At 65.3% G+C, this 108,939-nt stretch carries 124 protein-coding genes, 2 tRNA genes and 1 pseudogene (2 of these 127 cut by a window edge); 65 read left to right on the forward strand and 62 right to left on the reverse strand.

Going from position 1 to position 108,939, the window contains the following annotated elements; all coding sequences use genetic code 11:
• The 5 genes from tkt to J0J06_RS03915 all read left to right on the forward strand — a co-directional run.
• Positions 1-726 carry the end of a transketolase gene (tkt, locus tag J0J06_RS03895; protein ID WP_294040034.1) on the forward strand. Its footprint begins 1,356 nt before the window's first position, so only the last 726 of its 2,082 coding nucleotides appear in the window; its start codon lies beyond the left edge, outside the window; the stop codon is at positions 724-726.
• The gene (gene tal / locus J0J06_RS03900; RefSeq protein WP_294040824.1) at positions 726-1,838 is read left to right on the forward strand and encodes a transaldolase; all 1,113 of its coding nucleotides are present in this window, start codon (positions 726-728) and stop codon (positions 1,836-1,838) included. The genes tkt and tal overlap by 1 nt, the downstream gene beginning before the upstream one ends.
• Positions 1,839-1,935: 97 nt before the next feature.
• On the forward strand, positions 1,936-2,922 hold the full coding sequence (gene gnd / locus J0J06_RS03905; RefSeq protein ID WP_294040035.1) for a phosphogluconate dehydrogenase (NAD(+)-dependent, decarboxylating): 987 nt from the start codon (positions 1,936-1,938) through the stop codon (positions 2,920-2,922).
• Positions 2,919-3,746, forward strand: a complete 828-nt coding sequence (locus J0J06_RS03910; RefSeq protein ID WP_294040036.1) for a Cof-type HAD-IIB family hydrolase — start codon at positions 2,919-2,921, stop codon at positions 3,744-3,746. Before gnd ends, J0J06_RS03910 begins: the two co-directional genes overlap by 4 nt.
• Positions 3,743-4,492: an HAD-IIB family hydrolase gene (locus J0J06_RS03915; protein ID WP_294040037.1), complete on the forward strand. Its 750-nt coding sequence runs from the start codon at positions 3,743-3,745 to the stop codon at positions 4,490-4,492. The genes J0J06_RS03910 and J0J06_RS03915 overlap by 4 nt, the downstream gene beginning before the upstream one ends.
• A 114-nt stretch (positions 4,493-4,606) precedes the next feature.
• On the opposite strand, the gene J0J06_RS03920 is transcribed toward J0J06_RS03915, so the two are convergent.
• Complete coding sequence (locus tag J0J06_RS03920; RefSeq protein WP_294040038.1) at positions 4,607-5,749, reverse strand: aromatic ring-hydroxylating dioxygenase subunit alpha; 1,143 nt, start codon at positions 5,747-5,749, stop codon at positions 4,607-4,609.
• Positions 5,750-5,811: 62 nt separating this feature from the next.
• On the opposite strand from J0J06_RS03920, the gene J0J06_RS03925 reads away from it, so the two are divergent.
• Entirely contained in the window at positions 5,812-7,131 is a 1,320-nt protein-coding gene (locus tag J0J06_RS03925) for an MFS transporter (RefSeq protein WP_294040039.1), read from the forward strand.
• A gap of 28 nt (positions 7,132-7,159) precedes the next feature.
• Here J0J06_RS03925 and J0J06_RS03930 read toward each other — a convergent pair whose 3' ends face one another.
• The 12 genes from J0J06_RS03930 to J0J06_RS03985 all read right to left on the reverse strand — a co-directional run bounded on the left by J0J06_RS03930 (position 7,160) and on the right by J0J06_RS03985 (position 17,159).
• Positions 7,160-7,603 carry a DUF6628 family protein gene (locus J0J06_RS03930; protein WP_294040040.1) on the reverse strand — a complete coding sequence of 148 codons (444 nt, stop codon included), beginning with the start codon at positions 7,601-7,603 and terminating at the stop codon, positions 7,160-7,162.
• Positions 7,604-7,670: 67 nt separating this feature from the next.
• Positions 7,671-9,035, reverse strand: coding sequence for a folylpolyglutamate synthase/dihydrofolate synthase family protein (locus J0J06_RS03935; RefSeq protein ID WP_294040041.1), 1,365 nt, complete (start codon positions 9,033-9,035; stop codon positions 7,671-7,673).
• Positions 9,036-9,044: 9 nt separating this feature from the next.
• On the reverse strand, positions 9,045-9,902 hold the full coding sequence (gene accD, locus J0J06_RS03940) for an acetyl-CoA carboxylase, carboxyltransferase subunit beta (RefSeq protein ID WP_294040042.1): 858 nt from the start codon (positions 9,900-9,902) through the stop codon (positions 9,045-9,047).
• Positions 9,899-10,690, reverse strand: coding sequence for a tryptophan synthase subunit alpha (gene trpA, locus J0J06_RS03945; protein ID WP_294040043.1), 792 nt, complete (start codon positions 10,688-10,690; stop codon positions 9,899-9,901). Before trpA ends, accD begins: the two co-directional genes overlap by 4 nt.
• Complete coding sequence (locus J0J06_RS03950; RefSeq protein ID WP_294040044.1) at positions 10,687-10,884, reverse strand: hypothetical protein; 198 nt, start codon at positions 10,882-10,884, stop codon at positions 10,687-10,689. The genes trpA and J0J06_RS03950 overlap by 4 nt, the downstream gene beginning before the upstream one ends.
• The gene (gene trpB / locus J0J06_RS03955; RefSeq protein WP_294040045.1) at positions 10,881-12,119 is read right to left on the reverse strand and encodes a tryptophan synthase subunit beta; all 1,239 of its coding nucleotides are present in this window, start codon (positions 12,117-12,119) and stop codon (positions 10,881-10,883) included. Before trpB ends, J0J06_RS03950 begins: the two co-directional genes overlap by 4 nt.
• 78 nt (positions 12,120-12,197) lie before the next feature.
• Positions 12,198-12,836, reverse strand: coding sequence for a phosphoribosylanthranilate isomerase (locus J0J06_RS03960; protein WP_294040046.1), 639 nt, complete (start codon positions 12,834-12,836; stop codon positions 12,198-12,200).
• 60 nt (positions 12,837-12,896) lie between these two features.
• Positions 12,897-13,121 carry a hypothetical protein gene (locus tag J0J06_RS03965; RefSeq protein ID WP_294040047.1) on the reverse strand — a complete coding sequence of 75 codons (225 nt, stop codon included), beginning with the start codon at positions 13,119-13,121 and terminating at the stop codon, positions 12,897-12,899.
• A complete protein-coding gene (pyrF, locus tag J0J06_RS03970) occupies positions 13,118-13,792 on the reverse strand; it encodes an orotidine-5'-phosphate decarboxylase (protein WP_294040048.1) in 675 nt (224 codons plus the stop codon). The genes J0J06_RS03965 and pyrF overlap by 4 nt, the downstream gene beginning before the upstream one ends.
• A complete protein-coding gene (locus J0J06_RS03975) occupies positions 13,789-14,142 on the reverse strand; it encodes a hypothetical protein (RefSeq protein WP_294040049.1) in 354 nt (117 codons plus the stop codon). Before J0J06_RS03975 ends, pyrF begins: the two co-directional genes overlap by 4 nt.
• A 39-nt stretch (positions 14,143-14,181) precedes the next feature.
• On the reverse strand, positions 14,182-16,467 hold the full coding sequence (locus J0J06_RS03980; protein ID WP_294040050.1) for a patatin-like protein: 2,286 nt from the start codon (positions 16,465-16,467) through the stop codon (positions 14,182-14,184).
• Positions 16,464-17,159: an endonuclease/exonuclease/phosphatase family protein gene (locus tag J0J06_RS03985; RefSeq protein WP_294040051.1), complete on the reverse strand. Its 696-nt coding sequence runs from the start codon at positions 17,157-17,159 to the stop codon at positions 16,464-16,466. The genes J0J06_RS03980 and J0J06_RS03985 overlap by 4 nt, the downstream gene beginning before the upstream one ends.
• A 64-nt stretch (positions 17,160-17,223) precedes the next feature.
• Between J0J06_RS03985 and J0J06_RS03990 the strand changes: the two genes are divergently transcribed.
• Entirely contained in the window at positions 17,224-17,586 is a 363-nt protein-coding gene (locus J0J06_RS03990) for a ribose-phosphate pyrophosphokinase (RefSeq protein ID WP_294040052.1), read from the forward strand.
• A 46-nt stretch (positions 17,587-17,632) separates the two neighbouring features.
• Positions 17,633-17,708, forward strand: a tRNA-Thr gene (locus tag J0J06_RS03995).
• Positions 17,709-17,716: 8 nt separating this feature from the next.
• On the opposite strand, the gene J0J06_RS04000 is transcribed toward J0J06_RS03995, so the two are convergent.
• From J0J06_RS04000 to J0J06_RS04010, 3 genes are read right to left on the reverse strand one after another with little or no spacing between them, the layout of a single operon-like run.
• Complete coding sequence (locus J0J06_RS04000; protein WP_294040053.1) at positions 17,717-18,583, reverse strand: hypothetical protein; 867 nt, start codon at positions 18,581-18,583, stop codon at positions 17,717-17,719.
• A complete protein-coding gene (locus J0J06_RS04005; RefSeq protein WP_294040054.1) occupies positions 18,567-18,920 on the reverse strand; it encodes a hypothetical protein in 354 nt (117 codons plus the stop codon). The genes J0J06_RS04000 and J0J06_RS04005 overlap by 17 nt, the downstream gene beginning before the upstream one ends.
• On the reverse strand, positions 18,913-20,229 hold the full coding sequence (locus J0J06_RS04010; RefSeq protein ID WP_294040055.1) for a replication-associated recombination protein A: 1,317 nt from the start codon (positions 20,227-20,229) through the stop codon (positions 18,913-18,915). The genes J0J06_RS04005 and J0J06_RS04010 overlap by 8 nt, the downstream gene beginning before the upstream one ends.
• Positions 20,230-20,425: 196 nt before the next feature.
• Between J0J06_RS04010 and J0J06_RS04015 the strand changes: the two genes are divergently transcribed.
• Together J0J06_RS04015 and J0J06_RS04020 are read left to right on the forward strand one after the other, a co-directional pair.
• Positions 20,426-20,965: a PadR family transcriptional regulator gene (locus J0J06_RS04015; protein WP_294040825.1), complete on the forward strand. Its 540-nt coding sequence runs from the start codon at positions 20,426-20,428 to the stop codon at positions 20,963-20,965.
• A gap of 84 nt (positions 20,966-21,049) precedes the next feature.
• Positions 21,050-21,373 (forward strand): DUF2218 domain-containing protein, encoded by a 324-nt coding sequence (locus J0J06_RS04020; protein WP_294040056.1) that lies wholly within the window; start codon positions 21,050-21,052, stop codon positions 21,371-21,373.
• A gap of 19 nt (positions 21,374-21,392) precedes the next feature.
• On the opposite strand, the gene J0J06_RS04025 is transcribed toward J0J06_RS04020, so the two are convergent.
• The 12 genes from J0J06_RS04025 to J0J06_RS04080 form a co-directional block, all read right to left on the reverse strand.
• A complete protein-coding gene (locus J0J06_RS04025) occupies positions 21,393-21,779 on the reverse strand; it encodes a hypothetical protein (protein ID WP_294040057.1) in 387 nt (128 codons plus the stop codon).
• A gap of 66 nt (positions 21,780-21,845) precedes the next feature.
• Positions 21,846-22,268 (reverse strand): SufE family protein, encoded by a 423-nt coding sequence (locus tag J0J06_RS04030; protein ID WP_294040058.1) that lies wholly within the window; start codon positions 22,266-22,268, stop codon positions 21,846-21,848.
• 125 nt (positions 22,269-22,393) lie between these two features.
• Positions 22,394-22,642, reverse strand: a complete 249-nt coding sequence (locus tag J0J06_RS04035) for a hypothetical protein (protein ID WP_294040059.1) — start codon at positions 22,640-22,642, stop codon at positions 22,394-22,396.
• Positions 22,643-22,675: 33 nt separating this feature from the next.
• On the reverse strand, positions 22,676-22,942 hold the full coding sequence (locus J0J06_RS04040; RefSeq protein WP_294040060.1) for a hypothetical protein: 267 nt from the start codon (positions 22,940-22,942) through the stop codon (positions 22,676-22,678).
• A 29-nt stretch (positions 22,943-22,971) separates the two neighbouring features.
• Positions 22,972-23,097, reverse strand: a complete 126-nt coding sequence (locus tag J0J06_RS04045) for a hypothetical protein (protein WP_294040061.1) — start codon at positions 23,095-23,097, stop codon at positions 22,972-22,974.
• Between the two features lie 10 nt (positions 23,098-23,107).
• Positions 23,108-23,377 (reverse strand): hypothetical protein, encoded by a 270-nt coding sequence (locus J0J06_RS04050; RefSeq protein WP_294040062.1) that lies wholly within the window; start codon positions 23,375-23,377, stop codon positions 23,108-23,110.
• A 15-nt stretch (positions 23,378-23,392) separates the two neighbouring features.
• Positions 23,393-23,668, reverse strand: a complete 276-nt coding sequence (locus J0J06_RS04055) for a hypothetical protein (RefSeq protein WP_294040826.1) — start codon at positions 23,666-23,668, stop codon at positions 23,393-23,395.
• 67 nt (positions 23,669-23,735) lie between these two features.
• On the reverse strand, positions 23,736-23,984 hold the full coding sequence (locus J0J06_RS04060; protein WP_294040063.1) for a hypothetical protein: 249 nt from the start codon (positions 23,982-23,984) through the stop codon (positions 23,736-23,738).
• Between the two features lie 28 nt (positions 23,985-24,012).
• Positions 24,013-24,390 (reverse strand): envelope stress response membrane protein PspC, encoded by a 378-nt coding sequence (pspC, locus tag J0J06_RS04065; RefSeq protein WP_294040064.1) that lies wholly within the window; start codon positions 24,388-24,390, stop codon positions 24,013-24,015.
• Position 24,391: 1 nt separating this feature from the next.
• The gene (gene pspB, locus J0J06_RS04070) at positions 24,392-24,664 is read right to left on the reverse strand and encodes an envelope stress response membrane protein PspB (protein ID WP_294040065.1); all 273 of its coding nucleotides are present in this window, start codon (positions 24,662-24,664) and stop codon (positions 24,392-24,394) included.
• 1 nt (position 24,665) lies between these two features.
• A complete protein-coding gene (gene pspA, locus J0J06_RS04075) occupies positions 24,666-25,334 on the reverse strand; it encodes a phage shock protein PspA (RefSeq protein ID WP_294040066.1) in 669 nt (222 codons plus the stop codon).
• 87 nt (positions 25,335-25,421) lie between these two features.
• Complete coding sequence (locus tag J0J06_RS04080; protein WP_294040067.1) at positions 25,422-25,568, reverse strand: hypothetical protein; 147 nt, start codon at positions 25,566-25,568, stop codon at positions 25,422-25,424.
• A gap of 169 nt (positions 25,569-25,737) precedes the next feature.
• On the opposite strand from J0J06_RS04080, the gene pspF reads away from it, so the two are divergent.
• The 5 genes from pspF (at position 25,738) to J0J06_RS04105 (ending at position 29,143) form a co-directional block, all read left to right on the forward strand.
• A complete protein-coding gene (gene pspF, locus J0J06_RS04085; protein WP_294040068.1) occupies positions 25,738-26,754 on the forward strand; it encodes a phage shock protein operon transcriptional activator in 1,017 nt (338 codons plus the stop codon).
• Between the two features lie 76 nt (positions 26,755-26,830).
• Complete coding sequence (locus J0J06_RS04090; protein ID WP_294040069.1) at positions 26,831-27,325, forward strand: hypothetical protein; 495 nt, start codon at positions 26,831-26,833, stop codon at positions 27,323-27,325.
• Positions 27,326-27,605: 280 nt separating this feature from the next.
• Positions 27,606-28,214: a superoxide dismutase gene (locus tag J0J06_RS04095; protein WP_294040070.1), complete on the forward strand. Its 609-nt coding sequence runs from the start codon at positions 27,606-27,608 to the stop codon at positions 28,212-28,214.
• 137 nt (positions 28,215-28,351) lie between these two features.
• A complete protein-coding gene (locus J0J06_RS04100; RefSeq protein ID WP_294040071.1) occupies positions 28,352-28,588 on the forward strand; it encodes a hypothetical protein in 237 nt (78 codons plus the stop codon).
• A 159-nt stretch (positions 28,589-28,747) separates the two neighbouring features.
• Positions 28,748-29,143, forward strand: a complete 396-nt coding sequence (locus J0J06_RS04105; RefSeq protein ID WP_294040072.1) for a hypothetical protein — start codon at positions 28,748-28,750, stop codon at positions 29,141-29,143.
• 627 nt (positions 29,144-29,770) lie between these two features.
• Here J0J06_RS04105 and J0J06_RS04110 read toward each other — a convergent pair.
• From J0J06_RS04110 to J0J06_RS04125, 4 genes are read right to left on the reverse strand one after another with little or no spacing between them, the layout of a single operon-like run.
• Positions 29,771-30,481, reverse strand: a complete 711-nt coding sequence (locus tag J0J06_RS04110; RefSeq protein ID WP_294040073.1) for an inner membrane-spanning protein YciB — start codon at positions 30,479-30,481, stop codon at positions 29,771-29,773.
• Positions 30,478-31,413 (reverse strand): signal recognition particle-docking protein FtsY, encoded by a 936-nt coding sequence (gene ftsY, locus J0J06_RS04115; protein WP_294040074.1) that lies wholly within the window; start codon positions 31,411-31,413, stop codon positions 30,478-30,480. The genes J0J06_RS04110 and ftsY overlap by 4 nt, the downstream gene beginning before the upstream one ends.
• On the reverse strand, positions 31,410-32,633 hold the full coding sequence (gene mtaB, locus J0J06_RS04120; protein WP_294040075.1) for a tRNA (N(6)-L-threonylcarbamoyladenosine(37)-C(2))-methylthiotransferase MtaB: 1,224 nt from the start codon (positions 32,631-32,633) through the stop codon (positions 31,410-31,412). Before mtaB ends, ftsY begins: the two co-directional genes overlap by 4 nt.
• A 60-nt stretch (positions 32,634-32,693) precedes the next feature.
• Entirely contained in the window at positions 32,694-34,295 is a 1,602-nt protein-coding gene (locus tag J0J06_RS04125; protein WP_294040076.1) for an EAL domain-containing protein, read from the reverse strand.
• A gap of 143 nt (positions 34,296-34,438) precedes the next feature.
• On the opposite strand from J0J06_RS04125, the gene J0J06_RS04130 reads away from it, so the two are divergent.
• The 4 genes and pseudogenes from J0J06_RS04130 (at position 34,439) to rimM (ending at position 37,420) form a co-directional block, all read left to right on the forward strand.
• Positions 34,439-34,594 (forward strand): hypothetical protein, encoded by a 156-nt coding sequence (locus J0J06_RS04130; protein WP_294040077.1) that lies wholly within the window; start codon positions 34,439-34,441, stop codon positions 34,592-34,594.
• A 157-nt stretch (positions 34,595-34,751) separates the two neighbouring features.
• Positions 34,752-36,242 (forward strand): signal recognition particle protein, encoded by a 1,491-nt coding sequence (gene ffh / locus J0J06_RS04135; protein WP_294040078.1) that lies wholly within the window; start codon positions 34,752-34,754, stop codon positions 36,240-36,242.
• A gap of 33 nt (positions 36,243-36,275) precedes the next feature.
• A pseudogene (gene rpsP, locus J0J06_RS04140) lies at positions 36,276-36,689 on the forward strand (30S ribosomal protein S16); the annotation flags it as partial.
• A 254-nt stretch (positions 36,690-36,943) separates the two neighbouring features.
• Entirely contained in the window at positions 36,944-37,420 is a 477-nt protein-coding gene (gene rimM, locus J0J06_RS04145) for a ribosome maturation factor RimM (protein ID WP_294040079.1), read from the forward strand.
• Here the strand turns inward: rimM and J0J06_RS04150 are convergent.
• On the reverse strand, positions 37,410-38,321 hold the full coding sequence (locus tag J0J06_RS04150; protein WP_294040080.1) for an NAD(P)/FAD-dependent oxidoreductase: 912 nt from the start codon (positions 38,319-38,321) through the stop codon (positions 37,410-37,412). The genes rimM and J0J06_RS04150 overlap by 11 nt on opposite strands.
• 44 nt (positions 38,322-38,365) lie before the next feature.
• On the opposite strand from J0J06_RS04150, the gene trmD reads away from it, so the two are divergent.
• Positions 38,366-39,091 (forward strand): tRNA (guanosine(37)-N1)-methyltransferase TrmD, encoded by a 726-nt coding sequence (gene trmD / locus J0J06_RS04155; protein ID WP_294040081.1) that lies wholly within the window; start codon positions 38,366-38,368, stop codon positions 39,089-39,091.
• Between the two features lies 1 nt (position 39,092).
• On the forward strand, positions 39,093-39,485 hold the full coding sequence (gene rplS / locus J0J06_RS04160; protein WP_294040082.1) for a 50S ribosomal protein L19: 393 nt from the start codon (positions 39,093-39,095) through the stop codon (positions 39,483-39,485).
• 68 nt (positions 39,486-39,553) lie between these two features.
• Here the strand turns inward: rplS and J0J06_RS04165 are convergent, their stop codons facing one another.
• Positions 39,554-40,963: a hypothetical protein gene (locus J0J06_RS04165; protein ID WP_294040083.1), complete on the reverse strand. Its 1,410-nt coding sequence runs from the start codon at positions 40,961-40,963 to the stop codon at positions 39,554-39,556.
• A 123-nt stretch (positions 40,964-41,086) separates the two neighbouring features.
• Between J0J06_RS04165 and J0J06_RS04170 the strand changes: the two genes are divergently transcribed.
• From J0J06_RS04170 to J0J06_RS04190, 5 genes are all read left to right on the forward strand, one after another.
• Positions 41,087-43,318: a DPP IV N-terminal domain-containing protein gene (locus J0J06_RS04170; protein WP_294040084.1), complete on the forward strand. Its 2,232-nt coding sequence runs from the start codon at positions 41,087-41,089 to the stop codon at positions 43,316-43,318.
• 93 nt (positions 43,319-43,411) lie between these two features.
• Positions 43,412-44,440 (forward strand): aspartate-semialdehyde dehydrogenase, encoded by a 1,029-nt coding sequence (locus J0J06_RS04175; RefSeq protein ID WP_294040085.1) that lies wholly within the window; start codon positions 43,412-43,414, stop codon positions 44,438-44,440.
• Between the two features lie 54 nt (positions 44,441-44,494).
• Positions 44,495-45,139 carry a DsbA family protein gene (locus tag J0J06_RS04180; protein WP_294040086.1) on the forward strand — a complete coding sequence of 215 codons (645 nt, stop codon included), beginning with the start codon at positions 44,495-44,497 and terminating at the stop codon, positions 45,137-45,139.
• Complete coding sequence (locus J0J06_RS04185) at positions 45,139-45,576, forward strand: GFA family protein (protein ID WP_294040087.1); 438 nt, start codon at positions 45,139-45,141, stop codon at positions 45,574-45,576. The genes J0J06_RS04180 and J0J06_RS04185 overlap by 1 nt, the downstream gene beginning before the upstream one ends.
• 39 nt (positions 45,577-45,615) lie before the next feature.
• Positions 45,616-46,155, forward strand: coding sequence for a J domain-containing protein (locus J0J06_RS04190; RefSeq protein WP_294040088.1), 540 nt, complete (start codon positions 45,616-45,618; stop codon positions 46,153-46,155).
• A 317-nt stretch (positions 46,156-46,472) separates the two neighbouring features.
• Here J0J06_RS04190 and J0J06_RS04200 read toward each other — a convergent pair whose 3' ends face one another.
• Complete coding sequence (locus J0J06_RS04200) at positions 46,473-47,624, reverse strand: glycosyltransferase family 1 protein (RefSeq protein WP_294040089.1); 1,152 nt, start codon at positions 47,622-47,624, stop codon at positions 46,473-46,475.
• Between the two features lie 67 nt (positions 47,625-47,691).
• Between J0J06_RS04200 and J0J06_RS04205 the strand changes: the two genes are divergently transcribed.
• Genes J0J06_RS04205 through J0J06_RS04230 form a run of 6 tightly spaced genes read left to right on the forward strand, consistent with a single transcriptional unit; the run spans position 47,692 to position 53,085 of the window.
• Positions 47,692-48,399 (forward strand): glutathione S-transferase N-terminal domain-containing protein, encoded by a 708-nt coding sequence (locus tag J0J06_RS04205; protein WP_294040090.1) that lies wholly within the window; start codon positions 47,692-47,694, stop codon positions 48,397-48,399.
• Between the two features lie 42 nt (positions 48,400-48,441).
• Positions 48,442-49,809: a DNA repair protein RadA gene (gene radA, locus J0J06_RS04210; protein WP_294040091.1), complete on the forward strand. Its 1,368-nt coding sequence runs from the start codon at positions 48,442-48,444 to the stop codon at positions 49,807-49,809.
• Between the two features lie 10 nt (positions 49,810-49,819).
• A complete protein-coding gene (locus J0J06_RS04215; protein WP_294040092.1) occupies positions 49,820-50,464 on the forward strand; it encodes a CvpA family protein in 645 nt (214 codons plus the stop codon).
• A 46-nt stretch (positions 50,465-50,510) separates the two neighbouring features.
• Entirely contained in the window at positions 50,511-50,933 is a 423-nt protein-coding gene (locus tag J0J06_RS04220; protein WP_294040093.1) for an iron-sulfur cluster assembly scaffold protein, read from the forward strand.
• Positions 50,933-52,759 (forward strand): cation:proton antiporter, encoded by a 1,827-nt coding sequence (locus J0J06_RS04225; RefSeq protein ID WP_294040094.1) that lies wholly within the window; start codon positions 50,933-50,935, stop codon positions 52,757-52,759. Before J0J06_RS04220 ends, J0J06_RS04225 begins: the two co-directional genes overlap by 1 nt.
• Entirely contained in the window at positions 52,756-53,085 is a 330-nt protein-coding gene (locus J0J06_RS04230) for a DUF423 domain-containing protein (protein WP_294040095.1), read from the forward strand. Before J0J06_RS04225 ends, J0J06_RS04230 begins: the two co-directional genes overlap by 4 nt.
• On the opposite strand, the gene aroB is transcribed toward J0J06_RS04230, so the two are convergent.
• Both aroB and J0J06_RS04240 read right to left on the reverse strand, forming a co-directional pair.
• Positions 53,082-54,176, reverse strand: a complete 1,095-nt coding sequence (gene aroB / locus J0J06_RS04235; protein ID WP_294040096.1) for a 3-dehydroquinate synthase — start codon at positions 54,174-54,176, stop codon at positions 53,082-53,084. The genes J0J06_RS04230 and aroB overlap by 4 nt on opposite strands.
• Positions 54,173-54,712, reverse strand: coding sequence for a shikimate kinase (locus tag J0J06_RS04240; protein WP_294040097.1), 540 nt, complete (start codon positions 54,710-54,712; stop codon positions 54,173-54,175). The genes aroB and J0J06_RS04240 overlap by 4 nt, the downstream gene beginning before the upstream one ends.
• 78 nt (positions 54,713-54,790) lie before the next feature.
• On the opposite strand from J0J06_RS04240, the gene J0J06_RS04245 reads away from it, so the two are divergent.
• From J0J06_RS04245 to J0J06_RS04260, 4 genes are read left to right on the forward strand one after another with little or no spacing between them, the layout of a single operon-like run.
• Positions 54,791-54,937 (forward strand): hypothetical protein, encoded by a 147-nt coding sequence (locus J0J06_RS04245; protein WP_294040098.1) that lies wholly within the window; start codon positions 54,791-54,793, stop codon positions 54,935-54,937.
• On the forward strand, positions 54,918-56,726 hold the full coding sequence (locus tag J0J06_RS04250) for a hypothetical protein (protein ID WP_294040099.1): 1,809 nt from the start codon (positions 54,918-54,920) through the stop codon (positions 56,724-56,726). The genes J0J06_RS04245 and J0J06_RS04250 overlap by 20 nt, the downstream gene beginning before the upstream one ends.
• Positions 56,723-57,637 carry a tyrosine-type recombinase/integrase gene (locus J0J06_RS04255; RefSeq protein ID WP_294040100.1) on the forward strand — a complete coding sequence of 305 codons (915 nt, stop codon included), beginning with the start codon at positions 56,723-56,725 and terminating at the stop codon, positions 57,635-57,637. The genes J0J06_RS04250 and J0J06_RS04255 overlap by 4 nt, the downstream gene beginning before the upstream one ends.
• 9 nt (positions 57,638-57,646) lie before the next feature.
• Positions 57,647-58,594: an acetyl-CoA carboxylase carboxyltransferase subunit alpha gene (locus tag J0J06_RS04260; protein WP_294040101.1), complete on the forward strand. Its 948-nt coding sequence runs from the start codon at positions 57,647-57,649 to the stop codon at positions 58,592-58,594.
• A 74-nt stretch (positions 58,595-58,668) separates the two neighbouring features.
• On the opposite strand, the gene J0J06_RS04265 is transcribed toward J0J06_RS04260, so the two are convergent.
• Both J0J06_RS04265 and J0J06_RS04270 read right to left on the reverse strand, forming a co-directional pair.
• Positions 58,669-58,836, reverse strand: coding sequence for a Flp family type IVb pilin (locus J0J06_RS04265; protein WP_294040102.1), 168 nt, complete (start codon positions 58,834-58,836; stop codon positions 58,669-58,671).
• A gap of 135 nt (positions 58,837-58,971) precedes the next feature.
• On the reverse strand, positions 58,972-59,145 hold the full coding sequence (locus J0J06_RS04270) for a Flp family type IVb pilin (protein WP_294040103.1): 174 nt from the start codon (positions 59,143-59,145) through the stop codon (positions 58,972-58,974).
• Between the two features lie 90 nt (positions 59,146-59,235).
• Here J0J06_RS04270 and J0J06_RS04275 point away from each other — a divergent pair, with 90 nt between their 5' ends.
• Positions 59,236-59,625, forward strand: a complete 390-nt coding sequence (locus tag J0J06_RS04275) for a (deoxy)nucleoside triphosphate pyrophosphohydrolase (protein WP_294040827.1) — start codon at positions 59,236-59,238, stop codon at positions 59,623-59,625.
• Here J0J06_RS04275 and J0J06_RS04280 read toward each other — a convergent pair.
• Positions 59,608-60,438: a methyltransferase domain-containing protein gene (locus J0J06_RS04280; RefSeq protein ID WP_294040104.1), complete on the reverse strand. Its 831-nt coding sequence runs from the start codon at positions 60,436-60,438 to the stop codon at positions 59,608-59,610. The genes J0J06_RS04275 and J0J06_RS04280 overlap by 18 nt on opposite strands.
• A gap of 44 nt (positions 60,439-60,482) precedes the next feature.
• Between J0J06_RS04280 and J0J06_RS04285 the strand changes: the two genes are divergently transcribed.
• The 6 genes from J0J06_RS04285 (at position 60,483) to J0J06_RS04310 (ending at position 63,727) form a co-directional block, all read left to right on the forward strand.
• A complete protein-coding gene (locus J0J06_RS04285; protein ID WP_294040105.1) occupies positions 60,483-61,205 on the forward strand; it encodes a ComF family protein in 723 nt (240 codons plus the stop codon).
• A gap of 32 nt (positions 61,206-61,237) precedes the next feature.
• On the forward strand, positions 61,238-61,495 hold the full coding sequence (gene grxC, locus J0J06_RS04290) for a glutaredoxin 3 (RefSeq protein ID WP_294040106.1): 258 nt from the start codon (positions 61,238-61,240) through the stop codon (positions 61,493-61,495).
• Positions 61,492-62,313, forward strand: coding sequence for a carbon-nitrogen hydrolase family protein (locus J0J06_RS04295; protein ID WP_294040107.1), 822 nt, complete (start codon positions 61,492-61,494; stop codon positions 62,311-62,313). The genes grxC and J0J06_RS04295 overlap by 4 nt, the downstream gene beginning before the upstream one ends.
• On the forward strand, positions 62,310-62,738 hold the full coding sequence (locus J0J06_RS04300; RefSeq protein ID WP_294040108.1) for a DUF1178 family protein: 429 nt from the start codon (positions 62,310-62,312) through the stop codon (positions 62,736-62,738). Before J0J06_RS04295 ends, J0J06_RS04300 begins: the two co-directional genes overlap by 4 nt.
• A 36-nt stretch (positions 62,739-62,774) precedes the next feature.
• Positions 62,775-62,851, forward strand: a tRNA-Arg gene (locus tag J0J06_RS04305).
• A gap of 33 nt (positions 62,852-62,884) precedes the next feature.
• Positions 62,885-63,727 carry a type 1 glutamine amidotransferase domain-containing protein gene (locus J0J06_RS04310; RefSeq protein ID WP_294040828.1) on the forward strand — a complete coding sequence of 281 codons (843 nt, stop codon included), beginning with the start codon at positions 62,885-62,887 and terminating at the stop codon, positions 63,725-63,727.
• A 61-nt stretch (positions 63,728-63,788) separates the two neighbouring features.
• Here J0J06_RS04310 and J0J06_RS04315 read toward each other — a convergent pair whose 3' ends face one another.
• The gene (locus J0J06_RS04315; RefSeq protein WP_146570735.1) at positions 63,789-64,049 is read right to left on the reverse strand and encodes an SWIB/MDM2 domain-containing protein; all 261 of its coding nucleotides are present in this window, start codon (positions 64,047-64,049) and stop codon (positions 63,789-63,791) included.
• A gap of 196 nt (positions 64,050-64,245) precedes the next feature.
• Between J0J06_RS04315 and J0J06_RS04320 the strand changes: the two genes are divergently transcribed.
• From J0J06_RS04320 to fghA, 3 genes are read left to right on the forward strand one after another with little or no spacing between them, the layout of a single operon-like run.
• Complete coding sequence (locus tag J0J06_RS04320; RefSeq protein WP_294040109.1) at positions 64,246-65,358, forward strand: S-(hydroxymethyl)glutathione dehydrogenase/class III alcohol dehydrogenase; 1,113 nt, start codon at positions 64,246-64,248, stop codon at positions 65,356-65,358.
• A gap of 19 nt (positions 65,359-65,377) precedes the next feature.
• The gene (locus J0J06_RS04325; protein WP_294040110.1) at positions 65,378-65,776 is read left to right on the forward strand and encodes a VOC family protein; all 399 of its coding nucleotides are present in this window, start codon (positions 65,378-65,380) and stop codon (positions 65,774-65,776) included.
• A complete protein-coding gene (gene fghA / locus J0J06_RS04330) occupies positions 65,773-66,615 on the forward strand; it encodes an S-formylglutathione hydrolase (RefSeq protein ID WP_294040111.1) in 843 nt (280 codons plus the stop codon). The genes J0J06_RS04325 and fghA overlap by 4 nt, the downstream gene beginning before the upstream one ends.
• Positions 66,616-66,706: 91 nt before the next feature.
• Here fghA and J0J06_RS04335 read toward each other — a convergent pair whose 3' ends face one another.
• Positions 66,707-69,283, reverse strand: a complete 2,577-nt coding sequence (locus tag J0J06_RS04335) for a TonB-dependent receptor (protein WP_294040112.1) — start codon at positions 69,281-69,283, stop codon at positions 66,707-66,709.
• A gap of 375 nt (positions 69,284-69,658) precedes the next feature.
• Entirely contained in the window at positions 69,659-72,676 is a 3,018-nt protein-coding gene (locus tag J0J06_RS04340) for a TonB-dependent receptor (RefSeq protein ID WP_294040113.1), read from the reverse strand.
• A gap of 233 nt (positions 72,677-72,909) precedes the next feature.
• Here J0J06_RS04340 and folE point away from each other — a divergent pair, with 233 nt between their 5' ends.
• From folE to J0J06_RS04360, 4 genes are read left to right on the forward strand one after another with little or no spacing between them, the layout of a single operon-like run.
• On the forward strand, positions 72,910-73,542 hold the full coding sequence (folE, locus tag J0J06_RS04345; RefSeq protein WP_294040829.1) for a GTP cyclohydrolase I FolE: 633 nt from the start codon (positions 72,910-72,912) through the stop codon (positions 73,540-73,542).
• Positions 73,539-74,303 carry an SDR family oxidoreductase gene (locus tag J0J06_RS04350; RefSeq protein WP_294040114.1) on the forward strand — a complete coding sequence of 255 codons (765 nt, stop codon included), beginning with the start codon at positions 73,539-73,541 and terminating at the stop codon, positions 74,301-74,303. The genes folE and J0J06_RS04350 overlap by 4 nt, the downstream gene beginning before the upstream one ends.
• Complete coding sequence (locus tag J0J06_RS04355; RefSeq protein ID WP_294040115.1) at positions 74,296-74,658, forward strand: dihydroneopterin aldolase; 363 nt, start codon at positions 74,296-74,298, stop codon at positions 74,656-74,658. Before J0J06_RS04350 ends, J0J06_RS04355 begins: the two co-directional genes overlap by 8 nt.
• The gene (locus tag J0J06_RS04360) at positions 74,655-75,185 is read left to right on the forward strand and encodes a DUF1993 family protein (protein ID WP_294040116.1); all 531 of its coding nucleotides are present in this window, start codon (positions 74,655-74,657) and stop codon (positions 75,183-75,185) included. Before J0J06_RS04355 ends, J0J06_RS04360 begins: the two co-directional genes overlap by 4 nt.
• Here the strand turns inward: J0J06_RS04360 and leuA are convergent.
• Entirely contained in the window at positions 75,148-76,824 is a 1,677-nt protein-coding gene (gene leuA / locus J0J06_RS04365; protein WP_294040117.1) for a 2-isopropylmalate synthase, read from the reverse strand. The genes J0J06_RS04360 and leuA overlap by 38 nt on opposite strands.
• A 251-nt stretch (positions 76,825-77,075) precedes the next feature.
• On the opposite strand from leuA, the gene J0J06_RS04370 reads away from it, so the two are divergent.
• Positions 77,076-77,468, forward strand: coding sequence for a BLUF domain-containing protein (locus tag J0J06_RS04370; protein WP_294040118.1), 393 nt, complete (start codon positions 77,076-77,078; stop codon positions 77,466-77,468).
• On the opposite strand, the gene J0J06_RS04375 is transcribed toward J0J06_RS04370, so the two are convergent.
• From J0J06_RS04375 to miaA, 5 genes are all read right to left on the reverse strand, one after another.
• Entirely contained in the window at positions 77,465-78,067 is a 603-nt protein-coding gene (locus J0J06_RS04375; protein ID WP_294040119.1) for a TMEM175 family protein, read from the reverse strand. The genes J0J06_RS04370 and J0J06_RS04375 overlap by 4 nt on opposite strands.
• Before the next feature lie 204 nt (positions 78,068-78,271).
• Positions 78,272-79,291: a ketol-acid reductoisomerase gene (gene ilvC, locus J0J06_RS04380; protein ID WP_294040120.1), complete on the reverse strand. Its 1,020-nt coding sequence runs from the start codon at positions 79,289-79,291 to the stop codon at positions 78,272-78,274.
• A 121-nt stretch (positions 79,292-79,412) separates the two neighbouring features.
• Positions 79,413-79,928, reverse strand: coding sequence for an acetolactate synthase small subunit (ilvN, locus tag J0J06_RS04385; RefSeq protein ID WP_294040121.1), 516 nt, complete (start codon positions 79,926-79,928; stop codon positions 79,413-79,415).
• Positions 79,928-81,676: an acetolactate synthase 3 large subunit gene (locus J0J06_RS04390; protein WP_294040122.1), complete on the reverse strand. Its 1,749-nt coding sequence runs from the start codon at positions 81,674-81,676 to the stop codon at positions 79,928-79,930. Before J0J06_RS04390 ends, ilvN begins: the two co-directional genes overlap by 1 nt.
• Positions 81,677-81,764: 88 nt before the next feature.
• The gene (gene miaA, locus J0J06_RS04395; RefSeq protein ID WP_294040123.1) at positions 81,765-82,688 is read right to left on the reverse strand and encodes a tRNA (adenosine(37)-N6)-dimethylallyltransferase MiaA; all 924 of its coding nucleotides are present in this window, start codon (positions 82,686-82,688) and stop codon (positions 81,765-81,767) included.
• Between miaA and serB the strand changes: the two genes are divergently transcribed.
• Positions 82,681-83,556 carry a phosphoserine phosphatase SerB gene (gene serB, locus J0J06_RS04400; RefSeq protein ID WP_294040830.1) on the forward strand — a complete coding sequence of 292 codons (876 nt, stop codon included), beginning with the start codon at positions 82,681-82,683 and terminating at the stop codon, positions 83,554-83,556. The genes miaA and serB overlap by 8 nt on opposite strands.
• Before the next feature lie 53 nt (positions 83,557-83,609).
• Here serB and J0J06_RS04405 read toward each other — a convergent pair whose 3' ends face one another.
• Positions 83,610-84,671, reverse strand: coding sequence for an SPOR domain-containing protein (locus J0J06_RS04405; protein WP_294040124.1), 1,062 nt, complete (start codon positions 84,669-84,671; stop codon positions 83,610-83,612).
• A gap of 138 nt (positions 84,672-84,809) precedes the next feature.
• On the opposite strand from J0J06_RS04405, the gene J0J06_RS04410 reads away from it, so the two are divergent.
• Genes J0J06_RS04410 through J0J06_RS04420 form a run of 3 tightly spaced genes read left to right on the forward strand, consistent with a single transcriptional unit; the run spans position 84,810 to position 87,495 of the window.
• The gene (locus J0J06_RS04410; RefSeq protein WP_294040125.1) at positions 84,810-85,532 is read left to right on the forward strand and encodes a ParA family protein; all 723 of its coding nucleotides are present in this window, start codon (positions 84,810-84,812) and stop codon (positions 85,530-85,532) included.
• A gap of 17 nt (positions 85,533-85,549) precedes the next feature.
• Complete coding sequence (locus tag J0J06_RS04415; protein WP_294040831.1) at positions 85,550-86,167, forward strand: hypothetical protein; 618 nt, start codon at positions 85,550-85,552, stop codon at positions 86,165-86,167.
• Positions 86,168-86,181: 14 nt separating this feature from the next.
• Positions 86,182-87,495, forward strand: coding sequence for a tetratricopeptide repeat protein (locus J0J06_RS04420; RefSeq protein ID WP_294040126.1), 1,314 nt, complete (start codon positions 86,182-86,184; stop codon positions 87,493-87,495).
• 1 nt (position 87,496) lies between these two features.
• Here the strand turns inward: J0J06_RS04420 and J0J06_RS04425 are convergent, their stop codons facing one another.
• Entirely contained in the window at positions 87,497-88,696 is a 1,200-nt protein-coding gene (locus J0J06_RS04425; RefSeq protein WP_294040127.1) for a dihydroorotase family protein, read from the reverse strand.
• Entirely contained in the window at positions 88,693-89,679 is a 987-nt protein-coding gene (locus J0J06_RS04430) for an aspartate carbamoyltransferase catalytic subunit (RefSeq protein WP_294040128.1), read from the reverse strand. Before J0J06_RS04430 ends, J0J06_RS04425 begins: the two co-directional genes overlap by 4 nt.
• A 402-nt stretch (positions 89,680-90,081) precedes the next feature.
• Between J0J06_RS04430 and J0J06_RS04435 the strand changes: the two genes are divergently transcribed.
• Positions 90,082-90,678 carry a helix-turn-helix domain-containing protein gene (locus tag J0J06_RS04435; protein ID WP_294040129.1) on the forward strand — a complete coding sequence of 199 codons (597 nt, stop codon included), beginning with the start codon at positions 90,082-90,084 and terminating at the stop codon, positions 90,676-90,678.
• A gap of 199 nt (positions 90,679-90,877) precedes the next feature.
• On the opposite strand, the gene ruvX is transcribed toward J0J06_RS04435, so the two are convergent.
• Both ruvX and J0J06_RS04445 read right to left on the reverse strand, forming a co-directional pair.
• On the reverse strand, positions 90,878-91,339 hold the full coding sequence (ruvX, locus tag J0J06_RS04440) for a Holliday junction resolvase RuvX (protein ID WP_294040130.1): 462 nt from the start codon (positions 91,337-91,339) through the stop codon (positions 90,878-90,880).
• Positions 91,336-92,463 (reverse strand): DUF3089 domain-containing protein, encoded by a 1,128-nt coding sequence (locus J0J06_RS04445; RefSeq protein WP_294040131.1) that lies wholly within the window; start codon positions 92,461-92,463, stop codon positions 91,336-91,338. The genes ruvX and J0J06_RS04445 overlap by 4 nt, the downstream gene beginning before the upstream one ends.
• Before the next feature lie 65 nt (positions 92,464-92,528).
• On the opposite strand from J0J06_RS04445, the gene gatC reads away from it, so the two are divergent.
• Both gatC and gatA read left to right on the forward strand, forming a co-directional pair.
• Positions 92,529-92,831 (forward strand): Asp-tRNA(Asn)/Glu-tRNA(Gln) amidotransferase subunit GatC, encoded by a 303-nt coding sequence (gene gatC, locus J0J06_RS04450; protein WP_294040132.1) that lies wholly within the window; start codon positions 92,529-92,531, stop codon positions 92,829-92,831.
• Complete coding sequence (gatA, locus tag J0J06_RS04455; RefSeq protein WP_294040133.1) at positions 92,831-94,315, forward strand: Asp-tRNA(Asn)/Glu-tRNA(Gln) amidotransferase subunit GatA; 1,485 nt, start codon at positions 92,831-92,833, stop codon at positions 94,313-94,315. The genes gatC and gatA overlap by 1 nt, the downstream gene beginning before the upstream one ends.
• A 112-nt stretch (positions 94,316-94,427) precedes the next feature.
• Here the strand turns inward: gatA and J0J06_RS04460 are convergent, their stop codons facing one another.
• The 7 genes from J0J06_RS04460 to J0J06_RS04490 form a co-directional block, all read right to left on the reverse strand.
• Entirely contained in the window at positions 94,428-94,646 is a 219-nt protein-coding gene (locus tag J0J06_RS04460; RefSeq protein WP_294040134.1) for a hypothetical protein, read from the reverse strand.
• Positions 94,647-94,711: 65 nt separating this feature from the next.
• Positions 94,712-95,965, reverse strand: a complete 1,254-nt coding sequence (locus J0J06_RS04465; RefSeq protein WP_294040832.1) for an N-succinylarginine dihydrolase — start codon at positions 95,963-95,965, stop codon at positions 94,712-94,714.
• Positions 95,965-96,981 (reverse strand): arginine N-succinyltransferase, encoded by a 1,017-nt coding sequence (locus tag J0J06_RS04470; RefSeq protein ID WP_294040135.1) that lies wholly within the window; start codon positions 96,979-96,981, stop codon positions 95,965-95,967. The genes J0J06_RS04465 and J0J06_RS04470 overlap by 1 nt, the downstream gene beginning before the upstream one ends.
• A complete protein-coding gene (locus J0J06_RS04475; RefSeq protein WP_294040136.1) occupies positions 96,978-98,180 on the reverse strand; it encodes a hydrolase in 1,203 nt (400 codons plus the stop codon). Before J0J06_RS04475 ends, J0J06_RS04470 begins: the two co-directional genes overlap by 4 nt.
• A 51-nt stretch (positions 98,181-98,231) precedes the next feature.
• Positions 98,232-98,735, reverse strand: coding sequence for a surface-adhesin E family protein (locus tag J0J06_RS04480; RefSeq protein WP_294040137.1), 504 nt, complete (start codon positions 98,733-98,735; stop codon positions 98,232-98,234).
• Positions 98,736-98,793: 58 nt separating this feature from the next.
• Complete coding sequence (locus J0J06_RS04485) at positions 98,794-99,279, reverse strand: RNA pyrophosphohydrolase (protein ID WP_294040138.1); 486 nt, start codon at positions 99,277-99,279, stop codon at positions 98,794-98,796.
• 8 nt (positions 99,280-99,287) lie between these two features.
• A complete protein-coding gene (locus tag J0J06_RS04490; protein WP_294040139.1) occupies positions 99,288-100,262 on the reverse strand; it encodes an alpha/beta hydrolase in 975 nt (324 codons plus the stop codon).
• 40 nt (positions 100,263-100,302) lie between these two features.
• Here J0J06_RS04490 and J0J06_RS04495 point away from each other — a divergent pair, with 40 nt between their 5' ends.
• The 7 genes from J0J06_RS04495 to J0J06_RS04525 all read left to right on the forward strand — a co-directional run bounded on the left by J0J06_RS04495 (position 100,303) and on the right by J0J06_RS04525 (position 108,437).
• On the forward strand, positions 100,303-101,226 hold the full coding sequence (locus tag J0J06_RS04495; RefSeq protein ID WP_294040140.1) for a histone deacetylase: 924 nt from the start codon (positions 100,303-100,305) through the stop codon (positions 101,224-101,226).
• Between the two features lie 72 nt (positions 101,227-101,298).
• Positions 101,299-103,167, forward strand: coding sequence for a 2-oxoacid:acceptor oxidoreductase subunit alpha (locus tag J0J06_RS04500; RefSeq protein WP_294040141.1), 1,869 nt, complete (start codon positions 101,299-101,301; stop codon positions 103,165-103,167).
• Positions 103,164-104,198: a 2-oxoacid:ferredoxin oxidoreductase subunit beta gene (locus J0J06_RS04505; protein ID WP_294040142.1), complete on the forward strand. Its 1,035-nt coding sequence runs from the start codon at positions 103,164-103,166 to the stop codon at positions 104,196-104,198. Before J0J06_RS04500 ends, J0J06_RS04505 begins: the two co-directional genes overlap by 4 nt.
• 86 nt (positions 104,199-104,284) lie before the next feature.
• Complete coding sequence (locus J0J06_RS04510; RefSeq protein WP_294040143.1) at positions 104,285-104,638, forward strand: hypothetical protein; 354 nt, start codon at positions 104,285-104,287, stop codon at positions 104,636-104,638.
• Positions 104,638-106,002: a deoxyribodipyrimidine photo-lyase gene (locus J0J06_RS04515; protein ID WP_294040144.1), complete on the forward strand. Its 1,365-nt coding sequence runs from the start codon at positions 104,638-104,640 to the stop codon at positions 106,000-106,002. Before J0J06_RS04510 ends, J0J06_RS04515 begins: the two co-directional genes overlap by 1 nt.
• 51 nt (positions 106,003-106,053) lie before the next feature.
• The gene (locus J0J06_RS04520; RefSeq protein WP_294040833.1) at positions 106,054-107,274 is read left to right on the forward strand and encodes a cyclopropane-fatty-acyl-phospholipid synthase family protein; all 1,221 of its coding nucleotides are present in this window, start codon (positions 106,054-106,056) and stop codon (positions 107,272-107,274) included.
• Positions 107,274-108,437 (forward strand): serine hydrolase, encoded by a 1,164-nt coding sequence (locus J0J06_RS04525; protein ID WP_294040145.1) that lies wholly within the window; start codon positions 107,274-107,276, stop codon positions 108,435-108,437. Before J0J06_RS04520 ends, J0J06_RS04525 begins: the two co-directional genes overlap by 1 nt.
• A gap of 41 nt (positions 108,438-108,478) precedes the next feature.
• On the opposite strand, the gene J0J06_RS04530 is transcribed toward J0J06_RS04525, so the two are convergent.
• Positions 108,479-108,939 carry the 3' portion of an SDR family NAD(P)-dependent oxidoreductase gene (locus J0J06_RS04530; RefSeq protein WP_294040146.1) on the reverse strand. The gene runs 241 nt beyond the window's last position, so only the last 461 of its 702 coding nucleotides appear in the window; its start codon lies off the right edge, out of view; the stop codon is at positions 108,479-108,481.

The following is a 108,939-nucleotide window of genomic DNA, read 5'->3' on the forward strand; positions in this document are numbered from 1 at the left end:
CACCTGCGCTCGTATGGCAGTACGTTCCTGGTGTTCCTCGACTACATGCGCGCGCCGGTGCGGCTGTCGGCGATCATGGAGCTGGGGTCGACCTGGGTTTACACACATGATTCGATCGGGGTGGGCGAGGACGGCCCGACGCACCAGCCGATCGAACATCTCGCGACGCTACGCGCGATCCCGGGGCTCGACACGATCCGTCCGGGCGACGCGAACGAAGTCGCGGCGGCGTGGAAGGCGATCGTGAACGATGGCCAGCATCCAACGGCCTTGATCCTGTCGCGTCAGGCGCTGCCGACGCTCGATCGTACCAAATATGCCAGCGCCGATGGCGTCGCGCAGGGCGGCTATGTGCTGGCCGACAGCGACGACCCGCAAGTGATCCTGATCGCGACGGGGTCCGAAGTGTCGCTCGCGGTCGAGGCATATGAAAAGCTCAAGGCCGATGGCGTGGCGGCGCGTGTCGTGTCGATGCCGAGCTGGTTCCGGTATGAGAAGCAGTCCGACGCCTATAAGGAATCGGTGCTGCCCAAAAGCGTGACCGCGCGGGTCGCGATCGAGATGGCGGGCGAGCTCGGCTGGGACCGCTATGTCGGGTCGGCGGGCAAGGTGGTCGGCATGGCGACCTTCGGCGCCTCAGCCCCGATCGCCAAGTTGCAGGACAAGTTCGGCTTCACGGTCGATAACGTCGTGAAGGTCGCCAAATCGTTGCTGGAGACGAAGTGATGGGACGCCTCAACGATCTCGAAAAACTCGGCCAGGCGGTGTGGCTCGACTTCATCGACCGCAGATCGCTCGCCGAGGGCGGGTTGCAGAAGCTGGTCGATGAGGACGGGATAACCGGCGTCACCAGCAACCCGTCGATCTTCGAGAAAGCGATGGGGCATGGCGACGCCTATGACGCCGCGCTCGCAGAGTTCGACAAGGCGAACCCGGATGCGTCGGCGATGGCGCGTTACGAGCATCTCGCGATCCAGGACATTCAGGCCGCTGCCGACACGCTCCGCCCGATCTACGATCGGCTCGATGCGAAGGACGGCTATGTCAGCATGGAAGTGTCGCCCTATCTCGCCGCCGATACCGACGGCACCGCGGCGGAGGCCGAACGGCTGTGGCGCGCGGTCGACCGGCCCAATCTGATGATCAAGATTCCCGGCACGCCGGCGGGCGTCCCCGCGATCGCCGCGACGATCGACAAGGGGATCAACGTCAACGTGACCCTGCTGTTCGGGATCGAGGCGTACAAGGCGGTCGCGCTGGCGTCCGTCGAGGGGCTCGAAAAGCGCGCCGCGCGGGGTGAGGCGATCGACCGGATCGCCAGCGTCGCGAGCTTCTTCGTCAGCCGGATCGACACAAAGATCGACGATGCGATCGACGCCGGTACGGGGGACGACGCCGCCAAGCCGTTGAAGGGCAAGGTCGCGATCGCCAATGCGAAGCTGGCGTATCAATGGTATCTAGACTTCATCAAGTCCGACCGCTGGCAGGCGCTGGCCGCGAAGGGCGCTATGCCGCAGCGGCTGCTCTGGGCGTCGACGGGGACCAAGAACCCCGATTATCCCGACACGCTCTACCTCGACACGCTGATCGGCCCGGACACGGTCAACACCGTGCCGCCCAAGACGCTCGACGCGTTCCGCGACCATGGTACCCCGGCGGAAACGCTGACGGCCGACGTGGACGGGGCCCGCCACGTCCTCGCCGAGACGGAGCGGCTCGGGTTGGACCTTGACGGCGTCACCGACACCCTGGTCGAGGAAGGGGTGCAGTCGTTCGCCAAGGCGTTCGACGACCTGCTCGGCGCGATCGCCGCCAAGCATCCGGCGGAGGCAACCTAACCGAATCTTCTCCGTTCGTGCTGAGCTTGTCGAAGCACGTGGTGTGGACACGCCCTTGGACAGGCTCAGGGCGAACGGTTGGAAGGGTGAGCATTACATGAAGCTAGGGATCATCGGCCTGGGCCGGATGGGCGCCAACATCGCGCGGCGCCTGATGCGCGCGGGGCATCAGACGGTGGTCTATGACCGCTCGGCAGATACAGTGAAGGGACTGGCCGGCGAAGGCGCGATCGGCGTCAATTCGCTCGACGAGATGAGGGCCGCGCTCGATGGCCCGCGCATCTTCTGGGTCATGCTCCCCGCGGGCGATCCGACCGAAAGCACCATCGCCGCGCTGACCGCCACGTGCGCGAAGGGCGACATCATCATCGACGGCGGCAACACCTTCTACAAGGACGACATTCGCCGGTCCAAGGCGCTTGCGGAAAAGGGCGTCCACTATGTCGACGTCGGTACGTCGGGCGGCGTGTGGGGGCTGGAGCGCGGCTATTGCATGATGGTCGGCGGCGAAGCGGACGTGATCAAGACGATCGACCCGATCCTGGAGGCGCTGGCGCCCGGGCTCGGCACGATTGCGCGCACCCCCAACCGGATGGAGCAGGAGGGCGAGGATCCGCGCGCCGAACTAGGCTATATCCATGCCGGGCCGGCGGGGGCGGGGCATTTCGTCAAGATGGTCCATAACGGCATCGAATACGGCCTGATGCAGGCCTATGCCGAGGGCTTCGACATTCTGGCGTCGAAGAAGTCGGACAAGTTGCCGGAGGACGAACGGTATGACCTCAACCTGACCGACATCGCCGAAGTGTGGCGGCGCGGGAGCGTGATCTCGTCCTGGCTGCTCGATCTGTGTGCGCAGCAACTCGCGCAGGACATGCAGCTCTCCAAATTCACCGGCAACGTCGCCGATTCGGGCGAGGGGCACTGGACGATCGAGGCGGCGATGGAGGAAGCGGTGCCCGCGCACGTCCTGACCGCCGCCCTGTTCGCGCGCTATCGCAGCCGGGTGGAGCATACGTATGGCGACAAATTGCTGTCGGCGATGCGCTTCGGGTTCGGCGGGCATGTGGAAATGCCACAGTGACATCAAGCAGGGGCGCGACGATTCGTCTGGTCGTGTCGGATGTCGACGGCACGATCGTCCGCAAGGACAAGTCGCTCAGCCCCGAAGTGATCGCCGCGGTGCATCGGCTGCGCGGGGCGGGAATCGCGTTCACGCTGATCAGCGCGCGGCCGATGTCGGGCGTGATGCCGCTGGTCGCGCCGCTTGGCATCGACATTCCGGTCGCCGGCATAAACGGGGGCGTGATCTTCCGGCCGGACGGATCGGTGATCGCCGAACGCAGGGTCGATCCCGGCGTAGTGGCCGGACTGTTCGCGATGGCGGAAGGGGCGGCGGTCGATCGCTGGATCTTCGCCGAAAACCGCTGGTACGTCTCGTCGCTCGACGGTGAACGGATCGCGCGCGAGCGTATCGCCTCCAATGCCGAACCGATCCTGCGGGCGGATTTCTCCGACCTCTATGACCGCGCCGACAAGGTGACGTTCGTGAGCTTCGACGCGCCGATGCTGCGCGCGTTGACCGAGCGGGCCGCCGCCGCGTTCGGCGACCGCGCGACCGTCGGGCAGAGCCAGACCTATTATCTCGACGTCACCGACACCGCGGCGAACAAGGGCGACGGCGTCGCGGCGCTGGCGAAGATGCTCGGCGTCGACTTGGCCGATGTCGCGGTGTTCGGCGACATGAACAATGACGTGGCCATGTTCGAGCGCGCCGGTTTCTCGGTCGCGATGGGCCAGGCGCCCGACGCGGTGAAGGCACGCGCCGACGAAATTTCCACCAGCAACGAGGAGAACGGCGTCGCGCATGCGATCGACTCGTTCATCCTGCCAAGGGCTAGACCATGAAGAAACTGATCGCGTTCGACCTCGACGGCACGCTGGCACTGTCGAAACAACCCCTCGATGATCGCATGGCGAACGCGCTCGCCGACCTGCTCGACGTGGCGAAGGTCGACATCATCTCGGGCGGGGACTGGCCGCAATTCGAGAAGCAGGTGGTCGGGCGGATGATCGACCGCGCGAACCTGGCGAACCTGTTCATCCAGCCGACGACTGGGACCAAGCTCTATCGGTTCGTGGATGGCGAATGGAAGGCGATCTACGCCGAACTGTTCACGCCAGAGGAGCGCAAGGCGATCATCGACGCATTCGACAAGGCGATGGCCGAAGAAGGGCTCGGCCAGGGCAAGACCTGGGGCGAACGGGTCGAGGATCGCGGCAGCCAGGTGACGTTCTCCGCGCTTGGTCAGCAAGCGCCGCTAGAGGCGAAGGACGCGTGGGATCCCGACCATGCCAAGCGCAAGAAGCTGCAGGCGCGGCTTCAGACGATGCTCCCCGATCTGTCGATCAATATCGGCGGATCGACCTCGATCGACATAACGCGCAAGGGCGTCGACAAGGCGTACGGATTACGGAAACTGTTGTCCGAGGCGGGGGTGACGGCAGACGAGGTGCTGTTCCTGGGCGATGCGATCTTCCCTGGCGGGAACGACTATCCGGCGAAGGAAATGGGACTCGACACTATCAAGGTCGAGTCGATCGAGGATACGCGGCGCGTGATCGAAACGATCGTGTTGGTGTTGAAGCACTAGCGCAGCCAAATACCGTCCGTCACCCCGGCCTTGTGCCGGGGCCCGCGTCGCCACATGGAAGCCGACAGTTGCTGCACTGCGGATGCCGGGACAAGCCCGGCATGACGGATGGGGCTAGTTGGCCAGCGCCGCCTCCACCGCATCGTGAAACACTTTGATTCCGCCTTCCAGGCCGCCGAGCGTCAGCCGGTCGATCGCGCCCGACATCAGCCCCTCCTGTCCTAGGGCCGCCGCACGGAAATCCTCCGCGCCGAACACGCCGCCGTCGAGCAAGTTCCAGCTTTTCTCCCAATGTGCCAGTGCTTTGTCAGTCGCGGGCGGTTCGGGGATCAGCATGAAATCCTCGACCAGCACGCGATCGACGCCGCGCGGCATCAGTGTCATCAGGTTCATGTAATCGGGACTGACGATCAGGATCGTCGCGGGAAACATCTGGTAGGTATAGGTGATCGCGCGGCGGAGCGTCGGCCAGTCCTCCGCCGCGCATTCGATCGCCTCCACATCACGGCCGACCGCCGAACGCTGATGCGCCCCGATCGTGTCGGCCGATGCGACGCCGTCCTTGAAGAAGGGACCGATGGTGGCCGCGTGGAGCCGCTGGACGTGATAGCTTTCCAGGAGCGCGTCCATGATCAGCTTCCAGTTCGCCGCGACATCATGCGTGCGGCGGCGGAACAGGTGCTGTCCGGCAAGGTCGAAAGCGTCGAAATCGAGGCCCAGCGTGTCGGGCTCGGCGAAGTCGGCGGCCTCATCGAACGCGAACCAGATCAGCCCGCCCGCCTCGCGCGTCGGCAGGCGCTTCAGGCCGAACGCCGCCTTGTCGAGGCCCGGGAAGGCATCGTTCCGCGGCAGCGCGAGCAGCTTGCCATCGAGGCCGTAGGTCCAGGCATGATACGGACAGACCAGCCGTCCGGCGCACACCGGCTCCACCCCTTCGACCAGCCGTGTGCCGCGATGCCGGCAGACGTTGAGGAAGACATGGGCCGCCCCATCGCGGTCGCGCGTGACGAGCAGAGGCTTGCCGTAGCCATCATGCGGCACCGCCATCCCCGGTTCGGGCAGCAACGCGGATGGCGCTATCACCAGAGGTCGTCGTCCGAACAGTCGCTCGCGCTCAGCGGCATAACGCGCCGGATCGGTATAGGCCGCCGCGTCGATATGCGTGACCGTCGTCTCGCGTTGCCCGCCGCCTGCCGCGAGCTGTTTCGCCAGCGCGAGCTGTCCCGGCGTCGGAGCGATTTTCGCCGCCACGTTCATGGGCTTCCTCTCCCGATTTTTGCGGCTAGTGTCTGCCGTAATAAGACGGGGAGCAAGCCTGAATGACCGACGTGGAACGGCCGCATAGCTGGGTCGACAGCGTTCGTCCCTATTTCGAAAAGGCGCCGCTGGCCGCGTTGGCGCTGGGCGTGTCGTCGGGTTTTCCGTTCGCGATGATCGCCGCGACGCTGACCACGCGATTGAAACAGGATGGCATCACCAAGGCGACTGTCACCGCGTTCAGCCTGGCGATCCTCGTCTATAACCTGAAATGGCTGTGGTCCTGGATGGTCGACGGCGTGCGGCTGCCTGTCATCGGGCGGCTGGGCCAGCGCGTGTCGTGGATGCTGCTCGCCGGGGTGCTGGTGATCGCCGCGGTCGCCAATCTGGCGCTGGCCGATCCGAAGGTCAGTATCGGCGGCATGGCGATCGCCGCGATCCTGGTGGGGCTGGCAGGCGCGACGTTCGATACGGTGATCGACGCGTATCGCATCGAGTTGCTCGAACCGCGCCAGCTCGGCGTCGGGTCGGGCATGGCGCAATATGGCTATCGGATCGGCAATGTCGGCGCGGCGTCGCTGGCGCTGCTCGTGGCGGCCTCGTCCAACTGGACGGTCGCGTATCTGACCTGTTGCATCCTGGCGCTGCCGGCGATGCTGACCGCGCTGGCACTGGGCGAACCCTCGCGGCGCCAGGTAGTGACGGAGCGGCGCAGCGTCGCGCAGGTGCTGACGTCGATCTGGGGACCCTTCGCCGAATTCTTCAAGCGGCGCGGCGCGATCATCGTGCTGATCTTTATCCTTGTCCACAAGGTCGGCGACACGCTGGCCAATCTGACGTTCCGCTTGCTGTTCGACGACCTGAAATTCACCAACGCCGAGATTGCAGGGTATGACGTTTTCCTGGGCTTCTGGGCGTATATGGTCGGCATCTTCATCGGCGGCGTGCTCTATGCAAAGCTGGGGCTGAAGCGGTCGGTGTTCATCGCGCTGATCCTGATGGCGGTTTCGAACCTCAGCTTTGCGGCGCTTGCGGCGGCGGGGCATTCGAACCTGGGAATGGCCGGGGCGATCGGGTTCGAGAATATCGCGAGCGGCTATGGCGGCGTCGTCGTCACGGCCTATTTCTCGGCGCTGACCGACCTGCGCTTCACCGCTGCGCAATATGCGCTGATCTCGGCTGCGGCGAGCATTCTGGGCCGCTTGCTGACGGGCGCCACGGCGGGCGCGCTGATCGACGGCATCGGTTATGTGAACTTCTACGTGCTGACCACGGTCATCGCCTTGCCCGGCGTGCTGATCTTCTGGTGGATGATGCGCAGCGGCCTGGTCGATGAGGCGATGGGCACGGCGGGGACCGAGACGGCGAGCGAGACCGGGTGATCGGCGTCATGCCGGTGTCGCGCGCGGGCTAGCCCCCGATCGGCATCCCGGCGTCGGAAAAAGCGGCGGAGACCGCGGCGGCGGTTGCGACGATGGCGTCGGCGCGGCGTTCGGCCATCACGTCGGCGAGCAACAGACGTGTGAGATCGGGGCGGCGCTCGGCATTGCCAATCGCGGCGATCAGCGCGGCCTCCGCCCAGGTCATCCGCGCGCAGCAGCACGGCGCGATCGCGATCGTCGTCGTCGCGGTGGCAGCGAGTTCGGCCATGAACGCGCGGGCGAGGACCAGCGGACGACGAAACCCGCTGCCGAACGCGGCGAGGTAGCTTTGTGCGACATGCGCGTCGGCGAGGCCGTTAGCCCCCATCCGCCGGATCGCGAGCAGGATCAGCCGGTCGCCCAGCGCCGAGGGCAGGGGATGCGGCAACGCGCTCGGGCTCTGGGCGGGCGAGGGGGCGGGAAGAATGGTCAAGGCGCGACTCCGTTGTGGGATCGCCATCCTCCAAAACTCGCTATTGATAGTCAATCGCAATAATGCGTCATTCTGGTAGTTCGTCGTTGGCGGCGAGCACCTCACCGGCGAGATAGAGTGAGCCGAGGATCAGCACGCGGGCCGGGGCGTCGTTCGCCAGGTCGCGTAGTGCGGTCGGCACGTCGGTTGCGGTGCCGCTCTGGATACCGAGCGTGGCGGCGATCGCGGCGAGATCGGCGGCCGAATGATGTTCATGATCGGGCACCGGCACCGCGATCAGCCGGTCGGCAAAAGGGGCGACACGCTCAAGGAAGCCGCGCGGATCCTTGTTCGACAGCATCCCCACCACCAATCGCCACCCCGGCGAGGGCCGGGGTCCAGTCTCGGGCTGCGTCGTAACTGGACCCCGGCCTTCGCCGGGGTGGAGTGCGCGGAGAGCGGCGGCGATGGCTTCGCCCGCCGCCGGATTATGCCCGCCATCCAGCCAGACCTCGCTCCCTTCGGGCAGCAAGCGGGTCAGCGGGCCGTCGCCCAGCCGCTGCATCCGCGCCGGCCAGGTCGCGCGCTGGGCCGCCGCGGCGTAAGCTTCAGGCGGGATCGTCAGTGCTTGCTGGTGACGCAACATCGCGATGGCGAGCGCGAGATTGCCGGGCTGGTGCGGTCCGGCCAGCCGGGGCAGCGGTGTCGTTACCTTGTCCGCGGCGTCGCGATAGGTGACGTGGTCGGCCTCCGCCGCCCAGAACCAGTGCCCGCCCTCGGCCGCGATCGGCGCGCCGGCTGCCCGGGCGACCGCCGCGATCCGCGCCTCGACCTTCGCCGGATAGCGCATCGTCACCAGCGGCACGTGTGGCTTGGCGATTCCGGCTTTTTCCGCGGCGATCCCTTCGATGTCGCTGCCCAGGAAGCGCTCATGGTCGATCCCGAGCTGCGCGATGCCGGTGACGATCGGGTCGGCGATCACGTTGGTCGCGTCGAGCCGACCGCCCAGCCCGACCTCGACGATGCAGGCGTCGGCGGGGGTACGCGAAAACGCCAGGAACGCCGCGGCCGTCGTCACCTCAAAGAAGCTCGCCCCGATGTCGCCCCCGGCGTCGAGCACCTCCGCCAGCAGCGGCGCGAGTTCGGCATCCTCGACCAGCCGCCCGGCCAGCCGGATGCGCTCGTTGAACCGTACCAGATGCGGGCTCGAATAGACATGCGTCGCATAACCCGCCGCTTCGATCGCGGCGCGCAGGAACGCGCAGGTCGATCCCTTGCCGTTGGTCCCCGCGACATGGAGGACGGGCGGCAGGCGCAGATGCGGGTCGCCGATCCGCGCGAGCAGGGCGGTGATCCGCTCCAGCCCCAGAATGTCCGCGCCGGGCGATAGCGCCCACAGCCGGTCGAGCTGCGCCTGGACGGCGGGGTCGGTGGAACGGGCGTGGTCAGCCATGGGCGGCAGCTATGCCGCTTTCCGCCGTTCGCAAAGATAACCGATGATGTTCGCCAGCGTCGTCTTCAGCTCGGCCCGTTCGACGACCATGTCGAGCATGCCGTGATCGAGAAGATACTCAGCGCGCTGGAATCCTTCGGGCAGTTTCTCGCGGATCGTCTGTTCGATCACGCGTTGCCCCGCGAACCCGATCAGCGCGCCCGGCTCGGCGATCTGGACGTCGCCGAGCATCGCATAGCTCGCGGTGACCCCGCCGGTGGTGGGGTCGGTCAGCACGACGATATAGGGCAGGCCCGCGTCGTGAAGCATCTCGATGGCCACGGTCGCGCGCGGCATCTGCATCAGGCTAAGAATGCCCTCCTGCATGCGTGCCCCGCCCGCCGCGGTGAAGATGATGTAGGGAGCGCCGCGTTCGATCGCCGCCTCGACGCCGCGTACGAACGCTTCGCCGACCGCGAGACCCATCGACCCGCCCATGAACGCGAAGTCCTGCACGCCGACCACTGCCTTGCGGCCGTCGATCGTGCCGACCGCGTTGATCAGCGCGTCGTTCTCGCCCGTCGCGGCGCGTGCCGCCTTGATTCGCTCGACATATTTCTTCTGGTCGCGGAACTTGAGCGGATCCTCGGGCACGCGCGGTGCCGCGAGTTGCTCATAGCTGCCCTCGTCGAAAATCTGCGCGAACCGCTGCGCCGAGCCGATCCGTTCGTGGTGCCCGCAATTCGGGCAGACGCTAAGATTGTCCTCCAACTCGCGCGTGAACACCATCTGCCCGCACCCCTTGCACTTATGCCAGAGGTTATCGGGGGTCTCCTTCTTCGGCATGACGTAGGAGAGCGCGTTGCGGACGCTGGACAGCCAGCTCATACAGGTTCCTTCCTTGCGGCGCGGACGGCGCTCGACAGGGTTGCTATATAGTCGCGGACGTGGCGCGGCGCATCCTCGCCATGCTGGCCGACCAGCTCGACGATCGCGGAGCCGACCACGACGCCGTCCGCCACACGCGCGATGGCGGCGGCCTGATCCGGCGTGCGGATGCCGAAGCCGACCGCGACGGGCAGGTCGGTCGCAGCCTTCAGGCGTGCGACGGCGTCCTCGATCGAGGCCTGCGCCGCTTGTTGCTTGCCGGTGATCCCCGCGACCGAGACGTAGTAGAGGAACCCGCTCGCGCCATTCAGCACTTGCGGCAGGCGCGCGGCGTCGGTGGTGGGGGTGGCAAGGCGGATCAGGTCGATCCCGGAACCCCGCAATGCGCGGCCGAGCGAATCGTCCTCCTCGGGCGGGATGTCGACGCAGATCACCCCGTCGACGCCCGCCTCCTTGCAGCGATCGGCGAACCAGTCGCTCCCACGCCGCGTCATCGGGTTGGCATAGCCCATCAGCACAATCGGCACGTCGGGGTGACGCTGGCGAAAGGCCGTCGCGATCGCGAGGATGTCGGCGGTCGTCGTGCCGGCGGCGAGGCTGCGCAAGTTCGCGGCCTGGATCGCAGGGCCATCGGCCATCGGATCGGTGAACGGCATGCCGAGCTCGATCACGTCCGCGCCGCCTTCGACGAGCGAATCGAGGATCGCGGTGGTCGGGCCATCGCCACCGGTCACGAACGTGACGAGGGCAGGATTCCCTTTACCGAAGGCGGTCGAGAGCCTCGTCATCGGCGACCTCGCGATTGACCGACCAGTTGTGACATTGCGCCGATCAACGCGCCGCTCACCAGTGCTTCCACAACGCGCGGCGCACGCAAGCTCCACTGGGCAAAGTCGAGCCCGAACTGGTTGATTTCGCGCACTAGCAAAGCAACGACCGCGCCGACGGCGATACCTGTCAGCAGGTTGCGGATATTGATCATATCGCAACCCCCAACGCTTCGGCGACGGTGAAGATGTCCTTGTCGCCGCGGCCACACAGATTGGCGAGGATAATCTGGTTCTCGTCCATTTCCCGTGCTTTGCGAGTCACGGCTGCGATAGCGTGGGAAGGCTCTAGCGCGGGGATGATGCCCTCGGTCTTGCATAGCAACTGGAACGCGCTGAGGGCGTCCTCGTCGGTCGCGGATGTATATTCGACCCGCCCGATCTCCTTCAGCCACGAATGCTCGGGCCCGATCCCCGGATAATCGAGCCCCGCCGAGATCGAATGCGCCTCGGCGATCTGGCCGTCCTCGTCCTGCAACAGATAGGTCTTGTTGCCGTGCAGGATACCGGGGAATCCGCCCGCCAGGCTTGCGGCGTGCTTGGCGTCGAGCCCTTCGCCCGCCGCCTCGACGCCCAGCATCTTCACGTCAGGGTCGTCAAGAAACGGGTGGAACAGGCCGATCGCGTTGGACCCGCCGCCGATCGCCGCGACCAGCAGGTCAGGCAGGCGCCCGGTCCGGTTGAGCATTTGTTCGCGCGCCTCGCGGCCGATCACGCTCTGAAAGTCGCGCACGAGTTCGGGGTAGGGATGAGGACCCGCCGCGGTGCCGATGATGTAGAAGGTGTCGTGGACGTTCGCGACCCAGTCGCGCAGCGCCTCGTTCATCGCGTCCTTCAGCGTGTTCGCACCGCTGGTGACCGGAACGACCTCGGCGCCGAGCAGTTTCATCCGGAACACGTTCGGCGCCTGCCGCTCGACGTCCTTTGCACCCATATAGATCACGCACGGCAACCCGAACCGCGCGCACACGGTCGCGGTGGCGACGCCGTGCTGGCCCGCCCCGGTCTCGGCGATGATCCGGGTCTTGCCCATCCGCCGCGCGAGCAGGATCTGGCCGATGCAATTGTTGATCTTGTGCGCGCCGGTATGATTGAGTTCGTCGCGCTTGAACCAGATTTGCGCGCCCTTGCCCGGTTCGCAGCCCGCGCGGACCGCGGCCGTCAGGCGCTCGGCGAAATAGAGAGGGCTGGGGCGGCCTACGTAATGTTCGAGCAAATCCTCGAACTCGGCCGCAAACGCCGGGTCCGCCTTTGCCGCGCGATATTCGCGCTCGAGGTCAAGGATCAGCGGCATCAGCGTCTCGGCGACATAGCGCCCGCCGAACTGACCGAAATGCCCGCGCTCGTCGGGCTGGTTACGCAGGGAATTGGGCAACGTGCTGGTGGTCATGGATTGCTCGCAGATATGAGGGAACGGATCGCTTGGAAAAAAGCGATCAGCGCCATCGAGCCGCGGGGGTGCACAGGGTCAGCATTGCGCCACCGCTTGAAGGAACGCGGCGATCTTGTCCACATCCTTGACGCCGGGCGCGGTCTCCACCCCGGACGAAACGTCGACCAGCGTCGCGCCGGTGCGCCGCGCCGCTTCGCCGACATTGTCCGCGCTCAGCCCCCCTGACAGTGCCCAGGGCAGGGGATGCCGGAACCCGTCGACCAGTCCCCAGTCGAACCGCACGCCCATCCCGCCGGGGAGCGCCCCCACCGGCGTCTTGGCGTCATACAGGATTTTATCGGCCGCTTGCCGGTAGTTGGCGGCGGTATCGAGATCGGCGCGCGTCTTGACCGCGACCGCAACCCAGACCTCCAGGCGGGTGCGTTGCCTGAGCGCGGCGGCACGGTCGGGCGTCACCTTGTGCAGCTGAATCGCATCGAGCGTACCGCTCGCGATAGCCTGATCGACCAGCGCGTCATCAGGGTCCACGAAAACGCCAACCTTGCCGACACGCCCCGGCACGCGGGCAGCCAGACCGCGCACCGCGTCGAACGACACCGCGCGGGGGGAGCGCGGGTAGAACATGAAGCCGACATGGCTCGCCCCGCCCGCAATCGCGGCGTCGAGCGTTTCGGGCGTGCTGAGGCCGCAAATCTTGGCGGTGACGCGGGACATGGCGTCTCTTTGGCGAGGCTTGGCGACATTGTCACTCGCGGCGCTGTGCCCGCAATGATTTTAGCGCTTGCGATCGACCGATGTGTATAACGTCGAGATGATCTTATTGACGCCCAGGGAAATCAGCAGCGCAGCGATCAAACTTAGCCAAACTCCGACAATGATTATGAACAACATACCAAGCATCGAGTGCTTTAGCTCCGGCATGACAAACACCCAGAGGCGGAGGGCGACATAGATTGGGACAGGCAGCGCAAGCCATGCGATACCCAAGCGTCGCTTCATAGCGTCGCGCCGATTTCCCGAGCGGCGAGGTCGGGGTCTTCCGCGCCGGTGATCGGCCGCCCCACCACCAGGATCGACGCGCCCGCATCGAGCGCGGCGCGCGGGGTAACGACTCGTTTCTGGTCGCCGATCGCGCCATTCGCCGGCCGCACGCCGGGGACGACGAAGAACCCCTTTGGCCAATGCTTGTGCGCCGCCCTGACCTCGTCGCCCGAACAGACGATGCCGTCGAGCCCGGCGTCCATCGCGAGGTCGGTCAGCCGCAGCACCTGGTCGTGCGCGCTGCCCTCTATGCCGGTTGTGCGCAGATCGTTCTCGTCGAGGCTGGTCAGCATCGTCACCGCAACCACCTTGGTGCCGAGCGGGGCGGCGGCCTTTGCGTCCTCCAGCATAGCGCGGCCGCCCGCGCCGTGGACGGTCAGCACCGCCGGGTCGAGTCCGCGCAGCGCCTGCACCGCCTTGCCGACGGTGTTGGGAATGTCGTGCAGCTTGAGGTCGAGGAAGATCGGCAGGCCGAGGTCGTGCATTTCCTGCACGCCGTGCCGGCCGTTCGCCATGAAGAATTCGAGGCCGAGCTTGATTCCGCCGACATGGTGGCGGACGCGGTTGGCGATCGCCTTCGCCCGGTCGAGGTCGGGCGTGTCGAGCGCGACGTAGATGCGGCTGCTCATGGCGCGAGCGGCAGCGTCGACTGGGCGGGCGTCGACCCGGCGGGAGAGGCGGGCATGGGGACCGGCGGCGGCGCGGGGTCTCCGGCGATGACGACCGGCGCGGGCTTTAGCTCGGCGATAACGCGCTCTGCGGTGTTAAGCCGCTGCGCCAGCCGCCAGCGCTGCGTGCGGTAATAGAGCCAGGTCGGCAGCCACCCGGCGAGAAAGGTCAGCAGCATCAGGAACGGCAGGTTCGCCTCCGCGACCAGCCCACCCCACAGATTGATCGTGACCCACGTCCAGTTGCCGAAGGTGAAGATCGCTGCGACGAACGCCAGCAGAACCCACAGCAGGATCTTGAGGAATTGCATGAAGGGGAGGCTAGCGGGGATTGGCGAGGTTGGCCAGCCTCAGCCCACTTCCTTCCTGAGCGCGTCGATCAGACCGGGCACTGCGCCGAGCCGTGCCTCTTCCTCGTCGAGAATCGCGTGGAATGCCTGGCGCTTGATCGCGGCGACGCGTCCCGGCTTCATTCGGCTGCGCGGCGGGAGCGCGGAAACGACGATGTCGATCATCCGCTCCGCGCCGTGGAGGCGGCCCCACAGATAGTCGTTCTCGCGATAGGCGCGGCTGAAGAAGGCGCCGAAATCGTTGAACTGAATGCCTTTCAGCGTCGCAGCCGCGCCGCCCTGGCGGATCGATCCGGCATCCTCCGGCGAGATGCGGTCGACCTTGATCGGGTCGAATTCGTCCAGCCCTTCGCCTTGAAGCAACGGCAGGGTCGCGACATCGAAGAACGGGAAGCCGAGATAGGCGAGCAACAGCGGGCGCTTCACGTTCTTGCTCATCCCGTCGAACGCCGCCGCCATCTTGATGTCGGTCGCGTCGTCCAGCCCGCGCAAGTTGAGCGACTCGGCGAGAGCGTCGAGCACCGGCTGCGCGTCGGACTGCATCGACCGGACCATGCGTCGCAGCCCGGCATGCGCGTCGGTGCGCTTGGCCTCCAGATAGCCGGCCAGCGCGTCGTAGATCGCCTCGCGCGCGGCGGCGAGCTCGGCTTCGCTCAATTCGTCCTCGAGTTCGGCCAGCCGCCGCACGACGAGCCGCAACCGGCGAATGCGGAAGCCGAGATCGAACGATCGCAGGAACAGGATCGCCGACGGGCTCGCCTTGCCGGAAAAGGTCAGGCCGCCGTCCATCGCCTGCACCGCGTCCTCGACGGCGTGGCGGATGCGGCCAAGTCGTTCGGGCGCCAGCTCGCCGCCGACCGAATGGAGCAGGTTGGCGATCAAGTCGACGACACCCGCGACCTTCAGATGGCCATAGGCGGCGTACCCGAAGCCCGACCGCGCCGCCGCGGCGTTCTGCGCCTTGGTCCGCCAGGCGGCGAGCCGGGCGGGCGTCGGCGAATCGAGGAACAGCGTGAGGCCGAATAGCGATTCGATTTGCCCCTCGACCTCGGGCCGGATCGACCGCGTGATGGCGCGCATCCGGTCAATGCGTTCGCTGCGCTCGCGAATCGCCTCCAGATTGTCGCGGATCGGCTGCTGGCGTGGGATTTCGGAAATCGCACCGATGATGGTCTGGAAAAAGCCGGGCGTCGTCGCCCTGGTCGCGCCGAACTGGAAACTCGCGCCGGGCGAGGGGTCGATATAGACGAAGCGGCGATCGACCTCGCGCTTGGCGGGGCGTTCGCGCAGCGCGTCCATCGCCGGGCGGAACGGCGCGTTGACCAGCACCGACCCGTCGATCAGCACCGCGCCCTCCGCCGCATTGACCGCCGACTGGCGCGGCAGCGCGCGTTCGAGGAAGTCCGAGCGGCCCGGCCAGGCAAGGCTCCGCCTGTCGAGCACGCGATCAAGCTCGCCGACCGAAAAGGGCGGGAACGCGCCGGGAAAGCTTGAGGTCGCGCGCGCCGCGAACGCCAGTTCGGCGGGGTCGGCGAACGCGCCGGTGCCATGGTCGCTGAACGGAATGATCAGGCGGTGTTCGGTCTCCACCACTTCGGCGGGCGAATGGAGTGCGAGCCGTTCGGGATGCCCGCGAAAATCGGTAACGGTGACGAACAGGTCGAGCGGCTGTCCGCCCGGCAACAGCCGCCCGTCGCCACCCGCCGCGTGCATCGCCTCCAGCGCGTCGAGGATCAGGTTGACGAACCGCTCGCCCCCGAACGGCGGCTCGAACCAGCGCGACCGGACGAAATGCGACAGCTTGGTCTGCACCTCGGCTCGCGCCTCCGCCTCGACCAGTTCGTTGAGCTGCGCCGCGCCGCGCTTCTGCGCCATCCACGCGATCGGCAGCGCCCAGCGCTTGGTCCAGACGTGGCGCGGCGCCTGATCGGGATCGATCAGCGCCTCTATGTCCGCGGAATCGAGCCACAGTTGGGTCAGCGGCTCCAGGCTCTGGCCGGTCGCGATCGCCTGGCTCAGGAACACGCCGTTGATCCCGCCCGCGCTCGCCCCCGCGATGATGTCCGGCAATACCCGCAGCCTGAGGTCGGTCTCCTGGGCGATCTCCGCGAGCAAGTCGTAATAGACGCGCTCCGCCGGATGGATCGCGGGCGGCGTCTCGGCATGGAAGGCGCGGGACGCCCGCGCCAGCCGCCAGATTTCCTTGGTGATGCCGTGCATATACACCGCCAGGCTGATCCCGCCGTAGCAGACCAGCGCCATACGGATTTCCTTCTCGCGCCTCATGCCGTTTCGATCCGAGCCCAGATGGGCAAATGGTCGGAGGCGGTGCGCGACGCGGGCGTATGGTGGACGCCGCACTCGGCGATGCGCAGGTCGGGCGAGACCATGATCCGGTCGAGCCGCCCGACCGGCCGCCGCGCGTGAAAGCTCGGGCCGGTCGTCGCGATCGTATAGTGTTTCCCGAAATCCTTGAGGCACCCGGAATGCCGCGTCCATTCGTTGAGGTCGCCCATCAGCACCGTCGGCAGCTTTTCCGTGCTGGTGTCGAGATGGGCGATGATCGCGTCCGCCTGACGCCGCCGCATCAGGCCCGACAGGTCGAGATGCATGCCGACGATCCGCAGGTGCTCGCCATTGACTCTAAGGTCCGCCATCACCGCGCCGCGCGGTTCGAGCGTCGGCAAATGGATCGCCTCGCAATCGACGATCTGAGAGCCTTTGCGCACCAGCAACACGTTGCCGTGCCACCCCGCCGAATGCTCGCGATGGCCGAACGGCACCGCCTTCCACGGCGAATGATCCTCCAGGTGATGCGGCGCCAGGATCGCCGCGCGCCGCCCGAACCGGCGATCCGCCTCCTGCAGCGCAATGACGTCGGCGTCGATTTCCTTGAGCACCTGAAGGATGCGGTCGGGGCTGCGGATACGGTCGGTGCCGATCCCCTTGCGGATGTTATAGCTCGCGACCTTGATCATTGAGCCAGCGTAACGCCCCCGCAATGGTGCGGGTTTCACCTAGGCGGTCTATTGATGGGCGGCAATGACCGACTCATCGATCGCCGACATCGCCCGCGTGCGTGGCCTTCTCATCGCGGCGGCACGCGAAGGAAGGGCGATAAGCTATTCGGAACTGCTCGGCGAGCTGGGCCATCGCTTCACCCGGCCGAAGATGCGCGCGGTGTGCAGGACGCTCGATACGATCGACGAGGCGGCGATCGCGGCGGGCGAACCGGAACTGGCGGTGCTCGTGGTGCGCGAATCGGATGGATTGCCGGGGCAGGGCTGGTGGGGCGGGGCGCGAGCGTTCGTGCTGGGCTATGACGGCCCGTGGACCGGCCCGCGCGCGATAAAGCTGGTGCGCGAAAAGCAGCAGGTCGTGTTCGATTATTGGCGGGACCGGTAGCGCGGTACTGGACCTTCCGTGCCGCATGCCGCATGGGAGCCGCCGTGCCGGTTTAGCTCAGCTGGTAGAGCAGCGGTTTTGTAAACCGAAGGTCGCGGGTTCGATTCCTGCAACCGGCACCATCCACAAGTCAGGCGACGCCAAACGTCCAGCCTTCGGTTCGGGCGATCTCCGGCGTCAATCGCGCGGGCGTCCACAATTCGGGCCGCCCGACATTGGCGCGCAGCCAGGCGGCGGCCAGTATCGCATCGGTCGAGTGGTCGTCGTAGCGCGCGAGCGGCGCGTGCGGTTTCGATCCCAATGCCGCCAGCGCCCCATCGAGCGATTCCGGAGTGCGCAGCTTGCTCAGGCCCTTGCGCAGTCCCGCCGCGCGCGCTGCGATCGCGGTGTAGATTTCGATGATGGCCATGCCCGACGCTGGCGCAGGATCGAACGGCCACACCGCCACCCGCCCGTCGAGATGGTGGAGCAGGCGCATCCCGGCGAAGCTTGCCTTCGCCACCTGCGCCGCGCCGATCGCGTCGTAGACGGTGGTCGCCTTGCCGAACCCCGCGTCGTTATGGATCGCCTCCACCCGGCGGAAGTGCAGGAAACTCGCTTTCGCGCCGTCCGCCGCGCCCAGATAGAAATGCGTGCCGCGCCGGCTGTCGAGGAACGAGGCCGCACCCAGATCATCGTCCGGGCTGTTCGCATCGACATAGGCCCAGAAGGATTTCGCGTCGGCCTGCGTGCTTTCGCCGGGGAGATACGCGCCGCGCTCGAGGAACGGTGCACTGAAACTCATGTCGAACCCGACCAGCATCGGCTCGGCGCGATGCGCAAGCAGCCAGGCAAGGATCGCGGTGCGCGACCATACGCCGCCCGGCGGATCGACCAGCACCGGCGCGGCCTGGCCCGTCGTGCACACCGCGAGCGCGATCCCCTTGTGCCGCTTGCCCTTCGCGCCCGACCAGTCGATCGCAGCGAAGCGGGTGAAATGGTCAGGGGCGCTCGCCAAACGCCGCCCGCTGCGCCTTTGACGCCTTGTCCCACCAGGCGCGCATGATCACCGTCCGCACGCGTTCCGGATCGGGTGCGCCGTACCGGACCAGCAAGCCGGGCCAGCCCTCATAATGCGGCGTCTGCCAGAACGTGTCGGGGCCGGTTTCGATCAGCACTTCCTTTTCGTGGTGCGGGCTGGGAACGTGGAAGCTGTCGGCCTCGCGGCCGGGCGACACGAACGCCTTCTTGTTCACCTTGGGCGCGAGGTCGCCGTAGAAACTTTCCATATACGTGTCGGGCAGCGTCAGCGCGAACGCCACGACCTGATCCCAACTATCGAGCGAGTCAGCCATCGCGCTTTCTCAAGCTGTCCCAATAGTCCAACCGCTCCCGTATCCGCTTCTCGAACCCACGATCGGTCGGCGTATAGAAGGTCTGCGGCGCCATTTCCTCGGGCCAGTAATTGTCGCCCGAAAAGCCATGCGCGGTGTCGGGATCGTAATTGTATCCCTTGCCGTAGCCGATATCCTTCATCAGCTTCGTTGGCGCGTTGAGGATATTCTGCGGTGGCATCAGCGATCCGGTCTCGCGCGCCGATTTCCACGCCGCGCCCATCGCCTTGTAGCTCGATACCGATTTGGGCGCGGTCGCGAGGTAGAGGCACGCCTGCACCAGCGCGAGTTCGCCTTCGGGCGAGCCGAGGAAGTCGTACGTGTCCTTGGCCGCGATGCACTGGACCAGCGCGTTGGGATCGGCGAGGCCAATGTCCTCGATCGCCATCCGCACCAGCCGGCGCAGCACGTAGAGCGGTTCCTCGCCCGCGGTCAGCATCCGCGCGAGGTAATAGAGCGCCGCCTGTGGGTCGCTGCCGCGCACCGATTTATGGAGCGCGGAGATGAGGTTGTAATGCCCTTCGCGATCCTTGTCGTACACCGCAACTCGGCGCTGGAGGAATTGGCCGAGTCCCGCCGGGTCGAGCGGTTCGGGCAGGTCGACAGAAAACAGCGTCTCGGCCTGGTTGAGCAGGAAGCGGCCATCGCCATCGGCGCTCGCCACCATCGCGTCGCGGGCTTCCGGGTTGAGGGGGAGGGGACGCCCCTCCAATTCCTCGGCGCGGTCGAGCAACTTGGTGAGCGCTGCGTGGTCGAGGCGGTGCAGTATCAGAACCTGCGCGCGGCTCAGCACGGCGGCGTTGAGTTCGAAGCTGGGATTCTCGGTCGTCGCGCCGACCAAAGTGACGGTGCCGTCCTCGACATAGGGCAGGAAACCGTCCTGCTGCGCGCGGTTGAAGCGGTGGATCTCGTCCACGAACAGCAACGTGCGCTTGCCGATCCGGGCATGCTCCCGCGCCTCGGCGAACGCTTTCTTGAGATCGGCGACGCCGGAGAACACCGCGCTGATCGCGACGAAGCGCAGGCCCACCGCGTCGGCGAGCAATCGCGCGATTGTCGTCTTGCCGGTGCCGGGCGGCCCCCACAGGATCATCGACGACAGCCGCCCCGCGGCGACCATCCGCCCGATCGCGCCGTCGGGGCCGGTCAGATGTTCCTGGCCGACGACGTCCGACAGCTGTTGCGGCCGCAGTTTGTCCGCGAGCGGCGCGTTCGCGTGGATCGTGTCGGGAGCGGCTTCGGGTTCGAAACCGGCGAAGAGGTCGGCCATACGGGGGAAGATAGGCGCTGCCGCCACCGAATCCCACCCAACACAGTACACCGCGACATTCTTCAAAGATATATCTTGACGCAATCGAAATGAGATATATCTTAGAGCCATCGTGATATAGAAAGGATTTCCACGAATGTTCTATTATTTTGAAAACCGGGGGCGCCATGGCTGCCATCCCGGCATGCGCGAGGCGATGCGCGGCGGCTGGGGTCATCATGGCCGCCATTGGGGCGGTCGCGGTGAGCGTAGTAGCGGACGCGGCGAGGGCCGTGCGCGCCGGATGTTCGACGGCGGCGAGCTGCGGCTCGTGCTGCTCAAGCTGATCGCCGACGAACCGCGCCACGGTTACGACCTGATCCGCGAGATCGAGAACCTGACCGGCGGCGCTTATGCTCCGAGCCCCGGCGTCGTCTATCCGACCATCACCATGCTCGACGACATGGGCTTCATCGAACAGCAGCAGAGCGAGGGCGCGAAAAAGGCGTTCGCGATCACCGACGCCGGCACCGCCGAACTGGAGGCCAACAAGGAATTGGTCGACACGCTGTTCGCCCGCCTGACCGCGTTGGGTGAGGAGCGGCAGCGGACCGATTCAAGTTCGGTGCGCCGCGCGATGGGCAACCTTCGCGAAGTGCTGGTCAACCGGCTGCGCTCGGGCGATGTCGACGACGCGACGCTCCATGAGATCGTCGCCCTGATCGACGAGGCCGCGCAGAAGATCGAGCGGCTGTAAACAGTGTGAGCGGGATCACCCGTCTCCAGATCCTTCGCCGGCGGCTGGGCATTCCAGCCGCCGGCATTTCACCGGAAAGCTCCCATGACGATTTCCTCGACCGCGCGCGTGCCGACCGCGAGCGCCAGCAAATACCTCCAGCAGCTCTGCAAGCACTGGCAGCACAACCTGACCGTTGAATTAACGCCGGACCACGGCACCGTCGTCTTCCCGAAGGACGCTCGTGGGGCGGACTGGCCGGGCGATGCGCTGGTGACGTTCGACGCGGGCGCGGATGCGCTCGACGTGCGGATCGACGCGAGCGTCGCGGGGCAACTGGAAGGCCTGAAAGGCGCCGTCGCCCGCCACCTGGATCGCTTCGCCTTCCGCGAGGCGCCGCTGACGTTCGACTGGCAACCCGTCTCCTGATAGCGCCGACTGTCCTCGATTATTTGGCGCAGGCGGCGGCGAGTTGCTTGGCGGCCAACCGTGCGGCGCGCAGTTGCGTGCGGTCGCCGAAGCTGAGCGCGAACACCGCATCCGGCCGTCCCATCGTGATGTCGAGATCGGTCGCCGAACTCTCGTCGTCGATCGTCGCCGTCTTCCAGTCGATGTCCCAGCTTTCCTTACCAGCGACCAGATGCGTGGTGCAGGCCGAGGTGGATGACCGTGTCACGGTACGGGGGCCGGCGATCCCAAAGGCCTGCGCCCGCCCGGCGACGATAGCGCCGTCCAGTCGTGCGCCTGCGGCCCGGGGATCGACGCGTTGAGCGTGACTGGCAGAAGCGACCCCGGCCAGCAGCAGGAATGAAGTCGCAACCCGATACTTCATCATTCGTCCCCTGATTCGATGCCGCGAGCATGCCGTCGCGCCGGCCATGCCGTCAACGAAACGAGCGTGTCACTTCGATGAATAGCGCTGCGCCGTCGCGCGGATCAGCGCGATCATGTTGGGAATACCCAGCGTCCGGTTCGAGCTTAGCTGATTCCTGAGGTCGAACGGCGCGAGCGCGCCTTCGATGTCCGTCGCCATGATCTCGTCGGGCGACCGGTCCTGCACCACGGTCAGCACCAATGCGATGATGCCCTTGGTGATCGCGGCGTTGCTGTCGGCGAGGAAGTGGAGCGTGCCGTCTTCTCGAACGGTGGGGTAGACCCATACAGACGCTGAACAGCCGCGAACCAAAGTGGCGTCGGTCTTGAGCGGTTCCGGCATGTCCTCGAGGCCGCGGCCGAGATCGATCAGCAATCGGTAACGGTCGTCGGCGTCGAGAAATTCATATTCGTCTTGCAGGTCGGCCAAGGTGGTAGGTGGGCTGGGCATGCGGTGCCTATAGCGCGGTGCCTCCTCAATCCAACCGTCATGCCGGACTTGATCCGGCATCCCGCCTCTTCTTGTCAGCCAAAAAGCGGGACCCCGGATCAAGTCCGGGGTGACGGGAGTGAAGGTTAAAGGTCCACCCCCGACGCGATCGCCTCCAGCTTGCGGATGCGTTCCTTCAGGTCCGCGATCTCGATCCGCGCACTGGCGTTGGGCAGGGTCGGGCCATCGGCCTGGGCATGCTCGCCGAACGCGCTCAGTTCGCGTTCCTTGAGCGCCAGCCAGCCACGCCAGCCGGCAAGCGCGGCCGTGCAGACCATGCCGAGCCCGGCAAGACTGGCGCCGGCCATCGTCAGATACAAATTGGGGTCGGTCATGACAGACGTCTCCATGTGAAGGGGGCGGCCGCGTCAGCGGTCGGCGTTGCGCAGCTTCTCGATCTCGCGGTCGAGGTTGCTGCTGGTGTTGGTGTCGGTGATCACGCGTTCGAGCACCGCGACGCGATCCTTGAGCACGCGAATGTCCTCGCGAAGCTGGCGGTTCTCTGCCGCGGTGGCGTCGTTGTGCAGGCTGAACTCGTTACCCTGGTTGTCGCGACCGACGCCCATCCTGGCACGGATGATGCCGCCGATGGTGACGATGGCGACGATCGCGATGACCATTTCGAAGGGGTTCATGGGGAGGCTCCCTGAAAAAGCTCTGTCCGTTATTCGGCGGGATGGATCTGGGCCTCGCGCATGGCGCGGCGGCGGGGGCGATCGACCCGTTCGGTCAGCCAGACCGCGATGCCGGTGGGGATCGCGATGATGACGGTAAAGATAAGCACACCCATTGTCTGTTCCTCAGTTCAGCGGCGCGGGTTCGTCGCGCAGCTTTTCGATTTCTTCCGCGACGTCGATGCCGCGATCGGTGACGATGCGTTCCAGAACCCGCATCCGTTGTTCGAGCCGTTCGGTCTGCGCGGCGTATTGCGCGGCCTTTTCGGCGACCTTGTCGGCCTGGAGCTCGAGCTGGCGCTGGCGGTAGGCGAACCAGGGCTTGACGAAGACGCCGCCGAGGATCGCGAGCAAGCCGCAGCTAATGCCCAGGACCGGAATGATAAGAGGGCTCATTGACCAAATCCTTTCTCAGTCGCGGCTGCGCAGGTCTTCGATTTCGCGGCTGACGCGTTCGGCGGGATCGGTCGCGATCCGTTCGAGCACCCGCAGCCGTTCCTCGAGCCGGCCGATCTGGCCGACCAGTTTCTCATTCTCGTTCGACAGCAGTTCGATCTTGCGCTGCGCCTCGATGTCACCGCCGTTGTCGCCGCCGTGCAGGCGGTTGCGCCGGTGGCTGCGGTCTTCCAGCGGATAGCCGTGCTTGGCCCGGATCGACATCTTGATGATCCCGCCGAAGATGCCCATTCCGATGATCGCCAGGACGAAGATTTGTCCGTGATCCACTTTCAGTCTCCCTGATTCCCGGCGGCGCTCAGCGCAGGCCGTCGATTTCGTGGGCCAGGCGCTGGGGCTGATCGGTGACGATCTTTTCCAGCACGATCAGGCGGCGGCGCATTTCGGCGGTTTCGCGCTGCTGGAGCAGCATCTCGTCCGACGGGGCGGCGGCGATCTGCACGGTGCTCAGCGCTTTCCGGACCTTGCGGTTGGCGAACCACTGGATCGCGAGCGTCGTGCCGACACCGAACAGCGAACCCATGATGAAATAAGGCGTGGGGTCCATCGTCTTCCCTTTTCCTGTTCAGCGGCGCTCAGCGCAGGCTGTCGATTTCGTCGGCCAGCCGATTGTTGCGGCTGGTGTAGAGCGTCTCGATGTCGGCGAGCCGGCGGTCGAGGTCGCGGAACTTGGAGCGGACTTCCGCCGTGGAACGCGACGGGTTGGTCCGCACGCCCTGCCAAAACTTCTCGTCCTCCGCGTCGGAGTACAGGCCGGTCGGCTTGCACGGTGCGACCCAGGCCGTGATGAAGTAGGCGGGGATGACCCAGCCCGACGTGATCAGCGCCAGGACCACGGTGCCGACGCGAACCATCGTCACGTCGATGCCGGTATAGTCGGCGATCCCGGCGCATACCCCAAGGACTTTTCCGTTGGGCTTGTCGGTGTAGAATTTGGTGCGGCTGGCGGACATCTCAGTTCCTCCGGGTGGGGTTGTAGTCGACCGGGTCGGCGGCGAGCGGCATGCTCGACTTCCAATCCGGGTGGTCGATGGCGACGATGCGCTCGACCGTGGACACGCGATCTTCGAGGCGGCGAGCGAGCGAGTAGAGCTCGTCGAGCAGCTTCTCGTCCTCGTTGGTGATCTTGGGCGCCTGCTTCCACTTCGTGACGTAGTGGAAGATCAGCCAGGGCAGCCCGATGAACAGGATGCCGACCACGAAGATCGGGACGAAAACGTCTTCCATCTTACGATCCCTTCTTCATGCGCGCCTTGAGCGCTTCGAGCTCGGCATCGACCTTCTCGGCGGCCTTCAGCTCCGCCATCTCTTCCTCGAGCGTCTTGGGTGCGGCACCCAGGCCGGCGGCCTCGGCACGACCCTCGGCAAGGTCGACGTGGCGTTCGAGAATGTCGAAGCGTGAGAAGGCGTCCTGCGTGCGGCTGGCCGAATAGACCTCGCGCAGCTTGAAGCGGTTGTTGGCGGTTTCCAGCCGCGTCGCGATCGACGACTGGCGGTTGCGCGCCTCGCTCAGCTTCTTCTGCAGCTTGTTGATGTCCTCTTCCGACGCGCGCAGCGCATCGTCGAGCACGGTGACCTGGCTGGTCAGCTCGGCGATCATGTCGGTCGCCTTCTGGCGCTCGACCAGGGCCGCCTTGGCAAGGTCCTCGCGATCCTTCGACAGCGCCAGTTCGGCTTTCTCGGTCCAGCTTTCCTCGAGCTGGGCGAGCTTGCTGATGTGACGTCGCATTTCCTTCTGGTCGGCGATGGTGCGAGCGGCGGAGGCGCGAACCTCGACCAACGTCTCCTCCATCTCCAGGATGATCATGCGGATCATCTTCGCCGGGTCCTCCGCCTTGTCGAGCAAGTCGGTGAAGTTGGCGGCGATAATGTCGCGGGTTCGCGAAAAAATGCCCATGTTGATGAAACTCCTCGGAATTTACGCTTTACTCGATTGGGGTGCCGGGGCGGGTAGCAAGGGGGGAACCCGCCCCGGCAGTGGCCGTCACGCCCGTGGGGCGGCGGCGACCTGGGCAGTCTGGGCCTGGGCGAGGCCGGGGCCGAGCGCCGCCATCATCAGCGACGAACCGCAAACCAGCGTGCTCACCAGCACCACGACAGTGCGACCCATTCCGTTCGAAACCTTGTTCATTGTCTAGCTCCATCGAATTTCGTTGCGCCTCGATCGGCGTTGCTCAGACATTTGCAGCTACCGTGCCAATTCCGAAAAACGGCAGAAATCCGCCATTTTCTGTAGGGTGGCGGGGTCAGTTGGCGGATTTTCCTTGCCAAGAGTTGGCAAATTACACCAAGTGTTGGACATGGAGCGCGCAACGCAAGTTATTGGCGAGTCAGGCCCGTTTCTCGACGCGCTGGAACGCGCCAGCCGCGCCGCTGCGCTCGACCGTCCGGTGCTGGTCATCGGCGAGCGCGGGACGGGCAAGGAACTCGTCGCCGAACGCCTCCACCGCCTCAGCCCGCGCTGGGACCAGCCGCTCATCATCATGAACTGCGCCGCGCTGCCGGAAACGCTGATCGAGGCCGAATTGTTCGGTCATGAGGCGGGGGCCTTCACCGGCGCGACGCGCGCGCGGCCGGGACGGTTCGAGGAAGCCGATGGCGGTACCCTGTTTCTCGACGAACTCGGCACGTTGTCGATGGCGGCGCAGGAGCGGCTGTTGCGCGCGGTCGAATATGGCGAGGTCACGCGGATCGGCGCGTCGCATCCGGTGCGGGTCGATGTGCGCATCGTCGCGGCGACCAACGAGCATCTGCCCGACAAGGTCGAGCGGAACCAGTTCCGCGCTGACTTGCTCGACCGGCTTAGCTTCGAGGTCGTGACGCTGCCGCCGCTCCGCGCGCGTCCGGGCGACGTCGGGGTGCTCGCCGACCATTTCGGGCGGCGCATGGCGGCGGAGATGGCGCGCGATTGGGAAGGCTTCTCGCCCGAGGCGATCGACGCGCTGATCGACTATCAATGGCCGGGCAACGTCCGCGAGCTTCGCAACGTCGTCGAGCGTGCCGTCTATCGCTGGGACCAGCCCGGCCCGATCGCGCATATCGAATTCGACCCGTTCCAGTCGCCGCATCGGCCTGGCGCGGGGGCCGGCCCGCAACCAGCGCCGGCGCCCGCCATGCCCGCGGCGCCCTCCGTGGGTCCGGCAGACCCCGAGCCCGCCGACTTCAAGTCCCGCGTCGCGCGGTTCGAACGCGACGTGCTGGCCAAGGCGCTCGCCGCCAACCGCTTCAACCAGCGGCATACCGCCGACGCGCTGGGGCTGAGCTACGACCAGCTTCGCCACGCACTTCGCCGGCACGACCTGCTCCCCGGCGGCTGACCAAAATATCCTATACGCCTCCCGGCATCTGCGGCATGCGTCGGGCAGGCAAGTGGGGACTTGGGGGACAGGATAGATGTTGAGTTTGGTGGCGCTGATCAGCGTGGCGATGGGCGCGATGCCCGTCGATTCCGACGGCCCGATCAAGAAATATGACGGCGGCTGGGATCTCTACCGGAACGACGACAATTGCGCGTTGTTGCGCTCCTATGCCGGCGACACCATCCTGCGCGTCGCTTATTACCCCAAGGAAGACACTGCTCGCGTTTCCGTGATCGACGGTCAGCTGAAGGGCGTGGTGGATGGCGGCAGCTACAAGTTCCAGCTCTATTTCGTGAACGGCGACACCATCGACAAGGGCTGGGGAACGGTCAATTTCAAGGGCGTCAAGTTCGACGGCCTGGGATCGGGCTACAAATTCTCGGTATCGGGCAAGACCTTCCTCGCCGACCTGGGCAAGAACCGCCTGCTTGGCATCATGGACGGCGACTCCGTGGTCGAAAGCCTGAAGCTGGATTCGGTGTCCGACGCGCTGGTCGGCTTGGAGGCATGTTCGCTCGGCGTCGGCTGAGCCCGAGCGGCACGCGGCTAACGCAGTTGGCCGCGAGACTGCGACAGGCCGGCCGACACGGGCACCGCCTGTGTTCGACGTCCCGGAATTTACTTCCGTGGCGGCCTGAATTTCGCAGAAGGGGGCGCGAAGGGGCGTCGCTAGCGGGGGGCGGGCGGCGCCCTTTTTGTGTCGGGCGGCGATGGAATCGCTTGCGCAACGAAGCCAGCGGACCCATTTGGCTGGCACCGGCGTTTGCATCGCGAACCCCGATCATCATGCCCGAAGAAGGAGAAGCCCGATGGCTTTCGAACTCCCCCCGCTGCCTTACGCTTACGACGCGCTGGAACCTGTTATCTCGAAGGAGACGATGCAGTTCCACCACGACAAGCATCACGCCGCCTACACCACCAACCTGAACGCCGGCGTCGCCGAGAGCGGGCTGGAAGGCAAGACGATCGAGGAACTGTTCGCCACCGCCTCGACCCTGTCGCCCAAGGTGCGCAACAATGGCGGTGGCTGGTGGAACCACGATTTCTTCTGGAACATCATGGCGCCCGCGGGATCGACCCAGCCGTCCGGCAAACTGAAGGACGCGATCGACGCATACGGCGGGCTCGACAAGCTGAAGGAAGATTTCAACGGCAAGGGCGCCGGCCAGTTCGGTTCGGGCTGGGCATGGGTGATCGCGGATTCGTCGGGCACGCTGAAGGTCACCTCGACCCCCAACCAGGACAACCCGCTGATGGACGACGCCAAGGAAAAGGGCACGCCGGTCCTGGGCAACGACGTGTGGGAACACGCATACTACCTCGTCTATCGCAACGACCGGCCGGGGTATCTCAAGGCGTGGTGGGACGTTGTGAACTGGGACGAGGCCGGTCGGCGGTATGAGGCTGCGCTGGGCTGAGCTTTACAACAGAATTTACCGGAAAGGCCTCGGCGATTGCCGGGGCCTTTTTGTGTGATCGCGGTGGCCACTTTCGACCCATTTGCGGACGTTCCGTCCAACTACCCACCTGCGCTCTTTCGTGGTAAGAATATGCGATGCTGTTCACGCCGAAGAGATATGGAAAGAGCTACCGCTTGTTTCTGGCGCTCTCATTCTTCGGGGCGGCGCTAGTCGCCGCGATGTTCGCGGTTGCCGCCGCCGTCGGCTGGATGGCCTTCGATGATTCGTTGAGCAGACCCCTTGTCGCGCTGGCCATGATCGCTGTGGCGTTTGCGTTCGGTGCGCTTACCTTCGGGCAATGGCAGTGGTTTCGGCGGACACCCGCTGACTAGTTCGTCCGGCAAAACCCGTGCCCGCGAACGACCCAATTGCGGACGTTGGAAATTCCGTCGGATGGTGCGCCAAAGCTGCTCCACAAATTTAGTCATTGGGGTTGGCTACGCGTTGAGACGAGAATGCATGGCTGCCTCCCGCTACTTACCTCCCTTGTGATGTTGCAGGGATGCGAGGCTCGATGCCAACAAACGTCGAACAATGCGACCAGCGACGAGATTAATCGGGGCGTATGCGAAGGGATTTTGGCAAGAAGAGTTGCTGATATCGAGAAGGTGCCTTCGATTTATATTCCTGTGGACCAGGAAATCGTGGAATTCGCTCCCGTTGCTTGCCACGGCAATGTCAGACTTACGGCTCGCCGCGACAGCAGCGCTGATTTTGCGAAGCTGATGCGCCTCTATTTGGATCGGTTCGACCGCAAAACACGCGAACCCACATCGATAGTAGTTGCCGCTATAAGCGGTCGTATTCAGTATGACGACGGCACAATGTCGATAAGCGTGAATCAGATTTCCAACGAGAAAGTTCAGCCTCGCGGATCAAATCAATGAAGCAAACCGAGCTTTCGGTGGATTATCACTGCACTAAGTCCGATTGCCGATGAGCCACCGAGTTATTTTGCATACCTTGGTCGGGCTGATGCTCGGTATGATATTGCTCGGGTTCGTCGGCTCATGCGCTTCTCGCGACGACTTTGTTACTCCCGCTAAACGATGCGCTAAACGGCAGCTTGTCGGTGTTACATACTTGGACAAGGCGGCGCGCCAACGGGTAGCCAGCGAGTGCGCCAGGGAAATCCGCTATTGGGCTGTCAAAGGGCTCGAAGCTGCGCAGGGGCACCCGGCTGATCTAAACGACGCTCGCTCAATGCAGGAGGTTAAAGATCGTCAGCGGGTTGCGCTCCGAGTGCTCGTTCCTTTGGACGGGGACCCACCGATAATGTGAGTTGGATGGATGAATCGACAGCTTCCCACCCAATAGCAGACACCGCTTGCAATGTAGGATTTCGTGCGTCAGCCTCGCGCACGCTCTTTGACATCGTAACGCCATCCGCAGCCGTGCTCCTGCGAAAGCAGGAGCCTAGAGCCGCGTTGACCGCACTATCCTTGGTTCCCGCTTTCGCAGAACACGGCAGGCCGGGACATCGTGACAGTGTGAAGCTAGTGTCAACTTAGCCGTCATTCCGGCGGCAATTCCTTGATCGCGGCGTCGGCGGCATCGTTGCCCGTCTCCGCCATCAGTCCGTGCTTCAGCATCATCGGCACGTTGGCGAACGCGAACAGCATCGTCAGCGGGATCGCGCCCCACAGCTTGAACCCGGCCCAGAAGGTGATCGGATCGCCCGCATTGGGCGCCGTCACGCGCCACACGAACTCGTTGAGCGCGGCCATGAACAGGAAGAACAGCGCCCAGTTGCGCGTCACCTTGCGCCATCCCTCGGCGCTCAGCCCCGGATAAGCGGTGCCGAGCAATTGCTCGAGCAACGGCCGCCCGGTGAACAGCCCGAACGCCAGCGTGCCCGAGAACAGCAGATACACGAAGGTCGGCTTCATCTTGATGAAGCTCGGGTCGTGGAAATAGACCGTCAGCCCGCCGAACACGACGACCAGAACGCCCGAAATCCACAGCATCGGGGAGATCGAGCCGAGCCTGATCTGCGACACCACCATCGCGATCACGGTCGCGACCATGAACGCCGTCGTCGCGACGATCACGCGCGCGATGACGAGCGCCTTCATCTGCTCCATGCCGTCGAGGCCGTGGGTGATGCCGGCGACCAGTTTCATCAGCGGCGCGTTGGGCGCGAAGAAGGTGATCGCGACGAACACCAGCAACGGGGCGTAGTCGATCGCGAGCCGCAGGCCCGCGCTCTCTTTCTTGTCGGTCATTTCAGCAGTTCCTCGACCCCGGCGATGATCCGCGCAACCTCTTTCGGTTCGAACGGGCGGAGGTCGTCGATCTTTTCGCCGACGCCGATCGCATGGATCGGCAGGCCGTATTTCTCCGCCGCCGCGACCAGAACGCCGCCGCGCGCGGTGCCGTCGAGCTTGGTCATGACAAGCCCGGTGACGCCGGCGACTTCCTTGAACACCTCGATCTGGCTGAGCGCGTTCTGGCCGGTCGTCGCGTCGAGCACGAGGATGACGTCGTGCGGGCTCGCGGGGTTGATGCGGCCGAGCACGCGGCGGATCTTGGCCAGTTCGTCCATAAGCTCGCGCTTGTTCTGCAGCCGCCCGGCGGTGTCGACGATCAGCGCATCGATGCCCTTGTCGGTCGCGCGCTTGACCGCTTCGAACACGATCCCCGCCGCGTCGCCGCCTTCGGGCCCCTTGACCAGCTCGACCCCGACGCGGTCGGCCCAGGTCTGGAGCTGGCCGATCGCCGCGGCACGGAACGTGTCGCCCGCTGCGAGCATGACACCGTAATCCTGTTCCTGCAGCAGGTGCGCGAGCTTGGCGATCGTGGTGGTCTTGCCAGATCCGTTGACGCCGATCACGAGCAGCACCTGCGGGCGTGGAAACGCCTCTATCTCGAGCGGCTTGGCGACCTTGGCCAGCGTCTTCTCGATCTCCTCGGCGACGACCAGGCGGATGCCGAGTTCCTCCATATCTCGCTCGAAACTGCCCTCGGCGAGGCGAGCGCGGATGCGCGCGGCGGTGGCGGGACCTAGGTCGGAGGCGATCAGCGCCTCCTCGATCTCGTCGAGTGTATCGTCGTCGAGCCGCGCGGTGCCGAGCCCGGCGAGGTTGCCGACCAGCCGGTCCGACGTGCGCTTGAAGCCGCCAAGCAGGCGCTGATGCCAGGAGGGGGAGGTGCTCATGCGATGGGGCTCAGATTGTCGGGCGTGATGGTCACGGAAACGATGTCACTTGTCGTGTGGGTGCGGTCGAGCCTGATGTCGGCGAAATTGGCGGTGTGGCCGCGGTCACCGGGCGCTTCGACCAGCACGTGCTGCGTTGTCCCGATCAGCGAGCGCAGCCAAGCAGTCTTCCGCCGCGCCGCTGCCTCGCGGAGCCGTGCGGCACGCTCGCGGCGGACCTTGGGCGCAACTTGCGGCATCCGCGCGGCAGGAGTGCCAGCGCGGGGCGAGTAGGGGAAGATGTGGGCGTGGACGATGTCGCAATCGTCGATCAGCGCGAGGCTGTTGGCAGCCATCGCGGCGTCTTCGGTCGGGAAGCCGGCAATCAAGTCCGCGCCGATCGCGATCTCCGGCCGCGCTACCTTCAGCCGCTCGACCAGCCGAACGGCATCGGCGCGCGCGTGGCGGCGCTTCATCCGCTTGAGGATCATGTCGTCGCCCGCCTGCAGCGACAGATGGAGGTGCGGCATCACGCGCGCCTCCTGCGTCAACAGCGCGAACAGGCGGTCGTCGATCTCCGGCGCGTCGATCGACGAGAGGCGCAGACGGGGCAGGGTGGTACGGGCGAGGATACGCTCGACCAAGCTGCCGAGATTGGGCTGGCCGGGCAGGTCGGTGCCGTAACTGGTCAGATCGACGCCGGTCAGCACGACCTCATTCTTGCCCGCCGCGACGACACGCTCGATCGCCTCGATCACAGCGCCCGCTGGGGCCGAACGGCTCGGTCCGCGCCCGAACGGGATCGCGCAGAAGGTGCAGCGATGGTCGCAGCCGTTCTGCACCTCGACGAAGGCGCGCGATTGGTCGGTGGCGACGGCGAGGTGCGGCGCGATTTCGGTCACGCGCGCCATATCGCGGACTATGAGCGCGTCGGACGCGCCCCATGCCTCGGGCAGCAACTTGTCGCTATTGCCGATGACGCGATCGACTTCCGGCATCGCGGCAAATCTGGCCGGGTCGATCTGCGCCGCGCAGCCCGTCACCGCCAGCATCGCGCACGGCCGCGCGCGGCGCGCCTTGCGGATCGCGGCGCGGGTCTGCTTGACGGCGGTGTTGGTCACCGCGCAACTGTTCACCACGACGACGTTGCGGTCGCCCAGCAAGGCGCGGATCGTTTCGCTCTCGGCGATGTTGAGGCGGCACCCCAGGCTGATGACCTCGGGCTGCAGAAGCGATGACATGGCGGCTGATCTAGGGGCGAGCGGCCGCCAAGTCCACGACCGGGCGTGTCGGGAAGCGCTTCAACCCGCGACGCGGCGGCTGATCGGGTCTTCCGCGACTTCGTCCGGTGGTGTCGTCGTTAGCAACCGCCGCTCGGCCAGCAACCGGCGCGCGTTCGCCGCCGACAGAGGACGGCCAAAGCAATGCCCCTGGCCGCGGGTGCAGCCGAGCGAGCGCATCCGTTCCTCGGTCGCCTTGTCCTCGATACCTTCGGCGGTGATCGACAAGTTGAGGCTCTCGCCTAGCCGCGCTATCGCGTTGACGATCGCCGCGCTTTCCGGGTTCTGGTTGATCGACATGACGAAGCTCTTGTCGATCTTGATCCGGTCGAACGGCAGCGCGCGCAGATGTGCGAGGCTGGAATAGCCCGTCCCGAAATCGTCTAGCGCCAGCTTGATGCCCTGGTTTTTCAGGCTACCGATGATCGATTGCGCCAGCGCCATGTTTTCGAACAAGGCGCTTTCGGTGATTTCGATTTCCAGCCGGCTGGCCGGGAAACCGGTTTCGGTCAGCAATTTGATGATCTTCTGCGCCAGCCAGGCGTCCTTGAGTTGCCATGGCGACAGGTTTACCGCGAGCGTCAGGCCAGGATGCCAGTCTCTCGCGGTCGTCAGTGCCTGACGCATCACCGTCATCGACAAATCGGCGATCATGCCGGTTTCTTCGGCAATCGGCACGAAATGCTCGGCCACGATCAGGCCGCGCTGCGGGTGTTGCCAGCGCGCCAATACCTCGAATCCGGTGAGGCGGCCGGTAGTCATGTCGATTTGCTGATCGAAATAGGGCTGGATTTCGCCGCGCGGGATCGCGGCGCGCAACGCGCCCTCCAACTCGTTGCGCGCCTGTAACTCGCGTTCCATCGAGATGTCGAACCAGACGTGGCGGTTCCGCCCCGCATTCTTCGCCGCATAGAGCGCGATGTCGGCCGCGCGCAGCAGCGCATCGACACTCGGGCAGTTGGCGTCGCTGCGGGCGATGCCAATCGAAGCGGAAATACTGAGGTCTAGTCCCTCTATGTAAAAAGGCTGGCCCAGTCGCGAGACGAGCCGTTCCGCGACACGCTTGACGCTGTCGGGATTGTCGGCGTCGAACAGCATGGCGCACGCGAATTCGTCGCCGCTGAAGCGCGCGGAGAGCGCGGAATCGGGTAGGATCTGGGCGATTTCCCCCGCAACAGCGCGCAACAGCGAATCGCCGGCCGCGTGCCCATGCATGTCGTTGACCGTCTTGAAATGATCGAGATCGACCATCAGCAGCGCGACCGCCTTGTTGCGGCGTTCCGCGCGTGACATCATTGCGGCGCCTTCCTCCGCCAGGCTGCGGCGGTTGAGGAAGCCTGTCAGTGGATCCTTCGACGCCAGCAACGCGGCGCGTTCCTCCGCCGCGGCCCGTTCGAGCATCTGGCTGCTCAGTTCGCGATGACGCCGCCAGCCGAACAGGATCAGCGCGATGTTGAGCAACATCGCGATAACCAGCGTCTGGTCGGTGCCGCCCTTGCCGGCGAAATAGTTGGTTACGATCATCGACAGCGCAGCACTGCCTGTACCGACGAACATGATAATCGCGGCGACGGCGACCGCGCCGCCCAACAAATCACGCCGGTTCGTCGCCGGTTCGCTCATGCCAAATCCCCGCCACACGACCGCGCGCGCGGTCTGGTCCAGCGGCGGTGATCGCATCGCAGGGTCAAGAAGCCGTTAAAGCCAGGCACCGTTTTGAGATTGTCCACCGCCGCCCTATGGCCGAGAAAAATCACGGAGATTGTATGGCGAATCCGCAGGAAAAGGCTTGGAGCGATGGCTATGCTGTGGGCAAGAAGGGCAAGCCCCAGACGATGAACCCTTTCAAGAAGGGCGGCTTCATGGCCGCGTGGCAGGAAGGGTGGCAGGCCGGGGTCAAGGCGCGGGACGCAGCCCAATGAGGCATCGGGTTGCTTCGGCGACCATGTTCGGCTAGGGGCACCGCCGACCGTTCCCTTTGCGAACGCGAAATTGTGCACCCATCTGGGTGACGCCGGCCGACGAGGTTTCGTCCGCCGGCGTGTTTTGCGTTTTCCGGGACGGCAGAGGAGTTTTTGAATGTTCGACAGCCTGAGCGATCGTCTTGGCGGTGTGTTCGACCGGTTGCGTGGCCGTGGCGCGCTGACCGAGGCGGACGTGCGCGGGGCGATGCGCGAAGTGCGGATTGCGCTGTTGGAGGCGGACGTCGCGCTGCCTGTCGCGCGCGATTTTGTCGAGAAGGTGACTGAACAAGCGGTTGGGCAGAACGTCCTGCGCTCGGTCACGCCGGGGCAGCAGGTCGTCAAGATCGTCAATGACGCGCTGGTCGAGATGCTCGGCGCTGACGAGAGCGAGCTCAATCTGGGCGTGACGCCGCCGGCCGTATTCATGATGGTCGGGCTGCAGGGCTCCGGTAAGACCACCACTACTGCAAAGATCGCCAAGCGGCTGAGTGGCGGCGCGGGGGGGCGCGACCGCAAGAAGGTGTTGATGGCGTCGCTCGATGTCAATCGGCCGAACGCGCAGGAACAGCTGGCGGTGCTCGGAGAGCAGACCGAGGTCGCGACGCTGCCGATCGTGCCGGGCCAGCAGCCGGTCGACATCGCCCGCCGCGCGATTCAGGCGGCGAAGTTGCAGGGCTATGACGTCCTGATGCTCGACACGGCGGGCCGCCTCCATGTCGATCAGGCGCTGATGGACGAGATGAAGGCGGTCGCGGATATCGCGAAGCCACAGGAAATCCTGCTCGTCGTCGACAGCCTGACCGGCCAGGATGCGGTCAACGTCGCGACCAGCTTCTCCGAACAGGTGCCGCTGACCGGCGTGGTGCTGACCCGCATGGATGGCGATGCGCGCGGTGGTGCGGCGCTGTCGATGCGCGCGGTCACGGGCAAGCCGATCAAGTTTGCGGGTACCGGCGAAAAGCTGGACGCGCTTGAGGGCTTCCATCCATCACGCGTGGCGAGCCGCATTCTCGGCATGGGCGATGTCGTGTCGCTGGTCGAGCGTGCCGCCGAGACGATCCAGCAGGAAGACGCCGAGCGCATGGCGCGGCGGATGGAGAAGGGTCAGTTCGACCTCAACGACCTCCGCTCGCAACTGGAACAGATGCGCAAGATGGGCGGCGTGGGCGCGCTGGCGGGGATGATCCCCGGCATGAAGAAGGCGCAGGCCGCGGTCGATCAGGCTGGCGGCGACAAGGTGCTGCTGCGGATGGATGCGATCATCACCTCGATGACGCCCAAGGAGCGATCGCGGCCTGAGCTGATGAACGCCAAGCGTAAGATCCGCGTCGCCAAGGGTTCAGGCACCACCGTGCAGGACGTCAACAAGCTGATGAAGATGCATCAGGAAATGGCGACCGCGATGAAGCGCATCAAGAAGATGGGCGGCCTGAAGGGCATGATGGCGATGCTCGGGAAGGGCGGCATGGGCGGTTTGGGCAATGCGATGGGCGGGCCCGAGCTCGGCGATGCGATGAACCAGATGGGCGGGTTGCCCGGACTGCCCGGCACCGGTGCGAAAATGCCGCCGGGGTTCCAGAATTTCATGAACGTTAAAAAGAAGTAATTTCAGTAATCTAACTAAGGAAGTTGAACTACAATGGCACTCAGTATTCGTCTTTCGCGTGGCGGCTCGAAGAAGCGCCCGTATTACCGCATCGTCGTCGCCGACGCGCGCAGCCCGCGTGACGGCAAGTTCATCGAGAAGATCGGCAACTACAATCCGCTCCTCGCCAAGGATAACGACCAGCGCATCCAGCTCGACGCCGACCGCGCCAAGCATTGGCTGAGCGTCGGCGCGCAGCCGACCGACCGTGTCGCGCGCTTCCTCGACGTCGCCGGTGTGCGTGAGCGTACCGCGAAGAACAACCCGAACAAGGGCAAGCCGGGCGAGAAGGCCACCGAGCGCGCCGAAGAGCGCGCCGAGAAAGCTGCTGCCGCCGCTGCTGCGGCCGAGGAAGCCAAGAACGCGCCGGCCCCCGAGCCGGAAGTGACCGCCGAGGAAGCGCCCGCCGAGGGTTCGAACGCCGAAACCGAAGCTGTAATGGCCGCGGAAGTCGAGGCCGCGACCGAAGAACCGACGCCGGAAGCCGAAGCCGTCGCCGAAGCGGTGGCCGAAGAGACTTCGCCCGTCGAAGCCGACGCACCTGCTGCCGAGGTCAACGAAGCGACTCCCGACAGCGATGCCGGTGACGACGCTGCTGCATCAGAGGGCGAGAGCGCTCAGGCCCCGGCCGAAGGCGCCGCCGAGGAAGAAGCGAAGGCGTAATGTCCGACGCCCCCGTCACGCTCGCGGCGATCATCGGCGCGCATGGCGTGACGGGGGAGGTCCGGCTGAAGGTCTTCGCCGACGACCTCAAGCCGTTCAAAAGCTTCAATGACGGCGCGCTGACGATCAGGTCGCTTCGCCCGACCCCGCAAGGCGCGATCGCACGCTTCGCCGAAATCGCCGACCGCAACGCCGCGGAAGCGTTGCGCGGCACCGAACTCACCGTCCCGAGATCCGCGCTGCCGCCGCTCGCCGATGGCGAATATTACCACGCCGACCTGATCGGTCTGGCCGCCGTGTCCGACGCGGGCGAAGCGCTCGGCCGCGTCGTGCTGGTCGAGAATTTCGGTGCGGGTGACGTACTCGAGATCGAACGGCGCGACGGCAAGCGTTTCATGGTGCCGATGCGGCCAGAGGCGGTGCCCGACTGGGATGCCGAGCGGCTGGTCGTGACCGCCGCGTTCGCTACCGCCTGATCGCCTCCCGTTCGTCGAGCAGGTTGCGGATCGCCGTCGCGGCGACGCCGGCTTCGCCCATCGCGTGGCTGATCTGATCCAGCCCCTTTACCACGTCGCCCGCCGCGAACAGTCCTAGGACCGAGGTGCGCTGGTGCGCATCGACCTCCAGGCACCCATCCTCGCTCGCACGCGCGCCCGCGGCCACCGCCAGTTCCGATCGGATCACCGAGCCCAAGGCGGGATAGACGGTGTCGAACGCCCGCTCGCCTTTCGACGTGGCGACGCGGATGGAGTCGCCGTCGATCGTGATGGGCGTGCAGGGGCCGTCGAGATGCTCGATCCCAGCGTCGTCGAGCTTGGCCCGGCACGCGTCGTCGAGGTCGTGCGCCGCGCCCGGCGCAATCAGCGTCACCTGCTTGCTGTATGCGCGCAGGAACAGCGCCTCGCGCATGCCGTGGTCGCCGGTCCCGATCACGCCGATGCGCTTGTCGGTCACTTCGTACCCGTCGCAGATCGGGCAGTAGCGTATCATTCCCTTGGCCAGCGCGGCGTCGTGTTCCTGTTGCGGCATGTCGGGGCGATTGTTGATGACGCCGGTCGCCAGCAGGACGGTGCGCGTCCGAATGCTACGGTCGCCGACCTTCACGACGAAGCCGTCACCGTCAGGCACGATAGCGTCGACATGCGCGTCCTCGCGCAGCGCACCGAAACGCTCGGCCTGGCGGTACATCAACTGGAGAAGTTCAATGCCCGGAATGCCGTCGGGATAGCCGGCGTGATTGTTGGTCCGCGGGATCAGCGCGGCGCGGCTCGATCCGTTGTCGAACAGCCTGATGCGCAGGTGGAACCGCGCCAGATAGATCGCCGCGGTGAGCCCGGCGGGGCCCGCGCCCACAATGATGCAGTCGTCGATCTCCATTGCACTCCCTTGCCATTCCTTCGCCCAACGCGGAAGGAGCGGCAATGTTCGCAGCGACCGTCCTGACGCTCTATCCGGAGATGTTTCCCGGCCCGCTCGGCGTGTCGCTGGCGGGGCGTGCGCTGGCCGAGGGCAAGTGGCGCCTCGACGCGGTCAACATCCGCGACTTCGCGATCGACAGGCATCGCACCGTCGACGACACCCCGGCCGGGGGCGGGGCGGGGATGGTGCTGCGCGCCGACGTGCTCGCCGCGGCGATCGACAGCGTGGTGGACGACCGGCCCGTCCTCGCTATGACGCCGCGCGGAACGCCCCTGAAGCAGGCCCGCATTCGCGACCTCGCGAACGGTCCGGGCGCGATCATCCTGTGCGGCCGGTTCGAAGGATTCGACGAACGAATCTTCGAAGGCCGCAACGTCGAACAGGTGTCGATCGGCGACTATATCCTCTCCGGCGGAGAGATGGGCGCGCTAGTCCTTCTCGACGCTTGCATTCGGCTGCTTCCCGGCGTAATGGGCGCGCCTTCAAGCGGTGTGGACGAGAGCTTCGAGACGGGGCTGCTCGAATACCCGCATTATACCCGACCAGTCGACTGGGAAGGGCGCACGATCCCCGAAGTGCTGCGATCGGGGGATCATGCGAAGATAGCGGCCTGGCGTAAAGCACAGGCCGAGATTGATACACGGTTACGGAGACCGGATCTTTGGGAGCGCCATGAGGGCGCTCGGGTCCTGCCTCCCTCTGGCGCGCGGCAGAAGAAGGACGAATGACATGAACGTCATCCAGACGATCGAAGCCGAGAACATCGCCAAGTTCCTCGAAGCCAAGAAGATTCCCGATTTCCGCCCCGGTGACACGCTGAAGGTCGGCGTGAAGGTCGTCGAAGGCGAGCGCACCCGCGTCCAGAATTACGAGGGCGTGTGTATCGCGCGGTCGAACAAGGGCATGGGCAGCAACTTCACGGTTCGCAAGATGTCGTTCGGCGAAGGCGTCGAGCGCGTCTTCCCGCTCTATTCGCCGAACATCGACAGCATCGAAGTCGTCCGCAAGGGCGCCGTGCGTCGTGCCAAGCTCTATTACCTGCGTGGCCGCACTGGTAAGTCGGCGCGTATCGCCGAACGCCGCGACACGCGTCCTGCCAAGGAAGCAGCCGCCGCCGAATAAGCGGCCGGCCAATCCGGTTTTTCGAAGGGGGCGTCGGAGCGATCCGGCGCCCTTTTGCTTGTCGGCCACTATGCGGGATTGAGCAATCGCCAGCCGATACAAAGCGCCAGAACCAGCAGGGGCGGTGTGGCCGCGAGCGCCAACCGGCCGCGAGATATTACGGCACCGCCTGTCAGATCGCTTGCCGCGATAACCGCGGCGATGGCGGCGGCAAGGATCGTCCACCAGTGATAGCGCAATTCCGAAGCCACGCTGAACGCCGCGTAACCCATGCCGTAGAGGAACGAGGACAGCGCTAGCGGCACGAGTAGGCGGCGCGAGGCGAGAGCCGGTGCAGCGACCAGCAGCCCGAGCGCGAGCGCAATCCACACGATCGGCCAACCCAGCGGCGTGGCCGCGCTCCACACCGCCGCGCCATCGATCGCGCTCAGCAACGGACTTGGCGTAACCCGATAACCCCAATCGTTTGGCGGCGGGTCGACCTGCACCGCGCGCTCGGTCGGATCGCGGGAGAACAATCGCGTATTGATGTTGAAGTGGCTGAAACGATGCTGGGCGTAGGCTAACGGGTGGGCGGCAACCTGCCCCAGCCACCAGTGATAGGGGCTGGTGCGCCGCGCGTCGAACGCCTCCTTCACGTTGTCGAACCCGATGTCGCACGGATCGGCTCCCCACCATGCGTAGCGGTCCCATTTGGACGGGTCGTAGCAAGCGCCAACGATCCCGCCCGGGTCGTCGCTGTAGTCGAAATCGGCGATTGGCGGAAAGGCGTTGGTGTCGCTGAACCGGGTGATGCCGCCAAGATCGAAGATAACCAGCGACAGCCCGACGCCGCTCGGCTTGGCGCCGAGCAGGCTGTTGGCGAGCGGCATGGCCGCGATCATCACCGCGCCCGCGACGATGCTGGTCAGCGCAAGGCGCAGCTTGCCACGCCACCATGCAGGAGGAAGCAATACGACCGCGATCGGTGTTGTCGCGAGAAAGGCGTTGAAGCGCAACGTGCTCGCGAACACCAGCAGCGCGATCCCAACGATCCGCCATGCCGCCGCGCGATTTTCCGGCGTGGCGGAGGCGAGAGCAGCCACCGCCATGGCCAGCGCGCCGGCCATCAGGCAATCCTTGAGTACTTCGCCGGTCAGGGCGAGGCCGATCGGCATGAATCCGCACGCCAGCAGCGCGATCGCCAACCCGCGCCTTCCTTGCCGGTTCGCCCATACCGCGAGCAGCGCCAGCCCGCCCCATTCGAGCGCGAGCTGCACGACAAGCATCGGCGCCGGCCCCGCATGGATCTCGATCAAACGTCGCCACAGCCATTCCATCGCTGGTGGGTGCCAGTCGTCGAAATCGCCGCTCAATGCCTGACCGTACTGACGGATGGCGTCCCACGTCATCAAGCCCGGCCAATAGGCGAGCGCAGTCAGTGCAGCCCCGAGGAGCGCGATGATGCCGATGACGACGGGAGTCGAACGACGGTACACATTGCGGTGGTCCGGCAACCGACCCTGCGCGTCAAGCGGGCCCCCTTTACGTGGACGTGTAGCGCCGCAATAAGCCACCGCAATGCCCGCAAATCGCCGGGTGACAAGGGAGTCGCGTGAGGTATGCGGGCATGGTTGATCGGGCTGGCGGCGGTGGCTGCGCCTGTCGTGGTTCTGGGCGGTGCGGCAATGGCCGTTGAGGAAGGCGCACAGCCGCTGACGCTGGAGCGCCTCTTCGCCAGTCCCGATCTTTCGGGCGCGCAACCGCGCAACCTGAAATTGTCCCCCGACGGATCGCTGCTGACGTTCACGAAGGCGCGCACGGACGAGCGCGAGCGGTTCGACTTATGGGCCCGGGATACCGCGACCGGCGTGGAACGGATGCTGGTCGATTCGAAGAAAGTCGGATCGGGTGCCGATCTGACTGAGGCCGAAAAGATGCAGCGCGAGCGCGCGCGGATCGGCGGCGACAAGGGAATTGTCGCGTATGACTGGTCGCCGGACGGCAAGTCGATCCTGGTCCCGCTCGATGGCGATCTCTACCTCGCCACGCTGGACGGAAAGGTAGTGCGCCTGACCAATATGCCCGGCGGCCAGCTCAATCCGGTCGTCAGTCCGGGCGGCGGCTATGTCTCGTTCGTCCGTAACCAGAATCTGTTTGTCCAGCCGCTGAGCGGCGGGGCCGCACGCGCACTGACCGGCGACGGCGCGGGCACGGTGCATTGGGGCGAGGCTGAATTCGTCGCGCAGGAGGAAATGGATCGCCGCACCGGTTACTGGTGGGCACCGGGAGATAAGCTCGTCGCGGTCGAGCGGTTCGACGAAGCACCGGTCGGCGTCGTGACTCGCGCGGCGATCGGCGCGAATGGGACGAAGGTGTTCGACCAACGCTACCCAGCGGCGGGCACGCCCAACGTCACGGTCGAACTCTACGTGATCGATCCGGCCACCGGCGGCAAGGTGAAGGTCGATCTGGGCGGCGACCCCGACATCTATCTGGCGCGGGTGAACTGGTCGCCCGACGGCAAGACGCTCTACGTTCAGCGCGAGAACCGCGATCAGACTCAGCTCGACATGCTCGCGGTCGATCCGGCGACGGGCAAGGCGAAGGTCTGGTTCAGCGAGAAGGCTGCGCCGAAAAGCTGGATCAACCTGTCCGAGAACTACCGGCTGCTGAAGGACGGTAGTCTGATCTGGTGGTCGGAGCGCGATGGGTTCGGCCATCTCTATCGCTTCGCCAACGGCAAATGGACTCAACTGACCAAGGGCAAGTGGCAAGTAACCGATCTGGTCGGGGTCGATCAGGCGCATGGCCGGCTCTATTTCATGGCCAACAAGGATGACGCCCTTGAGAGCCAGCTCTATAGCCTCGCGATCGACAAGCCGGATGCGATCACGCGTCTGACCGAGCGTGGCTGGACCAATCGGGCGTCGATGAACCCCGCGGCGAACCGGTTGATCGTGACGCGATCCAACCCCAACCAGCCGCCGCAGACCTATCTCGCCGACACTAGCGGCAAGATGATCGGGTGGATCAACGAGAATGCGGTGAAGCCGGGGCATCCCTATTATCCCTATCTTGCCGCGCATCGCCAGCGGACGTTCGGCACGATCAAGGCCGACGACGACACATTGCTTTATTACGAGATGATCACGCCGCCGCTCGAACCCGGCAAGAAATACCCGGTGTTCTTCCAGCATTATGGTGGCCCCCACAGCCAGACCGTGACGCGCGGCTGGGAAAATCCGATGGAGCAATACATCGTCTCCAAAGGCTATATCTTTTTCCAGCTCGACAATCGCGGTTCCCCCAATCGCGGCAAGGCGTTCGAGGACGCGATCTATCGCGCGATGGGATCGATCGAGGTTCAGGATCAACTTGTCGGCGCTAAATGGCTGAAGACGCAACCCTATGTCGATGGCGACCGCATCGGCATCTATGGCTGGTCGTACGGCGGCTATATGACGCTCAAGATGCTGGAGGCCAATCCGGGCGTTTATGCGGGTGGCGTGTCGGGAGCGCCGGTGACGCGCTGGGAGTTGTACGACACGCACTATACCGAACGCTATATGGGCGCGCGGCCCAAGGGTGGTGATGCCGCGGCCTATGCCGCGTCGAACGCGATCGACAATGCGGCGAAGATCGCCGATCCGTTGATGCTGATCCACGGCATGGCAGATGACAATGTCGTGCTCGACAATTCGACGGCTTTTGCGGCGCGGATGCAGGCGGCGAACCGACCGTTCGAAATGATGTTCTATCCGGGCAAGACGCATTCGGCCGGGCGCGACATCCATGTCTGGACGACGATCTTCAACTTCTTCGACCGGACGGTGAAGAACCGGGGCAAGTAGCGGCGGGCGGCTGCGTCGATAGTTTTGCTGCGCTGGACTTTCCCCGGTGCAGGACTATGCGACGCGCTGCGCAGTTTAGCGCTGGAGAAAATCATGGGTTACCGGGTCGTGGTGGCGGGTGCCACCGGCAATGTCGGGCGCGAGATGCTCAATATCCTGGCGGAACGCGAGTTCCCGGCGGACGAAATCGCCGTCGTGGCGTCGTCGCGCTCGACCGGGGACATGGTCGATTTCGGTGAGACCGGCAAACAGCTCAAGATCCAGAATATCGAGCATTTCGATCCGGAAGGTTGGGACATCGCCCTGTTCGCGATCGGCTCTGAGGCGACCAAGATCCACGCCCCGCGCTTTGCCGCGGCGGGCTGCACGGTGATCGACAATTCGTCGCTCTATCGCATGGACCCCGACGTCCCGCTGATCGTGCCCGAGGTGAATCCCGAGGCGATCGAGGGTTACAGGCGCAAGAACATCATCGCCAACCCGAACTGCTCGACCGCGCAGATGGTCGTTGCGCTGAAGCCGCTGCACGACGCCGCCAAGATCAAGCGCGTCGTCGTCGCGACCTATCAGTCGGTTTCCGGCGCGGGCAAGGCCGGGATGGACGAGCTGTTCGAGCAATCGCGCAATATTTTTGTCGGCGATCAGGCCGAACCCAAGAAGTTCACCAAGCAGATCGCGTTCAACGTGATCCCGCATATCGACAGCTTCCTCGACGACGGATCGACCAAGGAAGAGTGGAAGATGGTGGTCGAGACCAAGAAGATCCTCGATCCGAAGATCAAGGTCACGGCGACGTGCGTGCGCGTGCCGGTGTTCGTCGGGCATAGCGAAGCGATCAACGTCGAGTTCGAGGACGAGATTTCGGCTGCCGACGCCAAGCGTATCCTGCGCGAGGCACCGGGGGTGATGCTGGTCGATAAGCACGAGGATGGCGGCTACGTCACGCCGGTGGAATGCGTCGGCGAATATGCCACCTTTATCAGCCGCGTGCGCGAAGACCCGACGGTCGATAACGGCCTGAGCCTGTGGTGCGTCAGCGACAACCTTCGCAAGGGCGCGGCGCTCAATGCGGTGCAGATCGCCGAATTGCTTGGACGGCGGCACCTGCAGAAGGCGGCTTGACGGGGACGCGCGGTCCTTCACATTCCTCCCCAAAAGAGTTTGGGGAGGAATTCGTTGATCAGCGCCGACCTGTATTTCTCGTTTCGCAGTCCGTATTCATATCTCGCGCTGCCGCGCTGGCGGGTGATCCAGCGCGAGTATGACCTGACCATCGATCTCAAGCCGGTCTATCCGCTCGCGATTCGCCAGCCCGATTTCTTCGAGCGCAACCATCCCAACTGGCTGGGCTACACGATCCGCGACGTAATGCGCGTGGCGCAGCATGCCGGTATCCCGTTCGCGCCGCCGCGCCCCGATCCGATCGTGCAGAACGTGATGACTCGGCAGATCTCCGACGATCAGCCCTATATCTACCGCCTCGTCCGCACCGGGCAGGTTGCGGCGCGGAAGGGTAGGGGGTTCGCCTACGCCGACGAGGTCGCGCAGTTGGTGTGGGGCGGGACCGCGGGTTGGCATGCTGGCGATCATCTCGCGGGCGCCGCAGCTCGGGCGGGACTCGAGATGGCCGAACTGGACGCCGAAGCCGAGCGCGACGCAGAGGCGCTGGATGCGGAGGTCGCGGCCAATCAGGCGGCGCTGGAGGCGGCCGGCCATTGGGGCGTGCCGACTTTGGTGTTTCAGGGCGAACCGTTCTTCGGTCAGGATCGCATCGAACTGGCGTTGTGGCGGATGGGGCAGGCCGGATTGGAGAAGCGCTGATGGCGATAGAGGGCGGCTGCCGGTGCGGCGCGACGCGCTATACGATAGCGGCGGATCGGATCGATGCGATCTATAGCTGTCACTGCACTGATTGCCAGCGCTGGTCGGGGAGCGCGTTCAGCGAACAGGCGGTCGTGCCAGAAGGTACGATAAGCGCGACGGGACCCTTGATCGAGTTCACCCTCACCACGCCGAGCGGAGCGCAGTCGCGTCAGCGCGCCTGCGGCGTGTGTCACACGCGGCTATGGAACACGAATAGCAGCCGGCCCGGGATCGTCACGGTCCGTGCCGGAACACTCGATCACAACCGCACGCTGGCGCCGCGCGCGCATATCTGGGTCAAGAGCAAGCAACCCTGGGTCGTGCTGACCGATGATGTGCCGACGTTCGAGGAAACGCCGTCGATGGCGGAATTCTCTGCCGCCCTTACCCGCTGACGGCTGGCTTTCCCGGCTATACCTCCCTAAGTGCGCCCAATGGCGCGCGCGACACGATCCGACAATTGGGGTTTTCCCCGCTGGGGCGGGTATGGCTCGTCGCGCGAGGCTACGCGGGTGCGGTTGTGCGACCGGCACGGCTGTACCGAAAAAGGCGATTGCCCCGCGCCGAAATCGCCCAACAGCCCTGACCGCTGGTATTTCTGCCAGGAGCACGCGGGCGAGTACAATCGCGGCTGGAACTATTTTGAAGGATTGACGGCCGAGGAAGCCGCCGAACGCGAGGCCGACGAGACGCGCACCGCGAACGGCTATGCCCAATCGAAGCACCACGCCTGGGCCGGACCGGGCGACGGCAGCAGATCGCGCGACGAGATGCGCGCGCTCGACTTGCTCGAGCTGGAGAGCGACGCGACCTTCGACCAGATCCGTGCGGCGTGGCGCAAGCTGGCGAAAGAATGCCATCCCGACGTGCGCCCCGGCGACGCCGAGGCGGCGAAACGGTTCCAGGCAATCCAGGCGGCGTATGACGTGCTGCGCGTCGCCGAGGAAGAGCGGACGTGGAAGCCGACGGCCTAACGCCGATCGGTGGCCTCGGTCGCGTCGTCAATAGTCGCTGGTCTGGCGCTATCCTGGTCTGCGCGAAATGCACCAAGAAGGTTGACGGCGGGTTTGGTCCCAAGCGACGAACCCGATTGGCCAAAGCGCTGCGCAAAATGTTCGGGTTGAAAAAGGGGCGCAAGTCGAGCGCGGGCGTCATCGAGGTGAAGTGTTTGGGCGTGTGTCCGAAGAATGCGGTGACGCTGATCGATGGCGCACATCCGGATCGCTGGCGGATCGTGCCGGTCGGGGGCCGACATCGAGGCGCTGGGTTGCGATCTCGGGCTGGAGCCAGCTCAGGTGCCGCGCCGCGCCATCAAATCGAGATAGGCGGTAAGCACCGCTTCGTTGACTGGATCCCATTCATAGACCTTGGCCGCTTCGTGCCCCGCCAGTCCTGCGCTGCGCCGAAGATCATCGTCTTGCACCAGCCGCGCGATCGCGTCGGCATACGCGCCGACGTCGCGCGGCGGCACGAGGAAGCCGGTTACGCCGTCCTCGACCAGATCGACCGCTCCCGTCGCGCGTGCGGCGACCACCGGCACGCCCGCCGCCATCGCTTCCGCGGTCACGTTGCCGAACGTCTCGGTCACGCTGGGATTGAAGAACACGTCCATCGACGCGACCGCGCGGCTCAAATCGTCACCTGACTGAAACCCGGTGAAGGCCGCCTCCGGCACGCGTTCCGCGAACCAGTCGCGCGCGGGGCCTTCGCCAATCACCATCACGCGGTGCGGCACGCCGCGGCGAGTCAGTTCGTTCATCACGTCGGCGAAGATGTCGAGGCCTTTCTCCAGCACCAGCCGCCCCAGAAACCCGACCGCCACCTCGTCGTCGGCGATGCCCAGCGAACGACGCCATTCCAGGCTGCGCGCCTCCGGCCTGAAGCGGTGATGATCGACCCCGCGTGACCAGATCGAAATGGGCGTGGTTACGCCCCAGGTCTTCAGGATTTCACCGGAAGACGGCGCCGGCACCACGACATGTTGGGCACGATTGTAGAATCGCGTCAGCATCCGGATCAGCGTCGGGACGAGGAAGCCGATGTGGTAATAGGCCGGATACGTCTCGAACCGCGTGTGCATCGAAATGAAGCTGGCGATATTGCGCTTGCGCGCCCAGGTCAGCGCCTTGTGGCCGAGCCAGTCGGGTGCGGAGAGGTGGACGAGATTGGGCGCGAACGCTTCGAGGTCGCGGCGAGTCGCGGCCGGAAGTCCTCGCGCGAACTTGTATTCTCCGCGCCCGCCCGGCACCGCGATCGCGGGTACCTTCACCAAGTCGCCGGTCGGCGGGAAGGCGGGCGTATCCGTCGTCGGCGAATAGACGCGCACCGTCACCCCGCGCGACAGCAGGTGACCCACGAGCTTGTTGAGAGCTTGGTTCGCGCCATCGCGGACATAATTGTAGTTGCCCGAAAACAGCGCGACGCGAAGTTCGCCCGGTTGCATGCGCGCCCCATAGCGGGATGAACCGGCCTTGCCTATCTAGACCGCGACACAACCTGCGGAGGACCAGATGGCCGACCTTTCGAGCTTCCCGATCACCACCAAATGGCCCGCCGCCGATCCAACCGTCCTGCAATATTACGGCCTGCCGACCCCCAACGGCGTCAAGGTGTCGATCATGCTGGAAGAGACCGGTTTACCCTATGAAGTCCACTTGGTGGATTTCGCCAAGAACGATCAGAAATCGCCAGAATTCCTTAGCCTCAATCCTAACGGCAAAATTCCCGCGATCATCGACCCGGACGGGCCGGGCGGAAAGCCGATCGGTCTGTTCGAAAGCGGCGCGATCCTGCTCTACCTCGCGGACAAAACCGGCAAGTTCATCCCCGCCGATCCGGCCGCCCGCTGGGAAACGATCGCTTGGCTGATGTGGCAGATGGGCGGCCTTGGCCCGATGTTTGGTCAGCTTGGCTTCTTCAACAAGTTCGCCGGCAAGGATTATGAGGACAAGCGCCCGCGCGACCGCTACGTCGATGAGAGCAAGCGGCTGCTCGGCGTGCTCGACGCGCGGCTCGATGGGCGGACGTGGATCATGGGCGATGATTATACGATCGCCGACATCGCGATGCTGGGTTGGGTGCGCAACCTGATCGACTTCTACGGGGCTCGTGAAATGGTCGGGTTCGACGATTTTACCAACGTCGCGGCGTGGCTGGAGCGTGGCCTAGCACGCCCAGCGGTGCAGAAGGGGCTGACGATTCCGTCGCGGCCAAGCTGAATTTTGTTCCCATAACGTTCTGGTCACGCTAAGCGCTGCACCATGGCCAAACCCCAGAAACGCTATGTCTGCCAATCGTGTGGCTCGGTTGCGTCGCGGTGGCAGGGGCAGTGCGTCGATTGCAGCGAGTGGAACACGCTGGTCGAGGAGGCTGGCGGCAACGTCACGCCGTTTCAGGCCAAGCATAATCTGCAATCGGGCGGGCGGGCGATCGCGCTGATCGGGCTGGATGCAGAGGTCGCGTTGCCGGAGCGGATGGCGACGGGCATCGCGGAGCTGGATCGTGCGCTGGGCGGCGGGTTCGTCGAGGCGTCGGCGACCTTGATCGGCGGCGATCCGGGGATCGGGAAGTCGACTTTGCTGTTGCAGGCCGCCGCCGAAATCGCGCGGCGCGGGCAACGCGTGGTCTATGTGTCAGGCGAGGAGGCTGCGGATCAGGTACGGTTGCGCGCGCGGCGGCTGGGGCTGGGCGACGCGCCCGTCGAACTCGCCGCGGCGACATCGACGCGCGACATCCTGACGACGTTGGGGCAGGGACAGCCGCCCGCCCTGTTAGTGATCGATTCAATCCAGACGATGCACTCCGATCTGATCGAGGGCGCACCGGGGACGGTGAGTCAGGTCCGCGCCTCCGCGCAGGAACTGATCCGTTTCGCCAAAGAGCGCGGGTCGGCGCTGGTACTGGTCGGGCACGTCACGAAGGACGGCAGCATCGCGGGCCCGCGCGTGCTCGAACACATGGTCGACACCGTGCTGAGTTTCGAGGGCGAGCGCAGCCACCAATATCGCATCCTCCGCGCGATTAAGAACCGCTTCGGCGGCACCGACGAGATCGGGGTGTTCTCGATGGAGACGGGCGGGCTTAGCGAGGTCGCCAACCCGTCGGCGCTATTCCTTACGCATCGCGAGGAGGGGATGACCGGCGCCACGGTGTTCCCCGCGCTGGAAGGAACGCGGCCTGTGCTGGTCGAGGTGCAGGCGCTGGTCGTGCGGCTCGCTTCCGGCGCGACGCCGCGGCGTGCGGTGGTCGGCTGGGACAGTGGGCGGCTGGCGATGATCCTCGCGGTGCTGGAGGCGCGGTGCGGGCTGAGTTTTTCGACGTGCGAAGTCTATCTCAACATTGCTGGCGGATACCGCGTTCAGGATCCCGCGGCCGATCTGGCGGTCGCGGCGGCGTTGATCTCTGCACTTAGCGAACGTGCTGTACCGGCCGATGCGGTGGCGTTTGGCGAGATTGCGCTGTCGGGTGAGGTGCGGCCAGTGGCGCATGCGGCGCTTCGCATGAAGGAAGCCGCCAAGCTTGGATTCGAGCGTGCATTGGCGCCGCCCAATACAAAGGGCGAGGGTATGCGGGTCAGCGGATTCAAGACGTTGGGCGCGCTCGTTGACCATATGCTGGGGCGCGGTTAGCCAGCGTCTCATGGGCCTTCATACGTTGGACATCTTGGTCTTGCTTGGCGTCGGCGCGACGGCCGTGTTCGGCTGGCTGCGCGGGTTCGTGCACGAAGTTCTATCGCTGTTCGCCTGGGTTCTCGTCGTGTTCGCGTTGAAGCTGATCCACGCGCCGGTCACGCAAGCGCTAACGGGGATCGTCGCGACATCAACTGGCGCTGCCGTGCTCGCCTTCGCGCTGATCGCCGGAGTGGCGTGGTTCGGCGGACGGATGCTGGCGCAGGCGATCGGCAAGAGGACTCGATCTTCGATCCTTGGCCCGCTCGATCGCGCGATGGGGTTTGGATTCGGCGCGCTGAAGGGGCTCATACTTGCCAGTCTGGCCTTTCTGCTTGTCGTGCTGGTCACCGACACGGCGGGCGGCGGACCAAGGCAGCGGCCCGACTGGTTGACCAAGGCGCGGACCTATCCGCTGCTCAACGCGACCAGCGCCTATGTCGCCGACGTGATCGGCAAGCGGCGCAGCGGGCAATCGCTTTTCGGCGATGACGGCAATGCGAGCGATGCGATCGATGGCGACATTAGCGAAAACGCCGCTGCTCCGGAGCCCAAGCCGAGTCCCCGCCGTGCCTCCGCGAAGGCGACCAAGGGTCATAAGGCGCGCGCAGATTAATCCTTGGGGGTCGCGCTTTCGTCGTTACTCGCCTACACGCCGCTTAATGAACGCGCCGCTCTACAATATCGACATCCTGCGGCTGGCGACGTCGATCCCGCATCATGAGCGTCTCGTCGACCCGATGGGTTCGTCGGAAAAGCGTTCACCGATCTGCGGCAGCCGCGTGACGGTCGACGTCAACCTTACCGATGGACGCGTCGCGGACATCGGTATGCTGGTCCGCGCGTGTGCGCTCGGTCAGGCCTCGTCGTCGCTGTTCGCCGCGCATGCGATCGGCAGGACGCCGACAGAACTCGCCCGCGCGCGCGACCAATTGACCGCCTGGCTGGCGGGCGAGGGGGCGACGCCCGACTGGCCCGATCTCGACATCTTCACGCCCGCGCTGGCCGTCACCGCGCGGCATCCGTCGATCCGGTTGGCGTTCGAGGCAGGTGCGGAAGCGGCGGTGCGGGCGGCGAGCCGCTGATGGAAGGCGTGTCGATGCTACGCGACGGCGTGGTCATGCTCGGCGCGGGGCTGGTGTTCGTCATCCTGTTCCGCCGGCTCGGTCTCGGCGCGACGCTGGGCTTCCTCGTCGCCGGCGCGCTGATCGGACCGCAGGCGTTCCACCTGATCGGCGATGCCGAGGGCAAGATCGGAGTCGCCGAACTCGGCATCACGTTGCTGCTGTTCATCGTCGGGCTCGAACTCAATCCGAGCCGGCTGTGGAAGATGAAGCAGGACATTTTCGCGCTCGGCGCGCTGCAGGTCGTGATCTGCGGGCTGGCGGTCGCGGCGATCGTCCATTGGGTCGGCAACTCGACCTGGGCGGCGGCGCTCGTCCTCGGCCTGCCGCTGGCACTATCTTCGACCGCGCAGGTGCTGCCGATGCTGCAATCTGCCGGGCGCCTGCGCACCCCGTTCGGCGAGCGCGCGTTCGCGATCCTGCTGTTCCAGGACCTGTCGATCATCCCGCTGATCACGCTAGTCACCATCCTGTCGCGCAATCCGGCCGACATGGGCGGCCCGCCGGGCTGGTTGTTGTTCATCGAGACCGTGGCAGCGATTGGCGGGCTGGTGCTGGCGGGGCGTTACCTGTTGCGGCCGCTGTTCCGCGTGATCGGCAATTTGGGCGAACGCGAGATGTTCGTGTTCGCGGCCTTGTTCACGGTCATCGCCGCCGCCGCCTTGATGGAATATCTCCACCTCTCGACGGCGCTCGGGGCGTTCGTCGCGGGGGTGATGCTCGCCGATTCGCCCTATCGCCATGAGCTCGAGGCGGACGTCGAACCGTTCCGCTCGATCCTGCTCGGCCTGTTCTTCCTCGCGATCGGCATGATGCTCAACCTGCACGTCATCGCCGATCGGCCGTTGCTGGTGGTCGGCATGGCGTTGGCGCTGATCGCAACCAAGGCGGCGATCATCACCGGCATCGGCCTGGCGTTCCGGATGAACTGGCGCGGTGCGCTCGCGCTCGGGTTGCTGCTCAGCCAGGGCGGCGAGTTCGGCTTCGTGCTGTTCGCGCAGGCGCAGCGCGCGATGCTGATCGATCCCGAGGCGGTCAGCATCTTCAGCGCTGTCGTTACGCTGTCGATGGCGACGACGCCGTTCCTGATGATGGCGACACGTAAGATACGCGAAGCGCCCGTAGTCACGGGCGAACGTGAAGGGCCGAAGGCCGACGGCGCAAATGCGCTGATCATCGGCTATGGCCGGTTTGGCCAGACCGTCGCGCAGATGCTGATCGCGGCCGGCGTGCCCGTCACGCTGATCGATACCGATATCGAGATGATCGACATCGCCGGCGATTTCGGGGCGAAGGTCTATTACGGGGACGGCACCCGGATGGACCTGTTGCGCCAAGCGGGTGCGCACGACGCTGAATTGATCCTGTTCTGCATGGATGGAGACCAACTCGATCCCGACTTGATCGAGGGCGTGCATGAGGCATTCCCGCAAGCCGCGATCTTCGCGCGGGCCTTCGACCGGCGCGCATTGATCAAGCTCAAGGGCTCGCCGGTGTCCGGGATCGTGCGCGAAGTGATGGAATCCGCGGTCAAGATGGGCCGCCTCGCGCTTCAGGCGATCGAAGTGGACGACGACCAGATCAATCGCGCCGAAGACATGTATCGCGCCCGCGACAAGGAACGGCTGAGGGCGCAGTTCGAGGCGGGCGACCTGCGCGCCGCGCGCGACCGAATCATCACCGCCGATGAACGAGCTGCCCTGGGCGAAGCTACGGCGCGCCATACCGCCGCAGTGGCGAATGCGACGGACGCGACCGAAGAATTGGGCAGGGGACAGGAGCCGTGAGGTGGATCGCGGTGCTGGCGGCCCTGTCGGGCGCGCTGGCGATCGCCGCGGGCGCGTTCGGCGCGCACGGGGCGGCCAAGGATGTTGCCGAACTGCTCAAGACCGGCGGGGAGTATCAGATAATCCATGCGGTCGCGGCTTTGGTTGCGTTGCGAATGGATGCGCGTGGGCCGGCGGCGATGTTCGTGATCGGCGGCGCGCTGTTTTCGGTGTCACTCTACGCAATGGCGCTCGGCGCGCCGCGGCCTGTCGGCGCAATCACGCCGATTGGAGGCGTGGCGATGATAGTGGGCTGGCTATGGCTGGCGTGGCAAGCCCGCCGCTAGCGGCCATCGAGAAACTCCGCGACGTCCGCCAGATCGACCGAATGGTCGAGGAAGGTCCGGCCGATCCCGCGCGTCAGCAGGAAGGGCAGGGTGCCCGCGTCCATCTTCTTGTCGTGGCGCATGTGATCAACCAGCGCCGCGCCGCTCGCAATAATGCCCGCCGCCGCGACGCTATCGGGCAAGCCGACCGCACGCAGGTGGGCGGCAACGCGCTCCGCGTCTTGGCGGGGGCATAGTTCGCGCCGCGCCGAATAGGCGAAGGCCAGCGCCATTCCCGCCGCGACGGCTTCGCCGTGCAGCAACTTATCAGAGAATCCGGCCTCCGCCTCCAGCGCATGCCCGAACGTGTGGCCAAGGTTGAGCAACGCGCGCTTGCCGGTCGTTTCGCGCTCGTCCTCCGCCACGATTCGCGCTTTGGCGGCGACCGCGTGCGCGATGGCATGTTCGCGCGCCGCCGGATCGCCCGCCAGCAGCTTGGCGCCGTTCGCTTCGCACCATTCGAAGAAGGGAAAATCGTCGATCAGGCCGTATTTGACGACCTCGGCATAACCCGCCCGCTGCTCGCGCGCCGGTAGCGTGTCGAGCACGTCGGGGTCGATCAGGACCAAGACCGGTTGATGGAACGCGCCGATCAGGTTCTTACCCGCGCGCGTGTTGATCGCGGTCTTGCCGCCGACCGAACTGTCGACCTGCGCGAGAAGCGTCGTCGGCACCTGCACGAAGCCGCAGCCGCGCTTGACGATCGAGCAGGCGAACCCGACCAGATCGCCGATCACGCCGCCACCCAGCGCCACGACATGGTCGCCGCGTTCCACACCGTGCGCGAGCAGGCGGTCGGCCAGCGCTTTCAAGTGTCCCCAGCTTTTGGTCGATTCACCCGCGGGCAGCACGATAGCCTCGCTTGCAATCCCCGCGGCGGCAAGCGTGCCCTCCAGTGCTACCAGATGCCGTGCAACGTTGGCGTCGGCGACGATCGCCATCGATCGCCCGCGTGCAAGCGGGGCGAGATGCTCGGCCGCTCGGCCGAGCAGTCCACGCTCGATCACTACATCGTAGCTGCGGTCGCCCAGCGCGACGGGCACGATCGTCATGCTTCCAGAACTCTCATAATGGCGGCCACCGCCGATTCGTGGGGCGCCTGGTCGCTGGGGATGTGGATCGGCGCTCGCGCATAGATGGGATTGCGCACCGCCGCCAGTTCGGTCAGCGCGACGACGGGGTCCCGGCCGCGCAGCAGTGGGCGGGTGTCGCGGCGGCCGACGCGTTCGGCAAGAACGTGGATCGGGGCGTCGAGCCAGATCGCGATCGCGTGATCGAGGATCAGCGCGCGCGTCTCATCGTTGATGAATGCCCCGCCACCGGTCGCGATCACGCGCGGACTGCCGTCGATCAACCGCGCGATCACCCGCCGTTCGCCGTCGCGAAAATAGGGTTCGCCGAATTTCTCGAAGATTTCGCTGACGGTCATGCCGGCGGCGGCCTCGATTTCGTGGTCGGCATCGACGAACGGCACGCCGAGCCGCGCCGCCAGCCGCCGCCCGACGGTCGTCTTGCCCACGCCCATAAGCCCGACGAGCACGATCGGCTTGCCAGTCCAGCTTGCGGAAGAAGGTGCGCTTTGCAACATGACGTTGGCGCTATACAGCGCACCCAGCGCCCGGGCACAAGCTATCGCCGGGGCGCGTTGATCGTATCGAATGAGAGTATGTATCGCATGTCGCGGATGATGATGGTGCTGATCGGGGTCGTGGTGTTGTTGGTCGGAGGAACGATCCTTCTGTCGACGCGCGCGCACGATAAGCAACCGACGCGCATTGAAAAGGCCGTGTCGCTTGGCAACCTCGCGGGTTAAGCTCGGCCTCTCCGCTGTCGCGCTGCTCGCCGTCGGCGGGGCGGCGATCGCGCAGCAGAAGCCCGAATCGATCCTGCCGCCGGGGTTCGATCAACCGCCGGCTGCCGCGCCGCGGCCAGCGCCCACCCGCGCCGCGCCCGCGCCCGTCGCGCCTTCGACATCCGCCGCTGCTCCGGTAACGGCTCCCGCCGGTGCGCCAACCGTCGCAGGGGTTCCCGGCGCGCCGCCGCCCGTCGCCACGCCCACTCCAGCCGCTGTTCCGACCGATCCGGTCACGGGCCTGCCGATCGGTCCGGCGTTCGGTTCGGTGCATTATTCCCTGCCCGATGCGTCACGACGGTCACTCGGTCTTATCGGGATTCAGCCTGCCGATGGCGTCATCAATCCAGCCGCATTCGGCAACGCTGACGGGCGCTATATCGAGGCGTTGATGCGCCGCACGCGCGCGCCAATCGCGTCGCGCTGGGTGTCGATCGCGCTCCGGCGGCTGCTCGCCCAGCCGCTGGCGACGCCGCGCAACGTCAACGGGGCGGATTTTGCGGCGGAACGCGCGTTCCTACTCCTGCGCATGGGCGAATCGGTGATCGGCCGCGCCATCGTCCAGTCGGTCGACCCGGACAATTACACGCCGAAACTCTATCAGGTTGCGATGCAAGCGGCACTGGCCACCGGCGATGTCGGCGCGATGTGCCCGTTGGCAGCCAGTGCGGTGAAGGTATCGGACGAGCCAGCATGGGTGCTGGGTCGCGCAATGTGCGCCAGCCTTTCGTCCTCGCCCAGCCAGGCTAAACCTTTGATGCAGCAGGCGTCGCGCGTCGCGACGGGCATCGACCTGCTCCTTGCGCAAAAGGTCGCGGGGCAGGGGGCGAACCGCCAGGACGTGACGATCGAATGGGGGAGTGTTGCCGGCCTCAATAGCTGGCGTTACGGCCTCGCAATCGCCGCCGGGGAAGATATTCCCGACTCGCTGTTCGCGGGAACCGGCCCGCAGATGCGATACTGGCAAGCGCTGTCGCCGCGGCTGACGCCCGCCAAGCGCGCGCCGTTTGCCGATCTGGCGGCGGCGCAGGGAGTGCTGTCCGCTGCGGCTCTTGTCGATCTTTACGGCCTGGTAGATGCCAGTGACGACACCAACACGCCCGCCAATGCCGTCGCGAAGGATCTGGCGAACGCCTATGCGGCGTCGAACCGCGACGGGCGGCTCGATGCGATCCGGCAGTTGTGGAAAGGCGCCGATGCTGGTGAGCCGTCTCATTACGGTCGGCTCGTGCTGACTGCTCGCGCCGTCGCGCGCATTCCCGTCGCGGCATCGACCGACGGCAGTGACGACCTGATCGCTTCGATGCTCAGCGCGGGGATGGATGGATCGGCGCTGCGTTGGCGGGGCACGGTCGCGCGGGGCAGCATTGGTTGGGCGTTGATCGCGTTGTCCGATCCGAACCGCACGACCAAATACGCCGCGGGGGATGTCGAGGCATTTTCGGCGAGCCCGGGAAAACAGAAGATGTTCGCCGCAGGCCTTGCCGGGCTAGGGCGCATCGATGCAAGCGCGGCGCAGAGCAGTGGTGTCGATGTCGCTGGCGCGAACAGCTGGACGCGCGCGATCGACCGCGCGGCTGCCGAAGGACGTCCCGGCGAGGTGCTAGTGCTGAGCGCGGTTGGTATGCAGACCACCGACTGGCGCAGCGTGTCGCCACAGGCAGTGTACCATATCGTCAATGCGTTGCGCGTGGTCGGATTGGAAGGCTGGGCGCGGATGGTCGCGGCGGAAGCCGTGACTCGGGTGTGACCGGCCAGACACCGCTAGGCGACCTCGCGCTGATCGAGCGCTTTCTCGAAATGCTGGCCGCCGAAGCGGGCGCGGCGAAAAACACGCTTGCCGCTTATGCCAGCGACTTGCGGCTGGCGTCCGACGCGCTGGGCGGCATGCTGGCGACGGCCACGCCCGCGGCGCTGGCCGGACTCGGCGACGGCTGGGCGGACCTGTCGCGCGCCACCGTCGCGCGCAAGTCGGCAGCGCTACGACGCTTCTTCGCGTTCCTTGCCGACGAGGGCCATCGCGCCGATGATCCGGGCGCAGCGTTGCCAAAGCCCGGCGCGCGCAGAGCGCTGCCCAAGGTACTGAGCCATTGCGACGTCGATCGCCTGTTCGCCACGATCACCGAGCGGCAGGCGCGCGTGCCGCCCGATCCCAACGACCTGCGGCTCGCGGCGTTGGTCGAACTGCTCTACGGCTCAGGGCTGCGCGCGACCGAGCTCGTCTCGTTGCCGCGCAACGCAATCCAGCCCGACCGGCCTTACATCATCCTGAAGGGCAAGGGCGGGCGCGAGCGGCTGGCGCCGATTTCCGACCGCGCGCGAGCGGCGGTGGCGGTGTGGCGGGAGCAGGTCGCCACCGACCGGCCATGGCTGTTTCCCTCCGGCAGGACGCATCTGTCGCGCGTGCGTTTATACCAGCTCATCAAGGGTCTCTCCGCCGAGGCGGGAGTGCCGCCCGACCGCGTCAGTCCGCACGTCCTGCGCCACGCCTTCGCGACGCACCTGTTGGAAGGCGGCGCCGATCTCCGTGCGCTCCAGGCAATGCTCGGTCATGCGGACATCGCGACCACCGAAATCTACACGCATGTGGACAGTAAGCGGCTGGTCGAACTGGTCAACACGCGCCACCCGCTCGTTGACGAGGCCAAGCGGCGAGCCTAACGCCCGCCGATGCCAACCTTTCTGGATTTCGAGAAGGCGATCGCCGATCTGCAGGAGCGGATCGACGAGCTTCGCGACACCGCCGCCGACGGCGCGATCAATATCGACGCCGAGGTCGGGCGGTTGCAGGCCAAGTCCGACGCGTTGCTCAAATCGACCTATGCCAGGCTGACACCGTGGCAGAAGACCCAGGTGGCGCGGCATCCCGATCGGCCGCACTTCAAGAACTATGTCGCGGGACTCTTCGAACAGTTCATGCCGCTGGCGGGTGATCGCGCCTTCGCCGACGATCAGGCGATCCTGGGCGGCTTCGCGACGTTCCGCGGCAAGCGCGTGATGGTGATCGGCCACGAAAAGGGCGACGATACCGCGACCCGGCTCAAGCACAATTTCGGGATGGGCAAGCCGGAGGGCTATCGCAAGGCGATCCGCTTGATGGAACTCGCAGACCGTTTCGGGCTGCCGGTGATGACGCTGGTTGATACGTCAGGCGCGTTTCCAGGCGTCCAGGCCGAGGAGCGCGGCCAAGCCGAGGCCATCGCGCGTTCGACCGAGGCATGCCTGAAGCTTAAGGTGCCGATGATCGCGGCGGTGGTCGGCGAAGGCGGCTCGGGCGGCGCGATCGCGCTTGCGGCAGGTAATCGCGTGCTGATGTTCGAGCACGCCGTCTATTCGGTGATCTCGCCGGAGGGCAGCGCGTCGATCCTGTGGCGCACCGCGGACAAGGCAGCCGAGGCGGCGGACGCGATGAAGATCACCGCGCAGGACCTAAAAGGACTGGGTGTCATCGATACGATCGTCGGCGAGCCGCTGGGTGGTGCACATCGTGATCCTGATGCGGCGATCTCTTCGCTCGGCGATGCAATGGAGGGTGCGCTGGCTGGCTTGCACAACATGTCGCCGGACCAGTTGAAGAAGGATCGTCGCGATAAGTTTTTGGCGATGGGGCGGCTATAGCCTTCGCGAAACGAAAAAAGGGGCGGCGGAACCGAAGTTCCGCCGCCCCTCTTTCAGACTGTAAGCGTTGGAGCTTACGAAGCCTTCATGTTCGACGACACGTTCGTGAACGTGGTCTTCAGCTGGTTGCCCAGGCCCTGCATCGCGGCAATCGCAGCGACGGCGATGAGTGCGGCGATCAGGCCGTACTCGATGGCGGTGGCACCCTTCTTGTTCGTGAAAATCTTGCGAATGGTCTTCATTTCCGGTCTCCAAAAGACGAATACACTTCAGTCACCCGGCTGGACCAGGAATGCCCCCGAACCAGCAATGCGAATCACTAGGCCTGTCGGGTTGATAAAATCTTAAAGCGAGGAAACGCCCCGTCGGTCGGAGGCTTAGTGAGCCGACTGCACCTTGGTGGAAACGTTGTTCCACATATCGATGGTGGCGCCCGCGGTCAGTTGCAGCGCGCCGAACATGGTCAGCACGACCAGGGCGAGGATCAGGCCGTACTCGACGGCAGTCGCACCTTTACGGCTCTCGGCCAGCAGGCGAAGCAAGTGAATCATCGCTATTTGCCGCGAACGGCTCCCCAATCTGGGTTAAGCGTAAGTTACACCGGTTAACGAAATACCAACGTGGCGAAAGGTTATGGCCAGATGCTGATAGTGGTCGCCGCTGCACTGACCGATGGTGAGGGATGCGTGCTGATGGCGCGGCGGCCTGCGGGGAAGCAGCATGCCGGGCTATGGGAGTTCCCGGGCGGCAAGGTGGAGCCCGGTGAGAAGCCGGCAGCGGCGCTGGCGCGCGAATTGCGCGAGGAATTGGCGATAGAAGTGGAGCGGTCAGCACTTGTGCCCGTCGCGTTCAGCGAGTCGGCTAGCCATCGGCATCTCGTTCTCCTGCTCTATCGTTGCCGCTCGTGGCGCGGCGAGCCGCAGCCGCTCGATGCGGCGGAAATCCGGTGGGTGGCGGTCGACCGGCTGACGGAGCTCGATATGCCGCCCGCTGATCGGCCCCTGGCCAAGGCGCTAGCGGCCGAGCGCTGAGGCGAGCGACGCGGTCGCGCTGCCGCGTCGCGCCGGTTTGGGCTGGTCGGGCGAGGGCGCCCAGCCGGTCAGGAAGATGAGCTCAAAGCGTTCCGCGACGCGCCCATCGGGATCGGCGCGGTCGGCAAAGGCCTGCGTCGCGGCGCCCAGGACAGCGCGCGTCAGCGGTACCCGGTCGCGCAGGAGGTTGCTTGCCGCCATCCCGCGCAGGTCGGCTATCAAGCGGAACAGGTCGGGGTATCGGACGCTCAGCGTCTCGCCATCGGCGACCGGCAACGCAAATCCCGCACGGACGAGCAAGTCCCCCGCCGACCGCACGTCTATCATCGGGTGGAAGCGGGCCACGGGGCGATCGGCTTCGGTCTCACGGAATGCGGCGCGGGCTTGGACGAGCGATTGTCCACCGACGAACGCCCCCAAAAACAGCCCGTCAGGCCGCAACGCGCGGCGGATCTGCGCCAACGCGCCGGGCACGTCGTTGACGCTGTCGAGCACGCCCGCCGACACGATCAGATCGAAGCTGGCGGGTTCGAATGGCAGTCCGTCTTCGTCCGTCTGGATGCCGCCAGCCTGTTCGGCGAACACCGCGCCAGCATCTATGCGCGTCACGCTCGCGCCGGGTGGCGGCACGAACGAGCCGTCGAAACAGCCAAGATCGAGCACGTCGCGGAACTCGCGCTTCACACTGGCCAGCCGTTCCGCGATCCCGTCGAGCATCGCCGCACGTAGGAAATCGTGCGCGGCATAGTTCGGCGCGGCGCGGTCGCGGCGGCGGCGGCGAGCGATACGGTCGAAGATTTCGGGAGAATCCATCGCGGCGCGCTTGTGCCGTCCGCGCAGCGGCGCGACAAGGCCGCATGGGGGTTCGCGACGTTCTCGGCGATATGCTCGCGCTTGCGCTGCCGCCGCGATGCCCGGGATGCGGCGCGGTGGTGCGCGGCGACCATCGCTTCTGCGCCGATTGCTGGGGTTCTCTCGATTTCATCGGGCCGCCCTGGTGCGCCACCTGTAACGCACCGTTCGCGATCGATCGGGGAGAAGGCGCGCAATGCGCATCGTGTCTAGAGACACCGCCGCGTCATGCCGGCGTACGGGCGGCGGTCGCTTATGGACCGGTCGCGCGGACGCTTGCGCTTCGGCTAAAATATGGCGGGCGGCTGGCGTTTGCGACCACCGCGGCGCAGCTGATGGCGCGGCACATGCCGCCTGACGCCGATCTGCTGGTGCCCGTGCCGCTGCATCGGTGGCGGCTGTGGGGCAGAGGGTTCAACCAGGCCGCGTTGATCGCCGCTGCGCTGTCGCGATCCTCCGGCGTGGCGCATGATCCGCTGGCGCTGCGGCGAGCAAAGCGAACCCCGGCGCTGCGCGGGATGAACCCCAGCCAGCGCCGCGCAGCCGTGCGCGCCGCCTTTGCGGTCGCCGCGCCGGGGCGATTGAAAGGGCGGCATGTCGTTCTGGTCGACGACGTTCATACCAGTGGGGCCACCGCGGACGCTTGCACCCGCGCATCGCTGAAGGCTGGGGCTGCAAAGGTAACCGTTTTGTGCTGGGCGCGTGTCGTTACGGAAGCGCTCGATTGACAAGCCGACCCACGCTCTCCACCTTTTCGGCCATGGCGAATGTCGAAATCTATACCAAAGCCTGGTGCCCATATTGCGTGCGGGCGATGAAATTGCTCGCGTCGAAGGGCGTCGAGCCGGTCGAATATGACGTGACGATGGGTGGCCCCAAAAAGGCCGAGATGGTCGAACGCTCCGGCGGGCGTATGACCATGCCCCAGGTGTTCATCGACGGGAAGCATATCGGCGGATCGGACGACCTGGCCGCGCTCGACGCGAGCGGAGGGCTCGATCCGCTCCTTGCGGCATGAGGATCGCCGTTCTTCAGATGAATGCGGGGATCGACCCCGCCGCCAACGCCGCGACGATCGTCCAGGCGATCGCCGACGCCAAAGCGGGCGAGGCGGCGATGCTGTTCACTCCCGAAGTGTCCGGCCTGGTCGATCGCGACCGCGCGCGGGCGGCGACGAATATTCACGTCGAGGGCGACGATCCGGTATTGGCGGCGGTGCGCACGGCGGCGGCGGAGCGGAGGCTCTGGCTTCATATCGGATCGCTGCTGGTCCGGCGCGAGGACGGCAAGCTCGCCAATCGCGGGTTCGTGATTGACGACACAGGTGCGGTCCGTGCGCGCTACGACAAGCTCCACATGTTCGACGTCGATCTGCCGACCGGCGAAAGCTGGCGGGAATCGGCGAGCTATACGCCAGGCGATGGCGCTGTGGTGGTGGATACGCCCGCCGGGGCGCTGGGCGTGTCGATCTGCTACGACCTGCGCTTTCCTGACCTCTACCGCGCGCTGACGGATGCGGGCGCGACCGTTCTGGCGGTCCCGGCAGCATTCACGCGGCCGACCGGGGCAGCGCACTGGTATGTATTGCTCCGCGCGCGAGCGATCGAGGGGGCGGCGTTCGTGGTAGCAGCCGCGCAGACCGGCGTGCACGAGGATGGCCGCGAGACCTTCGGCCATTCGCTCGTGATCGATCCCTGGGGCGACGTGCTGCTCGACATGGGCGAAGCATCCGGGCTGGGTTTTGCCGAACTTGATCCTTCGCGTCAGGAGGATGTCCGCGCGCGTATCCCTGCTCTCCGCCATCGACGCGCAATCCCCGAAGTCGTCCGCCGATGATCGTATTCGACCTCAAATGCGGTTCGGGTCATGTGTTCGAAGCGTGGTTCGGTTCATCCCCTGACTATGAGGATCAGCGCTCGCGCGGGCTGGTCGATTGTCCGATCTGCGGCGATCGCTCGATTGAGAAAGCGGTCATGGCGCCGGCTGTTGCCGCCAAAAGCAACCAGCACGCCCCGGTTTCGCCGGCCGCCATGAAAGCGGCGATGGCGGCGCTTGCCGCGGCGCAGTCGAAGGCGCTCGAAGGCTCGGAATGGGTGGGCAGTTCCTTCGTCAACCGCGCTCGTGCGATGCACGCGGGTGAGGAGGATCACGCACCGATCCATGGTCAGGCGACGGTCGAAGAAGCCAAGGCGCTGGTCGACGATGGCGTTCCCATCGCGCCGTTGCCGCTGCCGGTCGTGCCGCCCGACGCGTGTAATTGACCCTGCGCGGCCGCACAGCTACCTGTTCGCCCGCGTGGTTCCGTAGCTCAGCCGGATAGAGCGCCACTTTCCTAAAGTGGGCGTCGGGGGTTCGAGTCCCTCCGGGACCACCATTTTTCGCGAAAGGGCGCGCGATCGCCAATGTCCTGATCCCGATTCCGGCGTACGATTTCGATCCGACCGAGGTGGCGGTGAGCTGGCGTGTTCTGACCGCACAGGGCCATCGCGTGATCTTCGCGACGCCCGATGGGCGGCCTGGCATGGGCGACGAGATCATGCTGACCGGCGTTGGGCTAGATTGGTGGGGCGGGGTGCCCCTGTTGCGGCGTCTCCCTGTGATCGGGCTGATCCTGCGCGCCAACGGCGATGCACGTGCGGCGTATCGTGCGATGGCGAGCGACCCGGCGTTCCTGACGCCGATCCGCTGGGATGTGGTCAAGGTCGGGGATTTCAACGGCTTGCTGCTGCCGGGCGGGCATCGTGCGCGGGGTATGCGCGCATATCTGGAGAGTCGGGTCTTGCAGGCGCTGGTCGCAGAGTTCTTTGCAGCCGGTAAACCAGTCGCGGCGATATGCCATGGTGTGTTGCTGGCAGCGCGCAGCTGTGACGCGACGGACAGATCGGTCCTATATGGTCGCAAGACAACGGCGCTCACTTGGCGGTTCGAAGGATCGGCGAGCAAGATCGCGCAGCGCACGCGCCGCTGGGACCCGGACTACTACCGCACGTATCCCGATGGCCCCGGCCAGCCCGAAGGCTATATGTCGGTGCAACAGGAAGTCACCCGCGCGCTGGCCGACCCGAGCGACTTCATCGATGTCCCCGTCGATGCCCCGGATCGCAGCCGCAAGACGAGCGGCCTATATCGCGATTCCCTGCGCGACGAGCGACCCGCCTGGGTAGTGCGCGACGGCAATTACCTGTCCGCGCGCTGGCCGGGTGACGCGCATACCTTCGCGCGGTTGTTTGCCGAGATGCTTCCCGCCTGACGCGGGCAAAAAAAGGGGGCGCCGCAGGTTCCCCGCGGCGCCCCCTTTTGAACGGACCAGCTTAAGCCTTAACGTGCTTGGCGATGTGCTTGTTCATTTCGAACATCGTCACCTTGTCCTTGCCGAAGACCTTCTTCAGCTTGTCGTCGGCCAGGATCTCACGCTTGTTGGCGGGATTCTGCAGGTTGTTCTTCTTGATGTGGTCCCACACCTTGCTGATCACCTGGCTGCGCGGCAGCGCGTCGGAACCGACGACGGCAGCGAGCTCGGGCGAAGGGGTGACGGGGGCGTGGATGCCGCCGGTCTTGGGTGCAGTAGCCATTGCATTCCTTCCTGTTCTTTTGGGCCGGTTACGGGCCTTAGACTCGTACGCCTCCTAGTGCGCCAGCGCCTTGTGCGCTGCCTTTTTGCGCTTGTCACGCCTTAGGATGCACGATTTTCTCTCGGGAATGGCCGCGATTTGATTGCCTCGCGGGGCCGAAAGCCTAGAAGCCGGGCATCAGACTAACGGAGAGTCCATGAAAACCCGTGCTGCCGTGGCGTTCGAAGCCAAGAAGCCGCTGGAAATCGTCGAAGTCGACCTGGAGGGGCCGAAGGCCGGTGAGGTGCTGGTGGAGATCATGGCGACGGGCATTTGTCATACCGACGCCTACACGCTGGACGGGTTCGATTCCGAAGGGATTTTCCCCTCGATCCTGGGTCATGAAGGTGCCGGGATCGTCCGCGAGATCGGCGTCGGGGTGACCAGCGTCGCGCCTGGCGACCACGTCATCCCGCTCTACACGCCGGAATGCCGCCAGTGTAAGTCGTGCCTGTCGGGCAAGACCAATCTGTGCACCGCGATCCGTGCCACGCAGGGCAAGGGTTTGATGCCCGACGGGACGAGCCGGTTCAGCTACAAGGGCCAGCCGATCTTCCACTATATGGGCTGCTCGACCTTTTCGAACTTCACCGTGCTGCCCGAAATTGCGGTCGCGAAGATCCGGGAGGACGCGCCGTTCCAGACGAGCTGCTATATCGGCTGCGGCGTGACGACCGGGGTCGGCGCGGTGGTCAATACCGCCAAGGTCCAGGCGGGCGACAATGTCGTGGTGTTCGGACTGGGCGGGATCGGCCTCAACGTCATCCAGGGCGCCAAGATGGTCGGCGCGGGCAAGATCATCGGCGTCGACATCAACCCCGACCGCGAGGAATGGGGTCGCAAGTTCGGGATGACCGACTTCCTGAATTCCAGGGGGTTGAGCCGCGAGGAGACGATCGCGAAGATACTCGAGCTGACCGATGGCGGCGCGGACTATACGTTCGATGCGACCGGCAACACCGAGGTGATGCGTACCGCGCTGGAGGCCTGCAATCGCGGCTGGGGCACCAGCATCATCATCGGGGTCGCCGAAGCGGGTAAGGAGATCGCGACGCGTCCGTTCCAGCTCGTCACCGGGCGCAATTGGCGCGGCACGGCCTTTGGCGGGGCAAAGGGGCGCACCGACGTGCCCAAGATCGTCGACTGGTACATGAACGGCAAGATCGCGATCGACCCGATGATCACCCACGTCCTGTCGCTGGAAGAGATCAACAAGGGGTTTGACCTGATGCATGCCGGTGAATCCATCCGCAGCGTCGTCGTATACTGAGCAACGAAGGAGGGAAGCGATGTTCAATCACATTTTCGTCGGGTCGAACGACATAGAAAGATCGAAGACCTTCTACACCGCCGTGCTCGGCACGCTGGGCTTTAAGGGCGAGCCGATCCGCAATGTTGCCGCGACCGGCCACGTCCGGCTGTTCTATCCGCATAATGGCGGGATGCTCGGCGTGTCGGAGCCGATCGACGATACCCCTGCGACCTTTGCCAATGGCGGTACGGTCGCGTTCAAGTGCGATTCTGCCGATCAAGTGAAGGCGTTTCACGATGTTGCCGTCGCAAATGGCGGCAAGTCGATAGAAGATCCGCCGGGTGAGCGCGACGGCGGCCCGCTCGGCCCGATGCATTTGAGCTATGTCCGCGATCCCGACGGCAACAAGCTCTGCGCGATTTACCGCCCCGCATGAGTTCCAATTCCACGCTGGAGACGCTGTCGGAGCAACGATGTTTCGGCGGCGTCCAAGGCGTTTATCGCCATCGGTCGAGCGTGACGGGGACGCCGATGCGCTTTGCCGCCTTCGTGCCGCCAGGGAAGGGGCCTTTTCCGGTCCTGTGGTTTCTCGCCGGGCTGACCTGCACCGAAGAGAATTTCACGACCAAGGCCGGGGCGCAGCGTTATGCTGCCGAGCATGGTCTGATCCTGATCGCGCCCGACACCAGCCCCCGCGGCGACGATGTTCCCGATGATGCGGCGTACGACTTCGGCAAGGGCGCCGGCTTCTATGTCGATGCGACACAGGCGCCCTGGTCGGCCAATTTCCGGATGCGGTCCTATATCGAAGACGAATTGCCCACGGTGGTCGCGGCGGCCTTGCCCGTCGACATGGAGAGGCAGGGAATCGTCGGCCATTCGATGGGCGGCCACGGCGCGCTTACTGTCGCGCTACGTAATCCGCGCCGTTTCAGGAGCGTATCGGCCTTCGCGCCGATCGTGTCGCCGCTGAACTGCCCGTGGGGCGAGAAGGCGCTGACGGGCTATCTCGGACAGGATCGAGCGACATGGCGTGCGTATGATGCTTGCGCGTTGATCGCGGACGGCGCGCGCGTGCCCGAAATCCTGGTTGATCAGGGTGATGCCGACCGGTTCCTGGCGGGCCAGTTGAAGCCCGAACTGCTGGCCGACGCCTGTCACCGCGCGGGGATCGACCTGACGTTGCGGATGCAGTCGGGATACGACCACAGCTATTATTTCATCTCGACCTTCATCGCCGATCACATCGCCTGGCATGCCGCGCGGCTGGGGTAGGCAGAAGCCCCGGCGATCGGATCGCCGGGGCTTGCTCTAGATTCGAGACGTCGAGAGGCCCCGGCTGGCGCGCCAGCCGGGGCGATCCGTGTCAGAACTTGAACTTCGCATCCACGCCATAGGTGCGCGGCGGGCTGGGATAGGCCGACAGCGTGCCGGTCTGTGCAACGCCCGGGAAGATCACGACATTGTAGTTGGGCGCGGTGAGGTTGCGGCCCCACACGCTGAGGTCGAGCCCCTTGAACAATTGCAGACCAAGCGATGCGTTGAGGTATTCCGGTGCAGCCTTGTAGGGCAGGCCCTGGATGATCTTGAACGCGCTATTGTGATTGTAATCGACGTGGAAGATCAATGCCTTATCATTGCCGATCGGCATCGTGTAGGTACTCCCCACCGCGACCGAGAATTTGGAGATGCCGGTCGGCGTCGTGCCGCTGAGGTCCGCAATTACATAGGTGTTGGTTGCCGGATTGATCGCCGACCCTTGCGTGAACTTGTCATACTTCGGGTCGAGATAGGTCAGCGACGCAGTGAAGGTCAGGTTCTTGATCGGCGACATCGTCGCGTCGATTTCGAAACCCTTGGTCGATTGCTGCTCGGCATTGGCGAGGTTGAAGCCGGTGCCGGTGAAGGTGTTGCTCTGGAAGCCCTTCAGGATTTGCTTGAACACCGCGAGGTTGAAGCCAAACCCTTCGAAATTGCCCTTCACACCGATTTCGTAGACCTGCGCCTTTTCGGGACCAGCATAGCGCGTGCCGGTGGTCAGGTTGTTGACCGCCAGGCCGGCGCTGCGGATCGGCGAGGCGGCCGGGTTCGTCACGGGCGAGCCGGGGATGAAGTCGCTCGCGAACGGGCGGCTGTCATAAGACAGGTTGAACGACGACGCCTTGAAGCCCGTCGCGTAGCTCGCATAGGCGTTCAGGTTGCGGTTGAACTTGTAGGCGACGCGCAAGGTGTAAGACAGATTGTCGTCGTGCGTCTTCCCGCTTTCGACTGAATTCGGGTAGTTCAGGAACGGCGGCAGGAACTGCAGCGGCTGCAGCGCCAGGAACGGGTTGCCACCCGCGCCGCGGTTCGCCGCAAAAGCTGCCGCCTGTGCGGGAGTGAGGCCAAGGCCGCCGAACGCTACCGGCGTGACGCCCAGGTTGTAGCCGGCCTGCACCAGGTCCAGCGCCGAGAACGTATCGGTGCTGGAGTCGTTGGTTGCGACCTTCTTACGGTCGTTGGTGTAGTTGAACCCAGCGGTCAGCGTCAGATTCTCGACCGGCTTGATGTCGACCTGGCCAAAGATCGAGAAGGCGTTGTTGGCATACTTATAATGCTCGAAGCGCCCCTGACCGGCTGCGCCGAACGCGGTCGCCGGGGTAGACGCCGGCAAGCCGAGCAACGCCCGCAATGTGGGTTCCAGCGCGCTATACGCCCCGGTCGGATAAGCCACGCTGCGGGTTAGCAGGTTGGCATAGGCCTTGAAGTTCTGACCGAAGGTCAGCTGGCCGTCGCTCTTGATGTCTTCCTTGAAATAGAAACCGCCGATCAGGAAGTTGATCGGGCCGTCGAAGCTCGATGCCAGCCGGACTTCCTGGGTGTAGGTATCGACCTTCGTGGTCAGCGAGTTTTCACCGATCAGGTCGGCGCTGGTGAAGTCGGAATCGGCGTTGGTGTAGGTCTTGACCCGGCGATACGAGCTGATGCTGGTCAACGCTAGTTGTGGGGTCACCGCATAGTCGATCTGGCCGGAGAAGCCGTAATTGTCGATCTTCGTGACCGAGGGGAAATTGGCGTAGCTGTTGTAGGAGAAACGCTGGTTCGAATTGACCTGGCCGCCCACGGCGCGGACCGCGCCGCCGGTCGGGCCGTCGACCAGGTTGGCGACGGTGCAGCAGATTTCATCGACGCGGTCATAGTCGGCGATCAAGCGGATTTTGAAGTCCGAGCTCGGTTCGAACAGCAACTGGCCCCGGACGCCGTAACGATTGCGATTGTTGCCCTTGATTCCCAGGTTCACGTAGTTCGCGTAACCATCGCGGCGGTTGTAGTTGCCGGCGATGCTGAACGCGACGTTTTTCGCGATCGGGCCGGTGACGTCGGCCTTCAACACGACGGCGTTGTAATTGCCGTAGCTCGCCTCCGCGCTGCCGCCGAATTCGAACTTCGGCACGGCGGTGACGATGCTAATCACGCCGGCCGACGCGTTCTTTCCGAACAGGGTTGATTGGGGACCGCGCAACACTTCGACGCGCTGGATGTTGGGCAAATCGGAAATCTGCGCCGAAGACCGCGAGCGGTACACGCCATCGACGAACACGGCGACCGACGGCTCGATGCCGATATTGTTCGCGCCGTTGCCGAAGCCACGGATGATGAAGTTGGTGTTGGCCGAGCTTTGCAGCTGGCTGACCTTGAGCGACGGTACCATCGTCTGGAGGTCGATGAGGTCGCGGACGTTTGAGCGCTCGATCGCGTCGGCGGTCGTCACCGAGACCGAAATCGGCGTGTCCTGCAACGTGGAAGCACGCTTGGTTGCGGTGATGACGATGTCGTTTTCGGACGCGGTGTCGTCTTGGCTGCCCGCCGCGGCAGGGGCGGGGGCTGGCGCAGTCTGCGCCATCGCCGGCGTTGCGGCGATCAGCGCGATAGCCGAAGCGGCGAGAAGCTCGAACTTGTTCACAGGAATATCCTCTCTACTAGCGCTGCCGGTCTCGGGCCGGTTCGCGCGGTTTCTGACGAAGTGGCCGAGCCTATGGAGCCAAAATTATCGCCGTCAATGGGCAGGTTGTGACGTGTTGTTGCGTCTTTTCGGTGACTGTTGCGCGGCGGTCGCACCGTGTCCGACCGGGACTTATCCACCCGCCTTTCCGTAGCGTCACGGCTAAGGTGGGCGGGCGACCACGAAAAAGAGGCCCCGGAAAAAATTCCGAGGCCCTTTTCCTATTTCGATACGCCACGATCATCGGGCCCCGTCGCCAGAAGACGGCGCTAAGTGATTTTTTGAATGCGACCTGGCGAGTCCCCGGCCGGGTTGCGCCGGCCGAGGACTCGCGGTTTAGAACTTGAACCCGGCGGCGACGCCGTAACGGCGGGGTTCAAGCGTGAACGCGTTGGTGAACAGGCCCGACGACTGGTCGGTCACGTAGAGGCCGGTGATCGCGTTGTTGTTGGTCAGGTTTTGGATGAAGCCGCGAATGTAGAAACGCTCGTTCGGCCCGTTGACCTGAATCTGGGCGTTCATGACCTCATAGCCTTGGATGCGATTGACGGTCTTGTTGAAGATGCTGCCGTAATAGCCGCCGGTATAGGCTAGGTCGATGCGCGGCGTGACGCTCCAGCCGTCGCCGAACTTGCCCGTCCACTGGATGCCGGCGGAGAACTTATAGTGCGGCGACTGCGGCAGTTCGTTGCCGCGTATGTTGACCGGCACGCCGCTCATATAGACCGTCACGGGAATGCTGGTCGTGCCGACCGGCAGGCCGAGCGCAGCGACGAGCGCGGCGGGCGGCGCAGCCGCGGTTGCCTGCAGCGCCGAGCAGACCGAGAAGGCGCCGGTCGTGCCGGTGCCGGGGATCGCAACCGGCGCGGCAAGCCCGATGCCGGCGTTGACCGCAGCGACGTAACCGTTCGACAGCGCCGCCGAACCATTGTTCGCGCCAACCGCACAGTTCGACGCGTTGGTGATGTCCTTGATGATCACCGCATCGGCCCGCCCGCCGGACGGATCCTGCGTGTTGCCGAGCAATTTGTCGGTCACGACCTTGGTATGGAGGTAGCTGAACGACAGATTGGCCAGCACCGAGCTCGACGGCTTAATGATCGCTTCCGCCTCCGCGCCATAAATGTCGGCGTCGACGTTGTCGTTGACCGATGTCCGGGCGACGATACGGCTGAGCTGCAACTGTTTGTACTGATAGTAGAAACCGGTCAGATTGAGGCGAAGCGTGCCGTTGAGGAACGTGTTCTTCGACCCGATTTCGAACGCGTTGACGCTTTCCGGCCCGAAGGTCGAGGGCACCGCGAAAACCGGCGACAACGGCGGGTTGATGCCGCCCGATTTATAGCCGCGCGAATAGGACGCGTAGACCAGGTTGCGGTCGGTGATCTTCCAGTCCAGCACCGCGCGACCGGTCAGGCGCCCGAAGCTGACGCTGTTGTTGGCGTAGGGCTGATTGCCCGCCAACGACGTGTCGAAATCGACGGTCGAATAGTTGATCGCCTGCGTTATGTCCGACGATCCGTACGGCACTAGGATGCCGTTGCCGTTCGAATCGTTGAACAGGATCGTCCGCGCCGAATAGAACTTTGAATCGTGATTGTAGCGCAGGCCGAGCGTCAGCTTCACCTTGTTCGAGAACTCGCCGTACACTTCGCCGAATAGGCCGTAGGACTTCAGGTGATAATAACGCGAATCGTTGTCGTAGAACGGTGACGCGCGATAGACGTTCGGGATGGTCCCGCCCGCCGCGCGCGTGCCTAGCGCGCTCGCCGCGCCGAGCAGACCGGCGGCGTAATCGAGCGCGAACGAGTTCACGAAATACTCGTTGTCGTAGACTTTATAGTCCAGATACCCGGCACCCAGCAGGAAGTTGACCGGGCCGTCGAATTTCGTGGAAACGATTCCTTCAGCAAACCATTGCTTGCCGCGCGCGGTCGAGCGGTCGAAATCGAGGCTGGTGCGGCTGTCGCAAACCTTGTGCCCGCCATAGACGCCGGTGCGCGTGAATTCCGCCTGTGACTGACAGAACGGGCCCGCGGCACCGTTGGGAATCAGGGTCGCGGCCAACTGCGTGAACGGGTTGATGCCCCCAGGGAAGGCGGCGCCCGGCGCCGCGGCGGTGGCCGCCAAGGCGACGAGACCGGCATTGTTCACCAGCGTGCGTTCGACGCCGACATTATAGTCGACCGTCGAGTCGGTGTTGCCCTCGGTGTAGCCGCCGTCGATCTTCAGGTTCAGCTGCCCGAAATCCTGGCTGATGTTCACCAGGACCTGCTTTTCCTGCGTCTTGAACCGCGGCAGCGAGTCGATGTTGACGGTGCGCAAGTCGCTTGGGTTGGTGAAGCCGGAATAGACGTCGCCATCGGTGCCGTAGACGCTGCCCAGTGCGAGCGGGCGGAAGGTCGGCGCGAGCGCGCCCAGCGCGACGTTGATGAACTCGCGGCTGGTCAGGACCGACGCCAGCGTGGCGTCGCCGTTCAATTGTTCGGTCGCCAAGCGATCGGGCAGGCAGCCCAGCACGCCGGTCGGGTCGCGGTGGCACAATTGCTTCTGGACGCGCGACCGGTCGTCGCTTTCCTTGAACCAGTGGCCGACAATGTCGATCGTTGTGTTCGCTGTGGGCTGGAAGCGGATCGAACCGCGAATGTCGAACTGGTCGCGACCATCGATCTGCGAGTTGGTGAACAGGTTCTTCGTATAGCCGTCGCGCTTCAGGTAATAGCCCGCGACGCGCACGCCCAGCACATCGCCGAGCGGCACGTTGATCATGCCCTTCACGCGAATGCTGTTGTAGTTGCCGTATTCGACGTCGCCCGATGCGCCGAAGCCCGACAGGTCCGGCTTGGCAGTGATGAAGTTGATCACGCCGCCGGTCGCGTTGCGGCCGAACAGCGTGCCTTGCGGCCCGCGCAGAACTTCGACGCGCTCGACGTCGAAATACTCGTTCTGGAAGATCGGGGATCCGAGCACAGGCACATCGTTGACGTGGACGCCCGTCGCCGCGTCGCAGGTCACGCCGACGCACAAGTCGCCGATACCGCGAATGTTGAACGATGAAGACGACGTGAAGTTAGATTTGGTGAAGGTGATGTTCGGCAGTGTAAGCTGAAGGTCGCTAGTCGTATTGATCTGCTGTTCCTTCAACGCTTCAGCGCTGAACGCCGACACTGCGATCGGCACGTTCTGGAGGCTTTCCGACTGGCGTTGCGCCGTAATGACGATGTCGCCGATCTGGGTATCTTCTGTGCTTTGCGGCGCGCTTGCGGCCGGCGCGGGCGGCGTCGTCTGGGCGGCAACAGGCGTAGCGGCGATCAGCGCAATAGCCGACGCAGCAAGAAGCTCGAACTTCTTCATAGTGACATCCCCTCTCCGTGCGCCCTCGATCTGTTGTCGATTGGCGCGGTTCTTCATACCGAACATTTGAAATCTAGGAGGCTTAAACTTACGCCGTCAATGGGCTAGGGCGTCGAACCGCGGCGGTCGTTCGCGTCTGTTGCGCAAAGGAAACAGTTGTGAGGCCCATATTGGGCGGCGATGAGGCGGCCTTGCCGTAGCGTCATAGTATCATGAGGGCTGAAGCAAACCCGATGTACGAACGTGATGACGATCTGAACGACGGCGACCTGGTCTCCCCGTCACCAAAGATACCGGTGCCCGATGACGTAGCGGAAGCGGTTCGCACGCTGATCCGATGGGCCGGCGACGATCCGAGTCGCGAAGGGTTGATCGACACTCCGTTACGTGTTGCGCGGGCATGGAAGGAATATTGCGCGGGCTATGACGACGACCCCGCAAAGCACCTGTCGCGCGTGTTCGAGGAGGTCGGCGGCTATGACGACATCGTGTTGCTGCGCGACATCCCGTTCCAGTCGCACTGTGAGCATCACATGGCGCCGATCATCGGCAAGGCGCATATCGCATACCTGCCCAAGGACCATGTCGTCGGTATTTCGAAGCTCGCGCGCGTGCTTCACGGATTCGCGCGGCGGCTCCAGGTGCAGGAGCGGCTGACCGCCGAGGTCGCCGACTGCATCTGGAACGGCCTCAAGCCACAAGGCGTCGCGGTCGTGATCGAGGCGACGCACGCCTGCATGACCGCGCGCGGCGTGCGCACGCCGGGGGTGACCATGGTCACCAGCCGGATGATGGGCGTGTTCCGCGAGGACGAACGCAGCCGGCGCGAGGTGCTGGCGCTGATGGACATGCAGGACCGCGGGTGAGGCGCACGGTTCTCGTCACCGGCGGATCGCGGCGGATCGGCGCGGCGATCGTCCGCGCGCTGGCGGGGGCGGGGCATCGCGTCGTCATCCACCACCACCACCCGCACGATGACGACGCGGTGGCGTTGGCGCGCGAGCTTGATCCGGCGGGCGAGCGCGTCGCGACGGTCGCGGGCGATCTTTCCGATCCCGCCGCGATCTTCCGCGCGGCGCGGGACGCGATGAACGGCACCGTGGACGGGCTGGTCAACTGCGCATCGGTGTTCGAGTTCGACCGGCCGCCGGCGTTCGATCCCGCATTGCTGGCAAGCCTGACCACGACCAATCTGGCGGCGCCGGTCGCGCTGGCGTGCAAACTGGCGGGGCAGGAGGGATTGGCGAACGGCGCGGTGGTCAATCTGCTCGATCAGAAGGTCGCCAACCTCAACCCCGATTTCTTCAGCTACACCTGCACCAAGGTGGCGCTGGAGGGAGCAACGATGATGCTCGCCCAGGCGCTCGCGCCGCGAGTGCGCGTCAACGCCGTGTCGCCCGGCCTGACTTTGCCGAGCGGCGACCAGAGCGACGCGGAGTTTGCCGCGGTCGCGGGCGAAAACCTGCTCCGCCGCGCGGTGCCGATCGACGAGCTTGCGCGCGCGGTCGAATATCTGCTCACCGCCCCGGCGATCACCGGCCAGAACCTGTTCGTCGACAACGGCCAGCGCTTCCTCAGGCGCGACGGCGATGTGATGTTCTCGACGCCCGGCCGCCGCGATGGTTGAGGCGACCTACACGATCCGGCTCGACGCGCTAGAGGTGCGGATGGGGCTGGGCATCCATGCCGAGGAACTGGCGGGGCCGCAGCGCGTGCTGGTTTCGGTCGCGATGACCTGCACCTATCCAGCGCCGCCGGAGGACCGGATCGACGCGGTGGTCGACTATGACCGCGTGCGCGAAGGCATCCGCGCGATCGCTGCGAGCGGTCACGTCATGCTGCAGGAGGTGCTGTGCGAGCGGATCGCCGCGCTATGCTTGTCCGACCCGCGCGTGACCGAAGTGACGGTGCGATCCACCAAACCGGACATCTATCTCGACGCGCAGATCGGGTGCGAAATAAAGAGAGGGAGAGGGAAATGACGTTATCGCTCTATTCGGCGGTCGTGCCGAACTACATCCAGATCCTCGGCGCGGTCGCCGGGCTGCTCGACAAGGCGGAGGCGCATTGCGCCGAGAACGGTTGCGCGCCGGACGATCTGCTCAAGGCCAGGCTGGCCGACGACATGCTGCCGTTCGGCTATCAGGTGAAATCGTGCTCCGCGCATTCGATCGGCGCGATCGAGGGCGTGCGGGCGGGCGTTTTCTCGCCCGACATGACGCCCTGGCCGAGCACGTTCGACGGTCTGCGCGAAGCGATCGCCAAGGCGCTGGGCGCCGTCGAGGCGCTGAGCCCCGACGAGGTCAACGGTTTCGTCGGGCAGGATATGCGATTCGAGATGGGCGAGATGAAAATGCCCTTCACCGCGGAGGACTTCCTGCTCTCCTTCTCCCAGCCCAATTTCTATTTCCACGCGACGACGGCGTACGACATCCTGCGCTGGAAGGGCGTGAAGCTGGGCAAGCGCGACTTCATGGGCCGCCCGCGGCTGAAGCGTTCGCCGCACTGAGGACGGCGCGCACGCTGGCGGTCGCGACGTCCTCATCGATCCCGACACCCCATACGGTCGAGCCGTCGGCGGCGCGGCATTCGACATAGGCGGCGGCCTGCACGTCGGTGCCGTGGCCGATCGCGTGTTCGACATAATCGACCACCTCGAGGTCGATGCCGAACCCGTCGCGCATTCCGGCGAGAACGCTGGAGATCAGGCCGTTGCCGCGTCCACTGACCGACTGGACCGCGCCGCCCTCCGCGATGCTGCCGGCGAAGATGCGGTCGCCGTTCGCGGCGCGGGTTTCGTCATAGCCTTCCAGCCGCAACCGGTCCCAGTCACCCGGCAGATAGGTGCGTTCGAACAGATGCCAGATATCGTCGGCGTTGAGTTCGCTGCTGGTCCGGTCGGCCAGCGCCTGGACGTGGCGCGAGAAATCGGCCTGGAGCCGTTTCGGCAATCGCAGCCCCTTGTCCTGTTCGAGCACCCAGGCGACGCCGCCCTTGCCGCTTTGCGAATTGACCCGGATCACCGCCTCGTATGTGCGGCCAAGATCGGCGGGATCAATCGGCAGGTAGGGGACTTCCCAATAATCGTCATTCTGCCGCTCGCGCGCGGCGAAGCCCTTCTTGATCGCGTCCTGATGCGAACCGGAGAAGGAGGTATAGACCAGCTCGCCGGCATAGGCATGACGCGGGTGGACGGGCAGGTTGGTGCAATATTCGACGGTCTTGATCAGGCCATCCAGGTCCGAGAAATCCAGCCCCGGATCGACGCCCTGCGTGTACATGTTGAGCGCGACCGTCACCAGGTCGCAATTCCCGGTGCGCTCGCCATTGCCGAGCAGGCAGCCCTCGACCCGGTCGGCGCCCGCCATCAGCCCGAGTTCCGCCGCTGCGACCCCGGTGCCGCGGTCGTTGTGTGTGTGCAGGCTGATGACGACGGAGTCGCGGTTGGGGATGTGGCGGCCGAAATATTCGATCTGATCGGCATAGACGTTGGGCGTCGCGCATTCGACCGTCGCGGGCAGGTTGAAGATGATCGGCTTCGCGGCGGTGGGTTGCAGCACGTCCATCACCGCGGCGCACACCTCGACCGAGAAATCGACTTCGGCGGTGGAAAAGGTTTCGGGGGAATATTCGAAGCGCCAGTCGGTATCGGGCATCGCCGCCGCGCAGTCGCGCAGTATCCTGGCGCCGTCGATCGCGATCTGGCGGGTCTGATCCTTCGACATGCCGAACACGATCTTGCGCCAGGCCGGCGAAACCGCGTTGTAGAGGTGGACGATCGCGGTCGGCGCGCCGCGCAAGCTTTCGAAGGTCGTCTCGATCAGGTCGCGGCGCGACTGCGTCAGCACCTGCACCGTCACGTCGTCGGGCACGCGGCCCGACCGGACGAGGTTTTGGATATAGTCGAAATCGGTCGCGCCCGATGCGGGGAAGCCGACCTCGATCTCCTTGATGCCGGTCTTGACGATCAGGTCGAAGAACCGCGTCTTCTTCTCGGCGTCCATCGGGTCGATCAGCGCTTGGTTGCCGTCGCGCATATCGGTCGACAGCCAGAGCGGCGCTGTCGTTATGGTTCGTCCCGGCCATTGGCGGTCGGGCAGGTCGATGGTCGGGAAGGGACGATATTTGGTCGATGGATCGCGCAGCATGGCTCTTCTCGTCTTGGTAGAGGCGGGGAGGGTCAGGCCCTTAGGCGCGGTGCGCGCCGTCGCCGGCGCGCGTGGGATGAGCCGCGCCTAAGGGCGCGTAAGTCGCAGGGTAAGGCCAAGCGGCTGCGTCATCCTGAAAGCCGCCCTAGCGCGAGTTGGTTAAGGAAGTCCAGCGCGTTTGCAGACTGATCCAGCGCAAGGACAGGACCTGATCGTTACGCCATCAGACCATTTCCGTTCAGGAGAGTAACATGCGTCAGATCGTCTACCGAAGCACTACAACCGCGCCAAGTGGCCGCGCCGCAGACGACATACCGTCGATCGTTCAGGACGCGGCGGTGCGCAACGGGCTCGAGGGCGTTACGGGGTTGCTCTATTCGGAAGGCGAATCTTTTCTTCAGGCGATCGAAGGACATGACGACAGTGTCGAGGAGTTGCTTGACCGGCTGGCGGTCGATCCGCGCCATCGCGATCTTCGAATATTGAGCGACCGCCAGATCGACGAACGCGAATTTGGCGACTGGACGATGGTCTATCGCGACCGGCGCGAAAGCACCGATGCATTCGACGACCGGCTGCGCGTGCTGCTCGCGGGCGTATCACACGAAACAGCGAGTTACTTTCGTGCGTTGGTGCCGGCCTAGTCGCCGAACAGATTGTCGATCGGGCTGCGCGGCAGGAACCATAGGAATGCGACGATCGCCGCGCACGCTATTCCGGCCCAGGGCGACAGCAACGTCAGCGGAACGCCGACCAAGTAGATTATCGTCGCGATGACCCCCTTGCGCTGAGTCTGGCGATGGTAAGTTTCGGCGTTCGCGGTGTTCGCACCGGTGTTGCGGATCACGTTTTGCAGGGGGATGTAAGTCAATGCCGGAAACAGCATCGACGCCATGTAGAGCAGGGTCGCGTCCCTGCTGAAATGCTGTGCGCCCAGATAGGCGGTCGAGAACGGAATAAGCGACAGCGCGAACAGCAGGAGCAGGTTGAACCATACCAGCCCGTTGGTCACGCGCCTCGCATGGCTGAACAGCCGGTGGTGATTGACCCAATAGACGCCGACATAAGTGAAGCTGAGCGCATAGGCGAAGAAGACCGGCCATAGCCGCAACAAATGCTCGACGCCCGGTTCCTCCGGCGCCTTAAGCTCGAGCACCATGATCGTGATGATGATCGCGAGTACGCCGTCCGAAAACGCCTCGACGCGACCGACGCCGGGCTGGCCCTCCGTATCGTCGCTCATGACGTAATCGCGGCGGGGGCGGGGGAAGCAGGGCAGCGCATCAACAACTCCGGTGGATCGTTACGGGTGCAGCTTAGCGGCCTCGTCACGGGCGGTCACCCCACGGGCGCGTCGGACACTGCAAAGCCGATTCGTGTACACCGGCTCGCCGCGTCGGCCGACCCGGGCGAGTCAGGCGGGCGTCGCGGCCCGCCGCGCTGCGCCTCAATTCTTCTCCTTGTCCACCAGCTTGTTGGCACCGATCCACGGCATCATCGCGCGCAGTTCGCTGCCGACCTTCTCGATCGGATGCGCGGCGGCCGCCTTGCGCGAGGCTTTCAGCTCGGGCTGGCCGGCGCGGTTGTCGAGCACGAAGTTTTTCACGAACCGTCCCGACTGGATGTCGGCGAGCACACGCTTCATCTCGGCCTTGGTCTCGTCGGTGATGATCCGCGGGCCCGTGGTGATGTCGCCGTACTCGGCGGTGTTACTGATCGAATAGCGCATGTTGGCGATGCCGCCCTCATAGAGCAGGTCGACGATCAGCTTGGTCTCATGGAGGCACTCGAAATAGGCCATTTCCGGCGCGTAGCCCGCCTCGGTTAGCGTCTCGAACCCTGCCTGGATCAAGTGGGTGATGCCGCCGCACAAAACCGCCTGCTCGCCGAACAGGTCGGTCTCGCATTCCTCGCGGAAATTGGTCTCGATGATGCCCGAACGGCCGCCGCCGACGCCCGAGGCATAGGCGAGCGCCACCTCATGCGCGTTGCCGCTCGCGTCCTGGTGCACCGCGATCAGGCAGGGGACGCCGCCGCCGCGGACATATTCGCTGCGCACGGTGTGGCCGGGGCCTTTGGGCGCGATCATGATGACGTCGATGTCGGCGGGCGGCTCGATCAGCCCGAAATGGACGTTGAGGCCGTGGGCGAAGGCGATCGCACTGCCGGGCTTCATGTTGCCCTTGAGGTCGTTTTCCCAGATCGCGGCTTGGTGTTCGTCGGGGGCGAGGATCATCAGGATGTCGGCCCATTGTGCCGCTTCCTTGTTCGACTTGACCGCGAACCCGGCGTCGATCGCCTTCTTGGCGGTGGCCGATCCTTCGCGCAGCGCGATGGCGACGTCCTTCACCCCGCTGTCGCGCAGGTTCTGGGCATGGGCGTGCCCCTGCGAACCATAGCCGACGATCGCGATCTTCTTGTTGGTGATCAGGTTCAGATCGGCATCGCGATCGTAATAGACACGCATTGGTAGCTCCCTTTTTTGCTCGTCATCCCGGCCTTGAGCCGGGATCCCGCTTCTTCCCGCGTTTCGAGTTAGCGGGACCCCGGATCGAGTCCGGGGTGACGGGTAGTGGTTGAAATCGGTGTTACGCGGCGTCCTTGCCCCGCGAAATGGCGACGATGCCGGTGCGCGCGACCTCGATCAGGCCGACTTCGCGCATCAGCTCGACGAACTTGTCGATCTTCTCCGTCCCGCCGGTGACTTCGAACACGAAGCTCGAAATCGTCGCGTCCACCACGCGCGCGCGGTAGACTTCGGCAAGGCGGAGCGCTTCGATGCGTTGCTCCCCGGTTCCACGAACCTTCACCAGCGCCAGTTCGCGCTCGACATGGTCGCCCTCTGTCGTGAGGTCGTGGACCTTGTGCACCGGCACCAGCCGGTCGAGCTGCGCGACGATCTGTTCGAGAACGTGCGGGCTGGCCGACGTGACGATGGTGATGCGGCTGACCGCCTTGTCCTCGGTGATCTCGCTCACCGTCAGGCTCTCGATATTGTAGCCGCGCGCGGTGAACAGCCCGGCGATCCGCGCCAGGATGCCCGGCTCGTTGTCGACGATCACCGCCAGCGTGTGGCGCTCGATGGCTTCTTCCTTGATGTGCATCAGACCAGCGCCTTCGCCTCGTCGTCCATCGTGCCGTAGACTTCGCCCGCCTGCAGGATCATGTCGGTGTGCGCCGCGCCCGACGGGATCATCGGGAAGCAATTGGCGAGCTGCGCGACGCGGCAATCGACCATCACCGGGCCGTCATAAGCGAGCATGTCGGCGATGCCCGCGTCGAGCTGCGACCGCTCCTCGATGCGGATGCCCTTCCACCCATAGGCTTCGGCCAGCTTCACGAAATCGGGCAGAGAGTCCGAATAGCTTTCGGCGTAGCGGCTTTCATAGGTCAGCTCCTGCCACTGACGGACCATGCCCATATATTCGTTGTTGAGGATGAAAATCTTGACCGGCAGGCGATACTGGGTCGCGGTCGCCAGTTCCTGAATGTTCATCTGGATCGATGCTTCGCCGGCTATGTCGATGACCAGCGCCTTTGGATTGCCGAGTTGCGCGCCGATCGCCGCGGGCAGGCCATAGCCCATCGTGCCGAGCCCGCCCGAGGTCAGCCATTTGTTCGGCCCCTCGAACCCGAAATGCTGCGCGGCCCACATCTGGTGCTGGCCGACTTCGGTGGTAATGATCGGCGATTGCTTGTGCGTCGCCTCCCACAGCGCGCGGATCGCGCGTTGCGGCATGATCGACCTGGGATCGGCTTCGGGGAAATCGAGCGACTTCACCGCGCGCCAGCCGTCGATCTGCCGCCACCATTCGGCGGTGTCGGGCTTGGGATGCTGGCGCGCCTTCCAGATGCGGACCATGTCCTCCAGCGCATGGCCGACATCGGCGACCACCGCGAGGTCGATCCGCACCGTCTTGTTGATGCTGGAGCGGTCGATATCGATATGGACCTTGCGCGCGTTGGGCGCGAAGGCGTCGAGCCGGCCGGTCACGCGATCGTCGAACCGCGCGCCGAGCGCGACGATCAGATCGGCTTGGTTCATCGCCCAATTGGCTTCGTACGTGCCGTGCATGCCGAGCATGCCGAGCCATTGATCGGACGAAGCGGGGAAGGCCCCGAGGCCCATGAGCGTGGAGGTGACGGGCGCGCCGGTGATTCTCGCCAGTTCGCGCAGCAGTTGCGACGCGCCGGGGCCGGCGTTGATGACCCCGCCGCCGGTGTAGAGAATCGGACGCTCGGCCGCGGCAAGCATGTCGACCACCTGCTCGATCAGCGCCGGGTCAGCCTTGACCTGCGGGCGATAGGTCTTGTGCTGGATCGGGCCGGGCCTGATGTATTTCGAGGTCGCGACCTGCACGTCCTTTGGAATGTCGATCACGACCGGACCGGGGCGGCCCGAGGTCGCGATATGGAACGCCTCGTGGATCGTCGCGCCGAGTTTCGACGGGTCCTTCACCAGATAATTGTGCTTGGTGCAGTGGCGCGTGATGCCGACCGTGTCGGCCTCCTGGAACGCGTCGGTGCCGATCAGCGCGGTGGGGACCTGACCCGTGATGACGACCATCGGGATCGAATCCATCAGCGCGTCGGTGATCCCGGTCACCGCATTGGTCGCGCCTGGGCCGGAGGTGACGAGCACGACGCCGGGCTTGCCGGTCGAGCGCGCATAGCCCTCCGCCGCATGCGTCGCCGCCTGTTCGTGACGGACGAGGATGTGGCGAATCCGCTTCTGCTTGAAGATAGCGTCGTAGATCGGGAGCACGGCGCCGCCGGGATAGCCGAACACGACCTCCACGCCGAGATCGCACAGCGCCTCGATCAGGATATCGGCTCCACTCTTTTCGGCCACGGTCGGGACTCCTTTCTTCGCATACGCAACAATAATACGGTCGCGGGGCGATAGAGGTATGAAAACTACGCGTCAACCTACATTTGAATCATCTTATGTCTATTTCATCAATACGAATGAAATTATCTGTCTCGACCGTTCGTGTCCAGTCGGCTGGCGGCTGATTGCGGAACCACGTGTATTGGCGCTTGGCATATTGGCGGGTGGCGACGCTGGCGCGCTCGATCGCGTCGCCGAGCGTGATCGTGCCCAGCGAGGCGGCGGCGAGTTCGGGCAGGCCGATCGCGCGGCGGACAGGCGCGTCGAGCGGCACGTCCTCGCGCGCGATCAAGGCGGCGACTTCGGTCATGGCGCCGTCATCGACCATGGCGGCGAAGCGCCGGTCGATCCGATCGTTGAGCCACTCACGCGGCGGGAGGAGGATCAGCGCGCGCAGATCAATCCGCTCGCCGATCCCGCCGACGCGCTCGGTGCGCCACACCGCGATCGAGCGGCCGGTCGAACGGATCACCTCGAGCGCGCGGGCGATGCGGGTGGTATCGGCCGGGTTGAGTCTAGCGGCCTGTTCGGGGTCGTCGGCCTGGAGTGCGACAAAAGCGTCGCTCACTGACATCGCGCGGATCTCGGTGCGGATCGCCGGATTGATTTCGGGCACCGGCGCAATGCCGTCGATCAGCGTACGCAGATACAGACCGGTGCCACCGACCAGGATCGGCAGGCTGCCCGCCGCCACCGCCGCGTCGATCGCCTCCCGAGCCTCCGACGCCCAGCGCGCCGCGGAATAACCGGTGTCGGCGGCATCGACATGCCCGAACAACCGGTGCGGCGCGCGCGCCTCCTCGGCCGCCGACGGGCGCGCGGTGACGATCCGCAAGTCGCGATAGACCTGCGCGCTGTCGGCGTTGATGATCGTGCCGCCATGCTTTTCCGCGAGCATCAGCGCGAGCGCGGACTTGCCGCTTGCGGTCGGCCCTGCGATGAGCGCCACTTTCGGGAGACTGGGCTTGTTCATCGCGACGCTGATAGCCGCCGCATTGCCGAAGGGCGAGGTGTCCGTGGCGCACGACCGTCTGGACGCGGCGGGCTGCCTGCCGGTCGCCAATGTGTGGGTCGAGCCGGGCGAGGCGTGCGACGTCGAGTTTGCGCGCGATCCCGCGGCGGCACGAATGGCGCTGGAGGGGCAGGGCTATGACGTCATCGTTCAGCCGGCGGAGCATCGCCGCAAGAAGCTGATCGTCGCCGACATGGATTCGACGATGATCACCGTCGAATGCATCGACGAACTGGCCGACTATGCGGGGATCAAGGCCGAGGTCGCGCTGGTCACCGAAGCGGCGATGCGGGGCGAGATGGATTTCGGGCAAGCGCTCGATGCACGCGTTGCCTTGCTACGCGGAATGGACGAGAGCGTCATCGATCGCTGCCTGGCTGAGCGAGTCAGGGTCATGCCGGGCGCGCGCGAACTGGTGCGGACGATGCGTGGCCACGGCGCGACCGCGATCCTGGTGTCGGGCGGCTTCACGCGTTTTGCGGAGCCGGTCGCGCGAGAGATCGGCTTCGACCGTGCGATCGCCAACGTGCTGGAGGTCGTGGACGGCAAGCTCAGCGGCGCGGTCAGGAAACCGATCGTCGATGCGTCCACCAAGCTTGCCACGCTGGCCGAAGCGATCCTCGACCTCGGCCTGTCGCCGGAGGAAACGCTCGCGGTCGGCGACGGCGCCAACGACCTCGCGATGATCACGCAGGCGGGGCTGGGCGTCGCCTATCACGCCAAGCCCGTCGTTGCCGAGGCAGCGGATGCGCGGATCGATCATGGCGACCTCTCGGCGCTGCTGTTCGCGCAGGGCTATGCACGGAAGGATTGGGTGACGGCTCAATAGAACCGTTAGTCCGGCCCTTACTAGCGTGGCGCTGGATTAGGGTTCCGGGTTGGTTACGGAGCCACCGGCACGCAAGGTTTGACCGTGCCGCACGCGCTCGCCGCTTCGGACTTCGACTTGTACGGTCCCACCAGCACCTTGGTCAGGGAACCTGCCTTCACGAAGCTTGCCTGGTGGCCGGGGAAGCGCGGAGCCACCTCTGCCCACAATTTACGCGCGTTGTTGGGATCGCCGAACGCGCCCAGCTGGACGCGCCAGCCGCCCGTCGTCGCGGCAGGAGCGGGCTTGGGCGCGGGTTGTGGCGGGGCCGGCGGTGCGGCGATCGGGCGCGGATCGGGCTTGGCCGGGGGGGACGAGGCGACCGCGACGACTGGTGGCTTGGCCTTTGGCGGATTGCCCTTGGGCGGACCGGCGGGTGGCGGATAGGATGCGCCGGGATTGCTCGGGGGTACGTCGATCGTGCCGATGCTCGGGCGAGTGTTGTCACCACCACCAGCCACTTCGGGCGGATAGCCGGGGCGTCCGACCTGCTGTTCGTATTGCCGCGCGAGCGCGATGCCCTGCTGGCGCTGGGCGTCGGGGATGTATTTGTCCATTTCGGCCAGCGTCTGCGATCCTTGCGGCAGGCCCGCCGCCGACGACCGCTGCAGCAAGGCATAGGCCCGCACCCAGTCGCGCTGCACCCCGTCGCCGTTGAACAGCATCGTGCCGAGTACGAGTTGCGCCCGCGGTTCGCCCCGCGCGACGGCTTTCTCCAGCCACGGCACCGCCTCGTCCCGCTTGCCCTCCTGAAACAGCGCTAGGCCGTAATTGTCCTCGGCCTGCGAGTGCCCCTGCAACGCCGCCTTGCGGTACCAGCTCTCCGCCATCGGCAAGTCGACCGGCACGCCGCGCCCGAGCTTATAGGCCTGGCCCAGGTTGAACTGCGCGTCGGCGTCGCCCGCGATCGCCGCCTTGCGCCATTCGGCGACAGCGGTCGGGTAATCGCCGCGGTTCCATGCATCCACGCCGGCCTTGGTATCGGCCAGCGCCGGCATGCCCGCCACGATCGCAACGGAAAGCGCCGCAGCGCCGATCAGTGCTCGCATCTTGCTCACCCCATCCAGAGATTTCATAATGCTCCCTACGGCCCGAATGGCAAAGATTTCGTTCAGGATGCGTCGGCACCCTGCGATTTCATAACGCCCGCGTTAACCGGTTCTTAGGCCCCGCCATGGCAACTCGTCGTTGAATAGCGGGGAGTTACAGGATCAATGCGCGTTCTCGCGATGGCATCGCAGAAGGGCGGATCGGGCAAGACGACGCTGTCTGGTCACCTGGCCGTTCAGGCACAGCTCGCCGGGGCCGGCCCCGTCGTGCTGATCGACATCGACCCGCAGGGGTCGCTGTCCGATTGGTGGAACGAACGCACGGACGAATATCCGGCGTTCGCGCAGACGACCGTCGCGCGTCTCGCCGCAGATCTCGAAATCTTGCGCCAGCAAGGCTTCAAGATGGCGGTGATCGACACGCCGCCGGCGATCACGATGGCGATCCAGAGCGTCATTCAGGTCGCCGAACTCATCGTCATCCCGACGCGTCCGTCGCCACATGATTTGCGCGCCGTCGGCGCCACGGTCGATCTGTGCGAGCGCGCCGGCAAGCCGCTGATATTCGTCGTGAACGCCGCGACGCCCAAGGCCAAGATCACCAGCGAAGCCGCTGTCGCATTGTCGCAGCACGGCACCGTCGCCCCGATCACGATCCACCATCGTACCGATTTCGCCGCCTCGATGATTGACGGCCGCACCGTGATGGAAGTCGATCCCAACGGCCGATCGGCGCAGGAAGTGCGCGAATTGTGGGCCTATATCGCCGATCGCTTGGAAAAGAATTTCCGCCGGACCGTCTTTGCCGCGCCGACCAGCGTGCCGTCGACGTTCGGCATGCAGCGTCCCGCAGCGGGTGGCGGCTTCGGTCGCCGCGTGCTGGGCTGAGGGGGGACGCGATGACCATGAGCGAACCCAAGCCTTTCGCCTCCCTGTCCTCGGGCCTGCTGGCGCGCAAGGGACAGGCGAAGCCGGCCATGCGGCCCCAGGGCTTTACCGGCGGATACGCGTCGCTGGCGGGCGGGCTAGAAGATCTGGGCTGGAACGACATGGGCCATGTGCCCGAGCCGGCCGCCGAGGTTCACCCGACCCACGAGAACGAGATCGTCGCGCCGCCCGAAGGCGTGCCGCCGGTCCTGGCGCAGCGTCGCCAGCTCAAGGAAGAATTCGAACCGCCGGTGATCGATGCGGTCGCCGACGATCATCAGATCGCGATCGAGGCGCCGGCGCCGCCGGTGTTCGAACCTGAATTCGAACCTGGGGCAGCGGAAGTCGTGTCGATCGTTCGCCGTCCCGTATCCGTCGCGACGGCCAACCGGCTGGCGCGCGAGACGCGACACAAGGCGAAGGCGGCGTTCACGCTCCGCCTAGACGAGGATCGCCACCTCCGCCTGCGCCTCGCGAGTGCGCTGAGCGGCCGGTCGGCGCAACAACTGGTGACCGAAGCGCTCGATGTGTTTTTGGCAAGCATTCCCGAAGTCGACGACCTGGCGCGCCAGGTGCCGGTTCGGGCCAAGGGTTGATGGGGGTCTTTGAGATGAAGAGCATCCGGCTGAACGCGAGCCTTTCGGCGCTGGCGCTATGTCTCGCGTTCGGCGGCGTGATTCACGGCGTTGCGACCGCGGGTGAACGCACTCCTGCGCAACTCGCCGCCGCGGCGCGCGACGATGCCGCCAAGGCGTCGAAGGCGATCGCCAAGCGCAATGCCGACGATGCGGTCCGCTACGCCGAACTGGCGGTCGGCGAACAGCCGCAATCTGCCGAATATCGCGCGCTCCTCGGTCAGGCTTACCTGATGGCAGGGCGTTTCGAGTCTGCCGGCACCGCGCTCAAGGATTCGCTCAGCATCTCGCCGGGTGACGGCAAGGTAGCGCTCAATCTCGCGCTCGCGCAGATCGCCGAGGGCGACTGGCAGGGCGCGCGGAGCACGCTCGATAGCAATGCCCGGTCGATCCCGGTCAGCGATCGCGGTCTCGCGATGGCGCTGGCGGGCGATCCAGCCGCCGCAGTCAACCTGATGCTGCCGATTGCGCGCCAGCCGGGCGCGGACGCCAAGCTGCGCCAGAACCTGGCGCTCAGCCTCGCGCTGGGCGGTCGCTGGCAAGACGCCAAGGTTGTCGCGGGCATGGACCTGTCGCCGACCGAAACCGACAAGCGGATCGAGGAATGGGCGGCGTTCGCGCGCCCGACCGGCCGCGCCGATCAGGTCGCGTCGCTGCTGGGCGTGACGCCGGTGAGTGATCCGGGTCAGCCGGTCGCGCTGGCGCTCAACGCCGCCACTCCGATCGTCGCCGTTGCCGCCGTCGCACCGGTTCCTGTAGCACCGGCCCCGGTGGTCGAGTCTGCGCCGACGCCGCCGGCCGCCGTCGTCGCGGCGTTCGTCGCGCCGCAGCCCGCCAAACCTGCTGTCGTGTTTGGCCCGCGTGCCGAAGTCGTACAGCCGCTGCCGGTCAAGGCTGTCGTGACTCCGCCGCTCCAGCCGGGCGTCGCGGTGTCACCGGTCAAGTCGAAGAATTTCGTCAAACCCCTGGTCGCAACCACTACCACCCCGGGTGCCGCCAAGGTCGTGAAGCCCGTCGTCGGGAAGGGCAACTATGTTGTCCAGCTCGGCGCCTATGACAGCGCGGGCGTCGCTCGCGATGGCTGGGCGCGGGCTTCACGCAATTTCTCGGGCTACGCGCCCCAGGGCATGCCGATCACCGTCGGCGGCAAGACCTTCTACCGCCTGTCGGTCGGTGGCTTCGACGAAGCGGGCGCCAAGCGCCTGTGCTCGAGCTATCGTGCTAAGGGCGGGAAGTGTTTCATTCGCACGGCCGCTGGCGACACCGCCGCCGCCTGGACGAAGAAATAAGCTAAGCCAGAATTTCGGCTCCGCCCTTCCACAGGCGGAGTACCTTTCCCTGAGCCGGCAGTCCGTCGAACGGCGTGTTGCCGGCTCTCGCCGTCATGGCGTCGCCCTTGATTTGCCAGGGCGCGGTTTCGTCGAGCAGAACCAAGTCGGCAGGCAGTCCCGGTCGGAGTATGCCAGTGTCGAGGCCGAGCACCCTTGCCGGATTGGCGGCGAGCAGCGCGAACAGGCGGTCGATCGGCAATTCCAGCGACAGGCTCAGCGCGAGCAATGTCTCTGCCCCCGACGCGCCTTCGGCGGCATCGGCAAAAGGCAGGCGCTTCTCCTCCGGGCCGCGAGGGTCGTGGCCCGAGCACAGAACGTCGACCGTACCGTCCCTGACCGCCGACAGTGCGGCCTGACGATCGCCTTCGTCGCGCAACGGTGGAGACAGATGCGCGAAGGTGCGGAAATCGCTCATCGCGTTGTCGGACAACAGGAGGTGGGCGGGGGTGATTCCGCACGTAATGCGTACGCCGCGGCGCTTGGCGGCGCGAACGAGATCGAACCCGGCGGCCGTCGTTACTTGGCGTATGTGCAGCCGCGCGCGCGTTTCCTCCGCTAGCGCAACGTCGCGCGCTATCGCCAGCGCCTCGGCGATCGCGGGAGCGGCGGGCAGGCCGAGCCGCGTCGCGGTTTCGCCTTCGGTCGCGACCTTGCCCTCGGTCAGCCCTCCATCCTCGGCATGCGCGATCACCGCCAAGTCGAGGTCGCGGGCGTAGGCCAGCACCTTCCGCATCACGCCCGAATCTGCGATCCAGCGGCGGCCGGTCGACACGGCCTTGGCGCCCGCGCTTTGCATAATGGCCATTTCGGCGAGGTCGACGCCCTCCAAGCCCTTGGTCGCCGCCGCGATCGGGTGGATCCACAGAAGCGGCTTGCCGATCAGCGAGGCCCGTTGCACCAGACCCGGCCCATCGAGCACCGGCGACTGATCGGGCATCAACCCGACGCGAACGATCCCGCCAGCGCGGAACGCCTCGCGGTCGATCGCGAACACGCCGAGATCGACGATGCCGGGCGCGAGCGTCTTGCCGCCGCAGTCGATCGTTAGGGCGCCGGGGGCGGGGGAGTCGACAATCACGCCGTCGCGGACGTGAAGCTCGCCCGGCTCTGCACCATCGGGCCGCACGATCCGCGCGTTGACGAAGCGGAGCGCGGTCATGCCCAGTCCTCCACGCCGCGCGCGCGCCGGGTCAGGACGTCGAGGCATGCCATCCGCACTGCGACGCCCATTTCGACCTGTTCGGTGATCGCCGATTGCACGCCGTCGGCGACGACCGAATCGATCTCGACGCCGCGGTTCATCGGGCCGGGGTGCATCACCAAGGCGCCGGGCTTCGCACGTGCCAGCCGTTCGACCGTCAACCCATAGCGCATGTGGAACTCACGGGTGGACGGGATGAACGCCCCCGACATCCGCTCGTTCTGGAGGCGCAGCATCATCACCACGTCCGCGCCTTCGAGCGCCGCGTCGAAATCGGCATAGGCTGTGACCCCTGTCCGCTCGATCGCGGCGGGCATCAGTGTCGCGGGCGCGACCACACGCACCTCGGCGGCGAGCGCAGTTAGCGCCAGGATGTTCGACCGCGCGACTCGACTATGCAGGATGTCGCCGCAGATCACTACGCGCTGCCCCGCGATCGATCCGCGCCGACGCCGAATCGTCAGCGCATCGAGCAGGGCCTGAGTCGGATGTTCGTGACTGCCGTCGCCGGCGTTGAGAACCGGACAGTCGACCTTGTCGGCGATCAGCCGCACGGCGCCAGATGAGGCGTGGCGGATGACGATAACGTCCGCGCGCATCGCGTTAAGCGTCATCGCTGTGTCGATCAGCGTCTCGCCCTTCTTCACGCTCGATTGCGCGACGGCCATGTTGACCACATCGGCGCCCAGCCGTTTTCCGGCGATCTCGAACGACAGCAGAGTCCGCGTCGAGTTCTCGAAGAAGGCGTTGATAAGGGTCAGGCCTGCCAGCCGCTTGTCGGGCTTGGCATGCCCGCGGTTCGCCGCGATCCATTGCTCGGCCTCGTCGAGCAGGAACGCGATCTCATGCGGCTGGAGTCCGTCGATGCCCGTCAGATGCCCGTGCGGGAAGACGGCGCCACCCTGGATAAGGGCTGCGGGGCGGTGATCCGATGCTTGCATTAAAGCCGTCGCCTAGACCGCGCGGCGCGTGCGCGCAAGGCGCGAAAGGATATTGATCGCAATCAAGGTTTTGTGGGGTTTCCTTCACGACGGTTTTTGGACAAAGCAGCGGTGGGGGAATCAATGACAGAACAGGCTGCACCCGGACGTCTCGCGCCCGACGTCCGTTTTTACCTGCCGGCGGAGGCGTTGCGACCGCTTGTCACCTCATATTATGCTGTCGATGCGCCCGGGCCGCTGGCCGACTTTGCGCACCCGGAATGGGGCAACCTCCGCTTCCTGTTACGGGGCGATATACGGTTCGGAAGCCCGACGGGCGACGATATGGCGCCGCCCCCGGCACCCGCCATGATTTTCGGGCCTACCGATCGCACTCGGAGGTTGGACAGCCAGGGCGGAACCATGATCGGGGTAGGACTGACACCACTGGGCTGGCTGGGGCTGATCGCCAAAGACGCGTCGAAGGCGGCGAACGCGATTTCCCCGCTCGACAATGAACTCGGCGTGGTCGGCGAGGAAATCCGCGAGCGCCTGATAGCTGCACGAAACGACGCCGCGATAGTCGAGATCCTCGATGCTCTCCTGACGGAGCGAAAACCCACTGCGATCCGGCACCATGATGCCGTCATCAGGGTACAGCAGGCGTTGATGGCGGGGAAGGTGGATCAAGTCGCCGACCTGGCCGAAGCGGTGGATATGGAGCAGCGCACGCTGCACCGTCTGTGCAGCACGGTATTCGGCTTCTCGCCGGTGCGGTTGCTCCGCCGCCAGCGGTTCCTGCGCACGCTGGCGAAGGTGCGCGATGTGCTCGACCAGCCGATCGGCAAGCTGATCGATTCGCAATATTACGACCAGGCGCACTTCAACCGCGACTTCAAGGCGTTCATGGGGATGACACCGATGGCCTATTTCAGTTCGCCGCGTGAACTCATTCGACGGGCGGCGGAAGGACGCAATGCTCTGCTCGGCGCGCCGGTGCAGGGCTTGCACAAACCGTAGCCGTTTTGGCGTGATCCGCGCCAGCGTGCCGCCGCCTATCTTACGAAGTGGTCTCAACCGCGATTTACGCGCGCGCGAACAGCGGCCAGCCGATGCCAAATCGCCGCTGATGAGCACGTTCCTGTTATGCTGGCTGGCCGTTCATATCGCGGCATTCGCCTGGGTTGCGGTGGAAGTGCTGCGCGCCCATCGCAAATAATTAGGCGGTCGTCAGCGCGTCGATCGCTCCCTGAAGGATATAGCTCGCGGCGATTTTGTCGACGCGCTCGGCTCGTTTCGCGCGCGACAGATCCTCGGCGATCATCTGACGCTCGACCGCTTGGGTCGACCAGCGTTCGTCCCACAGCATGATCGGCAGGCCGAGGTCGATGAGGTTGCGCGCAAATGCGCGAGTAGATTGCGTGCGGGGACTGTCGCTGCCGTCGAGGTTGAGGGGGAGGCCGATCACCAGCCCTTTGACCGCCTGCGCGGCGATCAGCGTCACGAGGGCGGCCTTGTCCTTGGAGAATTTGGTGCGGCGGATCAGTTCGGCGGGACTGGCGAAGCTCCAGCCGGCGTCGCATAGCGCCGTGCCGATGGTCTTGGTACCGACATCCAGCCCGAGCAATCGCCCGCCATCGGGCAAGGCGGCGCGATAGGCCATGCGATCTTCGGTGATCACGGTTTGGCCGGGGCTGGGGACGGGGAGGTAAACGCCGTGAACCGCCGCATCGCGTCCGCGCGCACATTCGCCCAGAACAAGGAATAGTCGAACACGTGATAATTATTCCCCGGCAGTACGTAGCCGCCCAGGTCGATCGGCGAACCGATGCTGAGGATGCCGCGTCCGGTGCACGCCGCTGGTACGCCCGGCTTGGCGAGTTGCGCGTTGTCGAGCGCCTTGGTCGGGATCAGCGTGCCGAGATTGTCCTTCGCTTCCGCCGCACCGTTCGCGACGCCGGTAATCGGGTTGGTGCAGACCATCGCGCTGTCCTTGCGCGGCTGGCCGTCGAAACCGGTGGTCGCGTCGAATATCTCGAGCACCTGCGACGGATCGGCGGGCTCGGCATAGGCCTGCCATGACAGGATGCAGCCACTCTGGCTGGCAGCGGCGCATTCGGGCAGGCCGAGCGCGGGCAGATCGGCAGTTTTGGAGATCGGCCAGCCGACGACGTATGCCGCGACAATGCGCTTCGCGAGCGGCTTGCGCGCGACGCGTTCGCGCAGGATCCGTTCGAGATGAAGCGCGCCCTGGCTATGCCCGGCGAGGATGATCGGGCGGTCCGGGCCGACTTCCTTCAGGAACTCGTCGAATGCGGCGAGCACATCCCGATAAGCGAAATCGAGCGCTTGCTCGGCGTCCTTCTGGCTGGTCAGGAACGCGCCAAACGTCGCCTGGCGATAGCGCGGCGCCCACACCTCGCCGACCTCGTTGAACGCCGATGCCTGGCCTTTCAGGAACACGCGCGCATATTCATCGGCGCGCTGATCGTCGAGCGGCGCGTTCCAGTGCGCGCGGTCGATGTACGACGTGGGGTGGATGAAGAACACCGCCGCCAAGGGTTTGTCGCCCGGCTTGAAATCGGCCGGGGTCCACAGCGCCGGATTGTTCGCGATTCCCGGCCGCGCGTACCACATGTCGGCCTTCGCATAGCGTTCGACCGGCGTGGTGGGGCCGCCCTGAAAGCTCTCGCCAGGCACGAGCGCCAGCTTCATCAGCTCCTTCTGGAAATAGAAGAGCAAGCCGCCGGCGACCATGAACAGCACTATCAGGATGATGACGGCGTAGAGGAATTTGCGGGCCATACCGCCGCCGTGCCCGAAGGCCGTGGCGGTTGCAATCTCGGCGCTTGGCCGGTAGCCGCGCAGCCATGTCCGTAGACGCCGCAACCGTGAAGAAGATCGCGAGCCTCGCCCGCATCGCGATTACCGATGAGGAGGTCGCGAAGATCGCGCCCGAACTCGACAATATTCTGGGCTGGATCGAACGGCTTGGCGAGGTCGATACGTCGGGCGTCGCGCCGATGACGGCTGTGATCCCCAATCACCTGCGCCTGCGCGGCGATGTGGTCGATGCCGATCCGCTGACCGCCGGGGGCAAGCGTGATGCCGTGCTGGCGAACGCGCCGCAGGCCGAACATGGCTTCTTCACCGTGCCGAAGGTGATCGAATAGTGGCTGACCTCACCGATCTCGGCGTCGCCGCCATCCGTGACGGCGTGCGCGCCGGCACCTTCTCCGCAACCGACGTGGCGGAGGCGTTCAATGCGCAGGTCGCCAGGGCCAGGACGCTCAACGCCTTCCTGGTCGAAACCCCCGACCACGCGCTCGCCGCCGCCAAGGCCGCCGACGATGCGCGCGCCAAGGGCGAGGATCTCAAGCCGCTCGCGGGCGTGCCGATCGGCATGAAGGACCTGTTCTGCACCAAGGGCGTGGCCTCGACCGCGGCCAGCCACATCCTCGAAGGGTTCAAGCCCGAATACGAATCGACCGTATCGCAAAACCTGTGGGATGCAGGCGCGGGCATGTTGGGCAAGCTCAACATGGACCAGTTCGCGATGGGCTCGTCGAACGAGACCAGCTATTTCGGCAACGTGATCAGCCCGTGGCGGCGCAGCGACGGCGGCAACGCGCCGCTCGCGCCGGGCGGGTCGTCGGGGGGCAGCTCGGCGGCGATCGCCGCTCGGCTGTGCCCTGCCGCGACCGGCACCGACACCGGCGGCTCGATCCGCCAGCCCGCCGCCTTCACCGGCATTTCGGGGATCAAGCCCACCTATGGCCGCTGCTCGCGCTGGGGCGTGGTGGCGTTCGCCTCCAGCCTCGACCAGGCCGGGCCAATGGCGCGCGACGTGCGCGACTGCGCGATCATGCTCGAGGCGATGGCCGGGTTCGACGCGAAGGATTCGACCAGCCTGCAGCTCGACGTGCCCAAGTGGGAAGCGGGACTCAACGCCAGTCTGAAGGGCAAGCGGATCGGTATTCCGAAGGAATATTGCGTCGATGGCATGCCCGCGGAGATCGAGGCGCTGTGGCAGCGGGGCATCGACTGGGTGAAGGACGCGGGCGCGGAGGTGGTCGAGGTGTCGCTGCCCCACACCAAATATGCGCTGCCGGCCTATTACATCATTGCGCCCGCGGAGGCGTCGTCGAACCTCGCGCGCTATGACGGCGTGCGATATGGTCTCCGCGACTTGCCCCATGGAGCGAACTTGCAGGAGATGTACGCCGCGACTCGCGCGGAAGGCTTCGGCGCTGAGGTCAAGCGCCGCATCCTGATCGGCACATATGTTTTGTCGGCAGGGTTTTACGACGCGTATTTCACACAGGCTTCGAAGGTCCGCACGCTGATCGCCCGCGATTTCGACGAGGCGTGGAAGTCGTGCGACCTGCTCCTGACCCCGACCGCGCCCTCCGCGGCGTTCGCGCTGGGCGAGAAGTCTGCCGATCCGATTGCGATGTACCTCAACGACGTCTTCACGGTGCCGTCGAGCCTGGCCGGGCTGCCCGCGATGTCGGTGCCGGGCGGACTGGACAAGCAGGGCCTGCCGTTAGGCTTGCAGGTGATCGGCAAGGCGCTCGACGAGCAGGGCGTGCTGAACGCAGGCCTCGCGATCGAGGAGCGGGCGGGATTTACCGCGCGGCCCGATCGGTGGTGGTGATCTAATTCTTCGTCATGCCGGATCAAGTCCGGCATGACGAGAAGGCTCGGAACGCGGGATTTCGTTTGAGAGCGTTTGCACGAATTGGCGATGTCCCGTGCCTATCGGGAAGTTAGGCCCCGCCGCTGCGCTCCACCGATTCCAGTATCCGCGCGCCGGCCATGAACACGGCGATCGGGCACACCGCGAACAGCATCCAGCCGCCCGCCCCGGGATATTGATGCAGATAGTGCATCCCGCGCTCGACGGCGCCCGTGCCGAGGCCATAGATGATCAGGAACGCCTCGAACTTGGTCTTGATGACGAACAGCCGGGCGATCTTGGTCCACATATACGCGATTTAAGCATGGACCATGCCAGCCGCGGAAAAGCGTCGTTCCGCGTTAACAAATATGGTTACCTGTAAGTTAATCCGACGATTTCCAGTTCCTTGAGCAAGGCTGAACGTGCGGCGCGGATCTGCTCGATCAGCGCGGGGTCGCCTATCCGGTCGATCGCGATTTCCTCGGGCCAGTGCGCTTCTATCACGGCAGCGATGCGATCGAGCTTGGCGTCATCGATCAGGAAGCGAGGGTCGACTGTCGCGGAATCGGCGACGACGCGCAGGCGCAGGCACGCCGGGCCGCCGCCGTTGCGCATCGATTGGCGGACATCGACCACCTCGACCCGGCGGATCGGGCCGTTGCCGGAAAGCATCTCCCGCAGCCAAGACCAGACCGCCGCATTGTTGCGCGCCTCACCGGGGACGATCAGCGCCATCGTCGCGTCGGGCAGGGTGACCAGTTGCGCGTTGAATAAATAGGACGAGATCGCGTCGGCCAGGCTGACGCGATCGGCGGGCACCTCGACGATTTCGGCCCAGGGCGCGACGCGGGCGATGTCGGCGTAGAGGCCACGCTTGTCCTCGAACGCCAGTTCATGCGCGAACAGCACGCGCTCGTTGGCGACCGCGACGACGTCGTTGTGGAAAGCGCCTGCGGCGATCGCGGCGACCGATTGCTGGGCGAAGATCGTGCGCGCGGGGTCGAGCCGGTGGGCGCGGGCGACCGCTTCCGACGATTCGCGGCGCTGGCGGGCGGGGAAGCGACCGCCGCTTTCGCCATAGACGAAGATCTCGACACCCGGCGCGCCGTGATGCTCGCACAAACGCATATGGTTGGCGGCGCCCTCGTCGCCGAACGGGGCGGGGATCGGCTCATGCACCGCGAAGACCGGGTCGGCGAAGGCGAGGCGGAGCTGGGCCAGAGTCTCGGGCCATTCGTGGCTGCGATGCGCCATCGTGACGAGGTTGGCGACGGTCAGGTGGCATCGACCGTCGCTCGCGTCGGGTGCGGGCGAGACGGTCGCAGCGTTCGCCGCCCACATCGGCGATGCGGACAGCGCTTGCGCCTGCAAGTGATGCGGAGCGTCGGCATAGGTGGTTGCGAGGCTCGTCAGCCAGCGATCGTCGGGACGATCATGGGGGAGGAGGATGCCCTGCGTCAGCCCGAGCGCCAGGTTGGCGCGCATCTTCGCCACGCCCTCCAGCGCTGCCTCGCGCGGGCGTGACGTCATGCCGGCATTCGACGTCGCGGCCAGGTTTCCGGGGCTAAGGCCGGCATAATTGTGGCTCGGCCCGACGATTCCGTCGAAGTTGATTTCGACCAGCATCACGCGCGACCGATATAGGTAATCCGGTCGCCCTCACCGATGCCGAGCGCCGCCGCCGCGGTGCGATCGATCACCACGCCGCCCCCTGCCTCACGCAGTTTGGCGAAGGCGCATCGGAAGCCGGCGAGATGTCCAGTCGCCGCAAGCACTCGCTCGCCGCCGTCATCGTCCGCCGCCACCACCGACGCGGTTTTCGCGTCCGCGATACTCTTCACGCGGTCGGTATGCGCGGTCATGGTCGGGCCGCCGTCGAAGATGTCGATATATTTCTCGAACGCGAATCCCTCGCTCTCCAGCATCCGCATGGCGGCACGGCCGGATGGGTGGGGGAGGCCGATCACCGACCGCGCGCTCTCGGTCAGCATCGCGACATAGATCGGATGCTTGGGGAACAGGTCGGCGATGAACTGGTGACCGTGCGTCGCGTTGAAACGGTCGGCGTCCTGGAAGTTCATCCCGAAGAAACGCCCCGCAAGTCCATCCCAGAACGGCGACCCACCCGCCTCGTCGATGATTCCGCGCAATTCCGCCAGGATGCGGTCGGCGAAGCGCGGGCGGTGCATCGCGATGAACAGGTAGCGGCTGCGCGCAAGCAGCATCCCGAGCCCGCCCGCTCGCTCGCCGGGATGGAGGAACAGCCCGCCGACCTCGCTCGATCCTTCCAGATCGGTTGTCAGGCTCAGCATCTCGGCGCGGAAGGTGCGGCCGAGCTCCTCGCTCTGCTGCGACAACGTGCCCATGCGATAGGAATAGAAGGGGTGGCTGGTGCCGACCTGGCTGAACATCTGGCACGTGCCGCGCACCTCGCCGGTCTCGACATTCTCCAGCATCAGCACGAACACGTCGTCGCCTAGTTCATCGCTGTCGCGGTCAAACGCGGCGCTGCTGACGGCGAGGCGTTTCTTGAGCGCGCGGCGATCGGCGGGCAAGTTGGTGAAGCCGCCGCCAGTCAGCTTCGCCATTTCGTAGAGATGGTCGACATCGCCCTCATTCGCGGCGCGGATACGGAAACTCACAATCCCCCCTTTTCGGCGATTTTTAGAACGGTCAGCGCCGACAAGGCGGCGCGTTCGGGCAAGCTGTCGATCAGCAGGAACTCGTCGGTCGAGTGGATCGCGCCGCCGCGGGCACCCATCGTGTCGACCACCGGGACACCGGCGGCGGCGATATTGTTGCCGTCGCAAACCCCGCCGGTAGCCTTCCATCCGATTTCCAGGCCGAGGTCGGCGCCGCTTTCCTTCACTAACGCGAACAGTTTGGCCGCACCGTCATCTATCGGCTTGGGTGGACGGTTGAAGCCGCCGTGCAGTTCGATGCGGACGTCCCGATCAGCAGCAACTTCGGCGATGGCTGAGTCGATCGCGGCCTGCGCGGTGTCGATCGCTTCGGGCGACGCAGGGCGAAAGTTAACGCGCAGGATAGCGAGGTCAGGCACGACATTGTTCGGGCCGCCGCCCTCGATCCGCGCCGGGTTGACCGCCAGCTCATCCTGCTTCGCCGAAAACAATCGGACCGCGAGGTCGGACGCCGCGACGATTGCGTTGCGGCCGTCGTCGGGATTGCGCCCGGCGTGCGCGCTCTTGCCGTGGACGACTATCGAGAAATTGCCGGTGCCCCCGCGAGCTCCCGCCAGCGTGCCGTCGGCCAGTGCCGGTTCGTAGGTCAGCGCCGCGACCTTGCCGCGCGCGAGATCGGCGATGAGCGCGGCGGAGGAGAAGGAGCCTGTCTCCTCGTCCGAATTGATCATCACGTCATAGCCGATCCGGCCCGCGAGCGGCGACGCCTCGACCACCTTCAACGCCGCGAGCAGCAGCGCGAGGCCGCCCTTCATGTCCGCCACGCCGGGGCCGTTGAGCGTGTTGTCGTCGAGGAAATGCTGGTCCTGAAAGGCATGATCAGCTGGAAAGACCGTGTCCATGTGCCCGGTGAACAGCATCCGCACCCCGGCGTCAGGCCGGACGCTCAGGACGAGGTGGCGGCCGTGCTCGATTGCGCTAACGCTGCCGTCGGAGGCGACGCTTTCGGCGGGGGAGGGGTTGATCAGCGAGATGTCGCCGGGCAGCGCCGAAAAGGCGTCCGCCAGCGTGCCGGCCATCGTTTTCAATCCCGCGAGATTTCGCGTCCCGCTGTTGATCGCGGCCCAGGCACGCGTGTTGCCGAGCATCGGCGCGGCGCCGAGCCGGTCGAGCAAATCAGAAACGGCGGGGATTTCCATCCCCGCCGTCTAGTCCCGTCTGGCCCCAGGGTGAACCCCTGGGATCGAGCATCAGTGTTTGTTGGTGCCGCCCGAATAGGCGTTCGAGCCACTCGAAGACGATGACCCGTCACTCAGCGCGGCTCGGCCCGCCTTGAACGGATTGCCCGCGCCATAGTTCTTGGCGCTGGTGGGACGGATCCCGCCGGAACACGCGAACTGGCGCGCGGAATCGTCGAGCGATCCGCTCGATACCGTACGCCAAGTGCCCGATCCCACATCGTCCGCGACCACGGTAAGGCTTGCAGTGTAGCTGGTCAGGTGAAGGAAGCGGTAGCGCGGGTTCGCACAATCGAATTCGAGGACGAGTTCGCGCGATGCGGTGCCGTCGCTGTCGTCGGTCGAATGCACGCTCCATGCGGTGACGCGGCGCAGCGACGTGCTCGTCGTAACGATGCTGTCGCGGTCGATGAAATAGGCTGTCGTCCGCGATTCCGACGTTGCCACGAGATACCAGTTCTTGGCGGAGGCCGGCATCGCCCACAAAGTTGCCGCCAGCGCTAACCACTTAAGCATAGAAACTCCCCTTGCTTCCTCGGCCCATCGTGCAGAGCCGCGACGGGGTTTGCAAGGGTCAGGCGCGCTCGAGATGTCCCGAAAACGCCGCGATCACATCCTCGTAGAGTTTTTTCTTGAATGGCACGATCAGCGTCGGGAGCTGGTACGGATCGACCCAGCGCCACGACATGAATTCGGGGTGGGGAGTCGCAAGGTTGATGTCGGTGTCCTTGCCCAGGAAACGGTAGAGGAACCATTTCTGGCGTTGCCCGCGCCACTTTCCCTTCCACACCTTGCCAATCAGATCGTCGGGCAAGTCGTAGAAGAATTCGCCGGGGGCTTCGGCGATCAATTCGACATGGCCGGGTGCGACGCTAATTTCCTCGCCAAGTTCGCGTAACGCGGCCTGTTGCGCGTCCTCGCCCGGATCGATCCCACCCTGCGGCATCTGCCACGCCTCGGCCGTGGTATCGATGCGCTGACCGGCGAACGCGAGGCCATCCGCGTTCAGCAGCATGACCCCGGCGCAGGGGCGATAGGGCAGGTCTTTATTCTTGCTCACGCCGTCGACTACTCGGCGGCCTGAGCCATCACGCGGTCGCCCTCGGCCTCGACGATGATGTCCTTGAGCGCGGCGAGCGCCCCCATCACGTCGCCGATGCTGGAGGGGATTGCCTTCCGAAGCGTGATGAAGCCGTGGATATTGCCCCTCGCCTCGCGGAACACGACTGGCACGCCAGCTTGGGCGAGGGCGGCGGCATAGGCGCGGCCCTGGTCGCGGATCGGGTCGAGGCTGGCAGTGACCACCACGGCGGGCGGCATGCCCGCGAGGTCGCCGAGCAGCGGTGAGCTGCGAATATGGTCGACCTCGCCCTGATAGGCGGCCATGAACCACTCCATGCTGTCCCTCGTCAGCAGATAGCCGTCGGCGAATTCGGTGTAGGAGGGGTATTCCTTGCTGGCGTCTGTCGCCGGATAAAAGGGCAACTGCGCGATGACCGGCACGGCGGCGGGATCGTCCCGGAGCGCCGCTGCGGTGACGATCGCTAGGTTGCCGCCAGCCGAATCGCCCGCGAGGATCAAAGACGTGACCGACCGGCCGATCTCGCCCGGACTGCCCGCGACCCAGCGCGCTGCCGCTTCGCAATCGTCGGGCGCGGCGGGCCAGGGAAATTCGGGCGCGAGCCGATAATCGACCGCGATCACCGGAAGATCGAGCACGCGCGCCATCTCGGCGGTAAAGCTCGCATGGCTATCGAGGTCACCAATCACGAATCCGCCACCATGGAAGAACACCACTGCTGGCCCGGGCTCGCGGCTCGCACGCGGATCGAACAGGCGAGCGGGAATGTCGCCCGCCGGTCCGGCAATGGCCAGGTCGAGCATTGCGCCCAGCTCGCCGATCGGCGGATCGGCGACATCCTTCATCATCGTATAGAGCGCCCGCGCGGCCGGTGCTTCGATCTCGTGCATCTTCGGACCAGGCATCGCCGCCAGATAATCGAGGAATCCACGCGTATCGGGGCGGACGAAGGGCTCGGTCATGCAGCTATCCTCTCGTGATGTGAGTTCCTAAATAAAACCTATGATCGCGGTCGTCCATCATCCTGACTATGTCGCGCCGGGCCAGCCACGATCGGGATATCAATGGAACAAAAACGGCGCGATCCGCGACCTGTTGCGCGAGGCGGGCGACGCGATCGAGTGGTTCGAGCCGGAGGCAATGCCGCGCGCATGGATCGAGGCGGCGCACGATCCCGACTATGTCGCGGAGGTAATCGAGGCTCGCGTCCCGCGCGAGAAGGAGCGGCGGATCGGCTTTCCGGTCAACGAGTTGGTTGCGGGGCGGGCGCAGATCGTGCCGGGCGGAACGTATCTCGCGGCCAGGCTGGCGATCGAGCGAGGTTTTGCGGCGAACAGCGCGGGCGGTAGTCATCACGCGCTGGCGGATACCGGCGCGGGTTATTGCGTGTTCAACGACCTCGCAATCGCCGCGATCCGCTTGGGCGAGGAGGGCCATCGCATCCTGATTGTCGATTGCGACGTGCATCAGGGCGATGGGACCGCTGCCCTAACCGCGGGGCGGCCCGGCATCGCGACCTATTCGCTCCACGCCGCGAAGAATTTTCCGGTGCGCAAGGCGCGATCGACACTCGACGTGCCGCTGGCCGATGGCGTCGGCGATGCCGAATATCTCGCGACGCTGAGGTCGACGCTCTCGCCGATGCTCGACACCGAACGGCCCGATCTGATTCTTTATCAGGCGGGCGTCGATCCGTTCGGTGGAGATCGGCTCGGGCGGCTGAATCTGACCGACGAGGGGTTGGCTCGCCGCGAGCAACTCGTCGCGCGCCTGGCGATCGATCGGGGCATTCCGGTCGCCAGCACGGTGGGCGGCGGTTACGGCGACGACGTGATGGCGATCGCCCGCCGCCATGTCGCCGCGATCCTCACGCTGGGACAGGCGTTCGCCGCCGGGTGGCAAAGAACGGTTTGCACGGACGCGTAACCGATCTACCTTGGCTGGCAGGGGCTCCCCACATAAAGAAGCCCGCGACACGACGCAGGAAACAGTTCTGACATGGCGACCGCCGCCCACGAAGTGACGCCCACGGAGGCGTCGTCCAATCCCCCCGCAGAATCGATTGTCGTCCGCTTTGCCGGGGATTCCGGTGACGGGATGCAGCTGACCGGCGGACAGTTCACGCTGTCGACCGCGCTGGCCGGCAACGACCTGGCGACGTTCCCCGATTTCCCGGCGGAGATCCGCGCGCCGCTCGGCACGCTGTTCGGCGTCTCCGCCTTCCAGATCAATTTCGGCTCGACCGCGATCGAGACGGCGGGCGACGAGCTCGACGTGCTGGTCGCGATGAACCCTGCGGCGCTGAAGACCAATGTCGATGCCCTGAAGCTGGGCGGGCTGATCATCGCCGACAGCGGCGAGTTCACCGAGCGCAACCTCGCCAAGGCCAAGTACGACGCCAACCCGATCGATGACGGCAGCCTGGCCAAGTGGCAGGTGCTGGCGTTCAACATCTCGCAGTTGACGCTCGACGCGGTGAAGCCGTTCGGGCTGGGCAACAAGGAAGCGTTGCGCTGCAAGAACATGTGGACGCTGGGGCTGGCGCTGTGGATGTTCGACCGCGACCGCCAGCCGCTGGTCGACTGGCTAAAGGCGAAGTTCGCGAAGAACCCGACGCTGGCCGAAGCGAACATCGCCGCGATCAACGCCGGCCATGCCTATGGCGAGACAGCGGAGATTTCCGGGCCGCTCCAGCAGCATCACGTTGCCGCGGCACCCGCGGAACCGGGGCTTTACCGGACGGTGACCGGCGCCGAGGCGATCTCGATGGGGCTCGTCGCCGGCGCGCAACTTGCGAACGTCCCGATGTTCTTCGGCGGCTATCCGATCACGCCGGCCTCGGCGATCCTCCATCATCTCAGCCGGCTCAAGGAGTTCGGGATCACCACGTTCCAGGCTGAGGACGAGATCGCCGCGATCGCCAGCGCCATCGGCGCGTCTTACGCCGGGCAGCTCGGCGTGACGTCGTCATCGGGGCCGGGCATTGCGTTGAAGGGAGAGGCCATAGGGCTGGCGATCATGACCGAACTGCCGCTGGTGGTGGTCAATTCGCAACGTGGTGGGCCGTCGACGGGACTTCCCACAAAGACTGAACAAAGCGATTTATATCAAGCAGTTTACGGGCGAAACGGCGACGCGCCGATGCCGGTGATCGCCGCACGCTCGCCCGCGGACGCGTTCGAGGTGGCGATCGAGGCGTGCCGCATCGCCACCGAATATATGACCCCGGTGATGCTGTTGACCGACGGCTACATCGCGAACGCGGCCGAACCGTGGAAGGTGCCAGAGGTCAGCGCCTACACGCCGTTCCCGGTCGAATTCCTGACCGAGGCGCCCGAGGGTGGCTTCAAGCCCTATGCCCGCGACGGCAAGCTCGCGCGGCCGTGGGTGAAGCCCGGCACGCCCGGCCTGCTCCACCGGATCGGCGGGATCGAGAAGGCGCAGGGGACGGGCAATATCGACTATTCGCCCGCCAATCACCAGGCGATGACCGACACCCGCCGCGACAAGGTGGCGGGCATCAAGGTGCCCGACCAAGCGGTCGAACTGGGCAATGAGGGCGGCAAGCTGGCGGTGGTGGGCTGGGGCTCGACCTTCGGCCCGATCCACCAGGCGGTGCGGCGTGCGCGGCGTAAAGGTGCGGACGTCAGCCACATCCACATCCGCCACATCTGGCCGCTGCCCGCGAACCTCGGCGCGCTGCTCAAGGGCTATGACAAGGTGTTGGTGCCGGAGATGAACACGGGCCAGCTCAAGACCGTGCTGCGCGACCAGTATCTTGTCGACGCGAGACCGCTCAACAAGGTGTCGGGCCAGCCGTTCCGCATTGCGGAAATCGAGGCGGCGATCGAAGGAATGCTCGCATGAACGACATGACCCCACCGCAAAAGTCGCTGCCCAAGGATTGGGAGACCGATCAGGAAGTACGCTGGTGCCCCGGCTGCGGCGATTACGCGATCCTGAAGGCGGTGCAGCGGACTATGCCCGAAATCGGCGCGCGACCGGAGAATACTGTGTTCGTCAGCGGCATCGGCTGCTCGTCGCGCTTTCCCTATTACATGGAGACCTACGGCTTCCACACGATCCACGGCCGAGCGCCGGCGGTGGCGACGGGGGTCAAGCTCGCCAATCCAGAGCTCGACGTGTGGATCATCACCGGCGACGGCGACGCGCTCAGCATCGGCGGCAACCACACGATGCACTTGCTGCGGCGGAACCTGAACTGCCAGGTTCTGCTGTTCAACAACGAGATTTACGGCCTGACCAAGGGGCAATATTCGCCCACCAGCCGTGAGGGTACGCGCTCGCCCTCGACGCCGTTCGGATCGGTCGATCACCCCGCCAAGCCCTGCGCGTTCGCGCTCGGCAGCGGCGCGCGATTCGTCGCGCGCGGGATCGACGTGCACAAGAACCTGCCGACGGTGCTCAAGGCGGCCTATGCGCATCAGGGCGCGGCGTTCGTCGAAATCTACCAGAACTGCATCGTCTACAATGACGACATCTTCGCCGCCTTCACCGACAAGGCGAACGCGCCGACCGGGCAATTGTGGGTCGAGCATGGTAAGCCGTTGCTATTTGCAGGCGGCGCCAAAGGCATTGCGCTCAATCGCGAGCAATTGAAGCTCGAAGTTGTCGATATAGTCGACGGCGATTGGGAGGCGGCAGGCGTGCTGGTGCACGACCAGACCAACCGCGCGATCGCGCACATGCTGGTCGAATTGCCGCTGGTCGGCTTCCCTGTAGCGCTCGGCGTGATCTACGACGATCCTGCGCCGACCTTCGAAAGCGCGGTCGTGGCGCAGAACAAGGCGGCCGCGGAGGGTAAGAAATCCGATTTGCAGAAGCTGCTGAGCCAGGGCCAGACGTGGCAGGTCGAGAAGCAGCCTCATGTGATTTGATTAGGAAGCAATGGCCCATTTTGCCGACATTTGTCGTGGCATGCGGAGCAGCAACTGTAGCCACTCCCGAGGCCCAATGGAGCTTGGTGACGGCGCGCGCCATTAAGCAGCACAGCGCGCGGTCGGTTGATTGTCCGCCCGATAATATTTGCATCGATGCCCAGTTCGATGGCGATTTTGACAATGCACGCGCCATTTCGGGCGTTTCTGTGCCTGATCGGTTTACTGCGACCGTGGTTCAGCACACTGAATTTCCACGAAAAATGAAAGTCTTAGTGCTTTTACAGACTTTTCCCAACGGTCGCCGAAACGTTTTCGTCCAAGCCTTGGCCGACGAGCGAGGCTTGGCCTGCATCGAAAAGAGGTGGTTTGACGGTAAGTTGAACATCCCGGTGAGTAAAATCGTTGAACGACCCAACGAGGTGTGCGTTCGCCTCTGATGAGCGATCCCGTCATTCTCTGGCTACGGCAGGATTTGCGGCTGGCCGATCAACCTGCGCTGGCGGCAGCGATGCAAGACGGACCGGTGGTGCCGGTCCATGTCCTGGACGACGAAACGCCGAAGCATCGCGCGATGGGCGCGGCGTCGCAGTGGTGGCTGCATCACAGCCTGGCGAGCCTCGACAAGGACTTGCGCGAGAAGGGCTCGCGGCTAATCCTGCGGCGGGGGAAATGCGACGAGGAGCTTGCCAAGGTCGCCGACGAGGTTGGCGCGCGCGCGGTTCACGCCGTTCGCCATTACGAACCCTGGTGGCGCAACGCCGAGCGGGCAGTAGCGAAGCGGCTCGACTTGCAGTGCGACGACGGCAATTATCTTGCGCCGCCCGGGTCGGTGACGACGGGGAGCGGCGCGCCTTACAAGATCTACACGCCGTTCTGGCGCGCATTGAACGAAGTAATGCCGCCGCCGAATCCGCTCAACCGGCCGCGTGAGATTGCGCCGCCCGGCAAATGGCCGAAGAGCGAGAAGCTGGCCGATTGGGATCTGCTGCCGACCAAGCCCGACTGGGCAACCGGATTCGCCGAGGAATGGACGCCGGGCGAGGCTGGGGCCCGCGAACGCGTCGAGCATTTCGTCGACCAGGTCGCGGATTATGGCGAGCGCCGCAACCTGCCCTCGGTCGAGGGTAGCTCACGCCTGTCGCCGCATCTCCATTTCGGCGAGGTATCGCCCGGCTATGTCTGGCATCGGCTGGCGGGCAAGGGTGAGTCGACGCGCACATTCCTCGGCGAGCTCGCATGGCGCGATTATGCGCAGAACGTGATCCTGCAATTGCCCGACTATGGATCGAGGAACGGCCGCGAGCAGTTCGATGCGCTACCCTGGCGGTCGGGCGCGGACGCGAAGGCCGACCTGCGCGCGTGGCAACGGGGCCGCACCGGCTACCCGATCGTCGATGCTGGAATGCGCCAGTTATGGGCGACCGGCTGGATGCACAATCGCGTTCGGATGATCGCCGCGAGCTTTCTGATCAAGCACTTGCTGATCGACTGGCGCGAGGGCGAGCGCTGGTTCTGGGACACGTTGGTCGATGCCGATTACGGCAATAACAGCGTCAATTGGCAATGGGTGGCGGGCACCGGAATCGACGCGAACATGTGGGGGCGGATCATGGCGCCGCTGCTCCAGTCGGAGAAGTTCGATGCCGCCGGCTATATTCGCGAATGGGTGCCGGAACTGCGCGACTTGGCCGACGAGGCGATCCATGACCCGGCGGATCGACCCAACGGTTATCCCGGCAAGATCATCGGCCATCGCGAAGCGCGCGAGCGTGCGCTGGCCGCGGGTCGCAAGGTGCGCTGACCATCGCAGAATCGCTTGGCGGCGGTGCGTCGCTGGTTCATGGATCGCGCGATGGATGCGCCGGTGCGGAATGGGAGGGGGCGTGGGCAGAGCGGGCCGCTAGCGTGGATCGGCGCCCGGGTACTCGCGCGGATCGATCGCGGGATCGCGGCGGGGGCGATCGCCCTATCCTTGCCGGGTGATGTGCCACGTCGGCTCGGCGGCCGTGCGGCGGGGCCGGAGGCGATCGTTATTATTCACTCCTGGCGTGCTTTGTCGCGGCTGGCGACCGGAGGGTCGGCGGGCTGGTATGAGGCATGGGCGGCGGGCGAATGGGAAAGCCCCGATCCGGTCGCCTTGTTCGAGTTGTTCACGCTCAATCGCCATACGCTGGCGCGAGCGGCGCGGGCGCAGGGGCTGGGAAGATGGGTGCGGCGGCAATGGCATCGCGCGCGGCGGAATGACCGGGCGGGCGCGCGGCGCAACATCGTCGAGCATTACGACCTCGGCAACGAATTCTACGAGCTGTGGCTCGACCCGAGCATGACCTATTCAAGCGCGCTGTTCGCGGCGCCCGACCAGTCGCTCGAGGACGCCCAGCGCAACAAGCTGCTGGCGATCCTGGAGCGTACCGGCTGCGGACCGGGCGACCGCATCCTCGAGATCGGTTGCGGCTGGGGATCGTTCGCCGAGACCGCGGCGCGCGCCGGGGCAAGCGTCCACGGCATCACGCTGTCGCACGAGCAGAAGGCCTATGCCGAGGACCGGCTGGCGCGGCAGGGGCTGGCGGGCGACATCGCGCTGACCGACTATCGCGACGTCGTCGGCACGTTCGACGGCATTGCCAGCATCGAGATGGTCGAGGCGGTCGGGGCGGAATATTGGGACGACTATCTGTCCGCGATCGGGCGCGCGCTGAAACCCGGCGGGCGCGCCGCGGTCCAGTATATTGCGATCGATGATGCGATATACGAAGACTACGCGCGCAACGTCGATTTCATCCAGCGCTACGTGTTTCCGGGGGGGATGTTGCTGTCGGAAAGCCGGTTCCGCGCGATTGCCGAGCGGCACGGGCTGGCCTGGTGGGACCGGCACGCGTTCGGGCTCGATTATGCCGAGACGCTGCGGCGGTGGCGCGAAATGTTCGACGCGATGGTGGCTGCTGGACGATTGCCCGCGCGGTTCGACCGCCGCTTTGTCGGCCTGTGGCGCTATTATCTGATGTATTGTGAGGGCGGTTTCAGGGGCGGCGCGATCGATGTCGCGCAAGTGACCCTGGTCAAGGAGGGATGATGAAACGAGCAATTCTGGCGGTGGCGCTGATGCTGGCGGGCGCGGCGGCGGCGCAAACGGTGATGATCGCGCCCGACAATGCGGCGAAGCTGCGTCAAGTCGGGGCGGAGGTCCTGTTCTGGAACCAGCAGCAGCGCGATCAGAACTTTCCCGCGATGGAGAAGCTGTTCCCCGGCCATGTCGTGAAGGCGGGCGGCAAGGTGCGGCCGCTCCCCGCGGGCAAACCGCTCGCGATTCCGGCGGGCGAGATCGAGACCGCGATGACCGAACTCAACATCTCGGGGATGATCGTCGTTCAGGACGGCAAGGTCCGGCTCGAACGCTATGCGCGCGGGTACGGAGCGGAGGGGCGCTACACCAGCTTTTCGGTCGCCAAGTCGTTCACTTCGACCCTGGTCGGCGCGGCGATCCGCGACGGTTACATCAAGTCGATCGATGATCCCGTGACCAAATACATCCCGGACCTCGCTGGGGGCGGCTATGACGGCGTGACCGTGCGCCAGCTACTGACGATGACCTCGGGCGTGAAATGGAACGAGGATTATACCGACCCCAAGTCGGACGTCGCGCGGATGTTCAGCGAGGAAGTGCCCGCGGGACAGGACCCGACCGTCTGGTTCATGAAGAAGCTGCCGCGCGAGACGGCGCCGGGCAGCAAATGGGTCTACAAGACCGGCGAGACCAACCTGATCGGCGTGCTGGTCGAACGCGCGACGAAGAAGACGCTGGCCGATTACCTCAGCGAGAAAGTGTGGAAGCCGTGGGGGATGGAACGCGACGCGTTCTGGATGGTCAATCCGGCGGGGCATGAAGTCAGCGGCTGCTGCCTGTCGGTGAGCTTGCGCGATTATGCCCGGATGGGAATGTTCGCGCTTGGCGGCGGCAAGGGCGTGGTGCCCGACGGCTGGTTCGCCGCCGCGACGACCAACCAGGTCCCGGTCTCGGCCGAGCTGGGGGACCGGTCAGGCTATGGCTATCAATGGTGGGTGCTGCCGGGCGGGCGTTATGCGGCGATCGGTATTTTCGGGCAGAGCATCATGATCGATCCGGCGAAGAAGCTGGTGATTGCGATATCGAGCGCCTGGCCTACCGCGACCGGCAAGGAATTGTCGTCCAAACGCAATGCGTTGTGGGTGAAGCTTGAGGGGGCGACCGCGCGTTGATCTAGCTGCGCGTGCTCCTGCTTGCGCGGGAGCACGTTGGGTCAGCCGACTCGCTCGAAATGCCCGCTTTCGAAATCGCCGGCGATCAACTCGACGATCCGCGCGGCAACATCCTCGGGCGGCTTGACCTTCGTTGGGTCCTCGCCCGGATAGGCGCGTTCGCGCATCTTGGTGCGGGTCGCGCCGGGATCGATCACGGCGACGCGGATATTGCTGACGGCTTCGACTTCCTCGCCGTAGGCGAGAACGAGCGTTTCCATCGCCGCCTTCGACGCGCCGTATGCGCCCCAATAGGCGCGCGGCTCGCGACCGACGCTGGAGGTCAGCGCGATGACTCGGGCATGCTGCGACTTGCGCAAGGCGGGGTCGAACGCCGCGATCAGCGCGGCCTGCGCCGACACGTTGAGCGTCATCACCCGCGCGAACTCGCCGGGGTCGATCGCGGGGACCGCCGACAGCGAGCCGAGCGTCGCGGCGTTAAGCACGAGGATGTCGAGCGCGC

Origin of the sequence: Sphingomonas sp., from assembly GCF_017304615.1 — a bacterium.
Taxonomy (GTDB): domain Bacteria; phylum Pseudomonadota; class Alphaproteobacteria; order Sphingomonadales; family Sphingomonadaceae; genus Sphingomonas.

Coding starts and splice junctions, on each gene's coding strand:
- J0J06_RS03950 (WP_294040044.1), bottom strand. CDS start 10,884: ATGATCAATATCCGCAACCTGCTGACAGGTATCGCCGTCGGCGCGGTC.
- J0J06_RS04520 (WP_294040833.1), top strand. CDS start 106,054: ATGGATGCGCCGGTGCGGAATGGGAGGGGGCGTGGGCAGAGCGGGCCG.
- trpA (WP_294040043.1), bottom strand. CDS start 10,690: ATGACGAGGCTCTCGACCGCCTTCGGTAAAGGGAATCCTGCCCTCGTC.
- J0J06_RS04055 (WP_294040826.1), bottom strand. CDS start 23,668: ATGGGCATCTTCGGCGGGATCATCAAGATGTCGATCCGGGCCAAGCAC.
- J0J06_RS04375 (WP_294040119.1), bottom strand. CDS start 78,067: ATGAGCGACGATACGGAGGGCCAGCCCGGCGTCGGTCGCGTCGAGGCG.
- J0J06_RS04490 (WP_294040139.1), bottom strand. CDS start 100,262: ATGACCGAGCCCTTCGTCCGCCCCGATACGCGTGGATTCCTCGATTAT.
- J0J06_RS04265 (WP_294040102.1), bottom strand. CDS start 58,836: ATGAAGACCATTCGCAAGATTTTCACGAACAAGAAGGGTGCCACCGCC.
- J0J06_RS04060 (WP_294040063.1), bottom strand. CDS start 23,984: ATGGACCCCACGCCTTATTTCATCATGGGTTCGCTGTTCGGTGTCGGC.
- J0J06_RS04200 (WP_294040089.1), bottom strand. CDS start 47,624: ATGCAACCGGGCGAACTTCGCGTCGCGCTGTTTTCGGGCAACTACAAT.
- ilvC (WP_294040120.1), bottom strand. CDS start 79,291: ATGCGTGTCTATTACGATCGCGATGCCGATCTGAACCTGATCACCAAC.
- J0J06_RS03925 (WP_294040039.1), top strand. CDS start 5,812: ATGACCGACGTGGAACGGCCGCATAGCTGGGTCGACAGCGTTCGTCCC.
- gnd (WP_294040035.1), top strand. CDS start 1,936: ATGAAGCTAGGGATCATCGGCCTGGGCCGGATGGGCGCCAACATCGCG.
- J0J06_RS04150 (WP_294040080.1), bottom strand. CDS start 38,321: ATGGAGATCGACGACTGCATCATTGTGGGCGCGGGCCCCGCCGGGCTC.
- miaA (WP_294040123.1), bottom strand. CDS start 82,688: ATGAACAAGCCCAGTCTCCCGAAAGTGGCGCTCATCGCAGGGCCGACC.
- J0J06_RS04430 (WP_294040128.1), bottom strand. CDS start 89,679: ATGCAAGCATCGGATCACCGCCCCGCAGCCCTTATCCAGGGTGGCGCC.
- J0J06_RS04300 (WP_294040108.1), top strand. CDS start 62,310: ATGATCGTATTCGACCTCAAATGCGGTTCGGGTCATGTGTTCGAAGCG.
- grxC (WP_294040106.1), top strand. CDS start 61,238: ATGGCGAATGTCGAAATCTATACCAAAGCCTGGTGCCCATATTGCGTG.
- J0J06_RS04260 (WP_294040101.1), top strand. CDS start 57,647: ATGCCAACCTTTCTGGATTTCGAGAAGGCGATCGCCGATCTGCAGGAG.
- J0J06_RS04130 (WP_294040077.1), top strand. CDS start 34,439: ATGGCGAATCCGCAGGAAAAGGCTTGGAGCGATGGCTATGCTGTGGGC.
- rimM (WP_294040079.1), top strand. CDS start 36,944: ATGTCCGACGCCCCCGTCACGCTCGCGGCGATCATCGGCGCGCATGGC.
- J0J06_RS04110 (WP_294040073.1), bottom strand. CDS start 30,481: ATGACCGACAAGAAAGAGAGCGCGGGCCTGCGGCTCGCGATCGACTAC.
- pspC (WP_294040064.1), bottom strand. CDS start 24,390: ATGTCCGCCAGCCGCACCAAATTCTACACCGACAAGCCCAACGGAAAA.
- J0J06_RS04480 (WP_294040137.1), bottom strand. CDS start 98,735: ATGCTTAAGTGGTTAGCGCTGGCGGCAACTTTGTGGGCGATGCCGGCC.
- J0J06_RS03965 (WP_294040047.1), bottom strand. CDS start 13,121: ATGAAGCGACGCTTGGGTATCGCATGGCTTGCGCTGCCTGTCCCAATC.
- J0J06_RS04090 (WP_294040069.1), top strand. CDS start 26,831: ATGTTGAGTTTGGTGGCGCTGATCAGCGTGGCGATGGGCGCGATGCCC.
- J0J06_RS04270 (WP_294040103.1), bottom strand. CDS start 59,145: ATGATTCACTTGCTTCGCCTGCTGGCCGAGAGCCGTAAAGGTGCGACT.
- J0J06_RS04325 (WP_294040110.1), top strand. CDS start 65,378: ATGTTCAATCACATTTTCGTCGGGTCGAACGACATAGAAAGATCGAAG.
- J0J06_RS04465 (WP_294040832.1), bottom strand. CDS start 95,965: ATGCTGGTCGAAATCAACTTCGACGGAATCGTCGGGCCGAGCCACAAT.
- J0J06_RS03935 (WP_294040041.1), bottom strand. CDS start 9,035: ATGGCTGACCACGCCCGTTCCACCGACCCCGCCGTCCAGGCGCAGCTC.
- tal (WP_294040824.1), top strand. CDS start 726: ATGGGACGCCTCAACGATCTCGAAAAACTCGGCCAGGCGGTGTGGCTC.
- J0J06_RS04410 (WP_294040125.1), top strand. CDS start 84,810: ATGCGCGTTCTCGCGATGGCATCGCAGAAGGGCGGATCGGGCAAGACG.
- J0J06_RS04020 (WP_294040056.1), top strand. CDS start 21,050: ATGACGATTTCCTCGACCGCGCGCGTGCCGACCGCGAGCGCCAGCAAA.
- J0J06_RS04320 (WP_294040109.1), top strand. CDS start 64,246: ATGAAAACCCGTGCTGCCGTGGCGTTCGAAGCCAAGAAGCCGCTGGAA.
- pspF (WP_294040068.1), top strand. CDS start 25,738: ATGGAGCGCGCAACGCAAGTTATTGGCGAGTCAGGCCCGTTTCTCGAC.
- J0J06_RS04340 (WP_294040113.1), bottom strand. CDS start 72,676: ATGAAGAAGTTCGAGCTTCTTGCTGCGTCGGCTATTGCGCTGATCGCC.
- J0J06_RS04515 (WP_294040144.1), top strand. CDS start 104,638: ATGAGCGATCCCGTCATTCTCTGGCTACGGCAGGATTTGCGGCTGGCC.
- J0J06_RS04315 (WP_146570735.1), bottom strand. CDS start 64,049: ATGGCTACTGCACCCAAGACCGGCGGCATCCACGCCCCCGTCACCCCT.
- J0J06_RS03975 (WP_294040049.1), bottom strand. CDS start 14,142: ATGCAATTCCTCAAGATCCTGCTGTGGGTTCTGCTGGCGTTCGTCGCA.
- J0J06_RS04285 (WP_294040105.1), top strand. CDS start 60,483: ATGGGGGTTCGCGACGTTCTCGGCGATATGCTCGCGCTTGCGCTGCCG.
- accD (WP_294040042.1), bottom strand. CDS start 9,902: ATGAGCTGGCTGTCCAGCGTCCGCAACGCGCTCTCCTACGTCATGCCG.
- J0J06_RS04415 (WP_294040831.1), top strand. CDS start 85,550: ATGAGCGAACCCAAGCCTTTCGCCTCCCTGTCCTCGGGCCTGCTGGCG.
- J0J06_RS03960 (WP_294040046.1), bottom strand. CDS start 12,836: ATGTCCCGCGTCACCGCCAAGATTTGCGGCCTCAGCACGCCCGAAACG.
- J0J06_RS04370 (WP_294040118.1), top strand. CDS start 77,076: ATGCGTCAGATCGTCTACCGAAGCACTACAACCGCGCCAAGTGGCCGC.
- J0J06_RS04170 (WP_294040084.1), top strand. CDS start 41,087: ATGCGGGCATGGTTGATCGGGCTGGCGGCGGTGGCTGCGCCTGTCGTG.
- J0J06_RS04275 (WP_294040827.1), top strand. CDS start 59,236: ATGCTGATAGTGGTCGCCGCTGCACTGACCGATGGTGAGGGATGCGTG.
- J0J06_RS04025 (WP_294040057.1), bottom strand. CDS start 21,779: ATGATGAAGTATCGGGTTGCGACTTCATTCCTGCTGCTGGCCGGGGTC.
- J0J06_RS04435 (WP_294040129.1), top strand. CDS start 90,082: ATGATCGGGGTAGGACTGACACCACTGGGCTGGCTGGGGCTGATCGCC.
- J0J06_RS04205 (WP_294040090.1), top strand. CDS start 47,692: ATGGCCGACCTTTCGAGCTTCCCGATCACCACCAAATGGCCCGCCGCC.
- J0J06_RS04500 (WP_294040141.1), top strand. CDS start 101,299: ATGGCGACCGCCGCCCACGAAGTGACGCCCACGGAGGCGTCGTCCAAT.
- mtaB (WP_294040075.1), bottom strand. CDS start 32,633: ATGTCATCGCTTCTGCAGCCCGAGGTCATCAGCCTGGGGTGCCGCCTC.
- J0J06_RS04460 (WP_294040134.1), bottom strand. CDS start 94,646: ATGTGGACCAAGATCGCCCGGCTGTTCGTCATCAAGACCAAGTTCGAG.
- J0J06_RS04360 (WP_294040116.1), top strand. CDS start 74,655: ATGACGTTATCGCTCTATTCGGCGGTCGTGCCGAACTACATCCAGATC.
- J0J06_RS04215 (WP_294040092.1), top strand. CDS start 49,820: ATGGGCCTTCATACGTTGGACATCTTGGTCTTGCTTGGCGTCGGCGCG.
- rplS (WP_294040082.1), top strand. CDS start 39,093: ATGAACGTCATCCAGACGATCGAAGCCGAGAACATCGCCAAGTTCCTC.
- J0J06_RS04475 (WP_294040136.1), bottom strand. CDS start 98,180: ATGGAAATCCCCGCCGTTTCTGATTTGCTCGACCGGCTCGGCGCCGCG.
- J0J06_RS04185 (WP_294040087.1), top strand. CDS start 45,139: ATGGCGATAGAGGGCGGCTGCCGGTGCGGCGCGACGCGCTATACGATA.
- J0J06_RS04220 (WP_294040093.1), top strand. CDS start 50,511: ATGAACGCGCCGCTCTACAATATCGACATCCTGCGGCTGGCGACGTCG.
- J0J06_RS04005 (WP_294040054.1), bottom strand. CDS start 18,920: ATGGCTGACTCGCTCGATAGTTGGGATCAGGTCGTGGCGTTCGCGCTG.
- J0J06_RS04040 (WP_294040060.1), bottom strand. CDS start 22,942: ATGAACCCCTTCGAAATGGTCATCGCGATCGTCGCCATCGTCACCATC.
- J0J06_RS03915 (WP_294040037.1), top strand. CDS start 3,743: ATGAAGAAACTGATCGCGTTCGACCTCGACGGCACGCTGGCACTGTCG.
- J0J06_RS03990 (WP_294040052.1), top strand. CDS start 17,224: ATGACCGACTCATCGATCGCCGACATCGCCCGCGTGCGTGGCCTTCTC.
- J0J06_RS04015 (WP_294040825.1), top strand. CDS start 20,426: ATGCGCGGCGGCTGGGGTCATCATGGCCGCCATTGGGGCGGTCGCGGT.
- J0J06_RS04245 (WP_294040098.1), top strand. CDS start 54,791: ATGTATCGCATGTCGCGGATGATGATGGTGCTGATCGGGGTCGTGGTG.
- radA (WP_294040091.1), top strand. CDS start 48,442: ATGGCCAAACCCCAGAAACGCTATGTCTGCCAATCGTGTGGCTCGGTT.
- pspA (WP_294040066.1), bottom strand. CDS start 25,334: ATGGGCATTTTTTCGCGAACCCGCGACATTATCGCCGCCAACTTCACC.
- fghA (WP_294040111.1), top strand. CDS start 65,773: ATGAGTTCCAATTCCACGCTGGAGACGCTGTCGGAGCAACGATGTTTC.
- J0J06_RS04010 (WP_294040055.1), bottom strand. CDS start 20,229: ATGGCCGACCTCTTCGCCGGTTTCGAACCCGAAGCCGCTCCCGACACG.
- J0J06_RS03980 (WP_294040050.1), bottom strand. CDS start 16,467: ATGAGGCGCGAGAAGGAAATCCGTATGGCGCTGGTCTGCTACGGCGGG.
- J0J06_RS04405 (WP_294040124.1), bottom strand. CDS start 84,671: ATGAAATCTCTGGATGGGGTGAGCAAGATGCGAGCACTGATCGGCGCT.
- J0J06_RS04095 (WP_294040070.1), top strand. CDS start 27,606: ATGGCTTTCGAACTCCCCCCGCTGCCTTACGCTTACGACGCGCTGGAA.
- J0J06_RS04295 (WP_294040107.1), top strand. CDS start 61,492: ATGAGGATCGCCGTTCTTCAGATGAATGCGGGGATCGACCCCGCCGCC.
- J0J06_RS04125 (WP_294040076.1), bottom strand. CDS start 34,295: ATGAGCGAACCGGCGACGAACCGGCGTGATTTGTTGGGCGGCGCGGTC.
- J0J06_RS04080 (WP_294040067.1), bottom strand. CDS start 25,568: ATGAACAAGGTTTCGAACGGAATGGGTCGCACTGTCGTGGTGCTGGTG.
- J0J06_RS04280 (WP_294040104.1), bottom strand. CDS start 60,438: ATGGATTCTCCCGAAATCTTCGACCGTATCGCTCGCCGCCGCCGCCGC.
- J0J06_RS04420 (WP_294040126.1), top strand. CDS start 86,182: ATGAAGAGCATCCGGCTGAACGCGAGCCTTTCGGCGCTGGCGCTATGT.
- ffh (WP_294040078.1), top strand. CDS start 34,752: ATGTTCGACAGCCTGAGCGATCGTCTTGGCGGTGTGTTCGACCGGTTG.
- J0J06_RS04030 (WP_294040058.1), bottom strand. CDS start 22,268: ATGCCCAGCCCACCTACCACCTTGGCCGACCTGCAAGACGAATATGAA.
- ftsY (WP_294040074.1), bottom strand. CDS start 31,413: ATGAGCACCTCCCCCTCCTGGCATCAGCGCCTGCTTGGCGGCTTCAAG.
- J0J06_RS04045 (WP_294040061.1), bottom strand. CDS start 23,097: ATGGGTGTGCTTATCTTTACCGTCATCATCGCGATCCCCACCGGCATC.
- J0J06_RS04175 (WP_294040085.1), top strand. CDS start 43,412: ATGGGTTACCGGGTCGTGGTGGCGGGTGCCACCGGCAATGTCGGGCGC.
- J0J06_RS04240 (WP_294040097.1), bottom strand. CDS start 54,712: ATGTTGCAAAGCGCACCTTCTTCCGCAAGCTGGACTGGCAAGCCGATC.
- J0J06_RS04525 (WP_294040145.1), top strand. CDS start 107,274: ATGAAACGAGCAATTCTGGCGGTGGCGCTGATGCTGGCGGGCGCGGCG.
- J0J06_RS04425 (WP_294040127.1), bottom strand. CDS start 88,696: ATGACCGCGCTCCGCTTCGTCAACGCGCGGATCGTGCGGCCCGATGGT.
- J0J06_RS04100 (WP_294040071.1), top strand. CDS start 28,352: ATGCTGTTCACGCCGAAGAGATATGGAAAGAGCTACCGCTTGTTTCTG.
- ilvN (WP_294040121.1), bottom strand. CDS start 79,928: ATGCACATCAAGGAAGAAGCCATCGAGCGCCACACGCTGGCGGTGATC.
- folE (WP_294040829.1), top strand. CDS start 72,910: ATGTACGAACGTGATGACGATCTGAACGACGGCGACCTGGTCTCCCCG.
- aroB (WP_294040096.1), bottom strand. CDS start 54,176: ATGACGATCGTGCCCGTCGCGCTGGGCGACCGCAGCTACGATGTAGTG.
- trmD (WP_294040081.1), top strand. CDS start 38,366: ATGTTCGCAGCGACCGTCCTGACGCTCTATCCGGAGATGTTTCCCGGC.
- leuA (WP_294040117.1), bottom strand. CDS start 76,824: ATGCTGCGCGATCCATCGACCAAATATCGTCCCTTCCCGACCATCGAC.
- J0J06_RS03985 (WP_294040051.1), bottom strand. CDS start 17,159: ATGATCAAGGTCGCGAGCTATAACATCCGCAAGGGGATCGGCACCGAC.
- J0J06_RS04035 (WP_294040059.1), bottom strand. CDS start 22,642: ATGACCGACCCCAATTTGTATCTGACGATGGCCGGCGCCAGTCTTGCC.
- J0J06_RS04105 (WP_294040072.1), top strand. CDS start 28,748: ATGTTGCAGGGATGCGAGGCTCGATGCCAACAAACGTCGAACAATGCG.
- trpB (WP_294040045.1), bottom strand. CDS start 12,119: ATGACCACCAGCACGTTGCCCAATTCCCTGCGTAACCAGCCCGACGAG.
- J0J06_RS04355 (WP_294040115.1), top strand. CDS start 74,296: ATGGTTGAGGCGACCTACACGATCCGGCTCGACGCGCTAGAGGTGCGG.
- J0J06_RS04050 (WP_294040062.1), bottom strand. CDS start 23,377: ATGAGCCCTCTTATCATTCCGGTCCTGGGCATTAGCTGCGGCTTGCTC.
- gatC (WP_294040132.1), top strand. CDS start 92,529: ATGTCCGTAGACGCCGCAACCGTGAAGAAGATCGCGAGCCTCGCCCGC.
- J0J06_RS04445 (WP_294040131.1), bottom strand. CDS start 92,463: ATGGCCCGCAAATTCCTCTACGCCGTCATCATCCTGATAGTGCTGTTC.
- pspB (WP_294040065.1), bottom strand. CDS start 24,664: ATGGAAGACGTTTTCGTCCCGATCTTCGTGGTCGGCATCCTGTTCATC.
- pyrF (WP_294040048.1), bottom strand. CDS start 13,792: ATGAGCAGCCGCATCTACGTCGCGCTCGACACGCCCGACCTCGACCGG.
- J0J06_RS04190 (WP_294040088.1), top strand. CDS start 45,616: ATGGCGCGCGCGACACGATCCGACAATTGGGGTTTTCCCCGCTGGGGC.
- J0J06_RS04495 (WP_294040140.1), top strand. CDS start 100,303: ATGATCGCGGTCGTCCATCATCCTGACTATGTCGCGCCGGGCCAGCCA.
- J0J06_RS04505 (WP_294040142.1), top strand. CDS start 103,164: ATGAACGACATGACCCCACCGCAAAAGTCGCTGCCCAAGGATTGGGAG.
- J0J06_RS03920 (WP_294040038.1), bottom strand. CDS start 5,749: ATGAACGTGGCGGCGAAAATCGCTCCGACGCCGGGACAGCTCGCGCTG.
- J0J06_RS04225 (WP_294040094.1), top strand. CDS start 50,933: ATGGAAGGCGTGTCGATGCTACGCGACGGCGTGGTCATGCTCGGCGCG.